The sequence below is a fragment of the Sphingopyxis sp. LC81 genome, from assembly GCF_000756375.1.
Classification (GTDB): domain Bacteria; phylum Pseudomonadota; class Alphaproteobacteria; order Sphingomonadales; family Sphingomonadaceae; genus Sphingopyxis.
The window spans coordinates 1-85,327 of sequence record NZ_JNFD01000032.1 but is presented as its reverse complement, the minus strand read 5'-3'; the positions used below and the strand labels follow the sequence as shown (position 1 = coordinate 85,327).

Here is an 85,327-nt window from a genome sequence, read left to right as displayed (position 1 = left end):
CTCGCTTCTTCGCGGATCGCGCCGACGCGACTGGGAGAACGCGGCTGATTACCAAGTTTCGGGGAGCGCAGCGTCGCTGCGCTCCCCTTTTCCTGATCGGATTGGCGCTCGGCACCACCTTCGCCCCGCCCGCCTTCGCGGCGCCCGCAGCGCAGGGTGCGGCGATTCCACTCGTCGGCGCGATCCGCGAAGAAGCGAGCGGCGACGTCAAGCGCTTCTACGCCGCGCGCGGCTACAAGCCGCTCTGGGTGCGCGCAGGCAAGGTCGGTCCCGAAGCGGCGATCTTGCTCGGCTATCTGTCGACCGCGGCGCGCGACGACCTCAAACCCTCATCCTATGACCTCGAAAAGCTCGAAGCGCTGATTGCGCGCACCGGCGGCGGCGACCCGCAAGCGCTCGCGCGTGCCGAGGTGGCGCTTTCGACATCCTTCGCGCGCTACGTCCGCGACATGCGCAGCCCGGGCAAGGCCAGGATGGAATATGCCGACAAGTCGCTTCGCCCGAAAAAGGCCGACGCCGACGCGGTGCTGCGCGCCGCCGCCTTCCCCAAGGATTTCGGCGCCTATATGAAAAACATGGGCTGGATGAGCGAACATTATGTCCGCCTCCGCTTGGCTATGGGCCGCGCGCTGGCAGACGGCGCGCCCAGGGACGCGATGGCGCGCCTCCGCCTCAACCTCGACCGCACGCGTATCCTCCCCGGCCCATATGTTCATCACATCGTCGTCGACGCCTCATCGGGCCAGCTCTGGTATTATGGATCGGGCAAGCGCGCGGGGTCGATGAAGGTCGTCGTCGGCGCGCCCGAAACGCAAACGCCGATGCTCGCGGGCAAGCTACAATGGGCGATCCTCAACCCCTATTGGAACGTCCCCGACTATCTCGCGCAGAAAAGCATCGCGCCGAAGGTGCTCGCCGGCCGCAGCCTCGCGTCGCTGCGCATGGAGGCGCTCTCCGACTGGGGCCCCAACCCGCGCAAGCTCGACGCGGCCGAAATCGATTGGCCCGCGGTCGCCGCCGGCGATCAGATCCTGCGCCTGCGCGAACTTCCCGGCGGCGCCAATTCGATGGGCCGCGTCAAATTCCTCTTCCCCAACGACGAGGGCATCTACCTCCACGACACCCCCGAACGCGCGCTGCTCAAAAAGCCCGACCGCCATTTTTCGAACGGCTGCATCCGCCTCGAAAATGCCGCCGCGCTCGGCCAGTGGCTGCTCCACCGCTCGATCAACACCAAATCGAAGACCCCCGAACAGGCGGTCGCGCTCCCCGTCGAGGTCCCCGTCTACCTCACCTATATCACCGCGGTCGCGACTGACCGCGGCCTCGCCTTCCGCGACGACGTCTACGGCCGCGACGGCTGACCAATCCCTCCCCCTTGATGGGGGAGGCAGCGAAACTTGCCAGCTTGCTGGCTAGTTGCAGCGGAGCGGGTGCGGTCGCGATGTTGCGCAAGATCGCACCCTCACCCCCATCCAACTCCGCCTGGCCGCCGAAGCGGCAAGGCTGCATATCCTTCCCCCATCAAGGGGGAAGGCAAGCGGGCACGATTGTATGCAACCCCGACAGTTGACCCGCTCCGGCGAAACGTACAGACCTGCCCTCTCACTGAAAAAAGGGGCGAATCTTCATGCGCAAACTGGCTATCCTCGGTGCGAGCCTGCTCGTACTCTCCTCGCAGCCGGCCTTTGCACAAGAAGAACCGGCGCCCGCCGCATCGCCCGCGCCCGCCGCAGAAACGCCTGCTCCCATGTCGGCCGCCGCCGCCGGCAGCGCGCGCAAGGGCCCCGAACGCCGCCTCACCGGCGCCGACCTCTTCGACCTCTCGATCGCCTCCGACCCGCAGATCAGCCCCGACGGGCGCCACATCGCCTATGTCCGTCGTTCGAACGACATCATGTCCGACCGTGCGGTCAGCTCGATCTGGCTGATCGACACCGCGACGGGCGAGGAAACCCCTGTCGCGGGCCGTAGCGGCGGCGCCTTTTCGCCGCGCTGGTCGCCCGACGGCAAGCGCCTCGCCTTCGCCTCGACCGAGGGCGGCAGCGCGCAGCTCTGGGTGCGCTGGATGAACGGCGGCGAGGCGGTGCGCCTCACCGGCCTGCCGACCAGCCCGTCGAGCCTCGCCTGGTCGCCCGACGGCCGCTCGATCGCCTACACGATGCTCGTCAAGGACGACGGCCCGAGCTTCGGCGCGGCACCGAAAAACAAGCCCGAGGGCGCGAAATGGGCCGAGCCGCTCGAGATCCACGACCTTCTCGCCTATCGCGCCGACGGCGAAGGCTATCTCGAACCCGGCTTCGAAAAGATTTTCGTCGTCCCCGCGACCGGCGGCTCGCCGCGCCAGCTGACCTTCGGCCCCTATCACGACGGCGGTCCCTTGAGCTGGTCACGCGATGGCCGCACCCTCTATTTCAGCGCGAACCGCAAGCCCGACTGGGAGAAGGACCCGGTCGAGAGCGAAGTCCACGCGCTCGACGTGACGAGCGGCACGGTCACCGCGCTCACCGACCGCAACGGCCCCGACACCAATCCGCTCGTCTCGCCCGACGGCGGCAAGATCGCCTACCTCGGCTTCGACGACAAATTGCGCGCTTACGAAAACACTCAGCTCTACGTCATGAACCGCGACGGGTCGGGCAAGCGCAGCCTGACGGGCAATTGGGACTATGGCATCGACGCGATCCAGTGGGGCGCCGACGGCAAGTCCGTCTATGCGCAGTACGACGATCATGGCGAAACCAAGGTCGCGCGCATCGGCCTCGATGGCGCGGTGCGCACCGCCGCGACCGGCCTTTCGGGCGGCGGGCTCGACCGGCCCTATACGGGCGGCAGCTTCAGCGTGTCGGACGGCGGCGCGATCGCCTTCACCGGTGGCACCGGAACGCGCCCGGCCGAGGTGCAGCTCAATCGCGGCGGAACGGCGCGCATCCTCACCGACCTCAACCGGAGCTTGCGCGAAGTGAAGTCGCTCGGCGAGGTCCGCAAGATCACCGTGGCATCGAGCCACGACGGCAAGACGATCGAGGGCTGGCTGACCCTCCCGCCCGGCTACCGCGACGGCCAGCGCGTGCCGCTGATCCTCGAAATCCACGGCGGGCCCTTCGCGGCCTATGGCGGCCATTTCTCGACCGACAACCAGCTCTACGCCGCCAGCGGCTATGCGGTGCTCTCGGCGAACCCGCGCGGTTCGACCAGCTATGGCGCGGCCTTCGCGAACGAGATCGACAAGCAATATCCGGGCAACGACTATTTCGATCTCATCTCCATCGTCGATCGCGCGATCGAACTCGGCGTCGCCGACCCCGACGCGCTCTTCGTCACCGGCGGCTCGGGCGGCGGCGTGCTCACCAGCTGGATCGTCGGCAAGACCAATCGCTTCAAGGCCGCGGTCACGCAAAAGCCGGTGATCAACTGGACGACGCAGGCGCTCACCGCCGACGGCCCCGGCTTTTTCGGCCCCTATTGGCTCGGCGCCGAACCGTGGGAAAAGCCCGAACTCTTCTGGTCCCGCTCCCCGCTCTCGCTGGTCGGCAATGTCGAAACCCCGACGCTCGTCGTCGTCGGGGCAGAGGATTACCGCACCCCGGTCAGCGAATCCGAACAATATTACACCGCGCTCCGCCTCCGCGGCGTGCCCAGCGCGCTGATCAAGGTCCCCGGCGCCAGCCACGGCAGCATCGCCGCGCGCCCGTCGCAATCGGCCGCCAAGGCATCGGCAATCCTCGCCTGGTTCGAAAAATACAAGAAGGGCTGGACGCGACCGGCAGGCAATGCGGCGGCGAAATAGGCAGGCACCTACGTCGCGTCGTGGAAAATCACGCCCAACGTGTACCGCCGCCCCGACCGGATTTCGCTGACCCCGTGGCGCATCGCGACGCGATAGTCGCCGCGCGCGCCGCGCACAGGCCGGACGTTCACCGCGAACACCGCCGCATCGCCCTTTGTGAGCGGCACGACAGCGGCGCGCGACTGCATCCGCGGTCTTTGCTCGGTCAAGACGAACTCGCCGCCGCTGAAGTCGTCGGCGGGCACTGACAGCAGCACCGCGGCCTGCAACGGAAAGACATGCTCGCCGTACAAATCCTGGTGCAGGCAATTATAATCTCCCGCGCCATATTGCAGCAGCAACGGCGTCGGGCGCCGCTGTCCCGCATCATGGCACCGCGCCAGAAATTCAGCGTGGTCGGCGGGAAAGCGCACTGCCATCCCCATCCGCTCGTGCCAGCGGTTGGCGATCGGCGCGAGCGACGGATACAGCCCACTCCGCAGCGCCGCGACCAGCGGCGGCAACGGATAGGCGAAATAGCGATATTCGCCGCGCCCGAACCCGTGCCGCGCCATATGGACATGGCTGCGGAACCCCGCTTCCCTTGCATAGAGCGCCGCAACCTCATTGCACCCGGCATCGCTCAGCAACCCAGGCAGCACCGCCCACCCATCGCGGTCGAGCGCTGCCGCGATCGCGCCCCAGTCCAGCGTTTCGATACGCGCAACGATGTGTGTTTCCATGGTGTCCGTCATGCACCGGGCCATGCCACCGCGCGCGCCAACCTGCGCCCCGTTTCTTGCTTTCAAACTGAAAGCCCCATGCCGGGCCACCGTCCGGCGCATCCGGGGCACAGCGGGCCTGATCGGGGCTTCCGCGCCCGCGCTTCTTCTCGCTAGTCGATCTTGCAGGGGCGAGTGAGGACAGGAGCAAGGATGATGAGCGCCCTTTCAACCCGGCACGAGCCCGATCCGACGGGCCCGCTCGCGACAGCGGACGACTATGCGCTGGGGCTCCAGTTCTGCCGCGTCGGCTTTCTGTCGCTAACGCGGCTACAACTCGCGCTCGAACGCGGCGACCGGTCGCGCGCGATGGAGGCGATCGACGACCTGCACGCACTCGATACCGAGGTCGAACGCCTCGTCGGCGCGCTCCCCGTCTCGTCCGACGATCCGCGACAGGGGCAGGTCGCCCGCATTCTCAAGCAGGGAAAGATGGCGGTCGCTTTCGAGAAGCTCGCGCTCGCCAGCGGGATCAGCGGGCCGGATCTGTCGTCGCGGCCCGGCTTTCCGAACCGCATCGGCGATGTGTGGCCCGAAGCCGCGCCTGCCGCCGCTGCCGCCGGCCCCCCCGCCGAGCCACGAACGGCGCGCCTCCTGCGGCTCTATGGCCTCCGCGCCGCGGTGCTGCTCGCGATCGCAGCCGCGACGCTCGCCGCCTTGCTGATCGCACTCTAAGCCACCGCAATCGCCGCCGCACCGGTTCACAAAGCGCATGACCATGCTAGGGTTCGACCTCCTCCCCCAAAGCGGAATCGATTCATCATGTCCCTGCGCCACGCCGCCGCCCTGTTCCTCCCCCTGCTCGCCATTCCCGCCGCGGCGCAAAACGCCCCCGCCATCGACGCCGCCAACCTCACCCAGACCGTCCGCACGCTCGCGTCCGACCAGTTTCAGGGCCGCGCGCCCGGCACGATCGGCGAGGAACGCACGATCGGTTACCTGATCGGCCGGCTGCAGGCACTCGGCCTCGAACCCGCTGGCACCGACGGCGGCTGGACCCAGCCCGTGCCCTTGCTCCACACGCGGCTCGGCACCCCGACGACGCTCGGCTTCGACCGCAAGGGCACCGCGATGCCGCTGACTTTCGGCACCGACATCTATGTCTCGACGCTCCAGCCGAAGGACCGCGCCGTCATCGAAAACGCCCCGCTCGTCTTCGTCGGTTACGGCGTCACCGCGCCCGAACGCGGCTGGGACGACTTCAAGGGACAGGACCTCAAGGGCAAGGTCGCTGTCTTCCTGATCAACGACCCCGATTTCGTCGCGGCGAAGGGCGAGGACAGCTTCGGCAAGTTCGGCGGCCGGACGATGACCTATTATGGCCGCTGGACCTACAAGTTCGAGGAAGCCGCACGCCGCGGCGCGATTGGCGCGCTGATCGTCCACGACACCGACGGCGTCGGCTACGGCTGGAACGTCGTCAAAGCACCGGGTGGTGAAAATTACGGCCTCGTCATGCCGCCCGAAAAGGTGACGAGCCTCGCGCTCCAGGGATGGATCTCGGGCGAAACCGCGACGGCCCTGTTCACCAACGCCGGACAGGATCTGGCAAAGCTGCGCACCGCAGCACGCCGCAAGGATTTCAAACCCATCGACCTCGACACCAGCTTCAACGCCGCGATCCCGGTGACGCAGGAAGTCGTGCAGAGCCAGAATGTCCTCGCGAAAATCCCCGGCGCCAAGCGCCCCGACGAGGTGATCATGTACGGCGCGCACTGGGATGCCTATGGCGAGGGGCCGCCCGACGAAAAGGGCCGCATCTACCGCGCCGGTGCCAACGACGACGCGCTTGGCGTCGCGGGGCTGTTCGAGATCGCACGGCTGTTCAAGGCGGCGCCCGCCCCCGACCGCACGATCGCCTTCGCCTTCTGGACCGCCGAGGAACGCGGGCTGCTCGGCTCCGAAGCCTATGCCCAAAACCCGATCTTCCCCGCCGAAAAGACCGTCGCCAACTTCGGCCTCGACATCCTCCAGACCGCCGGAAAGGCTAAGGACGTCGTCCTCGTCGGCAAGGGACAGGGCACGCTCGAAGACGATCTCGCGCGCGTCGCCAAAGCGCAGGGCCGCACCGTCAGCGTCGAAAGCCTGCCCGAACGCGGCCTCTTCTACCGCGCCGATCATTTCAGCCTCGCCAAGCGCGGCGTTCCCGTCCTCCTGATGATGGGCATCGCGGGCGCCTCCGATCTCGTCGAGGGCGGCAAGCCCGCGGGGCAGGCGTGGGTCGATGTCTATACCGGCAAATGCTATCATCAGGCCTGCGACGCGTGGGACGAAAGCTGGAACCTCGACGGCGCGGTGCAGGATATCGCGGTCTTCTACACGATCGGCGACGAACTCGCCCGCTCGGCCAAATGGCCCGGCTGGAAGGACGGCAGCGAATTCAAGGCGATCCGCGACAAGAGCGCCGCGTCGCGGAAATAGGCGGGCTGCGACGACTGGTTTCGACCCATTCCTACCCTCTTTTCTTTGTCATTCCCGCGAACGCGGGAACCCAGGGACGGACCAGCCGACGGACGCTCTGGGTCCCCGCTTTCGCGGGGATGACGAAAATGGGGCAGCTCCTCAGATAACAGCCGACACGAAACAGGCAGGCAGCGACCCCAAACCGCTGAAATAATATTGCGCCCGGCCCGGCGCTGCGCAACAAGCCCCTCATTCGAATAGGAGAATGTGATGCGCTTTGCCGTTGCCCTGATGCTGCTCCCCGTCCTGCCCCTCGCGCCGATGACCGCGCCCGCCTTCGCACAAGCGGCGCCGCAAGCCGGCGCGCAGGATCAGGCCTTGCTCGACTTCCTCGATCAAGCGTTCGAAGAGCGGCTAGGCCTCAGCCCCGAATCGCAAACCCAGCTCGGCCTCAAGACCAATTACGGCAAGCTCGACGATTACACCGATGCCGCATCGGTGCGCGAGCAGGAGCTGGCCGAGCGCCAGCTCAAGGACATGCACGCGCGCTTCAAGCCCGACCAGCTCGGCGAGAGCGCGCGCGTCAGCTACCGCTTGTTCGAATATGAAGTCGAACGCGGCCGCGAATCGCTCCGCTTCCGCAAGCTGCGCTTCCCCGTCTCGACGAACGGCAGCCCCGCCGGCGCTATCCCGGTGCTGCTGATCAACAATCACAAGGTCGACAACGTGCAGGACGCCGAGGCCTATATCGCCCGCCTGCGCGACACCGACCGCGTGATGCGCGAAGTCGCGGCGACGATGCGCGAACAGGCAGCCGCAGGAATCGTGCCCAACAAGGTCAATTTCGCCCCCGCGCGCGCCGACGCGCTCAAGGTGATCACGGGCGCGCCCTTTGGCAGCGGCGCCGATTCGACGCTGATGGCCGACTTCCGCAAAAAGGTCGATGCGCTGGATGCCCCTGCAGCGACCAAGGCGAAGCTGATCGCCGACGCGAGCGCCGCGCTGACCGGGCCGTTCAAGCAAGGCTACGCCACGCTGATCGCCGCGATCGACGAAATCGACCCCAAATCGAAGGGCAATTTCGGCGCATGGAACCTCCCCGACGGCGCGGCCTATTATGCCGACCGGCTGAAGAGTTCGACCACCACCAGCCTCACCGCCGACCAGATCCACGACCTTGGTCTCGCCCAGGTCGCGGCGATCCGGCAGGAGATGGAGGCGATCAAGCGCGAGGTCGGCTTCAAGGGAACGCTCGAGCAATTCTTCGACCACATCCGCACCGATCCGAAGCTCAAATATCCGAACACCGAAGCCGGCCGCGAAACCTATCTCGCCGACGCGCGCGCGGTGATCGCGTCGGTGATGACCGCCGCGCCGCGCTACTTCCGCGTGCTGCCCAAGGCGGCGCTCGAAGTGCGCGCGGTCGAAAAATGGCGCGAGGGGACGGCGTCGACAGCCTTCTACAACCCGCCCTCGGCCGACGGCTCCCGCCCCGGCATCTATTACGTCAACCTCGTCGACATGAACCAGACGCAGAAGGTGCAAGTCGCCGGCATCGCCGCGCACGAAGGCGCGCCGGGACACCATTTCCAGATCGCGCGCCAGCAGGAACTCACCGGGATCCCCAAGTTCCGCAAGTTCGGTGGCTACGGCGCCTATATGGAGGGCTGGGGTCTCTATTCGGAGCGGCTCGCGAACGAGATGGGCGTCTACAAGACCCCCTATGACCGCTTCGGCATGCTGTCGCTGCAGGTGTGGCGCGCGATCCGCCTCGTCCTCGACACCGGCATCCATTCGAAGCGCTGGACGCGCGAACAGGCGATCGCTTACTTCAAGACGAACAGCTCGGTGTCTGACACCGACATCGCGCGCGAGGTCGACCGCTATTTCAACTGGCCGGGTCAGGCGACGAGCTACATGGTCGGCCAGCTCAAGATCGCCGAGCTGCGCAAGCGCGCTGAAAGCGAACTCGGCCCGCGCTTCGACATTCGCGATTTCCACGAAGCGGTGCTGAGCGAAGGCGCGCTACCGCTCGACATCCTCGAAGAGCAGGTGACGCGCTATATCGCGGCGAAGAAGAAGTGATGCAGCGACGCTGACGTCGGTTTTGGGGTGGGGAGCGAAGGCTGCCCGTTCCTTACGTCGTCATCCCCGCGAAAGCGGGAACCCAGAGCGTCCGTCGGCTGGCCCATCCCTGGGTTCCCGCTTTCGCGGGAATGACGAAGGGATTAGTTCGGCATCAATCGGTCGATACCCGCCTTGCCCCGCTCCTCGCGCGCGATTAATCCATACGCATGACCGCCGAGAAAATCTTCATCAGCGCGAACGACCTGCTCGCCGACTCCTTCCGGCTCGGCATGCAGGTGCTCGACAACGGCTTCAAACCGACGCACCTCGTCGGCATCTGGCGCGGCGGCGCGCCGGTCGGCATCGCGGTGCAGGAATTGCTCGACTATCACGGCCAGCATTGCGACCATATCGCGATCCGCACCTCGTCCTACCACGGCATCGACAAGCAGGACGCGCACGTCAAAGTCTTCGCGCTGGGCTATCTGATCGACACGCTGAACCCCGAGGACCGGCTGCTGATCATCGACGATGTCTTCGACAGCGGGCGCAGCATTCGCGCCTTCATTGCCGAACTGAAGGCACGCTGCCGCCACAATATGCCCCGCGACATCCGCATCGCGACCGTCTGGTTCAAACCCGGCCGCAACGTCACCGACCTCCGCCCCGATTTCTTCGTCCACGAAACCGACCAGTGGCTGATCTTCCCGCACGAGGTCGACGGGCTGACGATCGAGGAAATCCGCCAGCACAAGCCCGAAGCGGCGATCATCCTGCGCGAGGAGGACAAGCCCGATGCCTGATGGTTTTGTATCCGCCGAAGAACGCGCCGCCTTCATCGCGGGCCTGCCCAAGGCCGAGCTCCACCTCCATATCGAAGGCTCGCTCGAACCCGAGCTGATGTTCGAGCTGGCGCAGCGCAACCATGTCGCGATCCCCTTCGCCAGCGTCGAGGAAGTGCGCGCCGCCTACGCCTTCTCGAATCTCCAGGATTTCCTCGACATCTATTATCAGGGGATGGGCGTCCTCCACAGCGAGCAGGACTTCTACGACCTCACCGCCGCCTACCTGGCGCGCGCCCACGCCGACACCGTCCGCCACGTCGAAATCTTCTTCGACCCGCAGGGGCATACGACACGCGGTATCGCGTTCGAAACCGTCATCGCGGGCATCACCCGCGCGCTCGACGACGCAAAGGCGCGCATCGGCATGACGTCGAAGCTCATTCTGTGCTTCCTCCGCCACCTCAGCGAAGCCGACGCCGAAAAGACACTCGACGAGGCGCTGCCTTACCTCGATCGCATCGACGGCGTCGGCCTCGATTCCTCCGAGGTCGGCCACCCGCCTGCCAAGTTCCAACGCGTCTTCGCCCGCGCCCGCGGCCTCGGCCTCAAGATCGTCGCTCACGCGGGCGAGGAGGGTCCGCCCGCCTATGTCCACGAGGCGCTCGACCTCTTGAAAGTCGACCGCATCGACCATGGCAACCGCAGCCTCGAGGACTCCGCGCTCGTCGCGCGCCTCGCGGCCGAGGGCATGACGCTCACCGTCTGCCCGCTCTCGAACCTCAAGCTCTGCGTCGTGGACGACATCGCCGACCATCCGCTCAAGGTCATGCTGAGCGCCGGTCTCCGCGCGACGGTGAACAGCGACGATCCCAGCTATTTCGGCGGCTATGTGAACGCCAATTATCAGGCCGTCGCCGACGCCCTCAATCTCTCAAAGGACGACCTCATCACGCTCGCGCGTAACAGCTTCACCGGCTCATTCCTCGGCGACGCCGACAAGGCGCGCCACCTCGCGGCAATCGACGCCTACGCCTGATCGGCCTTACGCCGCGATCAGCACGCCATGATAGGCACGGTCCTCGAACGCGCGCCCGGCTCCCATTGCGACACAGATCAGCGCATCGTCGGCGACCGTCACCGGCAGTCCCGTCGCGCGCGCAATCGCCTCGTCCATCCGACGCAGCAGCGCGCCGCCGCCGGTGAGCGTGATGCCTTCGTCGATGATATCAGCCGACAGCTCGGGCGGCGTCTGTTCCAGCGCCGCGCGCACCGCGCTGACGATCTGCCCGACCGGCTCGGTCAGCGCCTCAGCGATCTCGGCTTCGGTCACCCGCACTTCGGCGGGGCGGCCGGTCACCAGGTCGCGGCCCTTGACGCCCATGATCATGCCATCGCCGACGGGCGGGGTCGCACAGCCGATCGTCAGTTTCACGCGCTCGGCGGTCATTTCGCCGACCATCAGATTGTGCCGGCGGCGGATCGACGACGAAATCATCTCGTCCATCTTGTCGCCGCCGACGCGCACCGACGTGCTGTACGCGACGCCGCTCAGCGACAGGACCGCGACTTCAGTCGTGCCGCCGCCGATATCAACGACCATGGCCCCTCTTGGTTCGGTGACATGCAGACCGGCGCCGATCGCGGCGGCAAGCGATTCCTCGATCAGCTGCACCGACACCGCGCCCGCGTTCGTCGCGGCATCGCGGATCGCGCGGCGCTCGACCATGGTCGATCCCGATGGCACGCAGATCACGACGTTGCTGCGCTGCATGAAGCGGCTCGCGCCGCCCTGCGCCTTGTCCATGAAATGCTTCAGCATCTGTTCGGCGACGTCGATGTCGGCGATCACGCCGTCTCTCAAAGGCCTGATCGCCTGGATATTGTCGGGGGTCTTGCCCATCATCGGCTTGGCTTCATTGCCGACAACCTTGACGCGCCGGATGCCGTCGCGCGTCTCCAGCGCAACGACCGACGGCTCGTTCAGTACGATACCTTTGTCGCGCACGTACACCACCGTGTTCACAGTACCCAGGTCAATGGCCATGTCGTGCGCGGCCGACGCAAACCGATTAAAAAACTTCATAAGACGGGGCAAATGCCTTCGGGAATGGGTGGAAGAATCAGGCGCGGCCGGCCCTTCGGCGCCCGCAACGTCTGTCCCATATCGACTGCGGCGAAGGCGCACCCGCGTCAACGAAAGCCGCGATCAATCCTGCCAGAACGGTGGTTTCTCAGGCCCGATTGAACGATCGGTTCAAAATTCGGGACCACCCGAGCCCGGAACGATGAATTTCAGGCCCTGCAGCCGGACGATGCTGTTGCCCACACAGACCGGCGCCGCGATCAGCCGCATCCATCGCCGCGGCGCCTGTGCCGGCCTGATTTCGACATCGAGCGTGAAGCCCCGCCGGTGCAGAATCGCATAGGCGCGGAGCTTCTCCATCGCCGCCCGCGACTCCTCGGCATAAAACGCAACCGCCTCGTCGCGCGTGACGGCAGCCCGCCGCGGAATGCCGAAAATATCATAAACCTCGTCCGACCAGCTCAGCCGGTTGTTGTCGGCAAGGTCGCATTCCCATTGACCGATCCGCGCGCGCACCGGCAACAGCCGCGCCGCGACATCGACGACGTCGGGAATCGGATCGAGCGTATCGCCGTGATGAAGCTGCCCAAGTTCGAAAAAGCGATCACGCTCGTAAAGCGGCCAGCTGTGATGAACAGGCAAGGGGTGGGTCGGCTTCAACACGCGGGTCTTCCATTGGGCCACCAAAGGATAGGTACGCGTCGCTTAACAACTGGTGACCCCGATGGACAGTCCTTCGGTGCGTTATCGCCCGCGTGCCAGCGCGATCCCCGCCAGATTCTGCGTCCGCTTGATATGGCGTATGTTCGGCGCCGGACCGTCACCGATGAGCGCGCGGAAAGTGGCTTGATGCGCCGCGGCGTCGCCGCGCGCGCGCACCACATCATTCGCTTGTTCCACCACCGCCACCGCATCGCCGAGCAGGACAAAATTGGTCAACCCCAGATCCTGCGCCAGCCGCAGCGCCGCGATCAGCGCCAGCCACTCGGCATCCATGCTGCTGCCGATCCCCGCGTCGCGCACGACCATCGCGGCGCCTCCGGTCACGACGGCGGTTTCCATCTTCCCCGGATTGGGCCGACACCCGCCGTCGAAATAGATTTTGATGCGGCGCGCCACCATCGAACTCCCTTAGCCGGTCAGAACTTTCCGCGCACCGAAAAGGAGAAGATCGGACCAATCAGCCGGTCGCGTTCCTCGATAAAGCTGACCGGGCTTTCGCCGCGAACCCCGGTATAAGCCGTCCGGTCGCGCTTCGACCGCGCATTGGCGATGTTGCGGATCGACGCCCGGACGGTCAGCCCCAGCACATCCTTGTGCTCGACGAAAACCGATGCCCAAACCGGCCCTTCCCAAACCTTGTCGACCTGCGTGCGACGATAATTGGGCTGAGAATGCGTATATTCGGCGTCGCCGCCCCACGCCCAGTCGCTGCCGGCTATGTCGTGGCGCAGGCCCAGGCTGATCACCGTGTCGGTAAAGCCATTCCATTGCCTTTTCTCGCCGGTGAAGGGATCGCGCAGCGAACTTTTCTGCAGCAACATCCGGGGTTCGAGCTTCATCCCCTTGATCCCTGCAGGATCGAGGTTGATCGTCGCCGTCCAGTCGATCGCGCCCGCTTTCGCCTTCGCGATATTGCCGACCGCCTCGCCATTGGTCCCGATCGGGATCACGTCGACGCGATCTTCGACGTCGCGATAGATCAAGATGATCTTGGTCGAACCCCACGCCCCGAACTTCTTGTTGATCTCGGCCTCATAGGTCCAGTCCTGCTGCGGCCGCAGGTCGTTGTTGCTCTCATTCTGGTTGCCGTCGTTCAGGAAAGCACGTGCGAGGAAATCATAGAAACTCAGCTGCAGTACGCGTCGCCGCAGCTTCACCGAAATGTCGAAATCGGGCGACGGGGTCCACGCCAGCGAGATCGAGCCCTTGGGACGAAAGAAGCTGCGCGTCAGGCCGTGCATGCCCGTCTGCGTGATCGTCGAATGCTCGGCGCCCGCGATGATCTGGAAATTGAGCTTGTCGGTCAGCTTGCGCCCGAAGCTCAGCAACGCTTCGTAGCGATCCTCGCTGACCCCGCCGGTGCCGCCTGCGAAGGGCTGGTCGACCCACACCCCCGCGGGATCGAGCACCGCGATCGACGCGACATTGTCGAGCGTATTAAACGCCGCTTCGCCCGACAGCTGCCAGTCGCCGCCGAACATCTTCCACTGATATTCGCCGCGCCCGATCGTCTCGCCGATGTCGCCGGTCTGCATGAAGCGATCGCCGGTTGCGGTGCCTCCCGCGGGGGTCGTGACGATTTCCTGGCGGTACGGCTCGTGGCTAAACCGGCGGAGCCCGATCAGCTTCAGCTTCCCCGGCCCCAGCCCGAACTGGTAATCGCCGCTGACCTCGTAATTCCAGCTGTCTTCATTCTCGTACACCGTGCGAATACGGTCCGGCAGACCCTGCCCGATACGCACACCATCCTCGTAATAGCGATCATATATGCGCTGATAGTGGCCGCCGAGGTTGGCGACGGTATCGCCGGCGGGATCCCAGGTGATGCGCCCCGACAGCTTCGGCGTGTCGTAATGGGTATTCCAGATGTCCCTGCGCCGTTCGATGGTGTTCCCCGCGCCGTCATAGATCAAAGTCGGCCCGCCTGCAGCGCTGCGCGCCGAATCATCGTTGTTCAGCGCGACCTCATACTCGACCGCGCCGGTGCGGCCGCGCACCGACACGTCGGCGCGGGTGAACAGCGGGTCAGCATAATGGGCGCGGAATTCGGGCTTCCACGAAAACTGCCCCGAAAAAGCGTCGGCGCGATAGACAATATTGGCGACCTGCCCCGACAGGCCGGGGATATCGAGCGTCGCGCCGTCGACGATCTCGATCCGCTCGACATTGCCCGCGGGGATGCGCGACAACTGCGTATACATGTCGTCGGCCTTGTTCGACGGCCGCTCGCCGTTGAACAGCACATTGCCCGTCGCCTGTCCCAGCCCGCGCAGATTCTCATTGTCGCGGATCTGGAAACTGGGAACCTGGATCAGCATGTCATAGGCATTCTTCGGCGCGTAGCGCGCGAAGTCGGCGGGCGCATAAACCTGCCGCGCCGAGCTCGTGGCGGTCGGGGCGATCGCGGCCGGCGCGGGCGGCGGCGTATCGCCGGTCGGCGCCGCCGTCTCCTGCGCCAGCGCAGGCGTAGAGAGCACGGCCGCAACAGCAATCAGGCTGGTCCATCGCTTCACTTGGAAATCCCCCCCGCCGCGCGGTTCATCGCCTGCGCATATTCACCCGTGACGCCCATCGCCTTCATGCTGACAACCTCGTCGGCGCTCAGTTTCCGATATCCCGCTGCGGCGAGCCCGCGCACATAGGCGCCGTCGACGCCCAGCGCCTTGCACGCGATCGCATCTTCGATTTCGGTCAGCACCAGCGCCTCGGACTTCAAATCGCGGATAAATTCGGGCCGCACCTCGAGCGCCGCCGCCGCGATCAGATCGTCGGCATCTTTCGGCCGCACGCCCTCGCGCGTCAGCCCGTCGGCGAGCTCGATCGTCGCATCGACCATCAGCATCGCAAGCAAGGTCGACCGCCGGCCGGGCGCCAGTCCGCGTTCGCCGAGCGCACGCTCGAACGCGGGGTCGGAGGTGAAGCGGCATTCGCCCTTCCCCTCGAACGCGCGGGTCAGCGTGCCGGTGCATGCCAGCGTCCCCGCGTCGTGCGTCACGGTAAAGCGGACCGGTCCCGGCGTTTTCCGGCCCAGCGCGGCCTCGGCGGCGGCGAAATGGGGTCGCGAGCCGTCGAAACTCTGGTCGCTGCTCGACTTCCTGTGCTGGATGCGCACGCGCGGCGCGCCCTTCTTTCCGCCCGCGGGCTCGGCGACCCAGCTGACGTCGCTCAGGACGAGCGGATCGGCGGCGGCGGTCGGCGCCGAACAGGCGAGGATCGACAGCAAAGCGGCGCCGCCGGCAAATAACAGGGCTTTCATTTGGTGCACTCCTCCCTCCGTGCGCCGGGCGAGCGTCATCGCTCGCCGCCGCAGCGGCAATTTTGAATCAGGTTTCGATTAATCGTCGGTCGCTACGGACGAATGTCCGGGCGTCAGTCGCGGGCGGGGGGCTCGGGCGGTTCCGGCGATGCGGGGAATTCGATCCGTGCGGTCCGGCCGTCCCCGCGTCGCGCCTCGATCACGCCGCGCTCCATGTCGACGACCGCAACATTGTCGCCGCGCACTGCTTTCGTCACCGGGCGCGGCGCCGCTGCGGGACGATGCTTCGCCATGGGCCGGAACCCGCCCGTCGCGCGCAGTTCGATCGCATCATCGGCGTCGCGCATCTTGACGCCCGACTTCTGCATATCGGTCACAAAGTCGCAGTCGACCCCCATCGCTTTCAGCGCGATCAGATCGTCGACCCCGATGTCGGGGAAATGCGATTTCATGTCGCGGGCAAAGGCCGCGTTGACGCCGACATGCCGCGCGCCGACCAGCTCGTCGAAATCGGCGCCGGGAATGACATCGCGCATCTGGCGGATATAGGCAGGATCGATCCCGCTCGCCTTGGCCGAGATGATGTCGTCGGCATCCATCGACCCTCCGCTCTCGCGCATCTTTTCGACATATTCGGGAGTCACGCCGACCGCGCGCATGCTCACCAATTCCTCGGCGCTCAGCGTCTTCGATGCCGCCATGGCGGTGGCCGCATCGTCGGTGGCAACGGCCTTTGCGGCAGCGGCGGACTGCGATGTCACGCTCGTCGTCTGCTTGGTCGCCGAGGCGACGACGGAGTGGACGTCCGCCGTCGCCGCAGGCCTCGCGGTTGCCGAAAAGGCTGCCAGCGGCGCAGTCACGCCCGCCAGCACCACCAGGCTCATCAAAATCCAGCTCGCGCTCGCCGGGCCGCGCTTCAGGCTGCCATCGAGGACGCGGGTGATGCGGCGCTTCAGGCTGTCCTTGCCCGGCGCGACGCCATGCGCGGCGAGCAGCGCGCCCTGATTGTCGTGCCGCGCCGCGCCGACCAGCAAAGTCGCATAATCGGGCCCGTTGATATCGGCCATGAGCACCGCATCGTCGGCGGCTTCCTCACGCAATTGGTGGCTTTCGCGCGCCAGTACCCACACCAGCGGATTGAACCAGAAGACCGCGCAGGCGACGCGCGCGCCGAGCAGTTTCGCCCAGTCGAGCCGCGCGACATGCGCCAGTTCGTGCGCGATGATCGCCTCGGCCTCGCCCGATGCGGCGACGGCCTTCGGGCTCAGCACGATCGTCGGGCGCAGCACGCCCCAGCTGATCGGCGAGCGCAGCTCGTTGCTGACCAGCAGCGCGGTGCCATGCTTGAACCCCATGCGCCGCTGCGCCTCGGCGAGCGCCGAGAGCCACGACCGTTCGACGAGGATCTCGGCGCGCCCGCGCATCGCGAACAGCCGCACCACCGCCAGCGCCATCACTCCAGATAATAGCAGGAGCGGGACAAGATAGAGAAAGGGGGCAAGGTCGCTCCCCGAAAAGACGATCGGTGTCGATCCGGCCCCATCGACCACGACAGGGACTGACGTCGCGGCGGGTGCCGGATCGATCGCCGATCCCCCCGTTGTTGCCGTTTGCACGATCGGCGCGGCGGGTTCGAGGGACCAGCTGGCGGGCAGCGGCGTCCATTGCGGCAGCAGCAGGATCGCCGCGGGCAGCGCGAGCAGCGCCATCAGCCCGGCGTGCGCGATCATCGACCGCTCGCCGGCCGAGCGCGAGCGCGCCAGCCGCAACAGCCCCAGCGTCAGCGCCGCGACGACGACGGATTTCCAGGCCAGGCCCAGCAACATGGCGGTGGTCAACATCACCCTCTCCCTTCGCGCGCTTTGGCGATCATCTGTTCAAGCTCGTCGAGTTCGCTATTGCTCATCTCGTCCTGCATGCCGAGGAGCGCCGCGGCGGCGCTCGTCGCCGATCCGTTGAAGAAGACACGCACGACTTGGCTCAGCGCCGACTTGCGCGCGGTCTTGTCCGACACGCTCGGCGCATAGACGAAACCGCGCTCGGACTGTTCGCGCGCGACAAAGCCCTTTGTCTCCAGCCGCTTCAGCATCGCCCGAATCGCCGAACCCGACAATTCGTCGGCCAGCGCCTCGCCGATTTCGGTGACGGTAGACGCACCGCGCTCATAGAGAATATCGACGATCTCGCGTTCTCGCGGGGGCAGGCTGGACAACATACGACTCACCTCATGCGCTACATTTGTAGCGTGCTACATTTGTAGCGCATGCTTGGCAAGGGGTTTTATTCGGCTAACACACGAGGACCGGATAGCGGGCTGCTTGGAGTAGGAGACGGCCATCCTCCACCTTCGCCATTCCCGCGCAAGCGGGAACCCAGTCCGGCGTCGCTGCTGGGTTCCCGCTTTCGCGGGAATGACGAAATGATGAGACGCCAAACGGCTGCAACCGGTCGTTTTCAAACCACCGTCAGACCAACCTCCCGGCCGACTCCGGTTGCATGCCGCAACCGCAGCCCTTACATATACCACTCAATCAACCGGAGATTTTCGCCATGGACCGCAACCTGACCGCAACGCAGCCCCGCCTTGCCGCCAGGAAAGTTCATGTTCATGCCCCCTCTCTCTCCGTCCATTACGATCTCCAATCTCAGTTGGTCCACGCCTGACGGCCGCGCCGTCCTTTCGGGCCTCGACTTCAATTTCCAGTCCGAACGCACCGGCATCGTCGGGCGCAACGGCGTCGGCAAATCGACGCTGCTGCGCCTGCTGACCGGCGAACTCGCGCCCGCGTCGGGCAGCATCGCGATCGACGGCACCATCGCGATGCTGCGCCAGACCGTGCAGGTCGCCGCACACGAAAGCATCGCCGACCTGTTCGGCGCGCGGGGCGCCCTCGCCCTGCTCCGCAAGGCCGAAGCGGGCGAGGCGAGCGTCGAGGAGATCGGCGACGCCGACTGGACGCTCGAAGCACGGATCGACGAGGCGCTCGCGGGCGTCGCCCTGCCGCTTCCAGCTGATACTCCGCTCGCGCAGCTATCGGGCGGCCAGCGCACCCGCGCCGCGCTCGCCGGGGCGATGTTCGCCGCGCCCGATTTCCTGCTCCTCGACGAGCCGACGAACAATCTCGACCGCGCGGGCCGCGAAGCCGTACGCGATCTGCTCGCGCGCTGGCGCGGCGGCGCGATCGTCGTTAGCCACGACCGCGAACTGCTCGAGGAAATGGACGCGATCGTCGAACTGACCGGCCTCGGAGCGGCGCGCTATGGCGGCGGCTGGAGCGCCTATCGCGAACGCAAAGCTATCGAGCAGGCGGCGATCGAGGCCGAGTTCGCGGGCACCGAAAAGCGCATCGATGCGGCGCAGCGCCAGGCACAGGCTGCAACCGAACGGCAGGACCGCCGCGACTCGCGCGGGAACCGCCAAGCAGCGCGCGGCGGCATGCCGAAAATCCTCCTCGGCGCGATGAAACGCCGTGCCGAAGAAACGCGCGCCGCGGGAAGCCGTCTCGCCGAGCGCCAACGCAGCGACGCCGAGGAACAGCTGTCATCGGTGCGCGCCAAAATCGAGATCGTCGATCCGCTATCAGTCGGCCTGCCATCAACCGGCCTGCCCACGTCGCGGACCGTGCTCACGCTTGACCAGATCACGGCTGGCCATACCGAAGGCCAGCCGGTCATCCGGGACCTATCGCTGACCATCACCGGCCCAGAGCGCGTCGCAATCACCGGCCCCAATGGTTCGGGCAAGTCGACGCTGCTCGCGCTGGTTGCCGGCACGCTCGCCCCCTGGTCGGGGCAGGTCCGCGTCGGCGTCCCCTTCGCGCTCTTCGACCAACGCGTCAGCCTGCTCGACCCCGCGCTGTCAATCGCCGGCAATTTTCTCGCACTCAATCCCGGGACGACGAACAACCAGTGCCGCGCAGCGCTCGCACGCTTCCGCTTCCGCGCCGACGCCGCCGACCGCATCGTCGGTACACTCAGCGGCGGCCAGATGCTCCGCGCCGGGCTCGCCTGCGTCCTCGGCGCGCCGCAGCCGCCACAGCTCTTGATCCTCGACGAGCCGGGCAATCATCTCGACATCGAGTCGCTAACAGCCGTCGAAACTGGTCTCGCCGCCTATGACGGCGCGCTGCTCGTCGTGAGCCACGACGCGGTCTTTCTGGATGCAATCGGGATCGGGCGAATGGTCGAATTGACCCGCCTCGCGAACGGCGAGGGTTAGCGGCCGACACCCGCGCATTTTTTGTGCCGGCGCGCCATCTTTCGGCGCACTCGCTAACCTTCTTTTAACCAGCGGCCCCCAACACCCGCATATGCCTATTTTCGGACATTTTCTTCCATCGGCGCCCGGCGCCGAAAAACGTTTCGACGCGCGCCGAAAACTCAGCCTTCTCGCCTCGGGTTTACGGCATGACGGCACGGGCCTCGAAGTCCAGATCCACAATATCTCCGGAACGGGCCTGCTGCTCGAAAGCGACATCAAACTGACGGCCGGCGACCGGATCGAGATCGAGCTTCCGCACGCCGGCGACATAACGGCAGTCGTCATCTGGGCGAGCGGACGGCTGTTCGGATGCCAGTTCGAAGGTCCGGTATCGCCTGCAACGCTGAGCGCCGTCGAACTCAAGAGCGCCATCGGCCCGGCCCCCGAACTGACGGACGTCATCGACCCGGCGCCTGAGGTCGACGAAGATCAGGCGGCACCGGTGATCGACGAAGCACCCGAGGAACCCGGGACGTTGCTGGACCTGATCGACCGCAGCCGCGAACAGATCGCGCTCGCCGCCGGCATCAGCGCCGAAAAGGTCCGGATCATCGTCGAATTCTAGGCAGCCAGTACCCGCGCCATCAGCTTTTCTTCCTTCGCAATCCACGTCGCCATGCTCGGCCGCGACAGGATCGCCTCGCTCCACGCCGCAATCTTCGGGTGCATCGCCGGATCGATACACGAACCGCAGTGACGGAAGTTCATCAGCGGCGATGCCACCGCGAGGTCGGCCAGTGTCAGCCGGTCGCCGACGAGAAACCCCGACGCCGGGATCGCGCTTTCGAGGTAGGCGAGCAGCTTGGGCAATTCCTCGCCCTCCGCCTGCGCCGCGGCCGCCAGATCGCCTTCGCGCCCGAGGAATTTCGGTGCGACGATGCGGTTGAAGAACATCTTGCCGCTGCATGCGGCAAACACCGTATCGCCAAACTCCTCCCACCAGATCACCCGGCCGCGCTCCTGCGGATCGGCGGGGATCAGCGCGGGTTCGGGGTGCTTCGCCTCGACATATTGGATGATCGCGCTCGAATCGGCGAGCAGGAAGCCGTCATCGTCCATCGCGGGCATCTTGCCAAGCGGCGAGGCGGCGCGAAACCCGGGATCGGGATCGCCGATCCCGACGCCCTTCAGCTCGAAATCGATCGCCTTTTCGCCGAGATATGCCAGCAATTTGCGCACGAACGGCGACACCACCGACCCGTAAATGATCATCGCGCTTCTCCCATTCTGTATGCCGCATCATAGGCAATGGGTTTTCCCTTGCAACCGGCCAGCGACAGGGCCGGACCGGCGCGAAATTTACTTGCTATCAGCCCTTTCGCGTGAAACATCTGAGCATGGAGGGGGGCGCTGCTACGGCAGCCATTCAGGCAGGATAAATTGATGCGCCCTTCAACCTGGGCAGATCGGCTGTTGGCGCTGCTGGTCCGCTTCGTCGGGCTGGTTATCCTGCTTGCGACCATCGTCGCGGCCAGTGCCAGCTTCCTCTATAATCAGGCCGAAGAAGCCGATCAGGCCGAACGCGTCGCGGCGCAGTTCAACATGCGGCTGCGCGACCATGTCGCGATCCTCGAAGGCGTCCGCGCGCTCTACCAGTCCGACGCCGCCGCCAGCGGCCCCGGTATCCGCGCCTATCTCGGCGCGCTCCAGCCGCAGGTCCATGCCCCGGGGATGGAGGGTATCGGCATCGCCGCCGCAATGCGTGCGGGCACGCCGGCCGCGATCGAGACGCGGCTGCACGAAAATTACGGCAGGGATATCAAGGTGTGGGGCGAGACCGACCAGCCCGTCGGCTTTCCCGTCGTCCTCATCGAACCCTATACGCCGCGCCGCCACGTCGCGCTGGGCTTCGACATGTACAGCGAACCCGTGCGGCGCGCGGCGATGCGGCGTGCCTGGCAGACCGGGCGTCCGGCCGCGAGCGGCATCGTCCAGCTCGCGCAGGAACGCGCTGCAAAGGTCAAGCAGCAGGGCTTTCTCATCTACCTCCCCGTCTACACCCGCGGGTCGGACCCCGGGGTGATAGGCAATGCGGCGACGGCGCCCGGCACCCGGCCGGTCGAGGCGTTCGTCTATGCCCCCTTTCGCATTAACGACATGATGAAGGCGGTGCTCGGGTCGCAGCTAGGCAAAATCGACGGGCTCGAGATCCGCGCCGGCGCCGGTCCCGCGGCACCGGTCGTTTTCCGCCACGGCAAGATGGGCTGGGACGCGCAGGAGCAGGTGCTGCGTATCGCCGACCGGCAATGGACGATGCATATCTCCTACGGCCGCTTCCTCGAGCGGCTGGGCCGCCCGCTCGGTATCTTCATCTTCGGTGTCGCGCTCGCGCTGCTCGCCACCCAGCTTCACCGCGTCCAGCGCCGCCGCATCAACGCGTTTCAGGCGCTCGCCGCGCAAAGGGCGCGCCATGCCGAAGATCGCGAATTGATGATCGGCGAGATGGCGCACCGGATGAAAAACGCCTTCGCCCGCATCGGTGCGCTCGCGCGCATTACGCTGCGCGAATCCGAAAGCCTTGCGGATTTCGAGACGAAGTTCGACGGGCGCATGCGCGCGCTCTCGGACGCCAAGCAGATGCTCGTCACCGGCGCGGTCGACAGCGTCGATCTGGGGCGGATCGTCCACCGCGAGCTCGAACTCGCCGGTCGCTCGCCCGAACAGCTCGCCGCGATCACCGGCCCCGACGTCCGCCTCGACGACGAGGGCGCACAGGCGCTGTCGCTCGCAGTCCACGAATTCGTCACCAACAGCATCAAATATGGTGCGCTGGCGGGCAAGGGTAACCTTGCGGTCAGCTGGCACCGCGACGGGGGCGACATCCAGCTCGACTGGGTCGAAAGCAACCTTCCCGAAACCCCGCACATCGACTGCGAAAGCTTCGGCACCCAGTTCATCCGCACGCTGATCGAACGCCAGCTCAAGGGCCGCTGGCAGCGCACGGCGGTTGACAACAGCCTCGCCATCGTCATTCGCTGGCCGGACAATGCCCCAAACGACTGACGACCGCTGGCAGATATGGATCGACCGCGGCGGCACATTCACCGATGTCGTCGCGCGCGGCCCCGACGGCGCCGTCGTCACCACCAAATATCTTTCCGAAGACCCCGCACGCCCCGGCGACGCCGCGGTCAATGCGATCCGCGACCTGACCGGCGCGGGCGCGGGCGCGCTCCCGCCGCTCGCGATCCGCATGGGCAGCACGGTCGCGACCAACGCGCTCCTCGAACGCAAGGGCGAACCGACCTTGCTCGCGATCACGCGCGGCTTCGGCGACGCGCTGACGATCGGTTATCAGGACCGCCCCGACCTCTTCGCGCGACGGCTCGACCGCATCGCTCCGCCCCACGCCGCGGTCGCCGAAATCAGCGAACGCGTCGGTCCCGGCGGCGGGGTTCTGACCCCGCTCGACGAGGAGCAGGTCCGCGCCGCGCTGCAAGCCGCGCGCGAGCGGGGCCTCACCAGCATCGCGATCGTGCTGATGCACGGCTACCGCTACCCCGCGCACGAACAGCGGCTCGCCAACATCGCCCGCGAGCTCGGCTTCACCCAGATCTCGACGAGCCACGACGTCAGCGCGCTGATCAAGCTGATCGGCCGCGGCGACACGACGCTCGCCGACGCCTATCTCTCGCCCGTCCTCCACCATTATGTCCGGCAATTCGTCGCGCAGCTCGGAGAGGGCGTCGACCCGCAGTTCATGAAAAGCTCGGGCGGCCTCGCCGCCGCATCGGCCTTCCACGGCCGCGACGCGATCCTCTCGGGTCCCGCGGGCGGCATCGTCGGCATGGTCGGCAGCGCCGCGCCCTTGGGCAAAACCCGCCTCATCGGCTTCGACATGGGCGGCACCTCGACCGACGTCAGCCACTACGCCGGCCGCCTCGAGCGCGATAACGAGACGATCGTCGCGGGCACGCGCATCCGCGCGCCGATGCTGCGCATCCATACGGTGGCGGCAGGCGGCGGTTCGATCTGCCGCTGGGACGGCGCGCGCCTGCTTGTCGGCCCCGAAAGCGCGGGCGCGAACCCCGGTCCCGCCGCCTATGGCCGTGGCGGGCCGCTCACCGTCACCGACTGCAACCTCCTGCTCGGCAAAATCCAGCCCGACCATTTCCCCAAACTCTTCGGCCCGAACGGCGACCAGCCGCTCGACCGCGATGTCGTGGTGGAGAAATTCGCCGCGATGGCCGCCGAGGTCGGAGGCATTACCCCCGAAGCCCTCGCCGAAGGTCTGCTCGCCATCGCGGTCCAGCAAATGGCGAACGCGATCAAGCGCATCACCATCGCGCGCGGCCACGACGTGACGCAAGGCTACAGCCTCGTCGGTTTCGGCGGCGCTGCGGGGCAACATGTCTGCCTCGTCGCCGACGCGCTCGGCGTCGACGAGATATTGCTCCATCCGCTCGCGGGGGTGCTCTCGGCCTTTGGCATGGGCCTCGCCAAACCATCGGCGATCCGCGAGCGCACGCTCGCGCTCATACTCGACGAGGATTGCGCCGCAACGCTCGCCGCGACCGAAATCGAGCTGTCGGATCAAGCCCGCACCGATCTCGCCCCCGATGCCGCGACGACGCGCGAAACCCTGCTCTTCGTCCGCCTCGCCGACAGCGACAACGCGATCGAACTCCCGCTCGGCCCGCCCGCCGACATGGCACAAGCCTTCGCCGCCGCGTTCCGCCAGCGCTTCGGTTACGCCCCGCACGCCAACCTCGTCGTCGACCGCATCCGCGTCGAACTGACCGAGGCGGGCGACGCGCCCGCGGCCCTGTCCTTGCCCGCGCCGACCACCGAAACCGAACCCGAAATCGTCACCGCATGGCTCGCGGGCGCCGAGCATCGGGTCCCGCTCCACCAGCGCGGCGCCCTCGCCCCCGGCCGCACCATCGTCGGCCCCGCGATCATCATCGATGCGCTTTCGACGACGATCGTCGAGCCCGGCTGGCGCGGCGAGGTCCAAAGCGAAGGCACATTGCTCCTCGCCCGTACGCGAGCGACCGGAATACAAATCGTCTCGCGCGACGGCCTGACCACCCCCGACCCGATCCGCCTCGAAATCTTCAACAGCCTGTTCATGGCGATCGCCGAGGAAATGGGCGGCGCGCTCCAGCACAGTGCCTCGTCGATCAACATCCGCGAGCGGCTCGATTTCTCCTGCGCGATCTTCGACGGCGACGGCCGCCTCGTCGCAAACGCACCGCATATGCCCGTGCATCTCGGCTCGATGGGCGAGAGCGTCCGCACCATCCTGCGCCAGCGCACACACGATGGCCGCGGCATCAGGCGCGGCGACGCCTACGCCCTCAACGCCCCCTACGACGGCGGCACCCACCTCCCCGACATCACCGTCATCATGCCGGTGTTCGTGGAAGGCGACGAACCAAGCTTCTTCGTGGCCGCGCGCGGCCACCACGCCGACCTCGGCGGCATCGCCCCCGGCTCGATGCCTCCCGACAGCAAAAGCATCGAGGACGAAGGCATTCTCTTCGACAATATGCTGATCGTCGACGACGGCCATTTCCGCGACGCGGCCGTCGCGTCGCACCTTGTCGACAGCCCTTGGCCCGCACGCAACCCCGCGCTCAACATCGCCGATCTGAAGGCGCAAGTCGCCGCCTGCCAGCGCGGGGCGAGCGCGCTCGCCGACCTCTCCGCCGCGCACGGCGCCACCACCGTCGCCGCCTATATGGCGCATGGGCAAGCGCAGGCCGAGGCGGCCGTCCGCCAGCTTGTCGCGCGCCTCGACGACGGCGCCTTCCGCTATGCGATGGACAATGGCGCCGAGGTTGCTGTCGCGGTCAAAGTCGACCGCGCGGCGCGCCACGTCACCATCGACTTCACTGGTTCGTCGGCGACGCTCCCTGACAATTTCAACGCGCCGATGCCGGTCGTCCGCGCCGCGGTCCTCTATGTCCTGCGCACGATGCTCGACGATCCGATCCCGATGAACGAGGGCTGCCTTGCCCCTGTCACGCTGATCGTTCCCGACAATTCGATGCTGTCCCCAACCTATCCCGCCGCGGTCGTCGCGGGCAATGTCGAGACGAGCCAGGTCATCACCGACGCGCTGTTCGCCGCCTTCGGCGCGATGGCCCCCGCGCAGGGGACGATGAACAACTTCACCTTCGGCAATGAAGCGCACCAATATTACGAGACGATCGCGGGCGGCTCGGGCGCGGGCCCCGGCTTCGACGGCACCAGCGTTATCCAGACGCATATGACCAACAGCCGGATGACCGACCCCGAGGTCATGGAAACGCGCTTCCCCGTGATCGTCGAGGAATTTTCGATCCGCAAAGGCTCGGGCGGTGCGGGCCAATGGCACGGCGGCGACGGCGCCACCCGCCGCATCCGCTTCCGCGAGCCGATGGCGGCGAACATCCTTGCCAACCGCCGACAGATCGCGCCCTCGGGCCTCGCGGGCGGTGCCGACGCCGCACCGGGGCGCAACTGGGTCGAACGCGCCGACGGCCGGATCGAGATGCTGGCCGCGACGGGCAGCGCAGACCTCGCCGCAGGCGACGCCTTCGTGATCGAAACGCCCGGCGGCGGTGGATACGGGAAATCAGGGGAGAGATAATTTGGCGACAGCGCGGTCTACCCCACGCGGGGATGACGGGATGAAGGGAAACCAACCATGCTCGTGCTGATCGGCATCCTGATCATCATCGCGGGCTTCCTGCTCCGCTTCAATCCGCTGCTCGTGATCATGGCCTCCGCGCTCGCGACCGGCCTCGCTGCGGGGCTCGACATCGCCGCGATCATCGCCGCCTTCGGCAAGGCGTTCAACGACACGCGTTATGTCTCGATCGTCTGGATCGTGCTCCCCGTCATCGGCCTGCTCGAAGCCTATGGGCTGCAACAACACGCCCGCACGCTGGTCGGCCGGATGAAGGGTGCGACGCTCGGCCGCCTCCTCACCTCCTATCTGCTTCTCCGCCAGGCGATGGCCGCGGTCGGCCTCACCTCGGTTGCGGGGCATCCGCAGACCGTCCGCCCGCTCGTCGCCCCGATGGCCGAGGCCGCCGCCGAGGCGAAGAACGACGCGCTCACCGACGACCAGCGCGAGGAAGTGAAAGCCTTCTCCGCCGCCACCGACAATGTCGGCCTTTTCTTCGGCGAGGATATCTTCCTCGCGATCGGCTCTATCCTGCTGATGAAGGGCCTGCTCGAGGGTTATGGCTATGTCATCGAGCCGCTGCACTTTTCGCTCTGGGCGATCCCGACCGCGATCGCCGCCTTCCTGATCCACGGACTGCGCCTCCGCCGCCTCGAAAAACGGATGATGAAACCGGAGGCGAGCGCATGATCACGCTCGGCTTCGTCTATGTCCTCGCGGGGCTCACCTTCGCGCTCTTCGCCGCGCTTGGCGTCGCCGACCGCAGCAACCCAAAGCGTTTCGGCAACGCAGCCTTCTGGGGGTTGCTCGCGCTCTCGATGCTCGGCGGGGACTGGCTCGGCGACTTGGGCAACGGCCTGCTCGTCCTCGCGCTCGTCGCGATCGCGGGCACCGGCCAGATCGGCCGTGCGCCCAGCGACGAAGTTCCCGCCGAAATTCAGGCCGAACGCGCCGAACGCCACGGCCCCTTCCTGCTCCTCGTCGCGCTGATCATCCCCGCGGTCGCGCTCGCGGGCACTTTCCTCTTCAAATGGGTGCCCGGCCTCGCCGACCCCAAGCAGGCGACGCTCATCTCGCTCGCGCTCGGCGTCCTGATCGCGCTCGCCGTCGGCATGGCCCGCCTCGAGCCCCCGCTTCTACTGCCCGCACAGCAGGGGCGCCGCTTGCTCGACGCGGTCGGCTGGGCCGCGATCCTGCCGCAGATGCTCGCCAGCCTCGGCGCGGTCTTCGCGCTCGCGGGCGTCGGCGAGGTCGTCGGCGACCTCATCGGCGCCGCGATCCCGCATGGCAGCCTGTTCGGCGCGGTGCTCGCCTACGGGCTCGGCATGGCCTTTTTTACCATGGTGATGGGCAACGCCTTCGCGGCTTTCCCGGTTATGCTCGCCGCGATCGGCATGCCCTTGCTCATCATGCAATATGAAGGCGACCCTGCGGTCGTCGCGGCGATCGGCATGCTCGCGGGCTTCTGCGGCACGCTGATGACCCCGATGGCCGCGAACTTCAACCTCGTCCCCGCCGCACTGCTAGAACTCAAAAATCCCTATGGCGTGATCAAGGCGCAGATCGGCACCGCGCTGCCCCTGCTCGCGGTGAACATCGTCTTCATCTGGCTTTTCGCGTTCTAGCGCCCACCCCGAAATCCATTCGTGTCGAGCGAAGTCGAGACACCCCGGGGAGCGCATGACCGATGGGCATCTCGACTTCGCTCGATGCGAACGGATAAGGTAAGCTCATGCACCTCACCCCCGACCACGCCACCCGCTTCGCGACCGCGACCCTGTCGCACCTCGGCCGCGAATATCCGTACAAGATGGACCTCGTCCTGAACGGCCCCGAGGACGCCAAGCCCCCGCGCGAGCATCATCCGATCTTCCACGGCAGCTTCGACTGGCACAGCTGCGTCCACGGCTGGTGGCAGATCCTCCGCCTCGCGCGCCGCTTCCCCGACCTTCCCGTCGCCGCCGATATCCGCGCCCGCGCCGATGCGATGCTCGTCCCAGACAAGGTCGCGGGCGAGCTCGCTTTCCTAAGCCGCCCGATGTCGGCGGGCTTCGAGCGCCCCTATGGCTGGGCCTGGCTCCTCGCGCTCCACGCCGAGGCCGAGCGACACGATGCCCCATGGGCCGCAGCGCTCGCCCCCCTCGCCGCCGCCTTTGCCACGCGCTTCCACGCCTTCCTGCCCAAGCTCACCTACCCCTTACGCGTCGGCACCCATTTCAACATCGCCTTCGCACTGCTCCTCGCGCGCCACTGGGCCGAAACCCGCGACCCAGTTCTCGTCACCCTCATCGACACTCGCACCCGCGACTGGTTCACCGGCGACCGCGACTGTCCGGCATGGGAGCCGGGGGGCGACGAATTCCTCTCCTCGGCGCTCACCGAGGCGCATCTGATGGCGGTCGTCCTCGGCGGCGATTTCATCGGTTGGTTCGACGCCTTCCTGCCACGCGCGGCGCACGAACAGCCCGCGACGCTCTTCACCCCCGCCACCGTCTCCGACCGTAGCGACGGCAAGATCGCGCACCTCGACGGGCTCAACCTCAGCCGCGCATGGAGCTGGCGCGCGCTCGCCGCCGCACTCGGCCCGGCCCACCCTGTCGCGCCCGTCGCCGAAGCCGCGGCGCAGCGCCATCTCGCGGCCGCGCTCCCGCACGTCACCGGCGACTATATGGGCGAACATTGGCTCGCGAGCTTCGCGCTCCTTGCCCTCGACGGCCTTTAGGCCGTCGTTCCGGAAGGAAGCGAACGGCCTCGCCGATTGACAAGCCCCGCCCTCGCGGCGAGAGACGGCGCAAGGGGGAGAAGCCTGAGGTGAACGGAAAGATGCTGCGTCCCACATCGTTCGACGTCGCCGAGCGCGCCGGCGTGTCGCAATCGACCGTTTCGCGTGCGCTCCGCAACAGCCCCGGCGTCAACGCCGAAACGCGCGCGCGCGTCTCCGCCGCGGCGCGTGAGCTCGGCTATGTCGTCGACCGCCACGCCTCGTCGCTCCGCCTCAAGAGCAGCGAGACGATCGCGCTCGTCACCATCTGCCGCCCCGGCGAGGATCGCAGCGCGATCAACCCCTTCTATTTCGCGCTGCTCGGCAGCATCGCCGCCGCGACCTCGGCGCGCGGGTTCAACCTGCTCGTCTCGTTCCAGGAAAATCCCGACAATTTCCGCGCCGACTTCGTCGCATCGGGCCTCGCCGACGCGATGATCGTGATCGGGACGACCAGCAACCGCCCGGCGTGGGACTATTTCGCACAGGCGCAAGCGTCGGGGCTCGACTTCGTCTGCTGGGGCAGCCCCGGCAGCCCGTTCCACTGGATGCGCAGCGAGAATGACATCGGCGGCCAGCTTGCGGCCGAACATTTCATCAAGACCGGCCGCCGCCACATCGCCTTCGTCGGGCCGCAACAGTCGCCGCAGCGCCAGTTCGACGAGCGCCGCGACGGCTTTTCCGCCGCGCTCGCGGCGCACGGCCTGACCGCGATCGTCGCCGAGCCGCCCGCCGCCGCCGACCGCCACGCGCAGGGCGTCGCCGCCGTGCAGGCGCTGCTCGAGGCGCACCCCGACACCGATGCGATCTTCGCCGCCTCGGACATGCTCGCGCTCGGCGTGCTGCAGGGGCTGAAGGACGCCGGCCGCCGCGTGCCCGAGGATGTCGCGCTGATCGGTTTCGACGGCATCCGCGCCGGCACCCTCGCCGACCCCGCGCTCACGACGCTCGAGCCCGACCTCGACGCCGCGGGCGAAGCGCTCGTCGCGATGGCGCTCGAGGATGACGAACGTACGCGCAGCGGCACCCGCATCCCCGTCCATCTCGTGGTGCGCGGGACCGCCTGACGCCCGGCTCCTTGGCGCGTTACCGTGACTTAACTCCCCGAAAAGTAACGGCTCGTTATCTATGCACTGCTACCATGGGGGTGGGGGCAGAAAGCGGTAGTGTGAACGGACAATTTTTCATTTCGCTGCTCAATCCGGGCATCGGCCTGTTGTTCGCGATCGCCTTTTTCCTGCTCTGGCTGAACCGCCGCGAACGCTATGTCGCCTATGCGGCGGGCGCCTATACCGCGTCGGCGATCGCCTTCCTGATCCAGGACGTCGGCCCGGTGCTGCCGATGGAATTGCAGCGGCTACCCGCCAATCTCGGTTTCCTCGCCACCGGCGTCCTGTTCGCCGCCGCGATCATCAAGCGCTACAATCTGCCAATCCCCTGGCGCGCGATGGCGGTGACGACCGCGATCTCAATCTCCGTCTTCACCTGGTTCCTGCTCATCCAGCCGGACATCGCAGCGCGCATCCTGTCGATCAGCATCGGCGCGGGCCTCATCGCCGCGATGATCGTCAAGTCGCTCTGGCCGATCGAAAAGCCTTACCTCATCGACCGCGCGCTGTTCTGGGTCGCCGCGATCTCCGCGCTCAACCTCATCATCCGCCCCATCGTGCTGCTCTCGCTCGTCGGCGGCTTCGACAATTATGTCGGCTTCCAGCAGTCCGTCTACTGGACCACCGTCCAGTTCAGCCAGGCGATGGTGTCGATCGTCGCGGCGATTAGCCTGATGGTCGCGGTCGCGATCGACCAGATCGCCGAGCTCCGCCGCGAGGCCGACGACGACAATCTGTCAGGCCTGCTCAACCGCCGCGGGTTCGAGGCGCAAGCGGGCGCGGCGCTCCGCCGCTGCATCGACGAGCACGCCCCCGTCGCGCTGATGATCGCCGACCTCGACCATTTCAAGCGCGTCAACGACAATCACGGCCACGCGGTCGGCGACGCGATCATCGCCGCGTTCGGCGCCCATGTTCGCGCCATCGGTCCCGCAAACATGATCGCGGGGCGCATCGGCGGCGAGGAGTTCGCGCTGCTCGTCCCCGGCGCAAGCATCGAGGCGGCGCGCCAGCTCGCCGAGGCGGTCCGCACCGGGCTGCAGGCCGCGTGCGCCGACCGCATCCCGGAAAAGCTCTGCCCGACGACCAGCATCGGCCTCGCGATCGGCGCTCCCGGCACGACGCTCTCGGCGCTGATGCAGGAGGCCGATCAGGCGCTCTACGAAGCCAAGCGCACCGGCCGCAACCGCGTCCGTACCTTCACCCCCAAGCCGGTGCGCCTCGCCGCGGGCGGCAGCTGAGCCGTCTCGCGCTATTTCCGGGGCTTCACCGCCGCCAGCTTCACCAGCGTCACCATGATACCAGCCGCCCGCATGCGCATAACACCCCCTTTTATCGACGAATGAGCGCGTTGGTGACAGTTGATGGACGGGCAAGAAAGAGCGCCCAGCGCTTCGGAAAAATCCGGTGCGGAAGCCCTCCGGGAACCCTCGCCTTGGTAAAACGTAGGTCCCCTATCCAAGTAGGGACGGAGATTTATCGGTGAATATTCTGCATGTTACTTTGCTGGCTGCGACCGGGATCGCGCTCGCGGGCTGCGACGTCAGCGAGACGCCGTCGACCCCGGACACGGCGGGCGCGCCCGAGGCGGGCGTCACGCGCGAAGCGGTGACCGCGGCGCAGGACGAAGCCCCCGTCGCGCGCATGCCCGCGCAGGTCGCGATCCAGAGCCAGCCGGGGCCTGACGGATCGCAGGTCGACCTGATGAAGGTTGCGGTCACCGGCGACATATTGACCGTGACGCTGCGCTGCTCGAGCGACGAGAAGATCAACAGCGAGTCGTTCGACGTGCAAAAGATCAGCGTGATCGACGATGCCACGTCGCAGCGGCTGGGCGTGCTCAAGGACAATGCCGGCGAGTGGATGGCGTCGAACGTCAGCGGAACCAGCCTGAACACCGACTGCGAGATCAAGCCCGGCGTGATCTGGGCCAAATTCCCCGCGCCACCCGCGACCAGCAAGACCGTGTCGATCAACCTCCCAAAAGTCGGCCCGTTCGACGGGATACCGGTCACGCGATGATGCGGCTTGCCTCGCTGTCCATCGGCGCCGCGCTGCTCGCCGCTTGTTCTCCGGGCGGCGGCAGCGATGCCCCTGCCGGCGATGCGGCCACGGGAGCGGGGACGACATCCGCCCCCGTCGCAGCCGCAGCCGACGCACAACCCACCACCGGGGGCGGACCGGGAAGCGCGATGACGGGAACGGTCAGCGACCTGAAAGGCGACGTCAGCGGGCTGAACATTCGCGTCACCGCCACCGCCACGATCGTCGACCTGCCCGCCGACGCGCTGTTCGAATTCGACAAGGCCGACCTGACTCCCGGTGCGGAAGCCGAGTTACAAAAGGCGGCCGAACTGATCCGCAAGGCGCCGCCGGGCGCCATCGAAGTGATCGGCCATAGCGACGCCAAGGGCGACGACGCCTATAACCAGAACCTGTCCGAAAAGCGGGCGCGTACGGTCGCCGACTGGTTCGCGGGCCAGGTCGGCGTGCGCCAGCGCACGTTCCGTGTGTCGGGCAAGGGCGAAACCGAGCCGATCGCGCCGAATCAAACCGCCGACGGGAAGGATGACGCCGCCGGCCGCGCCCGGAATCGCCGCGTCGAAGTGATCCTGCCGCGATAGCGGTCCCCACCCCCTTGCAATTCCCCACCCTCGGCGTAAGGCGGCGCCAACATAAACCCGCGCGTGCGACTCCCGTTGGCCCCGCTCTCCCGCTTCGCCACCGGACAGTCATTCCCCGCCGCGCCAACATGGGGACTGCAATCCTATGACGACCACGGGCAACGACACGCTGGGCACCCGCTCGACGCTGAGCGTCGGCGGCAAGAATTACGCCTACTATTCTTTCGACAAGGCTGCGGCCAAGCTCGGCGACGTTTCGCGCCTGCCCTTCTCGATGAAGGTGCTGCTCGAAAACCTGCTGCGCTTCGAGGATGGCGGCTTCACCGTGTCGACCGACGATGTTCAGGCGATTGTCGACTGGCAGAAGGACCCGCATTCGAACCGCGAGATCCAGTATCGCCCCGCGCGCGTGCTGCTCCAGGATTTCACCGGCGTTCCGTGCGTCGTCGACCTCGCCGCGATGCGCGACGCGATCGCGACGCTCGGCGGCGACACGACGAAGATCAACCCGCTCGTCCCCGTCCACCTCGTCATCGACCACAGTGTCATGGTCGACGAATTCGGCCACCCCAAGGCGTTCGAGCAGAATGTCGAAATCGAATATTATCGCAACGGCGAACGCTACGACTTCCTGAAATGGGGATCGAAGAGCCTGTCGAACTTCAAGGCGGTGCCCCCGGGCACCGGCATCTGCCACCAGGTCAACCTCGAACATATCGCGCAGGCGGTGTGGTCGAGCGAGGATGCGTCGGGTGAAACCGTCGCCTATCCCGACACCTGCGTCGGCACCGACAGCCACACGACGATGATCAACGGGCTCGGCGTGCTCGGCTGGGGCGTCGGCGGGATCGAGGCCGAGGCCGCGATGCTCGGCCAGCCCGTGTCGATGCTCATCCCCGAAGTCGTCGGCTTCAAATTCACCGGCGCGCTGAAGGAAGGCGTCACCGCGACCGACCTCGTGCTCACCGCGACGCAGATGCTGCGCGCCAAGGGCGTCGTCGGCCGCTTCGTCGAATATTTCGGCCCCGGCCTCGCCTCGCTCAGCCTCGCCGACCGCGCGACGCTCGCCAATATGGCGCCCGAATATGGCGCGACCTGCGGCTTCTTCGGCGTCGACGACAAGACGCTCGATTATATGCGCCTGACCGGCCGCAGCGACGAGAATATCGCGCTGGTCGAAGCCTATGCGAAGGCGCAGGGCCTGTGGATCGTCGAGGGTGCCGCGGACCCGATCTTCACCGACACGCTCGAACTCGACCTCGGCACCGTCGTGCCGTCGCTCGCGGGGCCGAAGCGTCCGCAGGACCGCGTCTCGCTCCCCGACGTCGACGATGTGTTCAACGCCGACATGGCGAACACCTATAAAAAGGCGCAGACGCGCGTTCCGGTCGAGGGCAAGGATTTCGACATCGGCGACGGCGACGTCACCATCGCCGCGATCACCAGCTGCACCAACACCTCGAACCCCGGCGTGCTCGTCGCCGCGGGTCTCGTCGCGAAGAAAGCCGACGCGCTGGGGCTGAAACCCAAGCCGTGGGTCAAGACCTCGCTCGCCCCGGGGTCGCAGGTCGTCACCGACTATCTGGAAAAGGCCGGGCTGCAGAAGCATCTCGACAATATCGGCTTCAACCTCGTCGGCTATGGCTGCACGACGTGCATCGGCAACTCGGGCCCGCTCGCCGAGCCGATTTCGAAGGCGATCAACGAAAATGGCCTCGTCGCCGCGGCGGTGATCTCGGGCAACCGCAACTTCGAAGGCCGCGTGTCACCCGACGTGCGCGCGAACTTCCTCGCCTCGCCGCCGCTCGTCGTCGCTTATGCGCTGAAGGGCACGGTGATCGAGGATTTCACCACCACCCCGATCGGGCAGGACCAGCAGGGCAAGGACGTCTTCCTCGCCGACATCTGGCCGACTAATCTCGAAGTCGCCGATGCCGTGGCGGGCGCGGTCGACCGCGACATGTTCGTCGCGCGCTACGCGCATGTCTACAAGGGCGACGAGCATTGGCAGAAGATCGAGGTCGAAGGCTCGGACACCTACCAGTGGCGCGCCGGCTCGACCTATGTCGCGAACCCGCCGTACTTCGAGGGCATGACGATGACCCCGGCGCCGGTGTCGGATATCATCGACGCGAAGCCGCTCGCGATCCTCGGCGATTCGATCACCACCGACCACATCTCGCCCGCGGGTTCGATCAAGGCCGACAGCCCGGCCGGAAAATGGCTGATGGAACATCAGGTTAGCAAGGCCGACTTCAACAGCTACGGCGCCCGCCGCGGCCACCACGACGTGATGATGCGCGGCACTTTCGCCAACATCCGCATCAAGAATGAAATGGTCCCCGGCATCGAGGGCGGCATGTCGCGCTATGGCGCCGAAGTCATGCCGATCTATGACGCCGCGATGCGCCACAAGGCCGACGGCACCCCGCTCGTCGTGATCGCGGGCAAGGAATATGGCACCGGCTCGTCGCGCGACTGGGCGGCGAAGGGCACGAACCTGCTCGGCGTCCGCACCGTCATCGTCGAAAGCTTCGAGCGCATCCACCGCTCGAACCTCGTCGGCATGGGCGTGCTGCCGCTGCAGTTCCTCGAAGGGCAGAGCCGCGAAACGCTGGGCCTGACCGGCGACGACCAGTTCACCATCACCGGCGTCGCCGACCTCAAACCGCGCCAGACGGTGACGGTGAATGTCACCCGCGCCGACGGCTCGACCTTCAGCTTCGACACGCTCTGCCGCATCGACACGGCGAACGAGGTCGAATATTATATGAACGGCGGCATCCTGCATTATGTGCTGCGCAAGCTTGCCGCCTGACGTCGCACACAGCTGATGCTAAAAGCGCCCGCCCCCTCACCGGGGGCGGGCGTTTTTATTTGGAGAGGAAGCGCATGGGCGCCGAAGTCATCGTCATCGAGATTATCGGCTGGGCGGCCGCCGCAATCATCCTCGCCGCCTATATCCTGCTGTCGCTCGGCAGGCTCGAGGGGCGCAGCTATCTCTATCAGTGGATGAACGTCGTCGGCGCGGGCGGCTTCATCGTCAATTCGGGTTATAATGGCGCGATCCCGTCGGCAGTCCTCAACGTCATCTGGGCCGCGATGGGGCTGTTCACCCTTTGGAGCGTCTGGCGCGCCCGGCAAGCGGCGCGCGCCATCGCCCCTTAGGGCTTGGCCGCCGCATTCCACGCCGCGACCTTGGCGCGGGTCTCAGACAGCATCTTGTCGAGCGCCGCTCGATCCTGAACCGTCCCGCGCATCACCACCGTGTCGATAGCGCGTGTTGCGGTGATATCCTCGAGCGGGTTCTTCGTCAGCAGCACCAGATCGGCGGCCATGCCCGGTTTCACCGCGCCATAGCGATCGAGCTGGCCGAACCATGCCGGACCCGCGCGCGTTGCCGACGCGAGCGCCTGCGCTGCGGTCAGCCCCTTCTGCTGGAACAGTTCGATCTCGTCGTGCAGACCAAAGCCCGGATAATTATAGCTGTTGAGGAAACCCGCGTCGGTCCCCGCGATGATCGGTACGCCCGCTTCGGCGAGCATCGGCAGGATCGATCCCACCGCTTCGATATGCGCATGGCGCGCCGCGATCGCCGCAGCATCGGCCTTTGCGGCGCGCTCGATCCGCCAGTCATAGGTCTTGCGCAGCTTGGGCCCGATATAGGCGAGGCCCTCGTCCTTCGAGTGATCGTCGCGATCAAGATAGGTGATGATACGACTGCCATTAAGCGTCGGGGTTACGAACACGCCCTTCGCGGCGAAGCGGCGATAGGCGGTCATCGCGGTGTCGCGGTCGAAGCTCGCGCCGAGCCGGCGGTTCGCTTCGGCACGGTCGATGCGCTTCGCGGCGAAATCCGCGGCGATCGTGGCCTCGTCCTTCGCGCCGGCGTTATAGGCATAGTCGAGATGCTCGATCGAGCTGATCCCGGCGTCGACGGCCTGATCGACCGTCAGCGCCATCGGAATATGCCCCGAAGTGCGCAGCCCGAGCGCCTTGGCCTTGGTCAGCGCATAGAGGAACAGTTCGGGTTTCAGCGTGCTGTCGGTGATCTTGACGAAATCGACCTTGTCACGCGTCCTGAGGCGATCGAGCGCGGCGTCGACGTCGGCGGTGCTGCCGACCTCGATCGTCCCTTTCCAGACCGGCGCGATTCCTTCGATCTTTGCGCCCGACGTCAGCAGGCGCGGGCCGAACAGGCTGCCCGCCGCAATCTCGCTGCGCCAAGCGAGCACCTGCTCGGGCAGGTCCCCCGAACAGTCGCGGATCGTCGTGATGCCGTTTGCGACATAGAGCGGCAGCAGCGCCCTATTCTCTTCGATCAGTTCGGGCCCGCCGCCGAAATGGACGTGCATGTCCCACAGGCCGGGGATCAGATAGCGCTCCTTGCCCTCAATCGTTCGCGCCGCGTGCCAGTCCTTCGCGATGACCGCATCGGGGCCGACCGCGACGATATCGCCGCCCTTCAGCACCACCGCCTGCCCGGCGATCGTTTTCGCTGCCTCGACATCGACGATCGTCGCATGACGGATGATGACATCGCCATGCTTCTGTGCGGCAGCCGCAGGGGTGGCCGATACGAAGAGTAACGATGCGAGCGCGACGAGCAAATTATTCATGATGCGGCCTTTCCGAGCAGGAAAGCAGCTTAAACCTGCCACCACCCATGCAACAAGCCCGATGACTGCAAGCGTCGAAATCAGCGACATTCGCAGCCACCGGCGGACGTCATCGAAAACTCGCAATATCCTCGAGTGCCTTCTTCTCCTTGGCGTGAAGCGGCACCGTCGCATTGGCCGCGGGATGGCCGACGACGAGCAGGATATAGGGCTTTTCATAGTCGGGCCGGCCGAGCGCATCGTTGAGAAACGCCATCGGGTTGGGCGTGTGGGTCAGCGTCGCGAGCCCCGCATGATGAAGCGCCGCGATCAGGAAACCCGCCGCGATGTTCACCGATTCGGGAACATAGTAATTTTTGCGCAGCGTGCCCTCGTGCGGCCCCTTGCGCTGACCAAAGATCGCGATCAGCCACGGAGCATCTTCCAAAAAGGGCTTGTTCGGATCGGTGCCGATCGGCTCCAATGCCGCAAGCCATTCGGCGCTGGCGCGTCCGGCGTAAAATTCGCGCTCCTCCTCTTCGGCGGCGACACGAATCCGCGTCTTGAGCGCAGGATCGCCGACGACGGCGAAATGCCAGGGCTGATGGTTCGCGCCGCTGGGCGCCGTCCCGGCAGCGCGAATACAGGTTTCGATGATGTCGCGCGGCACCGGGGTTGTCGCAAAATCGCGCACCGTGTGCCGACGGCTGATCTCGGCGTAAAATTCTTCGGCGCGTGCGCGCATATTCGTATCGGTGAAACTCATGCGGTCAGGCAGCGGAATCGCGGTGTAGGGCATTTCGGCATCCTTTCGCTTGCCGAATATTATCAGTTTAAATTGTCTGTCAATCTGATATTCTCAGGACGATCGCGACGGTTTATGGCGAGCGCATGGGAGCAACGGAAAACTTGCGATTCGCAACGAAGTCGGCGGTTGAAACCGTCGCCGACGACATCCTCGACCTGATGCGCCAGGGTCAGATCGCGCCTGGCCAGCGGCTGGTCGAGGCGGACATCGCCGCGCGTTTCGATGTCGCGCGAACAACCGTCCGCGAAGCGTTGCAACGGCTCGAAGCGAAAGGATTTCTGTCGCAGGAACGGCACCGCGGCTTTATCGTCCGCCCGCTGTCACGGGCACGGCTACGCGAGATATATGATGTTCGTGCCGCGCTCGATGCGATGGCGGCGCAGCACGCCGCACCGGCGATTGCGCGCGATCCTGCCGCGCTCGATGCGCTCGACACGCTGATCGCGGCGATGGACTCGGCGCGAGCGACGGGCGACATGGCCGCCTTCACACGGCTCAACGCACGCTTTCATCATCTGATCCGCGAACGCGCCGACAACCGAACCCTCGTCACCATCCTCGAACAGCTCGACCAGTCGGTCTATCATATGCAATTCCGGCTGCTCGTCGAACGCGCCGGCGTTTTCGCCAGCCAGGATGACCATCAAAGACTTTACGGCGCCCTTCGCCTGGGCGACGGCGACACTGCGGCGCGCGAAGCCGCCGACCATGTCCAGCGCGCATTGGCCGAGCTGCTCAAGCTTCCCGACGTGCTGTTCTGCAAGGATTGAAACACCCACCCCTGCCCGACTCTCGCCAGACCAATTTCGTTGAGGAATGTCACAAACTGGTGGGCGCTGACGGGCTCGAACCGCCGACCCTCTCGGTGTAAACGAGATGCTCTACCAACTGAGCTAAGCGCCCCCAGATGTCGCCATAAGCGGGAAGCGCGCCCCTGCCATAAGCGGCGACCGCTGGCAAGCGATGCCTCGCGATCGTCAGAGCCAGCCGATATTTTTGAACCGCCAAAACAATAGTGCGCAGATCACCGCTATCGTGCCGACGACCATCGGATAACCAAAGGTCCAGCCGAGTTCGGGCATATGTTCGAAATTCATGCCATAGATGCCGGCAATCGCGGTCGGCACCGCCAGGATCGCGGCCCAGGCTGCGAGCTGGCGCGTGATGACGCCCTGGCGCTGCTGTTCGAGCATGCCGTTGGTTTCGATCACCGACGCCGCAATATCGCGCAGCCCGGTCAGGCGGAACTCGGCACGCTGCACATGGTCCCAAATGTCGCGATAGAATGGACGCACCGCGGGATCGACATTGGGAAGATCATCGTCGGTCGCGAGCCGGCCGGCAACTTCCTTCATCATGCCGACGAGGCGCTGAAAGCGGATGATCTCGTGCCGCTGCGAATAGAGATGCCGGATTTCGGCGGCGTCGAGCGGCGTGTCCATCACGCTTTCCTCGACCGTCAGCATCCGGTCCTCGATCGCGTCGATGACCGGAAAATAGCCATCGACGATGAAATCGAGCACCGCATAGAGGACATAGTCGGGACCATGGGCCAGCTTGGCGGGCAAGGTTTCGAGCCGCGCCCGGATGTCGGTGTGTGTGCGCGCCGACCCGTGTCGGACGCTGACGAAGAAATGGGGGCCGAGGAAAAAGGCGGTTTCGCCCGGATGGATCGTATCGGCGTCGAGGTTGGCGGTGCGGGCGATGACGAACAGCTGGTCGCCATAGGCCTCGACCTTCGGCAGCTGGTTCGCCTTCAGCGCATCCTCGACCGCTAGCGGGTGGAGGCCGAAGCGTTTCGCAATCCCTTCGAGCTCGCCCGGCGTCGGCTCGTACAGGCCAAGCCAGAAGAAATCGCCATTGTCGCAATCTTCGGGAATCGCCTCATCCGGGCCGATGTCGCGGACAAGCTTGCCGTCATGATAAACGCGGGCGGCCATAATCGGCATCGGCAGAAAACTCCGTTGAAGTGGGCGCTTACATAGTGCGCCCCGCGATGAAGGGAAATGGTCCCGGCTTTGGGGCTAGATATCCCGGCTGTCGTACGCCCATTGCAGCAGCGCCTGCCGCTGTTTCGGCCGGCAAAAGGGATCGCCCGGTTCGCAATGCTTGCGTATTTGCGCGGCGTGGCGCCGGAACGCGCGCCACCGCGCGATCTGGCGATGGTCCTCGCCCGGCATCCGCCGCCCCGAATAATAGCGGCAATACCATTGGAACCAGCCGCGCGGGTCGTCGGGATGGATCCATCCTTTCTGAACCCAGACGCGCAAGGGAACGCTCGCCCTTATGCCGAAATAGTTGAGCGAGCAGTCGGCGTGTTCGGGCGCGAGCTTTGCGTTGCCGAACCAGCTCGCCGGGAATTCGGCGGCGCAGTCGGTCATATATTTCCCGCAGAACACCCCGAGTTCCAGCATCTCGGCCGGCGTGAGTTCGGGTTCGAAATCGGGATCGAACGCCTTGCCCATCGGGGCCGTGCGCACATAGCGATAACCCTGCTGCATCCGGTCGTTCACGACCACTTCGACGGCATCCTTCATGCCCGGAAACTAGCTGCGCCGACCGGCGGGGGCCATTTCTATTCTTCGAGCGCCTCGAAATAGCGAGCGAGCGCGTCAGAGGCGCCCTCGGCGAGCGCGATGAAGATGCGGCGGCCGTCGTGCGGGTCGTCTTCGCGCAGGAACAGGCCGGCGTCGGTCATCGTCTTGATCCAGCGCAGCGCGGTCGTCGCGGGGACCGCGGCGGCGATGCACAGGCTCGACACCGACACCGGCTGGCGTTCGAGCCGCGCGGCATAAAGGTCGAGCAGCATGTCCCATGCCGGATCGGCGAACAGGTCGGCAGGGAAATATTGCTCGCGCATCCGCCGCTGGCGCAGCATCCGCCGCACCGCCTTGGCGCGCTGCCGGTCAAGCGTGCGCTCTTCGGGAATAAAGCTGCGCGGCATCGCGGCAAAGTCGCGCGCCGGCGCGCGGACCTGTCCTGCGTAGTCGGTCAGATCCTCGGCCCGCGATGCAAAACCCATGGGTGTGCCGGGAAGACCGCCCCTTTGGCCGGCAAGGTCGCCGAGCAGACGCGAAATGCGCGCGACTTCTTCCTGCAGCCGGTCGATCCGCTCCATCGCATCGTCGCGTGCGATGTCGTGGAGGATGCCGTGCCGCGTCCGCCGTGCCACCGCCAGGGCGACGAGCCGGTCGGTCGGATCGGGTTCGACCAGAAACTGGACGTCGAGCGCCGCCGGAATCGCCGCCGCGACCCGGTCGAGCGCGACCAGCGTGGTTTCGCATATGAGGTTGCAGCCCCGCTCGCCCGCCGCCGCGCATATGTCGCCCAGCGTTTCGCCTTCGATCGTCTCCGCCGCGGCGAGCCAGATAATGTCCAGTGTCGCGGTTCTCCGGATGTAATCCGCCGCCCGTAACGGAGGCAGCGTTCCGACGAGGCGCACTTCGGCGAGCGGAGCCGTATCGGGCCAATCGGCCTCCGACCCCACGAACAAAAGTGGCGACGCAACGCCGTCGGGGATTGGTCCACCGATCGTCTCGGGCGGCGCGGCCTGTCCTGCACCGAAAGCGCCCGGCGCGATTGCCGATGTATCGAGCGTCCGCATCACTTGGCCCATCATGCTACCTGTCCCCCATCGCTCCATCCTGGCGTAAGCATGCCGTCATTTCGGCGGTATTCACCTTTTGTTCGCTCCCGTTTGCCGCCAATCCGGACCCAAGCTTGATATCGGCATGAGTCGACGCGTGTCGGCCGTTGCGGAACAGGTCCATTTTGGACATGGTTTGTTCTCATCGTCAATCCTTAATTCACCCTTGCCAAGCCGTCCCCATCGAGTCAGGCGGGATCCGATGGTTTCAGCCCCCTCCTCGCTCGCGCGGCTGCGCTGGCGGCGGCGCTTCCGGTCGCTGCTCGCGCTGCTGCTGCTCGCCGGGCTCGCGTTCGTCGCATGGGTGTGGTTGCCGGTACCCGCGCTGACCGTGCCGCTCGTCCATGTGATCGACGGCGACAGCCTGACGGTGCGGCAGGATGACGCGCCGCTGACGATCCGCCTGACCGGCATCGACGCGGTCGAATATCGGCAGGATTGCGCGCGCGGCACAACGCGCTGGCCCTGCGGGCGCGAAGCACGCACCGCGCTCGAAAAGCTCGCGGGCCGCGGGCCGCTCCATTGCGAGGTCGCGGCAAAAGATCCCTACGACCGCACGCTCGCCGCGTGCCGCACCGCCGCCTTTCCCGACGGCATCGATCTCGGCGCCGAAATGACGCGGCTCGGCTGGGCGGTGGCGACGACCGACGCCTATATGGTCGAAGAAGCCGAGGCGCAGGCGAAACGGCGCGGCATCTGGCAGGGCGACTTCATCCTCCCCGAAAACTGGCGCGCGACGCACGAACGCTCCACCACTGCGGTAACCTCGCCCGACGCCTAGAAATGGCCCGCTATGCCTCGCGCCCGTTTCGGGCTAGGGCGAGCGTCATGAACAGCCTGTTTCCTGTCATGATCGGCGGCGCGATCGGCGCCGGCGCCCGCCATCTGGTCGGGCAGGCGATGCTCGCGCGGTTCGGCCCGGCCTTCCCGTGGGGGACGCTGTCGATCAATATCGTCGGCAGCCTGTTGATGGGCTTGCTCGTCGGCTGGCTCGTGCGCAGCGGTGGCGGCGACACCGCGCGGCTGTTCGTCGGCGTCGGGATTCTCGGCGGCTTCACCACCTTCTCCTCTTTCAGCATGGAATATTGGATGCTCTTCGAACGCGGTCAAAACGCTCAGGCGGCCGCCTATGTCCTCGCGTCGGTGATCGGCGCGATTGCCGCCTGCGGGATCGGCCTGTTCATCGTGCGGCAGGTGCCGGCATGAGCGACGCCAAAACCAATCTCGACGGCGCCACCATCGCCGAGGAAGACGACGGCATCCGCCTTGATCGCTGGTTCAAGCGCCACCGCGAGGGCACGCCGCACGCGCTGCTCGCGCGCTGGGCGCGTTCGGGCCAGCTGACGCTCGACGGCAAGAAGGCCGATGTGTCGGACCGCATCGCGACCGGGCAGAAACTCGTCATGCCGACCCCGCCGGTCGAAACCGCCGCGCGTCCCGCGCGCAAGGGGCGTCCGCTGACCGACGCCGATGTTGAACTCGCGACCGGGATGCTCATCCACCGCGACGCCAGCGCGATCGTGCTCAACAAGCTGCCGGGGCTCGCGACGCAGGGCGGCACCAAGACCGAACAGCATGTCGACGGCTTGCTCGACGCGCTGAAATTCGATGGTCCGACGCGGCCCAAGCTCGTCCACAGGCTCGACAAGGACACGTCGGGCGCGCTGCTGATCGCGCGGACGCCGAAGGCCGCGGCCTATTTCGCCAAGAGCTTTTCGAACCGCAGCGCGAAAAAGACCTATTGGGCGATCATCGTCGGCGTTCCCGACATCCAGCAGGGCGAAATCGACCTGCCGCTCGCCAAGCAGCCGGGATCGGGCGGCGAGAAGATGCATGTCCACGACAGCGGCCTCGCATCGAAGACGCGCTACCGCGTCATCGAGCGCGCGGGGAATAGCGCGGCATGGGTCGAGCTGCAGCCGCTGACCGGGCGCACACACCAGCTCCGCGTCCATATGGCGGCGATCGGTCATCCGATCGTCGGCGACGGCAAATATGGCGGCAAGGGCGCCTTCCTGACCGGGACGATCAGCCGCAAGATGCACCTCCACAGCCGCCGCCTGCGCATCGACCATCCCGACGGCGGCGCGATCGATATCAGCGCCGAGGTGCCCGAGCATTTCGCCGCGAGCCTCGACGCGCTCGGCTTCGACCTGCTGCTGGGTGAGGTCGGGATCGACCCGGCCGAAAAAGGCCCGCCGCCCAAATCGGCGCTGAAGGCGCAGGCAAAGGCGCACAGCAAGCAGATCCGCAAGGCGCGGCGCGGCGAACGGCGCGGACGCACCGCCGAAAGCAAGCCGACCGACTTCGTCGGCAAGCCGAAGCCCAAGGCGAAGGCGAAACCGGGCAAGCCCGGCAAGCCGGCGCCCGGGAAGCCCGCGGGCAAGAAACCGAGCGCCAGGAAGCATCCGGCGCGTCCGCCCAAAGCGAGCTGATGCATCCGAACTCCGCCTTCCGCCCGCGGCAGGATGATCTCGCCGAATTGCTCGTGCGCGAGATCGGCTTTGCCGCGATCTTTGCGAGCACCCCCGACGGGCCGCGCGTCGCGCATGCGCCGGTGGTGCTGAGCGACGACCGGACGACGCTGCAATTCCATCTTGCGCGTGGCAACGCGCTCACCCGCCACTTGGGCGGCGCGAATGCGCTCGCCGTCGTGCAGGGCCCCGACGCCTATGTCAGCGCGAGCTGGTACGCCGACGCCGATCAGGTGCCGACGTGGAATTATGTCGCGATCGAGATGGAAGGCGTGGCGCGCAAACTCGACGACGCCGAACTGGTCGCGCAGCTCGACACGCTGTCCGCGGCGCATGAAGCGCGCGCCGGCGCGAACCCGCCGTGGACGCGCGACAAGATGAACCCGGCGCTGTTCAGCAAGATGACCGGCGCCATTACCGGTTTCGAAATGCGCATCGCCGCGTGGCGCCCGACGATCAAACTGTCGCAGAACAAGTCGGCCGAGGAGCGCGCGCGCGTGATCGACGGGGTCGCGGCGACGGGTCATGGCGCGCTCGCGCAGTTGATGCGGCACCTTGGCGGCGATAAGGCGGACGCATGACCCAAGCCGATGATGCTCTCGCCAAAAAACGCTTCTTTGCCCTCTCGATCATGCGCCTGATGGGCGTCGCCTTTGCGATGATCGGTTTCATCCTGATCAGCGGCGGTTTCACGCTGGCGGGCCAGCCGACCGATCGCTGGATCGGCGCCGCGATCGTGCTGGTCGGCGCGTTCGATTTCGCGGCCATGCCGCTGCTGCTCGCGCGCCGTTGGCGTTCGCCCAAGAACCCGTGAAGCGCTTCTGGAAAGAGGTTGCTGTCGTCGCAGAAGACGGCGGCTGGGGCATCGCGCTCGATGGCCGGCCGGTGCGCACGCCGCAGCGCGCGCCGCTCGCTGTCGCAAGCGCCGCACTCGCCGAAGCCATCGCCGCCGAATGGCGCGATGTGGGCGAGACGATCGATCCGGTCGCCATGCCGATGACGGGCCTGACCAACGCCGCGATCGATCTGGCGACACCCGACCTGGCGACCTTCGCCGCACCAGTCGCCGCTTATGCGCAGAGCGACCTCTTCTGCTATCGCGATGCGCGCGACGCCGCGCTGCAGGCCGAGCAGGCGGCGGCGTGGAACCCGCTGCTCGCCTGGGCCGAGGCACGCTATGGCATTGAATTTACCCTGACGCAGGGTGTGCTACCGGTCGATCAGCCCGAAGCGACGGTTGCGGCGTTGCAGGACGCCGTGCTGGCGCAGGACGCATGGGGGGTCACCGCGCTGACCCCGCTGGTGACAATCGGCGGATCGCTCGTCGCCGGGCTCGCCTTGCTCGAAGACGCGTTCGACGCCGACGCCTTGTGGGCAGCGGTCAGCCTTGACGAACTCTATCAGGAGCGCCGCTGGGGCGCCGACAGCGAAGCGCAAAAGGCGCGCGCCACCCACAAGCGCGATTGGGACAATGCGGCCCGGTTTTTGGGGCTTCTCTGATTTAATCCTCCCTGTCGCGGAGCGATGGGGAGGTGGCAGCGCGAAGCGCTGACGGAGGGGCCTTGGCGCTGTCGCAGCGGCCGCTCCACCACTCGCTTCGCGAGCGGTCCCCCTCCCCATGCCTTCGGCACAGGGAGGATCTTCAGTCCGTAAAATTCGGCTTCCGCTTCTGCATCCCCGCCATCACCGCCTCCATCTGGTTAGGCGTGCGGATCACCTTCACCTGCTCGTCGCTTTCGGCCTGCAGGATTTCAGCATCACTCGCATCGGCGAGCATATTGCAGAGCCGCTTCGCACCGCGGATCGCGTGCGGATTCTTGTCGGCGATCACTTCGGCGAGTTCCATCGCCCGCGCCAGCGGATCGTCCGACACATGCGTCGCAAAGCCGAGCAGCTTCGCCTCCGACCCGTTGAACTCGCGATTGGTATAGATCAGTTCGCGCAGCACATCGTCGGCGACCTGTGTGCGCCACAACGCCATGCCCGCAACGTCGGGCACCAGCCCCCAGCGCATTTCCATAATCGCGATGCGCGTGTCGGGATGGACGATGCGGATATCGGCTGCCGCCATGATCTGGCTTCCCGCGCCGAAGGCAACGCCATGCACCGCCGCAATCACCGGCACCGGGATTTCGCGCCAGCCCCACGCGGCATATTGCGCGTTGTTCGCGATGCCCTTCGTCCGGTCGGATAGGGTGCCGCCAGCGCTGCTCGCGCCCGGATCGCGATCGTTGCTGAGGCTCGACAAGTCGAGCCCGGCGCAGAAAGCCCGTCCCTCGCCCGACAGCACGACGACGCGGAGGCCCGTCGTCGCCTTGAGCTGATCGATCGCTTCGGCGAGCGCCTCCCACATCGCGGGGTCGAGTGCGTTCATCTTGTCGGCGCGGATCAGCCGGACGTCGGCGATGCCGCCTTCGAGCATGGTGATCGAAATACGGTCTTTCACGGAAGAGTCCTTTTCAGCGTGTGAGCGCGGCTTCGACGAGCGGAAGCTGGTCGTTGCCGAAATACATATCGTCCCTGTCGACGAAGATCGTCGGCGAACCATAGCCGCCGCGCGCGATGACTTCATCGGTATTCGCGCGCAGCCGGGCCTTGACCGCGTCGCTGCCCGCCGCGGCGGCGAGCGCCGCGCCGCCCAATCCCTCGGCATCGGCGACCGCCGCGAGCACGGCGGGGTCATCGAGATTCTCCTGCCGGTCGAAATAGCTCGCGAAGGCCCCGCGCGCGAAGCGGACAAGCGCCGCCTGATCCGCTTCGAGCGCGCAGCAGAACCGCATTGCGGTGATGCTCTTCGCCGGGTGCCACTGCGACGGGAAATTCATCGGGACGCCCGCGAGCCGCGCCCAGTCCTGCAGCACCTTCCAGCTATGCTGCAACCGCCGATTGTCGGCCTGCTCGCGCGCCGCATAGACGGCCGGGTTCACCGCGTTGAACACTCCGCCAACCAGGATCGGCCGGTAGATCGCCTTGGCGCCAGTCCGTTCGAGCACGCCCGGCAAATTGTGGAACGCGAGGCAGGTCCAGGGCGAAGAGAGGTCGAAGAAGAATTCGACGCGCGCGGTCATCGGATCAGGCCTCCGCCTTTGCCTTTTCCCAATATTGGTCGCGGAGAAGGCGCTTGTAGAGCTTTCCCGTGTCGTGGCGCGGCAGCGCTTCCATGAAATCGATGCGGCGCGGGATTTTCACCCCCGACAATTTCTCGCGCGCATAGGTCATGAGCTCGTCGCGGAAGGCATCGGTCGCGTCGGCCATGTCGGCGGGCTGGATGACCGCGATCACCTCCTCGCCCATCTCGTCGTGCGGGCCGCCGACGACCGCGACATCGGCCACTTTGGGGTGCGTCACGAGATGGTTCTCGATTTCCTGCGGATAGATGTTCACCCCGCCCGAGATGATCATGAAGCTCTTGCGGTCGGTCAAATAGAGGAAGCCATCTTCATCAACTTTGCCCACATCGCCGAGGGTCGACCAGCCCTTCGAATTGCGGCTCGACGCCGTTTTTTCATTATCCCCATGATATTCGAAGATATTTTCGCTTTCGAAGAAGACGGTGCCTTCTTCGCTCGTACCAAGCTCGGTTTCGTTATCCTCGCCCATGATGTGGACAGCGCCGAGGATCGGGCGGCCGACGCTGCCCTTGTGCGTCAGCCAGTCGGCGCTGGAGATGAAGGTCATGCCATTGCCTTCGGACCCGGCATAATATTCGAACAGCACCGGGCCCCACCAGTCGATCATCGCCTGTTTGACCGGCACCGGGCACGGCGCCGCGGCGTGGATCGCGACCTTCAATGACGAGGTGTCGTAGCGCGTGCGGACGTCTTCGGGCAGCTTGAGCATGCGCACGAAATGCGTCGGCACCCATTGGCTGGCGTTCACGCGATATTTTTCGATGTGTGCCAGCGCGGTCTCGGGATCGAATTTCTTCATCAGCACGACGGTGCCGCCGAGGCGGTGGATCGTCATCGACCAACGCAGCGGCGCGGCGTGATAAAGCGGTGCGGGCGACAGATAGATGCTATCGGCGTTGATCTGGAATATCGCCGAGGCGAGCAGGACGAGGCTGTTCGCCGCGTCGATCGCGGGGTCTTCGGGCAGCGGCACGCGCACCCCCTTGGGCCGCCCGGTGGTGCCCGACGAATAAAGCATGTCGACCCCGGCGCGCTCGTCGGCGACGGGCGTCGCGGGCATCACGGCGACGGCGCCCTCCCAGCTTTCATAGCCCGGGATCGCGCCGCCCATCGCGAAGCGCTTGATGCCGGTTGCGAGTTGCTGCGCGGCCCCCGCAAGGCTCGCCGACACGATCAGGATCTGCGCGCCCGAATTTTCGAGGATATAGTCGGTCTCGTCCTGCGTCAGCCGCGACGAGATGCAGACATAGCGAAGCCCCGCGCGCTGCGCGCCCCACGTCAGCCCATAATAATGCGGGGTGTTGTCGAGCATGAAGGCGACGACATCCTCATGCCCCAGCCCGTGCGAGCGGAAGAGCTGCGCGGCGCGGTTCGAGGCCGCGTCGAGTTCGCCATAGCTGATCGCTTCCCCCGTCTCGGCGACGATGATCGCGGCTTTGTCGGGATTGGCGCGGGCGTGGACTGAGGGGTGCATCGGGCATCATCTCCGGGAATCGTTGCTTTCTTTATGTCGAAGATCAGTAGCAACCTGAAACTTTCGGTCAAGCAAGCTGGGACCGGTGACAGGTTCACGATCAAGAAGCGCCAAATCCGCGCGGCACGTCGATCAAATCGTCGATCCTCCCTGTGCCGGAGGCATGGGGAGGTGGCAGCCTCGAAGAGGCTGACGGAGGGGCCGGGACGTGGCGTTGCCGCCCCTCCGTCAGCGCTTCGCGCTGCCACCTCCCCATCGCTGCGCGACAGGGAGGATTAATCGGGACGCGACCGCAACGCGTAGCCCATGCCCTTCACGGTGCGGAGCATCGGCCAATCAAACCCCCGATCGACCTTAGCGCGCAGCCGCGACATATGCACCTCGACCCGGTTGGTGCCGGGATCGAAATCGAGCCGCCACACCGCGCGGAGCAGCGCGCCGCGCGACAGCGGCCGGTCGGGTACGCGCGCAAGATTCGCGAGCAGGTCGAATTCGCGGAGCGGCAGGCGGATGAGCCGGCCCGCGCGTTCGACGCGCCGGTCGATCAGGTCGATGCGCAATTCGCCCTCGCCGAGTTGCCCGGCGGCGATGCGACTGCGGCGCAGCAGGCTGGCGACCCGCGCGAGCACTTCGGGGAGATTATCGGTCCAGCCAACCGCATCCTCGGCGCCCGCACCAAGCGCCGCCATTCGGTCATCGAACGAGTCGCGATCGGACAGGGCGATCAGCGGCCGCCGCCCCGCGATCGATCGCGCCAGCCGGACGAATTCGGAAGGCTCCTGCCACCCCAGGAACGGGTTGACGATCAGCAAGTCGAAACAGCTATCGACCCAAGGGCGAAGCCCGTTCACATGCGGCGGCAGGAATTGCACCGCCAAACCCGCAGCCTCAATCGCAGCGCCGAGCGTGTCGGCGCGCGCCGTCAGCGGATGATAAATGGCGACCAGCAACTTCCGGTCGTCTTGCCCGGCAATATCCGATGATGCCATCCGCATCCCCCGTCGTCGACGCAACATCTTGTCGCCTCGCCGCCCCACCGGCATTGCACCGCCTTTCGGCTGTGCTAACCCATGGGTCATGACCAGTATCGAAATGCTTGACGGCGACTTCGCCACCCTGCCCGACCTTGTCCGTGCCCATGCCGCGGAGCGTCCCGATGCCGTAGCGGCTGCCGATGCGCTGCGGCGGCTGAGCTGGTCCGAACTGGATCAATTGACCGACCGAATCGCCGCGCGGTTGCAGCAGGACGGATTCGCAAAAGGCGACCGCACCGCGATCGCCGGCCTCAATAGCGTCGAACAGATGGCGGTGATCCTCGGCACGCTGCGCGCCGGCGGGGTCGCGGGGCTGGTCACCAACAGCGCGACGGGCGAACAGATGGCGGCGATGATCGCCGACACCGGCGCGCGCCACCTGTTCCTAGACAGCACCGCCAAAGCGAGCCTCGAAGGGCATGTCATCGCCGCGAGCGACCTGATCGCGATGGACGGCAGCGACGCGGGAACACCGCTCGATACCTGGCTGTCGCTGGCGGGCGACAAGCCCGCGCCGGTCGAAATCCGGCCCGAGGACGGGTTCAACATCATTTATTCGTCGGGCACCACCGGCACGCCCAAGGGCATCATCCACAGCCACGCGATGCGCTGGCAGCATATCATCCGCGGCGCCCCCGCTTACGGCCCCAATGCGGTGACGATCCTGTCGACCCCGCTCTATTCGAACACGACAATGGCGAGCTTCATGCCGACCGTCGGATCGGGCGGGCAGGTTGTCTTGATGAAGAAATTCGACGCGCGCGGGTTCCTCGAACTCGCGGCGCGCGAGCGCGCGACGAACACGATGCTGGTCCCCGTCCAGTACCGCCGCATCATGGCGCTCGAGGATTTCGGCGACTTCGACCTCTCCAGCTTCGTCGTCAAATATTGCACCTCGGCGCCCTTCCCCGCGGCGCTCAAGGCCGATGTGCTCCGGCGCTGGCCGGGCGGGCTGGTCGAGATTTACGGCATGACCGAGGGCGGCGCGGCGTTCATCCTCGAGGCGCATCAATTCCCCGACAAGCTCCACACCGTCGGCAAGCCCGCACCGGGACATATCGCGAAGGTGATCGACGAGGACGGCAATGAGTTGCCGCAAGGTTCGGTCGGCGAAGTCGTCGGCCGCAGCCCGGCGATGATGACCGGATACAACAACCGTCCCGACGCGACCAAGGCGATGCACTGGTACGATGCCGAGGGAAATCTCTTCTATCGCCACGGCGACATCGGCCGGATCGACGAGGACGGCTTCCTGACCTTGATGGACCGCGCAAAGGACATGATCATCTCGGGCGGCTTCAATATCTTCCCGAGCGACCTCGAAGCGATATTGATCGCCGACGAGCGCGTCGTCGAGGCGGCGGTGGTCGGCATGCCGAGCGAGGAATGGGGTGAGACGCCCGTCGCCTTCGTCGTGCTGAAACCCGGCGCCGATGCCGAGGGTGTGCGCGCCGACTGCAACGCCAAGGTCGGCAAGACGCAGCGGCTGAGCGCGATCACCGTCGTCGACGAACTGCCGCGCAGCCCGATCGGCAAGGTGCTCAAGCGCGAATTGCGCGACGCCCACAGCCGGTAGCTTGAGAACGCCGGTTTTCGACCGATTGCGGACGCCACGTCTAGCGACCGGCTGAAACCGGCTGTTGCGGAGACCGGCGCGGCGACGTAAGAGAATTTCAACATCAAGAGTTGGGTCGACGCCCAACGCCAACCTGCCAATCCGGGCAAGGTGGCGCTCCGCAAGGAGGATGTGGCCGAGCCGGCAACCAAGCGGATCAAGCCATGCAGCGTCGAACCGTAAGAAGGAACGACGTTTCGTGCCGATAAAGATACCCGATCGACTTCCCGCCCGACATATCCTCGAGGCCGAGGGCGTCATGGTCATGCGCGAAGTCGACGCTGGACGTCAGGACGTCAGGCCTTTGCGGATCGCCCTGCTCAACCTGATGCCGGATAAGATCAGCACCGAAACACAGCTTGCCAGACTACTCGGAGCGACGCCGCTCCAGATCGAGTTGACGCTTGTGCGGATCACCGATCACGTCGCGCACAACACGTCGGCCGACCATATGGCGGCTTTCTATCGGCCATGGAGCGATGTCCGTGCCGAGAAGTTCGATGGTTTCATCATCACTGGCGCCCCTGTTGAGCGGCTTCCGTATGACGAGGTCAGATACTGGTCCGAACTGCGCGCGATCCTCGACTGGACACAGACGCACGTCCATCGCTGCTTCACGATCTGCTGGGCCGCGCAGGCCGCGCTGTTCCATTTTCACGGCGTTCCAAAGCGCGACCTGCCCCAGAAGGCCTTTGGCATATTCCCACATGCGAATCTTGCCCCCGCCTCTCCCTATCTCCGGGGTTTTTCCGACCGGTTCGATGTTCCGGTGTCGCGCTGGGCCGAAGTTTGTCCGGCCGCGCTGGCGGAGACGAACGGATTGCAGATACTGGCGGGCAACGACGAGGCCGGCGCCGGCCTCGTGTACGATCAGGCTCACCGGACCCTGCACATGTTCAATCACCTCGAATATGATACTGGCACGCTGGCGGCCGAATATCATCGCGATGGCCGGGGCCAGCTCCCCACGGGCTATTTTCCCGCCGACGATCCCGCGCGCGCGCCGGAGAATCGCTGGCGCAGCCACGCGCATCTGTTGTTCGCGAACTGGATCAACGAAATCTATCAGACCACACCGTTCGAGGTCGCAGCAATCGGGGCGCAGCAGATTTCGGCCGCGGCCTGATGGCTTAAAGCGAGCAGTTGCCGACCTCTCCATCATCGTCACCCCGGACTTGATCCGGGGCCGGCCTGTCTGGAAGGAAAAGGCGGATCCCGGGTCAAGCCCGGGATGACGATAGGGGATGATGGAAAGACGGTTTTCCACCCTAAGCGGACACGCACGCATCTGCGCAGCTTCCGGTCAGGCCAAACCCGCCGCCTCTATCGCCGCCAGCGCGCTCGCCAGCCGCGCGTCGCCTTCGCCCTCGACCCACGCCCATTTGAGTTTGCGCCGGTCGAGTTCGCCGATCGCAAGCTCCATGAATTGCACCCGCGCGAGTTCGCTGCCGAACAGGCGCGTGCCGTCCTCCTCCCATGGCAAATCCATCGCGGGAACCAGATAGAGGTCGGCGACCTCGTCCCACAGGTCGATCTCGGGCAGGCGGCGGCCGAGCAGCATGGTCGCCCACGCCTGCGTCATCAACGGGTCGGTGTCGGAAATCAGCCATTCGGGCCGCTGCGCGAGCGCTTCGCGCGTCGCCGCCAAGTGGCCGTCGAAGATCGCGAGCAGGTCGACCTCGTCGAGGTTGGTGCCGTTCGCCTCGGCATAGGTGCGGCCATATTCGGGAACGACGAGCCCGCCGAGCTGGAGCGCGAGGCGCGGCGCGAGCGTCGATTTGCCGGTGCTTTCGGCGCCGTGGAGGCAGATATGCCGCGTCATGGCGCCGCCCTGCCCGCCGCCGCCGCGCGCCGCCACTGGAGCAGGCCGTCGATCGACAGGCCAAGCAGGACGACATAGACCGCGCTGGTCGCATAGAGGCCGCGCGACGCGAAGAGAGGGATCGCGATCAGGTCGACGAGGATCCAGAGGAACCAGCTTTCGACCCGGCGCCACGCGAGCAGCCATTGCGCGGTGATGCTGAGCATCGCGATCGCCCCGTCGATCCATGGCGCGACCGCGTCGGTGTAGCGGTCCATCGCAAAGCTCCACCCGGCCCAGGCGGCGATCGTCGTAAGTGCCCAGCCCCGCCGCGCACGCTCGGTCATCCAGCGCACCGGCACCCCGCTGTCATCACGCGCGCGCATCCAGGCGGCCCAGCCATAAAGGTTGAGCACGAAGAAAAAGCCCTGGAGCAGCATGTCGCTGTAGAGCTTCGCCTCGAAGAAGACGAAGGCGTAGAGCGTCACCGCGACGAGCGCGAAGGGGTAGTTCCACACGCTGCGCAGCGCCACGAGCGCGACATTGGTGAGCACGAACGCCGCGGCGATCCATTCGAGATAGCTCATTCGCCGGCCTCATCGCGTGGCCGCGTCCACAGCCCCTCGCGGCTGATCCGCCGCTGCGGCGGGCGGCGGAGCACCGACCAGCCCGCGCGCGCGACCCAGCCCAATTTGGCGAAGAGCGAAGTGCCCGCGCGGTGGTCCCACGCATGGTCGCCGCGCGCGCGCACCTCGCGCGCGATGTCGCCATAGATGCCCGCCGCGGCGAGCACCGCCCAGCGGCTGCGCGGGGGCAGCTTGCGCGCGCCCCAGCGCGCCGACGCCTCATATTCCTCGGCCATTTCGGACAGCCATTTCGCCATCACCGACAGGCGCCCGCGAAAGGCGGGGTGCATGTGCTGGCCGGGCGGGATGTCGAGTTCGACCATCCATTCGACGGGCAGGTAACAGCGGTCGGCGGCGGCGTCCTCGGCGACGTCGCGCGCGATATTGGCGAGCTGGAACGCGATGCCGAGGTCCGAAGCGCGATCGAGCGTCGTCTCGTCGGCGGGATGGATGCCCATGACGAGCGCCATCGCGACCCCGACCGCGCCCGCGACATGATAGGAGTAGCGAAGCAGATCCTGCTCGCTGCGCGGGCGCCAATCCCTCGCATCGAGTTCGAAGCCCGCGATAATATCGTCGATCACCCAGCGCGGGATCGCGACCTCGGTGAGCAGGAAGCCGAGCGCGTCGAACGCCATGTCGCCCGTCGGCTGCCCGGCAAAAGCCTGGTCGGTCTGCGCCCGGATATGCGCGACCGCGGCGACCGGATCATGGTCCGGCTTCATCGCGCCGCCATGATCCTGCCCGTCGGTCAGGTCGTCGGCGGCGCGGCACCAGGCATAGAGCAACCACACCCGCTCGCGCGTTTCGCGGTCGAAGAGCTGACTGGCCAATGCGAAGCTTTTCGATCCGCGCGCGATGCTGTCGTGCGCGAAACCGTGGAGGGCATGTGCATCATAGGCCCCCGCCTCATTCATTACAGATTTTCGGCCTTCATCGCGAAGATCGTCTTGTGCGGCACATAGGCCGCCATCTTTTCGAGCAGATCGTCGAGCCCCGCATCGACGATCATGATCCCGGCGTGCGCGGGGCGGATGAAGCCGACCTCGATCATGTTGCGGTTGAAGGCGATGAGGTCGTTGTAGAAGCCGGCGGCGTTGAGCAGCCCGACGGGCTTGGTATGATAGCCGAGCTGCGCCCAGCTGATCGCCTCCCACAGTTCGTCCATCGTGCCGACCCCGCCGGGGATGGTGAGGAAGCCGTCCGAGAGGTCGGTGAACATCTTCTTGCGTTCGTGCATGCCCGACACGACCTGGAGCTCGGTGCAGCCGCGGTGCGCGACCTCGGCGCCGACGAGCGCGTCGGGGATGATCCCGATCACCTCGCCGCCGGCTTCCAAGGCGCTATCGGCGACCGCGCCCATCAGCCCCAATCGGCCGCCGCCATAGACGACGCCGATGCCGCGCTCGGCCAGGGTGCGACCGACGTGGCGCGCGGTTTCGATATAGATCGGATCTTCGGGGGTCGCGGACCCGCAATAGACGGCAAGGCGTTTCATAAATCTTCCAACATCAGATTGGCGGTCGCCTTGGCGCTGCCGACGACCCCCGGGATACCCGCGCCCGGATGCGTCCCCGCGCCGACGAAGTAAAGGTTCGAAATCACATCGTCGCGGTTGTGGGCGCGGAACCACGCGCTTTGCCAGAGGACGGGTTCGAGACTGAACGCGCTGCCAAGATGCGCCGACAGGTCGCGGCCGAAATCGGCGGGGGTGTAGTGGAAGCGCGTGACGAGGTTGGCGCGGAGGCCGGGGGCGACGCGGCGTTCGACCTCTTCGAGGATCGCGTCGGCGAAGCGTTCGCCGAATGCGCCGTCCCAGTCTGCCCGGGCCTTGCCCAGATGCGCGACTGGCGCGAGCGCGTAGAACGTCGAATGGCCCGGCGGCGCCATACCGGGGTCGGTGACGCTGGGGTGGTGGAGGTAGAGAGAAAAGTCGTCGGGGATCACGCCGCCGTAGATGTCGTCGAGCAACCCCTTGTAGCGCGGGCCGAACAGGATGCTGTGGTGCGCGATATCGGGATATTCGCCCTTCACGCCGAAATGGACGACAAAGAGCGAGGGCGACCAGCGTTTGCGCGCGAGGCTCCTTGCGACCTTTGCCCCGCGCGGATGCCCCGCGAGCAGCGCGTTGTAGCTGTGCATCAGGTCGCCGTTGCAGGCGACCATATCGGCGTCGCCATGCCACCCGCCTTGCGTCGTGACGCCGGTCACGCGGTCGCCCGCGGTTTCGATCTTCGCCACCGGGTCGCCGAGCCGCAGCGCCCCGCCGAGCCCCTCGAACAGCCGCACCATGCCGCCGACAAGCGCATTGGTGCCGCCACGCGCGAACCAGACGCCGCCCTCTTTCTCGATCGTGTGGATCAACGCATAGATCGCGCTCGTGGTCATCGGGTTGCCGCCGACGAGCAGGGTGTGGAACGACAAAGCCTGCCGCAGCCGCTCGTCCTGCACATAGGAGGCGACGATCGAATAGACGCTGCGCCACGCCTGATATTTCATCAACGCGGGCGCCGCCTTGATCATCGAGGCGAAGTCGAGAAAGGCGACTGCGCCGAGCTTAACATAGCCCTGCTCGTACACGCCCTTCGAATAGGCGAGAAAACGGTCGTATCCCTCAACATCGGCGGGGTGGAGCTTGGCGATTTCGGCGCGCAGCGCGGCCTCGTCGTTCGAATAGTCGAAGTTGGTCCCGTCGGGCCAGTTCAGGCGGTAGAAGGGCATGACCGGGAGAAGGTCAACGTCGGCGGCCATCTTCTGCCCGCTCAGCGCCCAGAGTTCCTCCAGGCACGGCGGATCTGTGATGACAGTCGGCCCGGCGTCGAAAGTGAAGCCGTCGCGGACCCAGTGGTACGCCCGCCCGCCGGGCTTGTCGCGCGCCTCGACGACGGTCGTTTCCACGCCCGCCGATTGCAGCCGGATCGCCAATGCGAGGCCGCCAAACCCTGCGCCGACGACGATCGCGCGGCGCGTCATCGCCAGTCGCGTTTCCACAACGCCGCAATCGCGCGGCCGATCGGCACGGGGGGCTTGCCCGACAGGATGCGCAGTTTGTCCGCCGTGGTCGACCGCCCGGCATAGAAGCGCGCGATCAGGCCCGGCGACAGACGATAGAAACGCTCGAAGACGCGGTAGCGCGCGCCGGGCTCGGCCGCGCGGAACAGCATCGCGCCGAGCATGCGGTAGAAACGCTGGCGCCGCCATGACGCCGCAGCCCGGTCGCGGAGAATGGCGGGAAGGTCGGCGCGGTCGACGATTCCGGGCAGCGATGATGCGGTGCGCACGGCATCGGGAAGCGAATAGCCGGTGGTCGCGTGGAAGGTGCCCGCGCGCACCCCGATCCGCGCGGTGCGGTCGGAGGCAGGCCACAGCCGGTCGAAATCGCCCGCGATCACGACGGGCAGCACGCCGCTTTCCTCACGCGTCGTCGCGGCGACGTCCCAGCCCCGCGCCGCCGCATAGGCCGCGATCCGTTCGCGTATGGCCGGGGCATCGAGATCGGCATCGTCGCAATAATAGGTGTCCTCGACGAACAACGTCTCAGCATCGAAGGGCAGCAGATAGACGAAGCGATAGCCGTCAAGTTGCGGGGCGGTCGCGTCCATCACGACGGGGTGCTCGACGCCGTGCCCGCCCTTCACCGTCAGCGCCCGCCCGACGAACTTCTGCCAGCCGCACTCGAGGCCCGCGAATTTGGTCGCGCCGCGCGCGTCGATGACATGCTTTGCCGACAGCCGTCCGCCGCGCGACAGCAGCAGGTGATCGGGCGCGACATGCTTGGCCTTGTCGGCGATGACATGCCCCGCAGGAAGCGCCGCCATGACGGCATCGGCGAGCGCTTCGCCGGTGATGCTTTTATACCCCATGCGCAGCCGGCGCTCGTGCGACGGGAAGCGCACATCGTAGCGCGGCCAGTGATGACGGACGAGCGGCGCGACGAGCCAGCGGTCCTTCTTTGCGATGTCGCTGTCGAAAAAGGACCAGATATGATTGCCGCCGATCGGCCCCGGCTCGACCAGCCGCACGTCGAGGTCGGGGCGCTTCGCCGCGAGCGCAAGCGCCGCGAGCCCGCCGGCGAGTCCGCCGCCGACGATCGCGATGTCGCATCTATCGTTGCTCTGCCCCACCATAACCCTGCCTTAGCCACGCGAGCGCGCGGGCGCAAAGCCATTGCAACGCTGCGGCAAGCGGCTAGCCTTGCGCGATGACCGGCTGGCCGATCCTTTTCTCCGCGCTCGCGATGACCGCGATTGTCGGCGTGCGCTATCTGATCACCAGCGGCGCCTTCGCGCTTGCGACGCGGTGGAAGCACCCCGGCCTCTATCGCGGACTCGAACCGCAGATGCGGCGCGAAGTCGGCTGGAGCCTTGCGAGCGCCGCGATTTACGGGGTTCCGGCGGGCGTCGTCGCATGGGGGTGGCAGGCGCATGGCTGGACGCGCATCTACACCGACGTAACCGCCTTTCCGCTGTGGTATCTGCCGCTTAGCCTCTTCGCCTATCTGCTGATCCACGACACATGGTTTTACTGGACGCACCGCTGGATGCACCGCCCGCGCCTGTTCCGCATCGCACATAGCGTCCATCACGACAGCCACCCGCCGACCGCGTGGGCGGCGATGAGTTTCCATCCCTTGGAGGCGGTCACCGGCGCGATCGTCATCCCTGCGCTCGTCTTCCTGATCCCGATTCATGTCGCGATGCTCGGCCTCGTGCTCGCGATCATGACCGTGATGGGCGTCGGCAATCATATGGGGTGGGAGATGTTTCCGCGCGCGCTGGTGCATGGACCCGCAGGCCGATGGCTGATAACCGCGACGCATCACCAGCAGCACCACGCCGCTTACCGGGGAAATTATGGGCTCTATTTCCGCTTCTGGGACAAGGCGTGCGGCACGGATCTTGGCCTTGGCCATTTCAGCCGCGCTGCTGACCGGCGCGGCCGCGCCGCCGCCGACAGTTGAGGTCAGCGTCTCCGGATTGCGCAGCATGAAGGGGCAGATCCTCGTCTGCCTGACCACCAATCCCAAAGCCTTTCCCGATTGCAGCAAGGACAAGGGCTCGGTGCGGATGGCGGTGAAGGCAGCCGAAGCCGCCGATTTCGCGGTCCGCGCGCCCGCGACCGGCACTTATGCGATCGCGGTGGTCCACGACGAGAACAGCAACAACAAGATGGACACAGCGATCTTCCTGCCCAAGGAAGGCTTTGGCTTTTCGCGCAACCCCACGATCACCGTCGGACCGCCGAGCTTCAAATCGGCGAGCTTTGTCGTCGAACATGACATCCGCCAGTCGATCAAGATGAAATATATGCTCTGATCGAAACCTGGGGTCTGGCCCTAGGCGCCTGCCATCGCGAAACAGGCGGCGCGCCGCGGGTCGGTGACCGCCTTGGGCAGCGCATCGAAGGCTTCGGGATTGAAAAGCATGACTTCGTCGTTCAGCGCCATATCCGCAGCTTCACCGGTGCCGCGATCGGCATAGTGACGTTTTTCGAGGCGCGCGCGTATCGCCTCGAGCCGGCGCTGTTCCGGGCTGGCCAGCTCGGCGCGATCGGCGAGGATGTTGACGATTGCATAGCATTGCGCGGCGTTCGGCGAAGCGATCGGCGACAAGGCCCGGGCGGTGCCGCCCGACATATCGATGCTGTCGAAGAGCGCGCGGCAGCGGCCGATCTCCTGCGTCATCGCGGCCGAACGCTGCGCCGCGCTGCGCTCCTGATTTTCCCACGACATGGCTTCCAAGTCGGCGTTGTAGATCGCGCCCACCCCCGCTTCGGCATAGCCATTCTCGACCATGATCGCCTCGGTCAGCCGGGCCGCGAGCAGGTCGGCTTTCGCGGCGGTCAGGCCAAGGCCGTCCTTGCGAAGGCCGCTCCCGACGTCTTCGACCACCTGGTCGGCAAGCGTCACGCAGCGGACCTCGCGGCGGCGCGTACCGGGCAGCGCTTCGAGCCAGCCCGGCGCCTGCATCGCATAGCCGGCGGTTCCGGCGTCCTCGCCGGCTACCGCCGCGTCGGCGGCATCCGCTGCCACAGCCGCGGCATCGCCGCCAGCCATTCCCGCATCGAGCTCCGCCGCCGCCTGCACGAGGTCGCCGCCCGAAGGCGTAACGATCGCCAGCTGGCCGCACCGGTCCTCCTGCGCGAGGTCGGCGGCGGTATCGCCGAGCTTCGCCCGCGTCGTAGCGAGCGCCGCGGCATCGGCGGCGCCGAGTTTGCGCAGACGCGCGAGGAACAGGTCGGCGATCTCCCGCTGAAACCCAGCCTCGGGGCTGTCCTTGCCATTCGCCAGCGCTATGTCGTCGACCGATTGTTGCGCCGCCGCGGCGCAATAGCGCATCGCCGCCGGATCCTTCACCATGTCCGAATAGCTGCCCGTCAGCAGCATCGCCATCGCCCACCACATACGCGTCTCCCGCCCATGTTCTGCCCCGCGCGACCGGCGTCGAAGTTGGACAAGGGCAAGGGATTTGGCAAGCGCCATTGTCGGCATGACAGCACGCGGCTAAAGCAGCGCGCGTGACCGCGACATCCTCCCGCATCGCCGCTTTCGCCGACCGCTGGCCAAAGCTTGTCGCCCTCCTGCTCGGTGCCGTTTCGGCAACCGGCTTCGCCCCGCTCCACCTCTGGCCGCTGACCTTGCTCGCGCTTGCCGGCTGGATGACGCTGGTTGCGCGCAGCCCCAAGGGGTCGCGCGCGCTGGGTATCGGCTGGGCGTTCGGCGTCGGCCATTTCGTCGTCGGCCTGAACTGGATCGCGACCGCCTTCACCTATCAGGCTGCGATGCCCGCATGGCTGGGATGGATCGCGGTCGTGTTGCTGTCGCTTTATCTGGCCGTATATCCCGCGCTCGCCGCTTGGGGCGCGTGGAAAATGAAGCCCAAGGCAGATGCCCATTTTGCGGCGCCATCCTATCTGCTGGCCTTCGCCAGCCTTTGGGCGCTCACCGAATGGCTCCGCAGCTGGATTTTTACCGGCTTTGCATGGAACCCCCTGGGGGTGATTGCCGTCCCGCACATCGCCGCGCCCGCCCGCTGGATTGGCACATATGGCATGAGCGCGATCGTCTGCCTGCTCGCGGCGGTCCTGATACTGGCGTGGTTTCGCCGCCGTGTCGCCGCAGCCGCCCTATTCGGCAGCCTGCTCGCCATATGGGGCGTGGCATTCCTGTCGCAAACAAGTGGCAGCGCTAATGCAGCCGTTCGCTCCAAAGGTGCGCAGCGCATCCCCATCACCGTCGTCCAGCCCAACGTCGGGCAACAGGACAAATGGGAAGGCAGCAAGGCCGACCTCAATTTCGAAAAGCTCGCGCGGCTGACGACGCCGAAGGACGACACGCCGCGCCTGATCCTGTGGCCCGAGGCCGCGGTGCCCGACTATCTCGAAGCGGGCTATCCGGCGCCCTATTACGACCGCTCGCCCGTCGCGGCGCGCTTGCGGCTGACCCAGCTGATGAACGCGCAAGACCTGATGCTGCTCGGCGCGCTCAAGCTGGAACTCGACAAGGCGGGCGACGTCGTCGGCGCGCGCAACGCGGTGATGACGGTCCATGCCGACGGCACGCTCGGCCCGCGCTACGACAAGGCGCATCTTGTTCCTTATGGCGAATATCTGCCGATGCGCCCGATCCTGTCCGCCATCGGCCTGTCGCGGCTTGCGCCCGGCGACATCGATTTCTGGCCGGGCCCCGGCGCCCGCACGCTCGACCTCGGCGCCTTCGGCCGGGCGGGGCTGCAAATCTGCTACGAGATCATCTTCTCGGGCCAGGTCGTCGACCGCGCGCACCGCCCCGATTTCATCTTCAATCCGTCGAACGATGCCTGGTTCGGCAGCTGGGGTCCGCCGCAGCATCTGGCGCAGGCGCGGCTGCGCGCGATCGAGGAAGGATTGCCCGTCGTCCGCTCCACGCCGACGGGGATCAGCGCGGTGATCGACGCCGAAGGGCGCGTGCTCGAATCGCTGCCGATGCATCGGGCGGGACGAATCGATACCGTACTGCCATCTTCGCATGCGCCCACGCTCTTCGCGCGGTTCGGGAACGTGCTGCCGGTCGGATTTGCGTTGCTGCTGCTCGCGCTGGCCATTGCCTTTCGCCGGCGCGGACGCTAACAGCACCCTCACATAAAGCTTCCTTTATATCCGTTCATAGAAGGCTCTCCATGCGCAACAGCTTCCTCTTCACCTCCGAAAGCGTGTCCGAAGGACATCCCGACAAGGTGGCCGACCAGATCAGCGATTCGGTCGTCGACCTGTTTCTGTCGAAGGATCCCGAAGCCCGTATCGCGTGCGAGACGCTGACCACCACCCAGCTTGTCGTGCTGGCGGGTGAAATCCGCTGCAAGGGCGTGTTCGAGAATGACGAGTGGGCACCGGGCGCGCTCGAAGAGATCGAGGCCACCGTCCGCAACACCGTCCGCGAGATCGGATATGAGCAGGACGGCTTCCACTGGAAGACCTTCCGCTTCGAGAACAACCTCCACGCCCAGTCGGCGCATATCGCACAGGGCGTCGACGAGAGCGGCGACAAGGACGAAGGCGCCGGCGACCAGGGCATCATGTTCGGCTATGCGTCGGACGAGACCCCCGACCTGATGCCCGCGACGCTCGATTACAGCCACAAGATCCTCGAGCGCATGGCCGCCGACCGCAAGGCGGGCACCGCGCCCTTCCTCGAGCCCGACACCAAGAGCCAGGTCACGCTGCGCTACGCCAACGAACGCCCGGTCGAGGCGACCGCGATCGTCGTGTCGACCCAGCATGCGCCGGGCTATTATTTCCACAATGGCGAAGGCGATGAGGCGAAATACACCGAGCTGCGCAAATATGTGCTCGGCGTGATCGCCGACGTGCTGCCCGCCGAGCTGCTCACCGCGAACACCGTCTATCACATCAACCCGACCGGGCGTTTCGAGATCGGCGGACCCGACGGCGACGCCGGCGTGACCGGCCGCAAGATCATCGTCGACACCTATGGCGGCGCCAGCCCGCACGGCGGCGGCGCATTCAGCGGCAAGGACCCGACCAAGGTCGACCGCTCGGCGGCGTACATCACCCGCTATCTGGCGAAGAACATCGTCGCCGCGGGCCTCTCGCGCCGCTGCACGATCCAGCTCTCCTACGCGATCGGCGTCGCCGAACCGCTGTCGATCTATGTCGACCTGCACGGCACCGGCACCGTCGAGGAAGGCCGTATCGAAGCCGCGATCCCGCAACTCGTGCGCCTGACGCCGAAGGGCATCCGCACCCACCTCGGCCTCAACAAGCCGATCTACAAGCAGACCGCGGCGTACGGCCATTTCGGCCGCACCTCGGACGGCGACAGCTTCCCGTGGGAACGCACCGACCTGGTCGACAAGCTCAAGGCCGCGCTCGCCGCCTGACGCTCATTTGACGTCGCATTATGCCGGGTGGCGGGTTGCCGCCGCCCGGCCGCGCGGCTAGGGCGCGCGCCATGACTGCTTACAAACCCGGCGATCCGACGACGATCAACCGCCTCTATGGCCGTTCGAAGGGCAAACCCCTACGCGCGGGCCAGCAGGACCTGATCGACACATTGCTGCCGCAGATCGCGGTGCCCACCGAGGGCGAGGTCACCGCCGAAGCGCTGTTCGGTTACGATCGCCCGCTGCATTTCGAGATCGGCTTCGGCGGCGGCGAACATATGGCGGGGCGCGCCGACATGCTGCCCGACCATGGCTTCATCGGCGCCGAACCCTTTATCAACGGTGTCGCCCAGGCACTTGTCCATGTCGCGGGCGATCATGGCGCACGGCTCCCCATCGGCAACGTTCGCATCCATCATGGCGACGCGCTGGAAGTCCTGCGGCGCATTCCCGACGGCGCGCTCAGCTTCGCCTATCTGCTCCACCCCGATCCCTGGCCGAAGGCGCGCCATGCGAAGCGGCGGATGATGAACGACGGCCCGCTCGACCTGATCGCGGCGAAGCTGAAGCCCGGCGGCGAGTTCCGCTTTGGCACCGACCACCCCATTTATCTTCAGCACGCGCTGATGGTCATGCGCCGTCATCGCCACCAGTTCGAATGGCTGGCGCAGGATTCGCGGGATTTCCAAGTCCGCCCCGGCGGCTGGCCCGAGACACGCTACGAAGCCAAGGCGCGCGCGCACGGGCATGAGGTCTGGTATTTCCGCTACCGCCGCACCGACGCGAAATAGACGCAGGACATTGGCCCGCATAAAATAGGAGGCGGTTAAAGCTCGTCTTTGCCTATCGTGCCGCGGGCGCGATTTTGCAGCTGATCCGCGCGGCCTTCGCCTTCACCACAAACTGCCGGCCCGTGTCGCGTTCGATTGCGACAAAGGGCCGCCACGACGACGCCCCCGGCACCACGGCGACCACACGGACGCCGCCGCCTGCGCCGCGCAAGAGGACCGCGGACGGGCGTCGCTCGACCGCCACGACATCCTTGGGCCAATTCGCGCCGCTGCATCGTGCCTTTGTTGCGCTGGCCCCGCCCGTCCCGCGCAACGCCCGCAATATGGCGAGGCGTTCGGCGAACGCATCGGCGACGCAGGCGCGCCCGTCGGGCTGGAACGCACAGAGCGCGCGGCGCCGTACCCAGTCCGCCTGCGGCTCGATCCAGTCGGGATCGAGCCCCACGAACGACAGCCCCGCCAAAAGGCCGCCCATTTCCGCATTTGCCGCGCCGAGGTCGCGGTCGTCACAGATCATCGTGTCGATCGCATAGACGGGGCGCGCGCAATCGATCACCGGCTGATCGGGCGGGGGCGGCACGGGCGCGGGCGCTGCCTGCGCGGGCTGCATCGCCAGCAAGGCCAGCACGACGCCGGCGATGCGCGATGCACATGTCATTTTGCCGCTTCGCTAGCCAACACGGTCAGCTTGCCGCCGCTAGAGGCGGGCAGCACCGGTGCCTGCGTCACCAGCATCGTCGTCCCCGGCACGATCGCGCCCAGCACGGCCTTGCGAAAGGCCTCGGGCATTCGCGCCTTGTCCGCGACGCTCATGTCGAGCGGCCGCCCTTCGTCGCCTTCGTGGCCGGGAACCGCAACATAGGCCCAATGGGGCTCCGTTCCCGCGCCGCCGGCGACATAGGTCAGAACATGCGTTTCGAAGCTCTGGTCGGGCAGCGTGACCCGCGCGCGGCCGATTTCGATCCCGTTGCGCATCACGATCGCACGGCCGTCGCTGCGCGACAGGGTGATGGTCAGCGGCCCCGAGGGCGAGAGTTCGGGTTGCCAGCGATAGCTCTCGTCGGGGGCGAGCGGGACATGGGGTCCGCGGCTGCCCCCCTCCGGCTCGAGCACGCCCGCCGAGGCGCCGCCGACCAGCGCGCCCGCGCGGCCGCTGACAATGACCGTTCCGCCGAGCCGCGTCGTACCGAACAGCAGCTTCGAAAATTCGAGCGGCAGGTGGACGCAGCCATGGCTTTCGGGATAGCCCGGCAGGCCGCCGGCGTGGAGCGCGACGCCGTCCCAGGTCAGCCGCTCCTGATAGGGCATCGGGGCGTTGTTATATGTGCTCGAGCGGTGATGCGGGTCTTTCTGGAGGATCGTGAAGACCCCGGTCGGGGTTTCGTGCCCCGCCTTCCCGCTCGATACGGTCGTAACGCCGATCCGCACGCCGTTGCGATAGACCGTCGCGGTCTGGGCCGAGAGATCGACGGTCACGAGCACCGGTCCCTGCGGCGAAATTTCCGGCGCCCACACCCATTCGCCCGGTTTCAGCCGCTCGGCCTGCCGCGCCAGTTCGACGGGCGAACTCGCCCGGGCGCCCTGCGCAAGCGCGCTCGCGGGAAGAAGCAGCGACAAAGTGACGAAACCAAGGGGGACGAGATGCAATGCCAAGGATTTCCCTTTCAAACGCCAAGCAGGGCGAATCTCATAACCGAGTTCGGCATCGAAACCAGAGGCGAGGGCTCGATCCGCTCCAGATCATGACAAATGTCGATCGATATCGTGCCGAGGATCCGCGACGAGCAAAAAAGCTCCCGCGCTCGCCTGTGCCGGCATAGCCAAGCCCGTAATCATCTGTTAAATCTGAACAACAGCTCGCACAAATGAACGGGGGAACCGTCGATGAAGCAAGGTGCTGATACGGGGACGAGAAAAAGGGAACTGCGTCTCTTCCTCTTTATGACCGTGGTACTGTTTCCGGTACTCGCGGTGATCACCGTGGCTGCCTATGGCTTCCTTGTCTGGATGTGGCAGCTGCTGAACGGCCCGCCGGGAGTATGACCGGAACGGCGGCATTTTCGGCCGACCGTCGGGCGTTCCTGCGTGGGCGCCCCGCGGCGCCGCCTCCGCTGCGGCCACCCTGGGCCATCAGCGAGGCGCGCTTCGTCGACCTCTGCACCGGCTGCGACGATTGCGTCACCGCCTGCCCCGAACATGTGCTGGGTCGCGGCGAAGGGCGCTATCCGCTTTTCGACCCGCAGCAGGGCGAATGCCTGTTCTGCCGGAAATGCGTCGACGCCTGCGACACGGGCGCCCTCGACGGCGGGCTCGCCGGGCCATGGACGATCAAGGCGGGCATCGCCCCCGCCTGCCTCGCGCAAAATGGCGTGACCTGTTTCAGCTGCCGCGACGCGTGCGGCGAGGCGGCGATCCGCTTTCGTCCCGCCGTCGGCGGCGCGCTTCCCGAACTCGACCTCGCGCGCTGCACGGGCTGCGGCGCCTGCGTCGGGGTCTGCCCCGTCGCGGCGATCTCGCTGGCGATACCGGACCATGCACATGGATCGGAACATGCGCATGGATGACGAAGTCCATATCGCGAGCTTCATCGTCCACCACCGGCCCGACGCGCTCGCCTCGATCGAGCATCTTGTCGCGGCGACACCCGGCGCCGAGATCGCGGCGCGCGAGGCGGGCCGCGCGATCCTGCTCCACGAAGGCGGCGGGACGCGCGAACTGCTCGCCTGCATGGACGCGGTGCAGGCGCTCGCCGGGGTCGTTGGCGTCAGCCTTGTTTATCATCATGCCGAACCGCGCAGCGCGCTCGGCGACATCATCCAATCCAGCGCCGAACAGGGGAGCCGTTTATGACGACGCGCCGCGATTTCATCCGGGCCAGCGCGGTGGGGGCCGCGGCTTCGGCGGCGGGCATTTCGGTTCCCGCCAGCTTTGCCGAAACGGCGACGACCGCCGCACCCGCCGGCGTCAAATGGTCGAAGGCGCCGTGCCGTTTCTGCGGCACCGGTTGCGGGGTGCAGGTCGCGGTGGAGGACAATCGCGTCGTCGCGACGCACGGCGACGCCGATGCCGAGGTCAATCGCGGGCTCAACTGCGTGAAGGGCTATTTCCTTTCCAAGATCATGTACGGCAACGACCGGCTGACGACGCCGCTGCTGCGCAAGAAGGACGGGCAGTTCGCCAAGGACGGCGATTTCGAACCGGTGAGCTGGGACGAGGCGTTCGACGTGATGGCGGCGCAGTTCAAGCGCGTGCTGAAGGCGAAGGGCGGCACCGGGATCGGCATGGCGGGGTCGGGCCAGTGGACGGTCTGGGAAGGCTATGCCGCGAACAAGCTGATGAAGGCGGGGTTCCGGTCGAACCATATCGACCCCAATGCGCGGCACTGCATGGCATCGGCGGTCACCGGCTTCATGCGGACGTTCGGCATGGACGAGCCGATGGGCTGCTACGATGATTTCGAAGCCGCCGACGCCTTCGTGCTCTGGGGCTCGAACATGGCGGAGATGCACCCGATCCTGTGGACACGCGTCACCGACCGGCGGCTGTCGCACGATCATGTGAAGGTCGCGGTGCTTTCGACCTTCGAACATCGCAGCTTCGACCTCGCCGACATCCCGATCATCTTCAAGCCGCAGACCGACCTCGCGATCCTCAACTATATCGCGAACCACATCATCCAGACCGGGCGCGTCAACGAGGATTTCGTCCGTAAGCATGTCAGCTTCAAGCGCGGCAACGACGACATCGGCTATGGCCTCCGCCCCGACAATCCGCTCGAATTGAAGGCGAAGAATTCGAAGGATCCCACGGGCAGCACCCCGATCGACTTCGACGCGTTCAAGGCGTTCGTCGAGCCCTATACGCTCGACTATGCCGCCGAACTCAGCGGGGTCGAGAAGGGCTGGCTCAAGCACCTCGCCGAACTTTACGCCGACCCGAAGGTCAAGGTGATGTCGCTATGGACGATGGGGTTCAACCAGCACACGCGCGGCACCTGGGCCAATAATATGGTCTATAATATCCACCTTTTGACCGGAAAGATCGCGACCCCGGGCAACAGCCCCTTCTCGCTCACCGGCCAGCCGTCGGCGTGCGGCACCGCGCGCGAGGTCGGCACCTTTTCGCACCGCCTGCCCGCCGATTTGGTCGTCACCAATCCCGAGCACCGCAAGCATGCCGAGGAGATCTGGAAGCTCCCCGACGGGTTGATCGTCGACAAGGTCGGCTATCATATCGTCGAGCAGAACCGGATGCTGAAGGACGGCAAGCTCAACGCCTATTGGGTGATGGCGAACAACAATATGCAGGCGGCGGCGAACCTCGAGAATGAGGGCTATCCGGGCTATCGCAATCCCGACAATTTCATCGTCGTCTCCGACCCCTATCCGACCGTCACCGCGCAGGCCGCCGACCTGATCCTGCCAACCGCGATGTGGGTCGAAAAGGAGGGCGCATACGGCAATGCCGAGCGGCGCACGCAATTCTGGCACCAGCTCGTCAAGGCACCCGGCGAGGCGCGGTCGGACCTGTGGCAGCTGATGGAATTTTCCAAACGCTTCACCACCGACGAATGCTGGCCCGCCGACCTGCTCGCCGCCAATCCGGCGTATAAGGGCAAGACCTTGTTCGAGGTGCTGTACCGCAATGGCAAGGTCGACCGCTTCGCCGCCGGCGAGGTCGAGGCTGGCTATGCCAATGACGAGGCCGCAGCGTTCGGCTTCTATCCGCAAAAAGGCCTGTTCGAAGAATATGCCGAATTCGGCCGCGGTCACGGCCACGACCTCGCGCCTTTCGACGAATATCACAAGGCGCGCGGGCTGCGCTGGCCGGTCGTGAACGGCAAGGAGACGCGCTGGCGCTACAAGGAAGGCAGCGATCCCTATGTGAAGCCGGGGACCGATTGGCAATTTTACGGCAACAAGGACGGACGCGCGGTGATCTGGGCGCTGCCCTATGAACCGCCCGCCGAATCGCCCGACGCCGATTATGATCTGTGGCTCGCGACCGGGCGCGTGCTCGAACATTGGCATTCGGGGTCGATGACGATGCGCGTTCCCGAACTCTACAAGGCCTTCCCCTCGGCGGTCGTCTTTATGAACCCCGACGACGCCAAGGCGCGCGGACTGAAGCGCGGCGACGAGGTGAAGGTGATCTCGCGCCGCGGCGAGATGCGCAGCCGGGTCGAGACGCGCGGGCGCAACCGCGTGCCGTCGGGGCTGGTCTTCGTCCCCTGGTTCGACGCCGCACAGCTGATCAACAAGACGACGCTCGACGCGACCTGCCCGATTTCCAAGCAGACCGATTTCAAGAAATGCGCGGTCAAGGTGGTGATGGCATGATGGGGCTGCTCACGCGCGCGCTCTTGCCGCTGATCGTCGCCATGAGCCTCGCCGCGTGTGGATCGAAGCATGAGGAGACGCCGCGCAAGGCCCCCGATGCTCCGGTCGTCATCACCGCGGCGGGACAGATCGACGGGCTGCGCCGCGGCGTCCCGATCGACAAGGAAGCCTCGCCGCTGCCGATGGCGCGGGTCGAGAATTTCGACCGCATCCGCCCGGTGAATTACGAGATGCAGCCGCCGACGATCCCGCACGCGATCGACAATTACCAGCTTACGGTGAACACCAACCGTTGCATGCTCTGCCACACGCGGTCGGCCGCGAAAAAATTCCAGGCACCGCCGGTCAGCGACGCGCATTATCTGACGCGCGACGGCAAGGTCCTCGAGCAAATCTCGTCGCGCCGCTATTTCTGCGTTCAATGCCATGTCGTCCAGACCGATGCCGAACCCTTGGTCGGTAACCGGTACGAAGGCCTCAACACCACCCTCGCGAAGGAGGAAAAGCAATGATCTGGGGGCGGCTTCGCGCGATCTGGCTGCGCGTCTGGGGCTGGATCAAACCCTTCTGGACGACGGCGTGGCGGCCCAGCCTGCATTTCAGCATGGGATTCCTGACGCTCGGCGGCTTCATCGCCGGCATCATCTTCTGGGGCGGGTTCAACACCGCGATGGAGGCGACCAACACCGAGGCATTCTGCACCAGCTGCCACGAAATGAACGACAATGTGTTCGCCGAGCTGAAGACGACGATCCACTACAACAACCGCTCGGGCGTGCGCGCGGTCTGTTCGGACTGCCATGTCCCGCATAACTGGACCGACAAGATGGGCCGCAAGATGCAGGCGTCGAAGGAAGTCTGGGGCAAGATTTTCGGCTCGATCGAATCGCGCGAGAAGTTCCTCGACAAGAGGCTCGAACTTGCCAAGCATGAATGGGCGCGGCTGAAGGCGAATGACTCGCTCGAATGCCGCAACTGCCATCAATATGATTCGATGGACCTCACCCGCCAGTCGCCGCGCGCCGGACAGATCCACCAGCAATATCTGGGGACGGGCCAAAAGACCTGCATCGACTGCCACAAGGGCATCGCGCATCACCTGCCGAATATGAAGGGCATTCCCCAAGGCTGACGCCCGCGCGAACTAGTCGTCTGCTTCGCGCTTTTCGGCGTTCGCGCGCCGCAGACGATTCTCGCGCATCGCCAGTTCTTCGTACCGGCACAGCGGTATCGCGGCCTTCGCGGCCGAACGATCGGCGGGCGTTTCGCGGCGGGGTTTCTTGCCGGGCATGATGAAGGTCACCCTAAACCATGCGCCGCGCACAAACAAATGGGGCGGCCTCGTTATGAGTGCCGCCCCAGTTATGTGGATCCGTCGGGGAGAGGGAGAGGACGGGTCCGGAGATTGGTGTCAGTCTGTCTTAGCGCGACGCCATCTGGCTGTCGGTTTCGACTTCGGCGACGCCGGCGATCTTCAGCGCGGCGCGGAACTGCTTGGCGGCGGCGCGTTCGTTGCCCGCTTCGCACAGCTTCTTGCCGGTCGAAACAAAGCGCTTGGCGCTCGACTGCTTGGCACCTTCGACGCCGCCGGCGGCGACATGGGCCTGTTCGGCCAGACCGGCGCAGCGATAATCGCTAGCCGACTGGGCGTAAGCGGGGGTTGCGGTTGCCATCAGGCCGGTGAAGGCCAGCGCCGAAGCGGCGACGATTGCAAAAGCGGCGGGAAAGCGGCCATAAGAGGAGAGCTGATAGGCCATGGGAGAGGTTCCTTTCGTTTCTTTGTGCAACCTTTTTAGTCGCGGTTGCGCAGATAGATAATCCTCTATAATCTGCAAGTGCTTTGAAGCAGGATTTAACAATCCCCCAAGGGGCGCTCGACGGGATCGAAGCCTTCCTGCGTGTCGCGGAAAGGCGCAGCTTTTCCGCCGCCGCCGCCGACCTCGGCGTCTCGCCCTCCGCGATCAGCCAGACGGTGAAAGCACTCGAAGCGCGGGTCGGCGCGCCCTTGTTCATGCGCACGACGCGCAGCGTCGGCCTCACGCAGGCGGGCGAAATGTTCCTCGAACGCGCCGCGCCCGCCTATTCGGGGCTGGCCGATGCCTATGAAGCGGCACGCAATCTCGGCAACCGGCCCGCAGGGCGCCTCCGCATCAACCTGATGCGCGGCGCAGTCCAGCCCCTGTTCGAACCGATCATCGCGGGCTTTTGCGAAACCTATCCCGAGATCGAACTCGAAATCTTCGCCGAAGACGCGCTCGCCGACCTCAGCGCAGGCGGGTTCGACGCCGGGGGACGGATGGGCGAAGCGCTCGACGCCGACATGATCGCGGTCCGCCTGACCGGCTCCTTTCGCTTCGTCGTCGCCGCGGCGCCCGCCTATCTCGACAAATATGGCCGCCCCGAGACGCCGGAGGATTTGCGCGACCACCGCTGCGTCCGCTTCCGCCTTGCGAGCGGCGCGCTGATGCCGTGGACGTTCGAACGCGGCAACCGCGATTTCGATGTCGCGGTCACCGGCCCGATTATCGTCAACGACTGGATCGCCGCCTTGGTCGCGATGCGCGCCGGGATCGCGATGGGCATGATGGCCGAACCGATGGCCACCGCGATGGTCGAATCGGGCGCGCTCGAACTGGTGCTCACCGACCACGCCGCATCGACATCGGGCCTCTTCCTCTATTACCCCGGCCGCAAGCAGGTGATGCCCAAGCTGCGCGCTTTCATCGATTATGTGCGCGACAACCTGCCCGACGACCTGACCGGCTGACCCGGTTTGGCGCGGTTCGATCGGGCACGGAAACAAATCCCTTTGTCGCCAGCAGAAAATTTGGGCTGGCGCGCCGCGGCGAATCCCGGCAGCAGGTTGTCAATCAAAAGGGTTGGGATGACATATGACTGAACTTGCGGCTATCGACTTTACCGCGCTCCTGCCGTTCATCCTGATCGGTTTCGCGGCGCAGCTCGTCGACGGCGCGCTCGGCATGGCGTTCGGCGTCATCTGCAACACATTGCTCGTCGCCGTGCTGGGCGTCCCGCCCGCAACGGCATCGGCGCGTATCCATGTCGTCGAAATCTTCACGACCGGCGCGTCGGGGCTCAGCCATTTATTCCATCGCAACATCGACTGGCCGCTGTTCTTCCGGCTGCTGATCCCGGGCGTCATCGGCGGCGTCCTGGGCGCCTACGTCCTTTCGTCGCTTCACGCCGACGTCGTGAAGCCCTTCGTGCTTGGTTATCTGGTGCTGATCGGCATCTGGCTGCTCATTCGCGGCCTGCTTTATCCGCCCAAGATCGCAAAACCCAAGGTCGTAGCCCCCTTGGCGGTCGTCGGCGGCTTCCTCGACGCGGCGGGCGGCGGCGGCTGGGGGCCGGTTGTGACCTCGAACCTGCTCGTCCAGGGCGGCGAGCCGCGCAAGGTGATCGGCACCGTCAACAGCGTCGAATTCTTCCTCGCCGTTGCCGTGTCGATCGCGTTTATCGCGAACCTGGGAATCGAGGAAATCCTGGGGCCCACGCTGGGCCTCATCATCGGCGGCGTGGCGGCCGCTCCGCTCGGCGCGATGATGGCCAAGCGCTTCTCGCCCAAGGTCATGCTCATCATGGTCGGCGTCGTGCTGATCGCGACCAGCGCCTTTGGCCTCTATCGCGCGGTGATCTGATCTTTCCGGCGGGCACCGGACCCTAGTTCGCGGGCCGGGTCTCGTCGATCTTGTCGACCCATTCGGGATAGAAGCTCGGCTCGCGCGCCGACCAGCCGGGCGCGGTCGCGGCGGCTTCGCTGATCGACTGAAGCAGCAGCTTGCGCTTGTCGGGGTGCAGGTGCGGCAGCGACGCCGCGGCGCAAAAGGCACCGGGCAGCCACGGCCGCGCATGCGCGCCGAGCAGCCGTTCATAGAGGAATCGATAGGGGGCAAAGGCGTGCAACCGGTCCTGCCCGAGGTCGAACGCCGACACCGCGATCAGCGGCGCCATGAAATGTTCGAGCGCGTCGAGCCCGCTGTCGTCGGGAATATGCCCACGGATTTCGTGCAGCCGCTGATAGACGCGCGCCTGGACGCGGATCGCGGTTTCCTCGACCATGTCGCGCGACCAGCGCGCGATCGCATCGTCGCGTTCGAGCCCGATATCGAGCGAACGGCGGATGTAGCGCTGGGTCGATGCGGGAAAGCCCGCAAATTCCTTGATCTCGGAAAGGGACAGGTCGCCTGCGGCCGGTCCTGAACGCGTCGCCATGGTCATGCTCCCGCTCGGCGCCCGGGGAGCCATCCCCCCGGAGGCCTGCATCAAACAGTCTGCCACCAAAATGGTTAGTGGCGAGTTAACCATGATGTTAGCGATCGTTCAGGCAATTTGGGGGCGTTGCGCGATGCCGCGGCGAAGCCTAATCAGCGTGCCTTGAATCGATAAGACACACGAGAGCCACATGTCGCATACACCGCAGCCGGTCATTTCCTCCACCGGCCTTTTCACCCCCGCCGAACGCATCTCCAACGAAGAACTTGTCGCTAGTTTTAACCAGTATGTTGCGCTGCACAATAGGGAAAATGCAGCGGCCATCGCGGCCGGCGAAATCGACGAACTGGCTGAATCGAGTGTCGAATTTATCGAGAAGGCGAGCGGCATCGGGTCGCGCTTCGTCGTCGACAAGGCGGGCATTCTCGACCCCGAACATATGGCGCCGCGGATCGCCGAACGGAGCAACGACGAACTGTCGATCCTCGCCGAAATCGGCGTCCTCGCGGCAAAGGATGCGCTTGCGCGCGCCGGGCGCAATGCGACCGACGTCGATGCGGTGCTGTGCGCCGCGTCGAACATGCAGCGCCCCTATCCCGCGATGGCGGTCGAAATCCAGGACGCGCTCGACATCGACGGCTTCGGCTTCGACATGAATGTCGCCTGCTCGTCGGCGACCTTCGGCATCCAGACCGCCGCCGACTATATTCGCGCAGGGCACGCGAAGAGCGTGCTGGTCGTGAACCCCGAAATCTGCTCGGGCCACCTCAACTGGCGCGACCGCGACAGCCATTTCATCTTCGGCGACGTCGCGACCGCGATCCTCGTCGAGCAGAAGGACATTGCTCCGGAAGGGCATTGGGACATCCTCGGCACCAAGCTGAAGACGCAATTCTCGAACAACATCCGCAACAATTTCGGTTTCCTCAACCGCGGCCATGGCGGGATCGACCAGTCGGGACCGAAGAGCGACAAGCTGTTCGTCCAGGAAGGCCGCAAGGTCTTCAAGGAAGTCGTGCCATGGGTTGCCAATCTGATCGTCGAGCAGATGGAGGTGCTGAACCTAGAAGGCAGCGACATGCGCCGCCTGTGGCTGCACCAGGCGAACACCAATATGAACCGCCTGATCGCACAGCGCGTGCTGGGGCATGAGGCGAGCGACGATGAAAGCCCGACGGTTCTCGACACCTATGGCAACACCTCGAGCGCGGGGTCGATCATCGCCTTCCACCTCCATCACGCGGATATGACGGCGGGCGACACCGGGCTGATCTGCTCGTTCGGCGCGGGTTATTCGGCGGGAACGGTGTTCGTCCGAAAAACGTGATCGCTCAGGGCACGAAAGTCGTGAACAGGTAGATCGCGAACAGCATCAGGTGGATCACCCCCTGCAGCACGGTCGTGCGGCCGTTCGCGAGCGTCTGCACCGACACGATCAGCGACAGGAACAAGAGTACGGTCGACTTGGCGTCGAGCCCGAGGCTGATCGGCATATCGGTCATGATCGACAGGATCGCGACCGCCGGGATGGTGAGGCCGATCGTCGCGAGCGCCGAACCCAGCGCGAGATTGAGGCTGGTCTGGAGCCGGTCGGCCTTCGCCGCGCGCACCGCCGCGAGGCCTTCGGGCGCGAGGATCAGCGCCGCGATCAGCACACCGAGCACCGCGGGCGGCGCGCCCCAGTCGGCGAGCAGGGCGCCCATGATTGGCGACAGATTTTTCGCGAGCAGCACGACCGCGACGAGGCTGGCGAGCAGCAATGCGCCCGAAATCGCGGTGCGCTGGACGCTCGGCGGCGCGGCGTGCGCGTCGGGCTCGTCCTGCGCTTCGCCGTCGGGAAGGAAATAGTCCCGGTGCCGCACGGTCTGCACCAACGCGAAGGTGCCGTAGAGGATCAGCGACACCACCGCGACGAAACCAAGCTGCGTCGCCGAATAGAAGGGCCCCGGCACGCTCGACGTGAAATTGGGGAGGACGAGCGTCACGACGGTGAGCACCGTCAGCGTCGCGAGCGCGGCGCCGATTCCGGTGCGCTGGAAACGCTGTTCATGGTGGCGGATCGCGCCGCTCAGCAGGCACAGTCCCATCAGGAGGTTCAGGATCACCATCACCGCCGCGAACACCGTATCGCGCGCGAGCGACTGCGCCTTTTCGGGTTCGGCCTGCATCAGGGTCAGGATCAGCCCGACCTCGATCACCGTCACCGCGAGCGCGAGGATCAATGTGCCGAACGGTTCGCCGACGCGGTGCGCGATGACCTCGGCATGGTGGACCGCCGCGACGACCGCGCCCGCGAGAATGAACGCCACCACCCACGCATTGAGCGGCATCGCGAGGCTCGCCATCGCGGCAACAAAGCCGAGGACCGGAAAAATATCGTTGGTGCGGTCGGCGAGACGGAGTTTCGAGGTCATGGGGCTTTTATTACAGCCCCCTTCCCGCATGACTACCCCGCGCGCGGATTAATGTGCGCGCACGGGCAATCCGGCCTCGGCGAGCCGCGCATGCGCTTCGGCGATCGTCGCCTCGCCGAAGTGGAAGATGCTGGCCGCGAGGACCGCGCTCGCGCCGCCCTCGATCACGCCGGCGACGAGATGGTCGAGATTGCCGACACCACCCGAAGCGATCACCGGCACGCTGACCGCATCGGCAATCGCGCGCGTGAGCGTCAGATCATATCCGTCCTTGGTGCCATCGCGGTCCATCGAGGTGACGAGCAATTCGCCCGCGCCGAGTTCGGCAAGGCGGACGGCGTGTTCCAGCGCGTCGATGCCGGTCGGCTTGCGCCCGCCGTGGGTGAAGATTTCCCAGCGGCCGTCTTCGACGCGGCGCGCATCGATGCTGCCGACCGCGCATTGGCTGCCAAAACGGTCGGCGATGTCGGCGACGAGTTCGGGGCGCGCCACCGCCGCGCTGTTCACAGCGACCTTGTCGGCGCCCGCGAGCAGCAGCGCGCGCGCATCGTCGGCGCTACGCACCCCGCCGCCGACGGTGAGCGGCATGAAACAGACTTCGGCGGTGCGGCTGACCATGTCGAGCAAGGTGCCGCGCCCCTGATGGCTTGCGCTGATATCGAGGAAGCAAAGCTCGTCGGCGCCCGCGGCATCATAGGCGCGCGCGGCCTCGACCGGGTCGCCGGCATCGCGCAGATCGACGAAATTGACCCCCTTCACGACGCGCCCGTCGGCGACGTCGAGGCAGGGGATGACGCGGACGCGGACGGTCACCTGCTCCCCTCCCATTTATGGGAGGGGTTGGGGGAGGGCTTGTTTCGGGAGGGAAGCATTGTCGACATGCCCTCCCCTAGCCCCTCCCGCCAGCGGGAGGGGAATTTCCCGCCGCAATCGCTTCGGCCAGATCGAGCCGCCCGTCGTAGAGCGCGCGGCCGGTGATCACGCCCTCAATGCCGTCGGCGACATGCGGGCGCAGCGCGTGGATGTCGCCGATGTCCGCGACGCCGCCGCTCGCGATCACCGGAATGGCGACCGCCTGCGCGAGCGCGACGGTCGCCTCGACGTTGCAGCCCTTAAGCAGCCCGTCGCGGCCGACGTCGGTGAAGAGCAGCGCAGCAACGCCCGCATCCTCGAACCGGCGCGCCAGATCCTCGACGCGCACGTCCGAGACATCGGCCCAGCCCTCGGTCGCGACCATGCCATCGCGCGCATCGACGCCGACGACGATGCGGCCGGGCAGATCACGCGCCGCCGATTTGACGAATTCGGGGTCCTTCAGCGCCGCGGTGCCGATGATCACCCGCTCAACGCCGAGCGCGAGCCAGCGATCGACCCCGGCGCGGTCACGGATGCCGCCGCCGACCTGCACCTTGCCGGGGAAAGCCGCGATGATGCTCTCGACCGCCGCGCCGTTGACGCTGGCGCCCGCAAAGGCGCCGTCGAGATCGACGACATGCAGGTGCGACGCGCCCGCCCCCGCAAACAGCCGCGCCTGCGCCGCCGGATCGTCGCCATAGACGGTCGCGCGCGCCATATCGCCCTCGGCGAGCCGCACCACCTGTCCGCGCTTGAGGTCGATCGCGGGGAAGATGGTCAGGGCCGCCAATTGAGGAACCTTTCGAGCGTTGCGAGGCCATAGGCCTGGCTTTTTTCGGGATGATATTGAACGCCGACGATATTGTCTTTCGCCACCGCGGCGACGAAGGCTTCGCCATGGCTGCTGGTCGCGGCGACATCGACCGCGTCGGCGAAATGATAGCCGTGGAGATAATAGGCCTCGCCCGCGGCGATCACCGGATGCGCGAAGCTCGGAATCACGTCGTTCCAGCCCATGTGCGGGATGCGCAGCCCCGGCGCCGGATCGAACGCACGCACGGTGCCGCTGATCCAGCCGAGCCCTTCGTGCCGCCCATGCTCCTCGCCCGCGTCGGCGAGCAATTGCATGCCGACGCAGATGCCGAGGAAGGGCGCACCCTCGCCGCGCACGCGCCGCTCCATCGCGGCGACCAGCCCGTCGATCGCCGACAGTCCGTTCATGCAAGCGGCGAACGCCCCGACGCCGGGCAGCACGATGCGGTCGGCCTTCGCGACGACGTCGGGATCGGCAGTGACGGCAACATTGTCGGCGCCCGCCGCGACGAGCGCATTATGCACCGAGCGAAGATTGCCCGCGCCATAGTCGATCAGGGCAATGATACTCATCGGCTGGTCCTACAGGACGCCCTTCGTGCTGGGGATCGCATCGCCCTTGCGCGGGTCGATTTCCACCGCCTGGCGCAGCGCTCTGGCAAGAGCCTTATACATGCTTTCGGCGATGTGATGGTTGTTCTCGCCGTACAGCATCTCGATATGCAGCGTGATCCCCGCGGCCTGCGCGAAGCTGTGGAACCAGTGCGGGAACATCTCGGTGTCCATCTCGCCGAGCCGCGGCTGCGAGAAGGCCGATTTATAGACGCAGTGCGGCCGCCCCGAAATGTCGAGGACGCAGCGCGTCAGCGTCTCGTCCATCGGCGCGTGCGCCTCGCCGTAGCGGGCGATACCGCGCTTGTCGCCGAGCGCCTTGGCCACCGCTTCGCCGAGCGCGAGCGCCGAATCCTCGACGGTGTGGTGCTGGTCGATATGAAGGTCGCCCTTCACCTGCATCGAGATGTCGATCAGCGAATGGCGCGACAATTGCTCGACCATATGGTCGAGGAAACCGATGCCGGTGGACACCGAATATTCGCCCGTTCCGTCGAGATTGACGGCGATCGCGATATCCGTTTCCTTGGTCGTGCGCTGGACGGTGGCGGTACGCATGGCGCCCCCATAGCACCCACTTTTCACAGCGCAAGGCGACTCTCCCCTCTTGACCCCCGCGCGGCGCGCGTTCATCCCCTCGCCCCATGAGTGACGATGTACGCGACAGCCTGATTCCCTATGACGAAATCGTGCAGGACGCGCTGCGCGCCGTGGTCGGCCGCGTGCTCAGCCAGATCGTCGGTTATGACAGCCTGCCCGGCGAACATCATTTCTATATCACCTTCAAGACGCAGGCCGTCGGGGTCGATATTCCGGCGCATCTGATCGCCAAATTTCCCGACGAAATGACGATCGTGCTGCAAAACCGCTTCTGGGACCTGAAGGTCGAGGACGATCATTTCAGCGTCGGCCTGTCGTTCAACCAGACGCCGTCGATCCTGACCATCCCCTATGCCGCGATCACCGCTTTCGTCGATCCGTCGGTCGATTTCGGGCTGCAGTTCCAGGTCAGCGACGACGACGAAACCCAGCCCGAACCCCATGACGAAGCCGACAACGATCGCCCCGAGGTAACGACCGAGGATGGATCGAATGTCGTGACGGTGGATTTCGGCAAGAAGCGCTGACGCGATGGGCGGCCCTGCATGGCCTCCCAGCCGTTTCTGGCAATATTGGGCCCTCGCGGGCATGGTCGTGCTCACCGCCGCCTTCTGGTGGGGTGTCGAAGGCTATACCCTGGCGCAGGGCGATGCGCCGCGCGGACAGATTGCCGATGGCCTGCTGCGCTTTAGCGTATTGATCCTGACCCCCGCGCTCGTGCTCGCATGGCTCGCCGCTGCCTGGCTGCGCCGCCGCGTCGGCGAGGGCGGATATTGGCAGATGCTGGGCCTCGTCGCGATGATCTGGGCGGGGTCGGTGCTGGTAACGAGGATGCTGGTGGCATGAGCACGCGAATCGAAAGCGACAGTATCGGCGAGATCGAAGTTTCCGTCGACGCCTATTGGGGCGCGCAGACCGAACGCAGCCGCCACAATTTCGCATTCCCGGCGCACGAGCGCATGCCGATTCCGATCGTTCACGCGCTCGCACGGATCAAGGGTGCGGCGGCACGGGTCAATCGCAGCCACGGGCTCGACGCCGGTCTCGCCGACGCGATCGACGCCGCGGCCGAAGCCGTCGCCCAAGGCCGCCATGACGACCAGTTCCCGCTCGCGATCTGGCAGACGGGCAGCGGCACGCAATCGAACATGAATGCCAATGAAGTCATCGCGGGCATCGCCAACGAGGCGCTCGCCGGGACGCGCGGGGGCAAGTCGCCCGTCCATCCCAACGATCATGTCAACATGGGCCAGTCGTCGAACGACAGCTTCCCGACCGCGCTGCATGTCGCGGTCGCGATCGAGACGACCGCGCGGCTGCTGCCATCGCTGGTCGAACTGACCGGCGCGCTTGCGGCGAAGGCGGACGCGTGGGGCGACATCGTCAAGATCGGCCGCACCCATTTGCAGGATGCGACGCCGCTGACGCTGGGGCAGGAATTTTCGGGCTATGCCCAGCAGCTGATCGCGTGCCGTGCGCGGATCGAGGATGCGCTGGCGCACGATATCCGCAAGCTCGCGCAGGGCGGCACCGCGGTCGGCACCGGGCTCAACGCGCCCGCCGGCTTTGACGTCGCGATCGCCGCCGAGCTGTCGAAAAGCACCGGCATCGCGTTCGAACCCGCGCCGAACAAATTCGAGGCGCTGGGGTCGAACGACGGGCTTGTCTTCTTTTCCGGTGCGCTCAACACGCTCGCCGTCGCACTCACCAAGATCGCGAACGATATTCGCCTGCTCGGATCGGGCCCGCGCGCGGGGCTTGGCGAACTCGACCTGCCCGCGAACGAGCCCGGCAGCTCGATCATGCCGGGCAAGGTCAATCCGACGCAGTGCGAGATGCTGACGATGGTCGCGGCGCAGGTCATCGGCAACCATCAGGCGGTCACCGTCGGGGGCCTTCAGGGCCATCTCGAACTCAATGTGTTCAAGCCGCTGATCGGGTCGAATGTGCTGCGCTCGATCGAGCTGCTCGCGATCGGCATGGCGGGCTTCACCGAACATTGCGTCGTCGGGATCGAACCCAATCGCACGCGCATCGACGAGCTGATGAACCGCTCGCTGATGCTGGTTACTGCGCTCGCGCCCGAAATCGGCTATGACAAGGCCGCGAAGATCGCCAAGCACGCGCATGAAACGGGCAGCACGCTGAAGGAAGCGGCGCTGGGTCTCGGCTATGTCGATGCCGCGACGTTCGATCGGGTGGTCGACCCGCGCGCGATGCTCGGGCCCGAGGGCTGACGGGAACCCGCGGGGCCTTCCGGGGATTGATGAGGGGAAGGAGAGATGAAGATGATCGGTCGCATCGTAGGCGGCGTTCTCGGCAGCGCCATCGGACGCCAGAAAGGCAATCATCCCCTCGCGGGCGCGGTGATCGGCGCGGGCACGCTCTTCGCCGCGCGGCGCCTGTTCCCGCAGCGTTACGCCGTGCTCGCGGCGACCGTCGCGGCGGGCTATCTCACCAAGAAATGGGCCGAGCGCGCCGAGGCACGCAAGGCAGCGGCAGAGGCGCATGCGCTCGACCCCGAGCTCGCGAATGCGGGCGTGGTCGATATCTATGCCGGCACCGCCAAAATACCGACCGATGGGCAGACGATCGGCGATGCCCTGCCGCCCGCGATTCCGCTCGATGGAAACGGTCGCAGCAGTTCACTGCATTGAGCACGCTTTCTCCGGGTTAACCTGATCCTCACCATGACCCGCTATCGATGGGACATGGCCTTCAACCCGCCCGGCTTCCGGACTGTGATACTGCTCGCGCTTGGCTTCGGGCTGAAGACGCTGAGCAATGTCCTCGAACGCGCCGGCGATCTCGCCAGCGACCCGGGCACCCGCCTTTTTAACCATGTCTCGGCGCTCGCGGTACTGATCGCGGCTGCCGCCTGCTTTATATGGGCGCTGAAGCTGATGTTCTTCGACAAACCGCGCGAACGGAACCAGGCCGAAGCGACGCCCGAGGAGGCGCTGAAACATTCCGACATCTATCCCGACGAGGCGAACTTCGACCCCGATGCGGCGCTCGCCCGCTATATGACAAACCGGACCGGCGCCGATCTTGACGACTTGCCTGCGCCCAAGCCGGGACGTTTCGGCCGCAAGGGGCTGTAAGACCGGTCGTCAGCCGCCCGCCTGCCACTCCTTGATCGCCTCGACGGGCGATACGAGCATGAGGACGTTGAGCGTCAGATTGTCACGGATCGTCCATAGCGTGAACAGTTCGAAAGCGATCGCGATCGCCAGCGTTACCCACCAGCGCATTTTGCTCGCGGCGAGGAAGCCGAGCATCATGAACAGCGCGTCGCTGACCGAATTGAGGATCGAATCGCCCGAATAGCCATAGGCCATCGTCACCTCGCGATAGCGATCGATGATGATGGGCGAATTTTCGAGGATTTCCCACGCCGCCTCGATCCCGATCGCCAGCGCGAGCGCGACCCACAAAGGCTGGCGCGGGATCAGCCAGCGCGACAGGCCGAAGAAGATGAAGCCGTGGATGACATGGCTGAAGCTGTACCAGTCCGAAATCTGCTGGCTGTTCTGGTTCGACTGCACGACGCCGTGCCACAGGCTGACGGTGCCGCACGGGCAGATCGGCGGGCGCCCCATCGCAAAGAGGATGGCGGCGAAGATCGCGAGCAGCGCTGCGGCGACAAGCCAGCCTATGCGTGAAATTCCTGCCATGCCCCGCCCCCTTCGCGCTTGACCCGCGCTGCTGCTTTGGCGAATAGCGCCCATGGCTGAAAGCGTCCACCTGAACCGCCGCGGCGTGTTGTTCGTCCTCTCCTCGCCCTCGGGCGCGGGCAAGACCACCATTTCGCGCATGATGCTCGAGGCCGATAAGGATATCGCGCTGTCGATCTCCGCGACGACGCGCCCGCCGCGTCCCGGCGAAATCGACGGGGTCCATTATCATTTCGTCGATACCGATAGCTTCAAGAAAATGGCGGCCGACGGCGAGTTCCTCGAATGGGCGCACGTCTTCGGCCATCGTTACGGCACGCCGCGCGCGCCGGTCGAGGACATGCTCGCCGCGGGCAAGGATGTGCTGTTCGACATCGACTGGCAGGGCGCGCAGCAGCTTTATCAGGAGGCCGGCCCCGACGTCGTCCGCGTCTTTGTCCTGCCGCCGACGATGGAGGAGCTTGAACGGCGCCTGCGGTCGCGGAACACCGACAGCGACGAGGTGATCGCCGCGCGCATGGAGCGCGCCGCGAACGAGATCAGCCACTGGGACGGCTATGACTATGTCTTGATCAACGACAATGTCGAAGGCTGCTTCGACGAGGTCCGCGCGATCCTACGCGCCGAGCGGCTGAAGCGCCGCCGCCAGATCGGACTGATCGGCTTCGCGCGCGACCTGATCCGCTCGGTCCCCGACGCCGACAAGAATCTGTAATTTTCGCGTCCTCCCCCTTGATGGGGGAGGCAGCGATACTTGCCAGCTTGCTGGCTAGTCGCAGCGGTGGGGGTGCGGTTTCGGGCTGAAACGGCGGCGCCATGTCGCACCATCACCCTCATCCAACTGCGCCTAGCGCCTGTGGCGCAAGGCTCCGTATCCTTCTCCCATCGAGAGAGAAGGACATTAGACCGGCTTTACAAGGTTCGCTTCGAGCTCCGTGACCATTTCGGCGCGGAGCGGTTTCGCCTGCCCATCGGTGCGGCACACGACGACGGTGTCACACGTCGCGATCGCGCGGCCGTTCTGGAACATCGCCTGCACGATCGTCCAGCTCGAGGTGCCGAGCCGGCCGATGCCCGTCGCGATCTGCACCGGATCGGGAAAATTGCCCTCGGCGAGATAGTTGATCTCGACCGCGGCGACCATCGTGCGCTCGTTCGCGGGACGCTCGTCCCATGGACGAATTTGCCGGTTGAGCAACACCCGGCCGCTCTCGAACAGCGCGGCAAAGGCCACATTGTTGAGGTGGCCGTTGATGTCCATGTCCTGAAAACGCGTCTGCAATTCGATGCAGACGGGGTAGCTGGCGGTGTCGAGCCGCCAGCTTTCCGGTTTGGGCATGTCAGCGCGGCGCCATGCGGATGCCGCCGTCGAGGCGGACGTCCTCGCCATTGAAATAGCCATTCTCGATCATGCACATGGCGAGATTGGCATATTCGGCGGGGACACCGAGGCGCTTCGGGTTGAGCACCGAGGCGCCGAGCGCGTCGCGCACCGGTTGCGGCGCGCCCGCGAGCAGCGGGGTGTCGAAGATGCCCGGCAGGATCGTGTTGACGCGGATATTCTCGTTGCCGAGGTCGCGCGCGATGGGGAGCGTCATGCCGACAACGCCGCCCTTCGACGCCGAATAAGCCGCCTGCCCGATCTGGCCGTCCTCGGCCGCGACCGACGCGGTGTTGACGATCGCGCCGCGCTCGCCGTCTTCCATCGGGTCGAGGGTCAGCATGCCCGCCGCCGACTTGGCGATGCAGCGGAAGGTGCCGACGAGGTTGATCTGGATGATCCAGTTGAACGCATCGAGCGGGAAATGCTTGATGCTGCCGTCTTCCTTCGACCGGCTCGCGGTCTTGATCGCGTTGCCGGTGCCCGCGCAATTGACGAGGATGCGTTCCTGCCCATGCGCTTCGCGCGCCTTGGCGAAGGCGGCGTCGACCGACGCGTCATCGGTGACGTTGCACTCGCAGAAAATGCCGCCGAGTTCGGCCGCGATCGCAAGGCCCTTTTCTTCCTGCAGGTCGAAGATCGCAACCTTTACGCCCTTCGCGGCGAGTGCGCGCGCGGTGGCGGCGCCGAGGCCCGAGGCACCGCCGGTGACGACGGCGGATACGGTGGAATCGAGTTTCATGGGTTTCTCCTGAAAAAGCCCTCCCCTTCAGGGGAGGGTTTGGG

General features: G+C 66.0%; 87 protein-coding genes, 1 tRNA gene and 1 riboswitch. Of the genes, 49 read left to right on the top strand and 39 right to left on the bottom strand.

Features of this window, described 5'->3' with window-relative positions:
- A partial coding sequence (locus FG91_RS15845; protein WP_327195846.1) for a L,D-transpeptidase family protein occupies positions 1-1,364 on the top strand: 1,364 nt, incomplete at its 5' end.
- Between the two features lie 266 nt (positions 1,365-1,630).
- Entirely contained in the window at positions 1,631-3,790 is a 2,160-nt protein-coding gene (locus FG91_RS15840; RefSeq protein WP_037516705.1) for a S9 family peptidase, read from the top strand.
- Positions 3,791-3,798: 8 nt separating this feature from the next.
- On the opposite strand, the gene FG91_RS15835 is transcribed toward FG91_RS15840, so the two are convergent.
- Complete coding sequence (locus FG91_RS15835) at positions 3,799-4,512, bottom strand: 2OG-Fe(II) oxygenase (RefSeq protein ID WP_037516702.1); 714 nt, start codon at positions 4,510-4,512, stop codon at positions 3,799-3,801.
- Positions 4,513-4,707: 195 nt separating this feature from the next.
- Here FG91_RS15835 and FG91_RS21100 point away from each other — a divergent pair, with 195 nt between their 5' ends.
- From FG91_RS21100 to FG91_RS15810, 5 genes are all read left to right on the top strand, one after another.
- On the top strand, positions 4,708-5,226 hold the full coding sequence (locus FG91_RS21100; protein ID WP_152568140.1) for a hypothetical protein: 519 nt from the start codon (positions 4,708-4,710) through the stop codon (positions 5,224-5,226).
- Positions 5,227-5,313: 87 nt separating this feature from the next.
- Complete coding sequence (locus tag FG91_RS15825) at positions 5,314-6,972, top strand: M28 family metallopeptidase (RefSeq protein ID WP_037516699.1); 1,659 nt, start codon at positions 5,314-5,316, stop codon at positions 6,970-6,972.
- A 252-nt stretch (positions 6,973-7,224) separates the two neighbouring features.
- On the top strand, positions 7,225-9,039 hold the full coding sequence (locus FG91_RS15820; RefSeq protein WP_037516696.1) for a DUF885 domain-containing protein: 1,815 nt from the start codon (positions 7,225-7,227) through the stop codon (positions 9,037-9,039).
- A 209-nt stretch (positions 9,040-9,248) separates the two neighbouring features.
- A complete protein-coding gene (locus tag FG91_RS15815) occupies positions 9,249-9,824 on the top strand; it encodes a phosphoribosyltransferase (RefSeq protein WP_037516693.1) in 576 nt (191 codons plus the stop codon).
- Entirely contained in the window at positions 9,817-10,842 is a 1,026-nt protein-coding gene (locus FG91_RS15810) for an adenosine deaminase (protein ID WP_037516690.1), read from the top strand. The genes FG91_RS15815 and FG91_RS15810 overlap by 8 nt, the downstream gene beginning before the upstream one ends.
- A 6-nt stretch (positions 10,843-10,848) precedes the next feature.
- Here the strand turns inward: FG91_RS15810 and FG91_RS15805 are convergent, their stop codons facing one another.
- From FG91_RS15805 to FG91_RS15775, 7 genes are all read right to left on the bottom strand, one after another.
- On the bottom strand, positions 10,849-11,889 hold the full coding sequence (locus tag FG91_RS15805; RefSeq protein WP_037516687.1) for a rod shape-determining protein: 1,041 nt from the start codon (positions 11,887-11,889) through the stop codon (positions 10,849-10,851).
- 171 nt (positions 11,890-12,060) lie between these two features.
- Positions 12,061-12,552, bottom strand: a complete 492-nt coding sequence (locus tag FG91_RS15800) for a hypothetical protein (protein ID WP_327195845.1) — start codon at positions 12,550-12,552, stop codon at positions 12,061-12,063.
- 81 nt (positions 12,553-12,633) lie between these two features.
- Positions 12,634-13,011: a reverse transcriptase-like protein gene (locus FG91_RS15795; RefSeq protein ID WP_037516681.1), complete on the bottom strand. Its 378-nt coding sequence runs from the start codon at positions 13,009-13,011 to the stop codon at positions 12,634-12,636.
- A 17-nt stretch (positions 13,012-13,028) separates the two neighbouring features.
- Entirely contained in the window at positions 13,029-15,125 is a 2,097-nt protein-coding gene (locus FG91_RS15790) for a TonB-dependent receptor plug domain-containing protein (protein WP_037516678.1), read from the bottom strand.
- Positions 15,122-15,868 (bottom strand): hypothetical protein, encoded by a 747-nt coding sequence (locus FG91_RS15785; RefSeq protein WP_152568138.1) that lies wholly within the window; start codon positions 15,866-15,868, stop codon positions 15,122-15,124. The genes FG91_RS15790 and FG91_RS15785 overlap by 4 nt, the downstream gene beginning before the upstream one ends.
- Positions 15,869-15,981: 113 nt before the next feature.
- Complete coding sequence (locus FG91_RS15780; protein ID WP_037516672.1) at positions 15,982-17,709, bottom strand: M56 family metallopeptidase; 1,728 nt, start codon at positions 17,707-17,709, stop codon at positions 15,982-15,984.
- Positions 17,709-18,083: a BlaI/MecI/CopY family transcriptional regulator gene (locus FG91_RS15775; RefSeq protein ID WP_037516670.1), complete on the bottom strand. Its 375-nt coding sequence runs from the start codon at positions 18,081-18,083 to the stop codon at positions 17,709-17,711. Before FG91_RS15775 ends, FG91_RS15780 begins: the two co-directional genes overlap by 1 nt.
- A 387-nt stretch (positions 18,084-18,470) precedes the next feature.
- Here FG91_RS15775 and FG91_RS15770 point away from each other — a divergent pair, with 387 nt between their 5' ends.
- Positions 18,471-20,087 carry an ABC-F family ATP-binding cassette domain-containing protein gene (locus FG91_RS15770; protein ID WP_200878476.1) on the top strand — a complete coding sequence of 539 codons (1,617 nt, stop codon included), beginning with the start codon at positions 18,471-18,473 and terminating at the stop codon, positions 20,085-20,087.
- A 91-nt stretch (positions 20,088-20,178) separates the two neighbouring features.
- Positions 20,179-20,694, top strand: a complete 516-nt coding sequence (locus FG91_RS21095) for a PilZ domain-containing protein (RefSeq protein WP_052187739.1) — start codon at positions 20,179-20,181, stop codon at positions 20,692-20,694.
- Here FG91_RS21095 and FG91_RS15760 read toward each other — a convergent pair.
- Positions 20,691-21,341, bottom strand: a complete 651-nt coding sequence (locus tag FG91_RS15760) for a glutathione S-transferase family protein (RefSeq protein ID WP_037516666.1) — start codon at positions 21,339-21,341, stop codon at positions 20,691-20,693. The genes FG91_RS21095 and FG91_RS15760 overlap by 4 nt on opposite strands.
- 171 nt (positions 21,342-21,512) lie before the next feature.
- On the opposite strand from FG91_RS15760, the gene FG91_RS15755 reads away from it, so the two are divergent.
- The 11 genes from FG91_RS15755 (at position 21,513) to FG91_RS15705 (ending at position 36,407) form a co-directional block, all read left to right on the top strand.
- Positions 21,513-23,132, top strand: coding sequence for a CHASE domain-containing protein (locus FG91_RS15755; protein ID WP_037516664.1), 1,620 nt, complete (start codon positions 21,513-21,515; stop codon positions 23,130-23,132).
- On the top strand, positions 23,116-26,706 hold the full coding sequence (locus FG91_RS15750; protein WP_037516663.1) for a hydantoinase B/oxoprolinase family protein: 3,591 nt from the start codon (positions 23,116-23,118) through the stop codon (positions 26,704-26,706). The genes FG91_RS15755 and FG91_RS15750 overlap by 17 nt, the downstream gene beginning before the upstream one ends.
- A 57-nt stretch (positions 26,707-26,763) precedes the next feature.
- Complete coding sequence (locus FG91_RS15745; protein ID WP_037516661.1) at positions 26,764-27,435, top strand: DUF969 domain-containing protein; 672 nt, start codon at positions 26,764-26,766, stop codon at positions 27,433-27,435.
- The gene (locus FG91_RS15740; RefSeq protein ID WP_037516660.1) at positions 27,432-28,370 is read left to right on the top strand and encodes a DUF979 domain-containing protein; all 939 of its coding nucleotides are present in this window, start codon (positions 27,432-27,434) and stop codon (positions 28,368-28,370) included. Before FG91_RS15745 ends, FG91_RS15740 begins: the two co-directional genes overlap by 4 nt.
- Before the next feature lie 107 nt (positions 28,371-28,477).
- Complete coding sequence (locus tag FG91_RS15735; RefSeq protein WP_037516658.1) at positions 28,478-29,467, top strand: DUF2891 domain-containing protein; 990 nt, start codon at positions 28,478-28,480, stop codon at positions 29,465-29,467.
- 101 nt (positions 29,468-29,568) lie between these two features.
- Positions 29,569-30,573, top strand: coding sequence for a LacI family DNA-binding transcriptional regulator (locus FG91_RS15730; protein ID WP_037516656.1), 1,005 nt, complete (start codon positions 29,569-29,571; stop codon positions 30,571-30,573).
- 101 nt (positions 30,574-30,674) lie between these two features.
- Positions 30,675-31,856, top strand: a complete 1,182-nt coding sequence (locus FG91_RS15725) for a GGDEF domain-containing protein (protein ID WP_052187737.1) — start codon at positions 30,675-30,677, stop codon at positions 31,854-31,856.
- 241 nt (positions 31,857-32,097) lie between these two features.
- On the top strand, positions 32,098-32,637 hold the full coding sequence (locus FG91_RS15720) for a hypothetical protein (RefSeq protein ID WP_152568136.1): 540 nt from the start codon (positions 32,098-32,100) through the stop codon (positions 32,635-32,637).
- Positions 32,634-33,239: an OmpA family protein gene (locus FG91_RS15715; protein WP_081940635.1), complete on the top strand. Its 606-nt coding sequence runs from the start codon at positions 32,634-32,636 to the stop codon at positions 33,237-33,239. The genes FG91_RS15720 and FG91_RS15715 overlap by 4 nt, the downstream gene beginning before the upstream one ends.
- 145 nt (positions 33,240-33,384) lie before the next feature.
- Entirely contained in the window at positions 33,385-36,057 is a 2,673-nt protein-coding gene (gene acnA / locus FG91_RS15710) for an aconitate hydratase AcnA (protein WP_037516651.1), read from the top strand.
- 74 nt (positions 36,058-36,131) lie between these two features.
- Entirely contained in the window at positions 36,132-36,407 is a 276-nt protein-coding gene (locus FG91_RS15705) for a CBU_0592 family membrane protein (RefSeq protein ID WP_037516650.1), read from the top strand.
- Here FG91_RS15705 and FG91_RS15700 read toward each other — a convergent pair.
- Together FG91_RS15700 and FG91_RS15695 are read right to left on the bottom strand one after the other, a co-directional pair.
- Positions 36,404-37,858 carry an amidohydrolase family protein gene (locus FG91_RS15700; protein WP_037516648.1) on the bottom strand — a complete coding sequence of 485 codons (1,455 nt, stop codon included), beginning with the start codon at positions 37,856-37,858 and terminating at the stop codon, positions 36,404-36,406. The two genes, FG91_RS15705 and FG91_RS15700, sit on opposite strands and share 4 nt — an antisense overlap.
- A gap of 109 nt (positions 37,859-37,967) precedes the next feature.
- A complete protein-coding gene (locus FG91_RS15695; protein ID WP_037516646.1) occupies positions 37,968-38,636 on the bottom strand; it encodes a nitroreductase family protein in 669 nt (222 codons plus the stop codon).
- A 110-nt stretch (positions 38,637-38,746) separates the two neighbouring features.
- On the opposite strand from FG91_RS15695, the gene FG91_RS15690 reads away from it, so the two are divergent.
- Complete coding sequence (locus FG91_RS15690) at positions 38,747-39,415, top strand: GntR family transcriptional regulator (protein ID WP_161785670.1); 669 nt, start codon at positions 38,747-38,749, stop codon at positions 39,413-39,415.
- A gap of 57 nt (positions 39,416-39,472) precedes the next feature.
- Here the strand turns inward: FG91_RS15690 and FG91_RS15685 are convergent.
- From FG91_RS15685 to FG91_RS15670, 4 genes are all read right to left on the bottom strand, one after another.
- Positions 39,473-39,548 (bottom strand) — tRNA-Val (locus FG91_RS15685).
- Positions 39,549-39,622: 74 nt separating this feature from the next.
- Complete coding sequence (locus tag FG91_RS15680) at positions 39,623-40,594, bottom strand: magnesium and cobalt transport protein CorA (RefSeq protein ID WP_037516642.1); 972 nt, start codon at positions 40,592-40,594, stop codon at positions 39,623-39,625.
- A 75-nt stretch (positions 40,595-40,669) separates the two neighbouring features.
- Positions 40,670-41,182 (bottom strand): hypothetical protein, encoded by a 513-nt coding sequence (locus FG91_RS15675; protein ID WP_052187732.1) that lies wholly within the window; start codon positions 41,180-41,182, stop codon positions 40,670-40,672.
- Positions 41,183-41,220: 38 nt separating this feature from the next.
- The gene (locus tag FG91_RS15670) at positions 41,221-42,264 is read right to left on the bottom strand and encodes a MarR family winged helix-turn-helix transcriptional regulator (protein WP_052187731.1); all 1,044 of its coding nucleotides are present in this window, start codon (positions 42,262-42,264) and stop codon (positions 41,221-41,223) included.
- 229 nt (positions 42,265-42,493) lie between these two features.
- Here FG91_RS15670 and FG91_RS15665 point away from each other — a divergent pair, with 229 nt between their 5' ends.
- Genes FG91_RS15665 through FG91_RS15640 form a run of 6 tightly spaced genes read left to right on the top strand, consistent with a single transcriptional unit; the run spans position 42,494 to position 46,265 of the window.
- Positions 42,494-43,072: a thermonuclease family protein gene (locus FG91_RS15665; RefSeq protein ID WP_052187730.1), complete on the top strand. Its 579-nt coding sequence runs from the start codon at positions 42,494-42,496 to the stop codon at positions 43,070-43,072.
- Positions 43,073-43,119: 47 nt separating this feature from the next.
- Positions 43,120-43,497, top strand: a complete 378-nt coding sequence (gene crcB / locus FG91_RS15660; RefSeq protein ID WP_037516640.1) for a fluoride efflux transporter CrcB — start codon at positions 43,120-43,122, stop codon at positions 43,495-43,497.
- On the top strand, positions 43,494-44,726 hold the full coding sequence (locus FG91_RS15655) for an RluA family pseudouridine synthase (protein ID WP_037516638.1): 1,233 nt from the start codon (positions 43,494-43,496) through the stop codon (positions 44,724-44,726). The genes crcB and FG91_RS15655 overlap by 4 nt, the downstream gene beginning before the upstream one ends.
- Positions 44,726-45,346 (top strand): FMN-binding negative transcriptional regulator, encoded by a 621-nt coding sequence (locus FG91_RS15650; RefSeq protein ID WP_037516636.1) that lies wholly within the window; start codon positions 44,726-44,728, stop codon positions 45,344-45,346. Before FG91_RS15655 ends, FG91_RS15650 begins: the two co-directional genes overlap by 1 nt.
- Positions 45,343-45,579, top strand: a complete 237-nt coding sequence (locus FG91_RS15645; protein ID WP_037516635.1) for a hypothetical protein — start codon at positions 45,343-45,345, stop codon at positions 45,577-45,579. Before FG91_RS15650 ends, FG91_RS15645 begins: the two co-directional genes overlap by 4 nt.
- Entirely contained in the window at positions 45,576-46,265 is a 690-nt protein-coding gene (locus FG91_RS15640; RefSeq protein ID WP_037516736.1) for an ATP12 family chaperone protein, read from the top strand. The genes FG91_RS15645 and FG91_RS15640 overlap by 4 nt, the downstream gene beginning before the upstream one ends.
- A gap of 142 nt (positions 46,266-46,407) precedes the next feature.
- Here FG91_RS15640 and FG91_RS15635 read toward each other — a convergent pair whose 3' ends face one another.
- The 4 genes from FG91_RS15635 to FG91_RS22400 form a co-directional block, all read right to left on the bottom strand.
- Positions 46,408-47,211: a crotonase/enoyl-CoA hydratase family protein gene (locus FG91_RS15635; protein ID WP_037516632.1), complete on the bottom strand. Its 804-nt coding sequence runs from the start codon at positions 47,209-47,211 to the stop codon at positions 46,408-46,410.
- A gap of 13 nt (positions 47,212-47,224) precedes the next feature.
- Positions 47,225-47,833 (bottom strand): 2-hydroxychromene-2-carboxylate isomerase, encoded by a 609-nt coding sequence (locus FG91_RS15630; RefSeq protein ID WP_037516630.1) that lies wholly within the window; start codon positions 47,831-47,833, stop codon positions 47,225-47,227.
- 4 nt (positions 47,834-47,837) lie between these two features.
- The gene (locus tag FG91_RS15625) at positions 47,838-49,370 is read right to left on the bottom strand and encodes an acyl-CoA synthetase (protein ID WP_037516628.1); all 1,533 of its coding nucleotides are present in this window, start codon (positions 49,368-49,370) and stop codon (positions 47,838-47,840) included.
- A 275-nt stretch (positions 49,371-49,645) separates the two neighbouring features.
- Positions 49,646-50,359 carry a response regulator transcription factor gene (locus FG91_RS22400; protein WP_235212063.1) on the bottom strand — a complete coding sequence of 238 codons (714 nt, stop codon included), beginning with the start codon at positions 50,357-50,359 and terminating at the stop codon, positions 49,646-49,648.
- Between the two features lie 88 nt (positions 50,360-50,447).
- On the opposite strand from FG91_RS22400, the gene FG91_RS15615 reads away from it, so the two are divergent.
- Positions 50,448-51,980 carry a class I adenylate-forming enzyme family protein gene (locus FG91_RS15615; RefSeq protein ID WP_037516626.1) on the top strand — a complete coding sequence of 511 codons (1,533 nt, stop codon included), beginning with the start codon at positions 50,448-50,450 and terminating at the stop codon, positions 51,978-51,980.
- A gap of 95 nt (positions 51,981-52,075) precedes the next feature.
- A riboswitch (SAM-I-IV-variant riboswitch) is annotated at positions 52,076-52,181 on the top strand.
- Between the two features lie 37 nt (positions 52,182-52,218).
- The gene (locus tag FG91_RS15610) at positions 52,219-53,145 is read left to right on the top strand and encodes a homoserine O-succinyltransferase (RefSeq protein WP_037516624.1); all 927 of its coding nucleotides are present in this window, start codon (positions 52,219-52,221) and stop codon (positions 53,143-53,145) included.
- A gap of 177 nt (positions 53,146-53,322) precedes the next feature.
- Here FG91_RS15610 and FG91_RS15605 read toward each other — a convergent pair whose 3' ends face one another.
- The 6 genes from FG91_RS15605 to crtY are packed head-to-tail and all read right to left on the bottom strand — an operon-like array spanning position 53,323 to position 58,573.
- Positions 53,323-53,841 (bottom strand): AAA family ATPase, encoded by a 519-nt coding sequence (locus FG91_RS15605; RefSeq protein WP_037516731.1) that lies wholly within the window; start codon positions 53,839-53,841, stop codon positions 53,323-53,325.
- Positions 53,838-54,407, bottom strand: a complete 570-nt coding sequence (gene pnuC / locus FG91_RS15600; RefSeq protein ID WP_037516622.1) for a nicotinamide riboside transporter PnuC — start codon at positions 54,405-54,407, stop codon at positions 53,838-53,840. The genes FG91_RS15605 and pnuC overlap by 4 nt, the downstream gene beginning before the upstream one ends.
- A complete protein-coding gene (locus FG91_RS15595; RefSeq protein WP_081940633.1) occupies positions 54,404-55,363 on the bottom strand; it encodes a phytoene/squalene synthase family protein in 960 nt (319 codons plus the stop codon). The genes pnuC and FG91_RS15595 overlap by 4 nt, the downstream gene beginning before the upstream one ends.
- Positions 55,363-55,944 (bottom strand): TIGR00730 family Rossman fold protein, encoded by a 582-nt coding sequence (locus tag FG91_RS15590; RefSeq protein ID WP_037516620.1) that lies wholly within the window; start codon positions 55,942-55,944, stop codon positions 55,363-55,365. The genes FG91_RS15595 and FG91_RS15590 overlap by 1 nt, the downstream gene beginning before the upstream one ends.
- Positions 55,941-57,419: a phytoene desaturase gene (locus FG91_RS15585; protein WP_037516618.1), complete on the bottom strand. Its 1,479-nt coding sequence runs from the start codon at positions 57,417-57,419 to the stop codon at positions 55,941-55,943. The genes FG91_RS15590 and FG91_RS15585 overlap by 4 nt, the downstream gene beginning before the upstream one ends.
- Positions 57,416-58,573, bottom strand: a complete 1,158-nt coding sequence (gene crtY, locus FG91_RS15580; RefSeq protein ID WP_037516616.1) for a lycopene beta-cyclase CrtY — start codon at positions 58,571-58,573, stop codon at positions 57,416-57,418. The genes FG91_RS15585 and crtY overlap by 4 nt, the downstream gene beginning before the upstream one ends.
- Before the next feature lie 74 nt (positions 58,574-58,647).
- Between crtY and FG91_RS15575 the strand changes: the two genes are divergently transcribed.
- Entirely contained in the window at positions 58,648-59,406 is a 759-nt protein-coding gene (locus FG91_RS15575) for a sterol desaturase family protein (RefSeq protein ID WP_037516614.1), read from the top strand.
- Positions 59,351-59,761: a DUF2141 domain-containing protein gene (locus tag FG91_RS15570; RefSeq protein WP_037516725.1), complete on the top strand. Its 411-nt coding sequence runs from the start codon at positions 59,351-59,353 to the stop codon at positions 59,759-59,761. The genes FG91_RS15575 and FG91_RS15570 overlap by 56 nt, the downstream gene beginning before the upstream one ends.
- Positions 59,762-59,781: 20 nt before the next feature.
- Here the strand turns inward: FG91_RS15570 and FG91_RS15565 are convergent, their stop codons facing one another.
- Positions 59,782-60,849 carry a hypothetical protein gene (locus FG91_RS15565; protein WP_037516612.1) on the bottom strand — a complete coding sequence of 356 codons (1,068 nt, stop codon included), beginning with the start codon at positions 60,847-60,849 and terminating at the stop codon, positions 59,782-59,784.
- A gap of 113 nt (positions 60,850-60,962) precedes the next feature.
- Between FG91_RS15565 and lnt the strand changes: the two genes are divergently transcribed.
- From lnt to trmB, 3 genes are all read left to right on the top strand, one after another.
- Positions 60,963-62,552: an apolipoprotein N-acyltransferase gene (gene lnt, locus FG91_RS15560; protein ID WP_081940631.1), complete on the top strand. Its 1,590-nt coding sequence runs from the start codon at positions 60,963-60,965 to the stop codon at positions 62,550-62,552.
- Between the two features lie 50 nt (positions 62,553-62,602).
- Positions 62,603-63,823 carry a methionine adenosyltransferase gene (gene metK / locus FG91_RS15555; RefSeq protein ID WP_037516610.1) on the top strand — a complete coding sequence of 407 codons (1,221 nt, stop codon included), beginning with the start codon at positions 62,603-62,605 and terminating at the stop codon, positions 63,821-63,823.
- Between the two features lie 71 nt (positions 63,824-63,894).
- Positions 63,895-64,617 carry a tRNA (guanine(46)-N(7))-methyltransferase TrmB gene (trmB, locus tag FG91_RS15550; protein WP_037516608.1) on the top strand — a complete coding sequence of 241 codons (723 nt, stop codon included), beginning with the start codon at positions 63,895-63,897 and terminating at the stop codon, positions 64,615-64,617.
- A 52-nt stretch (positions 64,618-64,669) separates the two neighbouring features.
- Here the strand turns inward: trmB and FG91_RS21085 are convergent, their stop codons facing one another.
- Complete coding sequence (locus FG91_RS21085) at positions 64,670-65,275, bottom strand: hypothetical protein (protein ID WP_052187727.1); 606 nt, start codon at positions 65,273-65,275, stop codon at positions 64,670-64,672.
- Positions 65,272-66,270: a L,D-transpeptidase gene (locus FG91_RS15540; RefSeq protein WP_152568135.1), complete on the bottom strand. Its 999-nt coding sequence runs from the start codon at positions 66,268-66,270 to the stop codon at positions 65,272-65,274. The genes FG91_RS21085 and FG91_RS15540 overlap by 4 nt, the downstream gene beginning before the upstream one ends.
- A 231-nt stretch (positions 66,271-66,501) precedes the next feature.
- On the opposite strand from FG91_RS15540, the gene napE reads away from it, so the two are divergent.
- The 6 genes from napE to FG91_RS15515 are packed head-to-tail and all read left to right on the top strand — an operon-like array spanning position 66,502 to position 71,088.
- Positions 66,502-66,660, top strand: coding sequence for a periplasmic nitrate reductase, NapE protein (gene napE / locus FG91_RS22515; RefSeq protein WP_081940630.1), 159 nt, complete (start codon positions 66,502-66,504; stop codon positions 66,658-66,660).
- The gene (gene napF / locus FG91_RS15535; protein WP_037516604.1) at positions 66,657-67,181 is read left to right on the top strand and encodes a ferredoxin-type protein NapF; all 525 of its coding nucleotides are present in this window, start codon (positions 66,657-66,659) and stop codon (positions 67,179-67,181) included. The genes napE and napF overlap by 4 nt, the downstream gene beginning before the upstream one ends.
- Positions 67,174-67,467: a chaperone NapD gene (locus FG91_RS15530; RefSeq protein ID WP_052187724.1), complete on the top strand. Its 294-nt coding sequence runs from the start codon at positions 67,174-67,176 to the stop codon at positions 67,465-67,467. Before napF ends, FG91_RS15530 begins: the two co-directional genes overlap by 8 nt.
- A complete protein-coding gene (napA, locus tag FG91_RS15525; RefSeq protein ID WP_037516600.1) occupies positions 67,464-69,956 on the top strand; it encodes a periplasmic nitrate reductase subunit alpha in 2,493 nt (830 codons plus the stop codon). The genes FG91_RS15530 and napA overlap by 4 nt, the downstream gene beginning before the upstream one ends.
- Positions 69,953-70,468, top strand: coding sequence for a nitrate reductase cytochrome c-type subunit (locus FG91_RS15520; protein WP_200878475.1), 516 nt, complete (start codon positions 69,953-69,955; stop codon positions 70,466-70,468). Before napA ends, FG91_RS15520 begins: the two co-directional genes overlap by 4 nt.
- Positions 70,465-71,088, top strand: a complete 624-nt coding sequence (locus FG91_RS15515; protein ID WP_081940628.1) for a NapC/NirT family cytochrome c — start codon at positions 70,465-70,467, stop codon at positions 71,086-71,088. Before FG91_RS15520 ends, FG91_RS15515 begins: the two co-directional genes overlap by 4 nt.
- A gap of 12 nt (positions 71,089-71,100) precedes the next feature.
- Here the strand turns inward: FG91_RS15515 and FG91_RS22075 are convergent, their stop codons facing one another.
- Positions 71,101-71,259, bottom strand: a complete 159-nt coding sequence (locus FG91_RS22075) for a hypothetical protein (RefSeq protein WP_161785669.1) — start codon at positions 71,257-71,259, stop codon at positions 71,101-71,103.
- Positions 71,260-71,377: 118 nt separating this feature from the next.
- Entirely contained in the window at positions 71,378-71,713 is a 336-nt protein-coding gene (locus FG91_RS15510; protein WP_037516596.1) for a hypothetical protein, read from the bottom strand.
- A gap of 83 nt (positions 71,714-71,796) precedes the next feature.
- On the opposite strand from FG91_RS15510, the gene FG91_RS15505 reads away from it, so the two are divergent.
- A complete protein-coding gene (locus FG91_RS15505; protein ID WP_037516594.1) occupies positions 71,797-72,723 on the top strand; it encodes a LysR family transcriptional regulator in 927 nt (308 codons plus the stop codon).
- A gap of 124 nt (positions 72,724-72,847) precedes the next feature.
- Positions 72,848-73,615, top strand: a complete 768-nt coding sequence (locus FG91_RS15500; RefSeq protein WP_037516592.1) for a sulfite exporter TauE/SafE family protein — start codon at positions 72,848-72,850, stop codon at positions 73,613-73,615.
- A 22-nt stretch (positions 73,616-73,637) separates the two neighbouring features.
- Here FG91_RS15500 and FG91_RS15495 read toward each other — a convergent pair whose 3' ends face one another.
- On the bottom strand, positions 73,638-74,189 hold the full coding sequence (locus FG91_RS15495; RefSeq protein WP_037516711.1) for a hypothetical protein: 552 nt from the start codon (positions 74,187-74,189) through the stop codon (positions 73,638-73,640).
- A 190-nt stretch (positions 74,190-74,379) separates the two neighbouring features.
- On the opposite strand from FG91_RS15495, the gene FG91_RS15490 reads away from it, so the two are divergent.
- Positions 74,380-75,516 (top strand): beta-ketoacyl-ACP synthase III, encoded by a 1,137-nt coding sequence (locus tag FG91_RS15490; RefSeq protein ID WP_037516590.1) that lies wholly within the window; start codon positions 74,380-74,382, stop codon positions 75,514-75,516.
- Positions 75,517-75,520: 4 nt separating this feature from the next.
- Here FG91_RS15490 and FG91_RS15485 read toward each other — a convergent pair whose 3' ends face one another.
- From FG91_RS15485 to hisB, 5 genes are all read right to left on the bottom strand, one after another.
- The gene (locus FG91_RS15485) at positions 75,521-76,603 is read right to left on the bottom strand and encodes a calcium:proton antiporter (RefSeq protein WP_037516588.1); all 1,083 of its coding nucleotides are present in this window, start codon (positions 76,601-76,603) and stop codon (positions 75,521-75,523) included.
- 48 nt (positions 76,604-76,651) lie between these two features.
- A complete protein-coding gene (hisF, locus tag FG91_RS15480) occupies positions 76,652-77,416 on the bottom strand; it encodes an imidazole glycerol phosphate synthase subunit HisF (protein WP_037516586.1) in 765 nt (254 codons plus the stop codon).
- Positions 77,417-77,492: 76 nt separating this feature from the next.
- Positions 77,493-78,248: a 1-(5-phosphoribosyl)-5-[(5-phosphoribosylamino)methylideneamino]imidazole-4-carboxamide isomerase gene (gene hisA / locus FG91_RS15475; RefSeq protein ID WP_037516584.1), complete on the bottom strand. Its 756-nt coding sequence runs from the start codon at positions 78,246-78,248 to the stop codon at positions 77,493-77,495.
- A complete protein-coding gene (gene hisH, locus FG91_RS15470; protein ID WP_037516582.1) occupies positions 78,236-78,844 on the bottom strand; it encodes an imidazole glycerol phosphate synthase subunit HisH in 609 nt (202 codons plus the stop codon). The genes hisA and hisH overlap by 13 nt, the downstream gene beginning before the upstream one ends.
- Before the next feature lie 9 nt (positions 78,845-78,853).
- The gene (gene hisB / locus FG91_RS15465; protein WP_037516580.1) at positions 78,854-79,441 is read right to left on the bottom strand and encodes an imidazoleglycerol-phosphate dehydratase HisB; all 588 of its coding nucleotides are present in this window, start codon (positions 79,439-79,441) and stop codon (positions 78,854-78,856) included.
- 86 nt (positions 79,442-79,527) lie between these two features.
- Here hisB and FG91_RS15460 point away from each other — a divergent pair, with 86 nt between their 5' ends.
- Genes FG91_RS15460 through FG91_RS15440 form a run of 5 tightly spaced genes read left to right on the top strand, consistent with a single transcriptional unit; the run spans position 79,528 to position 82,587 of the window.
- A complete protein-coding gene (locus FG91_RS15460) occupies positions 79,528-80,010 on the top strand; it encodes an SspB family protein (RefSeq protein ID WP_037516578.1) in 483 nt (160 codons plus the stop codon).
- Positions 80,011-80,014: 4 nt separating this feature from the next.
- Entirely contained in the window at positions 80,015-80,329 is a 315-nt protein-coding gene (locus FG91_RS15455) for a hypothetical protein (protein ID WP_037516576.1), read from the top strand.
- On the top strand, positions 80,326-81,720 hold the full coding sequence (fumC, locus tag FG91_RS15450; RefSeq protein ID WP_037516574.1) for a class II fumarate hydratase: 1,395 nt from the start codon (positions 80,326-80,328) through the stop codon (positions 81,718-81,720). Before FG91_RS15455 ends, fumC begins: the two co-directional genes overlap by 4 nt.
- 51 nt (positions 81,721-81,771) lie before the next feature.
- Positions 81,772-82,140, top strand: a complete 369-nt coding sequence (locus FG91_RS15445) for a hypothetical protein (protein WP_235212061.1) — start codon at positions 81,772-81,774, stop codon at positions 82,138-82,140.
- A gap of 33 nt (positions 82,141-82,173) precedes the next feature.
- A complete protein-coding gene (locus FG91_RS15440; protein WP_152568134.1) occupies positions 82,174-82,587 on the top strand; it encodes a hypothetical protein in 414 nt (137 codons plus the stop codon).
- 9 nt (positions 82,588-82,596) lie between these two features.
- Here FG91_RS15440 and FG91_RS15435 read toward each other — a convergent pair whose 3' ends face one another.
- A complete protein-coding gene (locus FG91_RS15435) occupies positions 82,597-83,160 on the bottom strand; it encodes a DUF2585 domain-containing protein (protein ID WP_037516568.1) in 564 nt (187 codons plus the stop codon).
- A gap of 52 nt (positions 83,161-83,212) precedes the next feature.
- On the opposite strand from FG91_RS15435, the gene gmk reads away from it, so the two are divergent.
- Positions 83,213-83,875, top strand: a complete 663-nt coding sequence (gene gmk, locus FG91_RS15430) for a guanylate kinase (protein ID WP_037516566.1) — start codon at positions 83,213-83,215, stop codon at positions 83,873-83,875.
- A 186-nt stretch (positions 83,876-84,061) separates the two neighbouring features.
- Here gmk and FG91_RS15425 read toward each other — a convergent pair whose 3' ends face one another.
- Together FG91_RS15425 and FG91_RS15420 are read right to left on the bottom strand one after the other, a co-directional pair.
- On the bottom strand, positions 84,062-84,499 hold the full coding sequence (locus FG91_RS15425; RefSeq protein ID WP_037516564.1) for an acyl-CoA thioesterase: 438 nt from the start codon (positions 84,497-84,499) through the stop codon (positions 84,062-84,064).
- Between the two features lies 1 nt (position 84,500).
- The gene (locus FG91_RS15420; RefSeq protein ID WP_037516562.1) at positions 84,501-85,283 is read right to left on the bottom strand and encodes an SDR family NAD(P)-dependent oxidoreductase; all 783 of its coding nucleotides are present in this window, start codon (positions 85,281-85,283) and stop codon (positions 84,501-84,503) included.
- Positions 85,284-85,327 lie beyond the last annotated feature (44 nt).

What these genes read in the sequence shown, in the direction of transcription:
- FG91_RS15595 (WP_081940633.1), bottom strand. Translation starts at nt 55,363, where the DNA reads ATGAATGAGGCGGGGGCCTATGATGCACATGCCCTCCACGGTTTCGCG.
- FG91_RS15485 (WP_037516588.1), bottom strand. Translation starts at nt 76,603, where the DNA reads ATGACCTCGAAACTCCGTCTCGCCGACCGCACCAACGATATTTTTCCG.
- FG91_RS15695 (WP_037516646.1), bottom strand. Translation starts at nt 38,636, where the DNA reads ATGCCCTACACCGCGATTCCGCTGCCTGACCGCATGAGTTTCACCGAT.
- FG91_RS15515 (WP_081940628.1), top strand. Translation starts at nt 70,465, where the DNA reads ATGATCTGGGGGCGGCTTCGCGCGATCTGGCTGCGCGTCTGGGGCTGG.
- FG91_RS15770 (WP_200878476.1), top strand. Translation starts at nt 18,471, where the DNA reads ATGTTCATGCCCCCTCTCTCTCCGTCCATTACGATCTCCAATCTCAGT.
- FG91_RS15835 (WP_037516702.1), bottom strand. Translation starts at nt 4,512, where the DNA reads ATGGAAACACACATCGTTGCGCGTATCGAAACGCTGGACTGGGGCGCG.
- FG91_RS15750 (WP_037516663.1), top strand. Translation starts at nt 23,116, where the DNA reads ATGCCCCAAACGACTGACGACCGCTGGCAGATATGGATCGACCGCGGC.
- FG91_RS15565 (WP_037516612.1), bottom strand. Translation starts at nt 60,849, where the DNA reads ATGTGGTGGGCGATGGCGATGCTGCTGACGGGCAGCTATTCGGACATG.
- FG91_RS15705 (WP_037516650.1), top strand. Translation starts at nt 36,132, where the DNA reads ATGGGCGCCGAAGTCATCGTCATCGAGATTATCGGCTGGGCGGCCGCC.
- FG91_RS15785 (WP_152568138.1), bottom strand. Translation starts at nt 15,868, where the DNA reads ATGAAAGCCCTGTTATTTGCCGGCGGCGCCGCTTTGCTGTCGATCCTC.
- gmk (WP_037516566.1), top strand. Translation starts at nt 83,213, where the DNA reads ATGGCTGAAAGCGTCCACCTGAACCGCCGCGGCGTGTTGTTCGTCCTC.
- napF (WP_037516604.1), top strand. Translation starts at nt 66,657, where the DNA reads ATGACCGGAACGGCGGCATTTTCGGCCGACCGTCGGGCGTTCCTGCGT.
- pnuC (WP_037516622.1), bottom strand. Translation starts at nt 54,407, where the DNA reads ATGAGCTATCTCGAATGGATCGCCGCGGCGTTCGTGCTCACCAATGTC.
- FG91_RS15575 (WP_037516614.1), top strand. Translation starts at nt 58,648, where the DNA reads ATGACCGGCTGGCCGATCCTTTTCTCCGCGCTCGCGATGACCGCGATT.
- FG91_RS15795 (WP_037516681.1), bottom strand. Translation starts at nt 13,011, where the DNA reads ATGGTGGCGCGCCGCATCAAAATCTATTTCGACGGCGGGTGTCGGCCC.
- FG91_RS15500 (WP_037516592.1), top strand. Translation starts at nt 72,848, where the DNA reads ATGACTGAACTTGCGGCTATCGACTTTACCGCGCTCCTGCCGTTCATC.
- FG91_RS15840 (WP_037516705.1), top strand. Translation starts at nt 1,631, where the DNA reads ATGCGCAAACTGGCTATCCTCGGTGCGAGCCTGCTCGTACTCTCCTCG.
- FG91_RS15590 (WP_037516620.1), bottom strand. Translation starts at nt 55,944, where the DNA reads ATGAAACGCCTTGCCGTCTATTGCGGGTCCGCGACCCCCGAAGATCCG.
- FG91_RS15670 (WP_052187731.1), bottom strand. Translation starts at nt 42,264, where the DNA reads ATGATGGGCCAAGTGATGCGGACGCTCGATACATCGGCAATCGCGCCG.
- FG91_RS15645 (WP_037516635.1), top strand. Translation starts at nt 45,343, where the DNA reads ATGACCCAAGCCGATGATGCTCTCGCCAAAAAACGCTTCTTTGCCCTC.
- FG91_RS15735 (WP_037516658.1), top strand. Translation starts at nt 28,478, where the DNA reads ATGCACCTCACCCCCGACCACGCCACCCGCTTCGCGACCGCGACCCTG.
- FG91_RS15440 (WP_152568134.1), top strand. Translation starts at nt 82,174, where the DNA reads ATGACCCGCTATCGATGGGACATGGCCTTCAACCCGCCCGGCTTCCGG.
- FG91_RS15435 (WP_037516568.1), bottom strand. Translation starts at nt 83,160, where the DNA reads ATGGCAGGAATTTCACGCATAGGCTGGCTTGTCGCCGCAGCGCTGCTC.
- FG91_RS15675 (WP_052187732.1), bottom strand. Translation starts at nt 41,182, where the DNA reads ATGAAGGATGCCGTCGAAGTGGTCGTGAACGACCGGATGCAGCAGGGT.
- FG91_RS15700 (WP_037516648.1), bottom strand. Translation starts at nt 37,858, where the DNA reads ATGAATAATTTGCTCGTCGCGCTCGCATCGTTACTCTTCGTATCGGCC.
- FG91_RS15775 (WP_037516670.1), bottom strand. Translation starts at nt 18,083, where the DNA reads ATGTTGTCCAGCCTGCCCCCGCGAGAACGCGAGATCGTCGATATTCTC.
- hisH (WP_037516582.1), bottom strand. Translation starts at nt 78,844, where the DNA reads ATGAGTATCATTGCCCTGATCGACTATGGCGCGGGCAATCTTCGCTCG.
- acnA (WP_037516651.1), top strand. Translation starts at nt 33,385, where the DNA reads ATGACGACCACGGGCAACGACACGCTGGGCACCCGCTCGACGCTGAGC.
- FG91_RS15530 (WP_052187724.1), top strand. Translation starts at nt 67,174, where the DNA reads ATGGATGACGAAGTCCATATCGCGAGCTTCATCGTCCACCACCGGCCC.
- FG91_RS15755 (WP_037516664.1), top strand. Translation starts at nt 21,513, where the DNA reads ATGCGCCCTTCAACCTGGGCAGATCGGCTGTTGGCGCTGCTGGTCCGC.
- crtY (WP_037516616.1), bottom strand. Translation starts at nt 58,573, where the DNA reads ATGGTGGGGCAGAGCAACGATAGATGCGACATCGCGATCGTCGGCGGC.
- FG91_RS15490 (WP_037516590.1), top strand. Translation starts at nt 74,380, where the DNA reads ATGTCGCATACACCGCAGCCGGTCATTTCCTCCACCGGCCTTTTCACC.
- FG91_RS15825 (WP_037516699.1), top strand. Translation starts at nt 5,314, where the DNA reads ATGTCCCTGCGCCACGCCGCCGCCCTGTTCCTCCCCCTGCTCGCCATT.
- napE (WP_081940630.1), top strand. Translation starts at nt 66,502, where the DNA reads ATGAAGCAAGGTGCTGATACGGGGACGAGAAAAAGGGAACTGCGTCTC.
- FG91_RS15520 (WP_200878475.1), top strand. Translation starts at nt 69,953, where the DNA reads ATGATGGGGCTGCTCACGCGCGCGCTCTTGCCGCTGATCGTCGCCATG.
- FG91_RS15805 (WP_037516687.1), bottom strand. Translation starts at nt 11,889, where the DNA reads ATGAAGTTTTTTAATCGGTTTGCGTCGGCCGCGCACGACATGGCCATT.
- fumC (WP_037516574.1), top strand. Translation starts at nt 80,326, where the DNA reads ATGAGCACGCGAATCGAAAGCGACAGTATCGGCGAGATCGAAGTTTCC.
- FG91_RS22400 (WP_235212063.1), bottom strand. Translation starts at nt 50,359, where the DNA reads ATGGCATCATCGGATATTGCCGGGCAAGACGACCGGAAGTTGCTGGTC.
- FG91_RS15655 (WP_037516638.1), top strand. Translation starts at nt 43,494, where the DNA reads ATGAGCGACGCCAAAACCAATCTCGACGGCGCCACCATCGCCGAGGAA.
- FG91_RS15780 (WP_037516672.1), bottom strand. Translation starts at nt 17,709, where the DNA reads ATGTTGACCACCGCCATGTTGCTGGGCCTGGCCTGGAAATCCGTCGTC.
- FG91_RS21095 (WP_052187739.1), top strand. Translation starts at nt 20,179, where the DNA reads ATGCCTATTTTCGGACATTTTCTTCCATCGGCGCCCGGCGCCGAAAAA.
- crcB (WP_037516640.1), top strand. Translation starts at nt 43,120, where the DNA reads ATGAACAGCCTGTTTCCTGTCATGATCGGCGGCGCGATCGGCGCCGGC.
- FG91_RS15740 (WP_037516660.1), top strand. Translation starts at nt 27,432, where the DNA reads ATGATCACGCTCGGCTTCGTCTATGTCCTCGCGGGGCTCACCTTCGCG.
- FG91_RS15625 (WP_037516628.1), bottom strand. Translation starts at nt 49,370, where the DNA reads ATGCACCCCTCAGTCCACGCCCGCGCCAATCCCGACAAAGCCGCGATC.
- FG91_RS15650 (WP_037516636.1), top strand. Translation starts at nt 44,726, where the DNA reads ATGCATCCGAACTCCGCCTTCCGCCCGCGGCAGGATGATCTCGCCGAA.
- FG91_RS15615 (WP_037516626.1), top strand. Translation starts at nt 50,448, where the DNA reads ATGACCAGTATCGAAATGCTTGACGGCGACTTCGCCACCCTGCCCGAC.
- FG91_RS15425 (WP_037516564.1), bottom strand. Translation starts at nt 84,499, where the DNA reads ATGCCCAAACCGGAAAGCTGGCGGCTCGACACCGCCAGCTACCCCGTC.
- FG91_RS15495 (WP_037516711.1), bottom strand. Translation starts at nt 74,189, where the DNA reads ATGGCGACGCGTTCAGGACCGGCCGCAGGCGACCTGTCCCTTTCCGAG.
- metK (WP_037516610.1), top strand. Translation starts at nt 62,603, where the DNA reads ATGCGCAACAGCTTCCTCTTCACCTCCGAAAGCGTGTCCGAAGGACAT.
- FG91_RS15585 (WP_037516618.1), bottom strand. Translation starts at nt 57,419, where the DNA reads ATGACGCGCCGCGCGATCGTCGTCGGCGCAGGGTTTGGCGGCCTCGCA.
- FG91_RS15420 (WP_037516562.1), bottom strand. Translation starts at nt 85,283, where the DNA reads ATGAAACTCGATTCCACCGTATCCGCCGTCGTCACCGGCGGTGCCTCG.
- FG91_RS15745 (WP_037516661.1), top strand. Translation starts at nt 26,764, where the DNA reads ATGCTCGTGCTGATCGGCATCCTGATCATCATCGCGGGCTTCCTGCTC.
- FG91_RS15715 (WP_081940635.1), top strand. Translation starts at nt 32,634, where the DNA reads ATGATGCGGCTTGCCTCGCTGTCCATCGGCGCCGCGCTGCTCGCCGCT.
- FG91_RS15760 (WP_037516666.1), bottom strand. Translation starts at nt 21,341, where the DNA reads ATGATCATTTACGGGTCGGTGGTGTCGCCGTTCGTGCGCAAATTGCTG.
- FG91_RS15680 (WP_037516642.1), bottom strand. Translation starts at nt 40,594, where the DNA reads ATGCCGATTATGGCCGCCCGCGTTTATCATGACGGCAAGCTTGTCCGC.
- FG91_RS15730 (WP_037516656.1), top strand. Translation starts at nt 29,569, where the DNA reads ATGCTGCGTCCCACATCGTTCGACGTCGCCGAGCGCGCCGGCGTGTCG.
- FG91_RS15820 (WP_037516696.1), top strand. Translation starts at nt 7,225, where the DNA reads ATGCGCTTTGCCGTTGCCCTGATGCTGCTCCCCGTCCTGCCCCTCGCG.
- FG91_RS21100 (WP_152568140.1), top strand. Translation starts at nt 4,708, where the DNA reads ATGAGCGCCCTTTCAACCCGGCACGAGCCCGATCCGACGGGCCCGCTC.
- trmB (WP_037516608.1), top strand. Translation starts at nt 63,895, where the DNA reads ATGACTGCTTACAAACCCGGCGATCCGACGACGATCAACCGCCTCTAT.
- FG91_RS15815 (WP_037516693.1), top strand. Translation starts at nt 9,249, where the DNA reads ATGACCGCCGAGAAAATCTTCATCAGCGCGAACGACCTGCTCGCCGAC.
- FG91_RS15605 (WP_037516731.1), bottom strand. Translation starts at nt 53,841, where the DNA reads ATGACGCGGCATATCTGCCTCCACGGCGCCGAAAGCACCGGCAAATCG.
- FG91_RS15630 (WP_037516630.1), bottom strand. Translation starts at nt 47,833, where the DNA reads ATGACCGCGCGCGTCGAATTCTTCTTCGACCTCTCTTCGCCCTGGACC.
- FG91_RS21085 (WP_052187727.1), bottom strand. Translation starts at nt 65,275, where the DNA reads ATGACATGTGCATCGCGCATCGCCGGCGTCGTGCTGGCCTTGCTGGCG.
- FG91_RS15455 (WP_037516576.1), top strand. Translation starts at nt 80,015, where the DNA reads ATGGGCGGCCCTGCATGGCCTCCCAGCCGTTTCTGGCAATATTGGGCC.
- FG91_RS15460 (WP_037516578.1), top strand. Translation starts at nt 79,528, where the DNA reads ATGAGTGACGATGTACGCGACAGCCTGATTCCCTATGACGAAATCGTG.
- FG91_RS15665 (WP_052187730.1), top strand. Translation starts at nt 42,494, where the DNA reads ATGGTTTCAGCCCCCTCCTCGCTCGCGCGGCTGCGCTGGCGGCGGCGC.
- napA (WP_037516600.1), top strand. Translation starts at nt 67,464, where the DNA reads ATGACGACGCGCCGCGATTTCATCCGGGCCAGCGCGGTGGGGGCCGCG.
- FG91_RS15510 (WP_037516596.1), bottom strand. Translation starts at nt 71,713, where the DNA reads ATGGCCTATCAGCTCTCCTCTTATGGCCGCTTTCCCGCCGCTTTTGCA.
- FG91_RS15445 (WP_235212061.1), top strand. Translation starts at nt 81,772, where the DNA reads ATGATCGGTCGCATCGTAGGCGGCGTTCTCGGCAGCGCCATCGGACGC.
- FG91_RS15810 (WP_037516690.1), top strand. Translation starts at nt 9,817, where the DNA reads ATGCCTGATGGTTTTGTATCCGCCGAAGAACGCGCCGCCTTCATCGCG.
- hisB (WP_037516580.1), bottom strand. Translation starts at nt 79,441, where the DNA reads ATGCGTACCGCCACCGTCCAGCGCACGACCAAGGAAACGGATATCGCG.